We start from the raw sequence: 109,667 nt of genomic DNA on the forward strand, positions 1-109,667 counted from the left end.
ACTAGTCGGCCGCCCCGTACATACGGTCACCCGCGTCGCCCAGGCCCGGGACGATGTAGCCCACGTCGTTGAGCCGCTCGTCGACCGCGGCCGTCACCACGGTGACCGGCGTGCCCGCCATCTCCCGCTCCATGACCTCCACGCCCTCGGGCGCCGCGAGCAGGCACAGCGCGGTGACGTCGCCCGCACCACGCGCGATCAGCTCCCTGATCGCCGCGACGAGCGTGCCGCCGGTCGCCAGCATCGGGTCCAGGACGTACACCTGGCGGCCGGAGAGGTCCTCGGGCATCCGGGTGGCGTAGGTGGAGGCCTGCAGCGTCTCCTCATCGCGGATCATGCCGAGAAAGCCGACCTCGGCGGTCGGCAGCAGCCGCACCATGCCCTCGAGCATGCCCAGGCCGGCCCGGAGGATCGGCACCACCAGCGGACGCGGGCGGGCCAGCCGTACGCCGGTCGTGGCCGCTACCGGGGTGGCGATGTCGACCTGCTCGGTGCGCACATCGCGGGTCGCCTCGTACGCGAGCAGGGTCACCAGCTCGTCGGCGAGCCGCCGGAAGGTCGGGGAGTCGGTGCGCTTGTCGCGCAGGGTGGTGAGTTTGTGCGCCACCAGCGGGTGGTCGACGACGTGGATCCGCATGGCATTGACAGTAACCGAGGCCCGCGACGCCTCGCGCGGGCGCCCAGGCCGACGGCAGTCTGTGCTTCCGCTGGCGCCAAACCACCTGTTCGGGGGAAAGTGGGCAGGTACACACGTACCCCCTGGGGTCCCCCCGCCGAACGGCTGGGGGACTTCGCCTTGGGGGACCGAGGTCAGCCGCGCCGGGCCAGTGGACCCGGCCCCGGGGAGGTGTGGCCCATGCCGGACCAGGACCAGCCCAGTGACGAGCCGGCGCCGGAGAGCGACACGGACCGGCGCCGTCGGCGCGCGCAGTTTCTTCGTGAACTGAACGAGGCCAGGGAGCTGCGCGCCCGTGTACAGCCACGCCGCGCCCGGGCCGCCCGAATGCGGCAACAGGTGCGGATGCGAACTTTCCGCTGGTAACCCCCCGACGACAACCGGCTCCTTGGCCCGCCCCGGGCGGTCGCGCAGAGGGCCGGTTGCAGGACTGGAGCACGACGCACAGCGGAAGACCTCTCGCGAACGCCATGTTTCTGTCACGATTCCGATGGGCGGGCAAGGGGAGCCCCCTGTCCGACCACGCCCCGGCACACGCCTCTGACCAGTGGGAGAGTCACGGTGTACTTCGCCGCACTGCTCGCGCGCACCGAAGACGGGTGGGAAGCGAGCGACACAGAGCTCGACGATGTGGAGACCTTGGCCGATCTGGCGGACCTGGCCCGCCAGGCGTCGGTCGACGATGACACGGTGCTGGCCTTCATCGAGCAGGAGGACGCGTGGTTCGGCGTCGTCCGCGTGGACGGCGAGGAGGACCCCCGCATCTTCATCTCGGATGCGGCCGCCGCCGCCCGTAGCTCGTACGGCGCCATGCTCACCGACGAACTGCTCGGACGGGACGAGGACGTCGACGACCTGGACAGCCTCGACCTGGACGGTACGGAGGACGGAGAACCCGAAGGGGACGACGAGGACGCCGCGGCCGAGGCCGCTGTGCCCTCCGGGCCCCTCGGAGACGCCCTCCTCCTGGAGGACCTCGGCGTGTCCGAGAAGCAGCTGCTGGCCCTGGACGGCGATGCGCTGAGCTCGATCGCCGACGCGCTGGGCTGCATGGACGTGCTGGAGGCGGTCCGCTAGCCACCGCTTCGTCCCCGTCGCAGTCCCCGCCGCAGTCCCCGCAGCACCACGCCCGGCGTCCGCACCGCCGGGCGCTGCCCGACACTGTCCCCATGGACGTTTCCCCTCCCGTACGCCCCGATCCGCTGCGCGACCCCTGGCGCGCGCCGATGCGCCTGGCGCTGGACGAGGCCCTGCGGGCCCCGGAGACCGGGGACGTGCCGGTCGGCGCCGTCGTGCTGGACCCGGACGGCCAGGTGATCGGGCGGGGGCGCAATGAGCGCGAGGCGACCGGCGATCCGACCGCGCACGCGGAGGTACTGGCGCTGCGCGAGGCGGCCAGGGCGCTCGGGCAGTGGCGGCTGTCCGGCTGCACGCTGCTGGTCACGCTGGAGCCGTGCACGATGTGCGCAGGCGCCCTCGTGCTGTCCCGGGTCGACCGCGTGGTCTACGGCGCGGTGGACGAGAAGGCGGGCGCGGCCGGCTCGCTGTGGGACGTCGTACGGGACCGCCGGCTCAACCACCGGCCCGAGGTCATCCACGGGGTCCTCGCCGAAGAGTGCGCCGACCTGCTGACCCGCTTCTTCCGCCGATCCGATTCCGATTTCGGAGCACGGCCCCCCGTCCGCTAAGCTCTCTCTCGGTAGCGTGTCCGAGCGGCCTAAGGAGCACGCCTCGAAAGCGTGTGAGGGGGCAACTCCTCCGTGGGTTCAAATCCCACCGCTACCGCTGTGCGATGCACCCCACGAAGGGCCCGGCTCTCACGAGTCGGGCCCTTCGTCCTATGGGGGCGGGACAGGATCCGCCAACAGGTGCGCTCCGGGCGGCTTCAGGGCATGGCGAGCGCTTCCGTCGGGGACAGCCGCGAGGCCTGGACGGCGGGGTAGAGACCGGCGACGGCCCCGATCAGCAAGGTGGCCGCGAGCCCGCCCGTCACCGCCCACAACGGGACCACCGTCGGCCAGCCCTGTGCGGACGCGTAGCCGGCGGTCACGACCGAGCCGAGCAGCACGCCGCCGGTCCCGCCCAGCGCTGAGAGCAGCAGCGACTCGGCCAGGAACTGCAGCCGGATCTGGCCGCGCGACGCCCCCAGGGACCGGCGCAGGCCGATTTCCGAGCGGCGCTCCAGCACCGAGATGACCATGGTGTTGGCCACGCCGATGCCGCCGACGAGCAGAGCGACGGCGCCCAGCCCGAGCAGCAGCGCACTCAGGGTCCTGTCGGTGGCCCGGCGCGCCGCCAGGGCGTCCGAGGGCCGGGACACCCGTACCTCGGTGGGAGCCTGCGGGTTGGCGGTCGCCGCGAGCACGGAGCGCACCGCCTCCACGGACGAGTCGGCCGACCGCACGTACAGGTAGGTGGGATGCCCGTCGAAGCCCAGGTACCGTTCGGCGGCGCGCCAGCCCACCAGGGCCGTACGGTCCAGCTCCCTGGCGAGCGGCACCGGTTCGAGGATGCCCACGACGCTGAACCACTCCCCGCCCAGCCACACCCGCACCCCCGGGGAGCGCACGTCGAGGCGACGGGCCGCCTGCGCGCCCAGCACCACCCCCGGGTAGCGGCCGGTGGCGTCGTTGAGCCACGCGCCCGAGCCGACGCGGCTGCCCAGCGTGCCCGCCAGGTCGGTGCGGGCCGCCACCACCTCGATGCTGTTGGTCTGCCCGCCGGGGATGTGGTCGTTGCGGTAGACGTGCGCATCGATCCGGCCCACCGCGGAGACCGAGCGGACCGGCGCGATCCGCGCGACCATGGCGACCGAACTCTTCGGCAGCTTGGCCGATGTGCCGTACATGGTGCTGCCCGGGCTGACGCTGAGCAGGTTGGTCCCGAGCCGGCCCAGGACGCGATCCAGATCGGCCCGGCTGGAGCTGGAGACCCCAACGACCGCGAGCATCGCGGCGATACCGATCGCGATGCCCAGCGCGGAAAGGACGACCCGCAGCGGACGGGTGCGCAGCCCGGCAGCCCCAACCCGGGCGACATCGGCGGGACGCAGCCGCGCGTGGACCAGTTCGTGCGGCCCGGTCATGGCACTCTGCCCTCCGCCGGCTCGGGCGTCGGCTCCCGGCGGCCGTCGCGCATCCGCACCTGCCGCGGCAACTGGGCCGCCAGCTCCCGGTCATGAGTGATCACCACGACCGTCGTGCCGACCGCGTGCAGATCCCGCAGGACGGCCATCACCGCCGCCCCCGAGGAGGAGTCCAGATTGCCGGTGGGCTCGTCGGCGAGCAGCAGCGCCGGTTCCCCGACGACGGCCCGGGCGATGGCCACCCGCTGCCGCTCGCCGCCCGACAGCTGGTGGGGGAGATGACCGAGCCGGTGGTCCAGGCCGACGCGTTCGAGCGCCACCGCCGCCGCCCGCCGCCGCTCACGCAGCGGCACCCCGGCGTACAGCAGGCCCTCGCCCACGTTGTCCAGCACCGACACCCCGACAGCGAGGTGGAACTGCTGGAAGACGAAGCCGATCCGGCGAGCCCTCAGCGCCGATACCTGACGGTCCGACAGCCGGGAGATCTCGTGTCCGTCGATGAACACCCGGCCGGCCGAAGGCCAGTCGAGCGTGCCGATCACATGCAGCATCGTCGATTTGCCCGAACCGGAGGGGCCGACGATGCCGAGGAGTTCCCCGTACTCGACCGACAGGTCGACGTCGCGCAACGCTTCGACGCCGCCGGGATAGACCTTGGAGACGCCGTGCAGTCCGACCACGTTCATCCTGGCATCCCCACCCTCTGCCCCTCCCTGATGTCCGGCCCGCTCACCTCGACACGGCCCCCAGCGAACAACCCGGTCCGCACTGCGGCGATCCGGCTGTGTGGCCTCCCCCCGCCTCGCCCGGGTTCGACGACCTCCAGGCCGTATCCGCCCTCCGCGAGGGCGAGCAGCGCCGCGACCGGCACGGTCAGGACGTTCTTGCGCGTGTCGGCGGTGTACCGGATGTCGACCGGCGCCCATGCGAGGCCGCGCACCGGCCGCTGCGCGGCGAGGGCGACGGTGACCCGTACGGTGGCCTCCCCACCGCCGCTTTCGGAGCCGGCCCCGGAGCCGCCCGATCCCCCGGAGCCGCCGGTGTCGCCGGAGTCCCCCGATCCCCCGCCGGAGCCGCCCCCGCCGTCACCGGACCCGTCACCGGAGGTCACCTCGCCGCCCGTGCTCGTGACCGTGCCGCGGACCGTCCTGCCGTTCGGGAGCCCCACCTCGACCTTGGCCCCCTTGACCGCCCAGTCGGCGTCGGCCAGGCGGACGTCCGCCGTAACCAGCTTGGTGGTGCCGGTGTACCGCAGCGCCTCCGCACCTGCCGAGGCCCCGACACGTACCGCGTGCTCGGCGATCCGCACCGGGCCGGGCCCGTACACGACCTGCTCGATCCCGACGGAGCCCGTCCTGCGGATGCCCAGGTTCGCCTGCCAGCGCTTCACCGCGGCGGCTGTCCACTCGTTGAACCTGTCGTCCACGGCGAACCCGGTGTAGCCCAACGCCCGCAGATTCCGTTCGAACTGCGCCACGTCCGGCCCTTTGGCACCCCTGGCGAGCCGGCGGTACATGGGCATGGAGCCGTAGAGCAGCAGCACGGGCCGGTTGTCGACCCGCAGCAGAACATCCCCGCGACCGACGGCCTTGCCGACCCCGGGCAGCCAGGTCACCGTTCCGGTGCCCTTCGCCTCGACAGGAGTGGTCTCGCCGTAGCCGAGTTCGCCCTCCACGGTCGTCGACTCGGTCAGCGTCTGGCGGACGATGCGGGTCGTCGCCGCGGGCCCGTCCAGGTGCTCGGGCCGGTGGGCGCCGTCGGCGCCGCTGACGGCCGCCACGGCGGCGGCCGTTGCGGTGACCACCAGCGCCACTCCGCCCGCCAGGAACCGGATGCGGCGCCGCCGTCCGTCCTCGGTCATCCGCCGGTCACCACCGACCCGCCCTTCGCGGGGGCGAAGCCGCGGCAGGCTTCGAGGGCCGCGCGGGTCTTGGGGTTCGACTTGATCTTCTCGGCGAGTTCGTCGTCCATCTCGGTCTCACCGGTCTGCGGGTCCGGATCCGGATACTCCGGCAGTCCGTGCTTGCGCATGCACGCCGCATACCGGCCGCGCTTCTCGATGTCGTCGGGCGACAACCTCGCCGGCGCGGTGGCGACAGGCTGCAGCTCGCGGCACTTCTCGGCCGCCTCCTTGATCTTCTTGAGCGGGGTGTGCTCCTTGTCCACCTGCGGCAGGCCCTCGGCGGTCTCCACCATCACCACGCCCTTGGCCCGCATACAGGCGACGTACTCCCGCACCTGCTTGTCCCCGTCGTCGCCCGCGGCCGAGTGCGCGGAGCGGCCCGCGGACGGCGTGCGCTCGGCGGTGGCCACCCTCGGCCCGTCCTCACTCCCGCCGCACCCGGCGAGTCCTGCCGCGAGTGCGAACAGCGGTACGGCCGCGAGCATCCGGAGTCGTTGTCCCACCATCGTCTGATGCCTCCCCTGTCAGTTTTTGGGATGACAGCGCAGGGGATGTAAGGCCGCTGTCAGGATGGGCGCTTATGAGTGCCTTATGGGTGATCGGGCAGCATCACAGAACCGACTGGGGGTGGGTCTGCTGTGCGGGTGCTGGTGGTAGAGGACGAGGAGCTGCTGGCGGAGGCGATCGCCGAGGGCCTGCGGCGTGAGTCGCTGGCCGTGGACGTCGCCTACGACGGAGCGGCGGCGATGGAGCGCCTGGGCGTCAACGAGTACGACGTGCTCGTACTGGACCGGGATCTGCCGAGAGTGCACGGCGACGACGTCTGCCGCGCGGTGGTCGAGGCGCGGTACGACACCCGGGTGCTGATGCTGACGGTGGCCGGTGAGGTCACCGACCGCATCGCGGGGCTCTCGCTCGGCGCCGACGACTATCTGCCCAAACCGTTCGCCTTCGGGGAACTGGTGGCTCGCGTACGGGCCCTGGGACGACGGGCACGGCCCGCCACCCCGCCGGTGCTGATCCGGGCGAACATCTCGCTCGACCCCGGGCGACGCGAGGTCTTCCGCGACGGCCGGTACGTCTCGCTTTCCCGCAAGGAGTTCGCCGTACTGGAGGAGCTGCTGCGGGGCGACGGCGCCGCGGTCAGCACCGAGCAGCTGCTGGAACGCGCCTGGGACGAGAACATCGACCCGTTCACCAACGTCGTACGCGTCACGGTGATGACCCTGCGCCGCAAGCTCGGCGCTCCACAAGTCGTGCAGACCGTACCGGGCTTCGGGTATCGCATCCCATGAGTCTGCGCAATTGGACCATCCGCGTCCGGCTGACCCTGCTGTACGGCGGCCTGGTGTTGCTCGCCGGTGCCGCCCTGCTGACGGTGACGTATCTGCTGCTCGACAGGATCATCGCCACTCAGCCGATCACCCCGCCGACGGGGCCGGCGGTCAGCGCGGTGGAGTCGACGGCTCCCGCGCCGCCGTCGGGAGGGAGCGCGGGCTCGGACGCGAGCACCGGGGCGACCGGGGGCACCGATGCGGCAGGAAACCGGCCGCCCGCCTCCGACACCGACGAGCGCAAGACCGCGGCCCTCAAGGAGCGGATGACCGAGACCGTCCAGGCGCTCCGGGACGATTTCCGTCAGCGGACGCTGAACCCGCTGATAAGTCGTGGCGCCCAGGCCCTCGGCATCTTCGCCGTCGGCGGTCTGTGGATCGGCTGGACCGTCTCCGGGCGCGCCCTGAGGCCGATCAGCCGGATCACCTCCACGGCGCGCCGGGTCGCGGACCGCAATCTGCACGAGCGGATCCAGCTGACCGGCCCGCGTGACGAACTGCGCGAACTCGCCGACACTTTCGACGACATGCTGTGCCGCCTGGACGCGGCCTTCGACAGCCAGCGCAGGTTCGCCGCCAACGTCTCCCACGAGCTCAAGACGCCGCTGGCCATCAATCGCACGCTGCTGGAGGTGGCGATGAGCCGGCCGGACGCCCCGCCGCAGGTCAGCCAACTCGGCGAGGTCCTGCTGGAGGTGAACGGCCGGCACGAGCGGCTGATCGACGGGCTGCTGACCCTCGCCCGCTCCGAGCACCGGGTGGCGGAGCCGGTCGCACTGGACCTGTCGGATGTGGTGAACCGGGCCATGGACGCCGCCGCGCCGGAGGCACGGAGCGCGGGCACAACCCTGACCTGGGAGGTCGGCCCGGCGCCGATGCAGGGCGATCCGGTGCTGCTGGAGCGCCTGGCGCAGAACCTGGTGCACAACGCCATCCGCTACAACACGGACGGCGGGTGGGCACACGTGACCAGCGGCCGTGACGGTGACACCGTACGGCTCACCGTGGCGAACACCGGCCCCGACATCGCCCCGTACCAGGTCCCCGCGCTCTTCGAGCCGTTCCGCCGACTCAACGACCGAGTCGGATCCGCCCAGGGCACGGGGCTGGGGCTGTCGATCGTGCGGTCGGTGGCGCGAGCTCACGGCGGGGATGCGACGGCGACGCCGCGCCAGGGCGGTGGCCTGGAGGTCGAGGTCACCTTGCCCGCAGGGTGACGCACCCGCGAGATCCGGCCTGGTCCAGACCTTCACCGTGAATCCATTCTGTCCTTGCGAGGGCTAGTCGGCGCGGGATGACGGAGAGTAAGGTTCAATGACGCATTGCTGCGCTGGGTCCCGATCTGGGGAAATCGGGACTTGGGCCCGCACCCAGCGGTCGAAAAATTCGGGGGGAAACAGTGGGGGAGTCTTTCGACAACTGCCCGATTTGCGCCTTCTATTCAGCCCGCGCCGAGAACAGTGGCGCGGGCATAGCTGACGCAGCTCTCAAGAGAGTCCACTTGCTCAGCCATCGAGAGCGGGACGTCTTCCTCCTGATGTCCGGAGGTCTGTCAAATCGCGATCTCTCTCGGGCACTTTTCATCACCGAGAGAACAGCGAAGGCGCATGTCTCGAGCATCTTGAACAAGCTCGCGGTAGAAACACGGTTGCAGGCCTGCTTGGTTGCCTCTGCATACCATTCGCAGAACTGTCCCAAGGGCCAATAGCTGTCCGGTCCCGGGCTCTGGTGCTATTTGTAGCGCTCGGTCGGCCTGGCCGAGCACAGCAAACAGCATCTTGGGGGCAAGATGAACAACGGTATCAAGCGGCAGGTGCGTCGCATCGCCGCGACCGCGGCAGCGCTGGCCGCGCTCGGTGGACTCGGGCTCGCGTCGGCAGGTACGGCGGAGGCGGCCACCCACAAGAACGGCGTGGTGGAGGTCGGCGAGCTGGGCCTCTACTACCTCAGCAACTTCGGCCGTCCGGTCTTCGACCTGTACTTCTCCGACTCGGACTTCGGCAACGACGTGTTCCCGGGCACCGGGATCTCGGCGAACAACAACACCGAGTCGGCCTGGAACCGCGACACGTTCACCTGGTGGGTCTGCACCAACCCCGGTTACAGCGGCACCTGCGGGTACGTGAGCTCGGGCGCGTCCGGCAACCTCGGCACCACCTACAAGAACACGGTCTCCTCGGCGTACTACGCCTGACCGAATCACGCTGGTGCTCTGCTCATTGCAGCTGAGCAGAGCACCAGTCGTTTCTCACTCTACTAGGGAGCGCGGAGTTCACGATGCCCATGCACGGTTGCCAACGAGCCAGCAGCCTGATCGGGGCGTGTGCCGCGCTCCTGCTCCTCGTCGGCTGCTCCGCCAAGGAGAGCGATCAGGCCAGCGGAACGCCAGAGCCGGAGATCACGTCGACTCCGGTGCTGCTCACGAGCACCGACCTCCGGCTGCCCCTGCAGGACTATCTCCTCACCACGCAGCAGCTGCGCGCTCTGGACCGCGCCCGTGTCGTGCTCATCGATCACTGCATGGAGGGATTCGGATTCCACTACCGGGTGGAGCAGCCCACCGGGGAATACGGTCCCCGCACTCAGACCGAGCGCCGGTACGGAATCACCGACACGAAGCTCGCGGCCAAGTACGGCTATGGACTCGGCGACCGGGACCCAGCCGCCCAGCCGCGCCCGAGCAGACCCGACCTCAGTCCCGATGCCGAGACCGTTCTCTTCGGCAAGGGCAGATCGACCATCAAGGGAAGAAAAGTCCCAACGGGCGGATGTGCGAGTGAGGCGGGAGACCGCCTCAACGGAAACTCGGACGCCATGTCGGAGCCGGATCTGCCACAAAAGCTGTCGCTCGATTCGTTCAACCGGTCGCAGCGGGACTCCCGGGTCCAAAAGGCAATCAAGAAGTGGTCTGAGTGCATGTCCCAGCGCGGTTATGACTACGCCGATCCGCTGGCACCACTCGGCGACCCGAGGCTCCGTGAGGGAGATTCAGCCGAGGGAGTAAACGCGGCCAAGGCCGATATCGCATGCAAGACGGGCACTAATCTTATCGGCATATGGTTCACCGTTGAATCCGCTTACCAGAAACGGCTCATCGAACAGAATTCTGAAGGGCTCGCGTCCGTGAAGCGCGCCAATAACGCGCTTCTGCGCGAGGCTCGCGCGCTCGGCGCGCTGAAGCGCGACTGACCGGATCGCGCACCGTAAGGAGGAATTCATAAGACCCCGGCGCGACCTGGCCCCAACATCCTCGGACCCCTTGACGATCGGTTACGCACCGTCACCTGGGACTGAGGGAGGCTCATACGGAGCGCGGTCACTGCCGCCATGGCTGTCGTGAAGAGCTCCGCCGAACCTGGTCGGCGGAGCCTTTCGTGCTGTCCCCACGGGGAGCGCCAGGATGAGCGCCCGCCCGCCGCCAGGGGGCCAGGCACACGACCGGACGAAAGGACACGTTCATCGAGGTTTGGCCGGGTGAGAGCGAATTGCCGCAGGGACCGCCCATCCCTCTCATCCGATCGTGTGGATAGACTCACGCGACCGTACGTGCGGGAATCAGGCGGCCGAGAATCCACGGCAGGGGAGGCGGCACGGCATGGCGCAGGCGAAGAAGATCTCGCTCTACATACTTGTCGTCTTCGTGCTGTACACGATCATCACCTCACCCGCGCGGGCGGCCGAGCTGGTGGGGGTAGGGTTCCAGGGCATCTCAACCGCCGCGCAGGGCGTCGGCGAGTTCATGACCCAGCTGGTCAACAACTGACCGGCCGGCGTCAGCCACGAGAAAGGCCCGCAGATGATCCGCCACCTGGTCCTTTTCAAGCTCAACGACGGTGTCGAGCGCGATGAGCCGCGGGTCGTGGCGGGCGTACGGGCCTTCCAGGAGCTGGGCGAGCTGATCCCGGAGCTGCGGTTCTGGGAGTGCGGCTGGAACATCAGCGAGCGCCCCATCGCGTACGACTTCGCGATCAACTCCGCCGTGGCCGACAGCGACGCCCTCCAGCGCTATCTGGACCACCCGGCGCACCAGGCGGGTGTCGCGCAGTGGCGAGAATTCGCCACCTGGGTGATCGCCGACTACGAGTTCTGAGCCGGAGCGGCCGGCGGCCCCTCATCCGAAGTTCCCCCGCGTCGAAGGGCAGGGGGACCTCGATGAAGGGGCCTGTTTACATGCCGCCAATCGCCCCAACTTGCCGCCAACACGGTGTTTTACGGTGCTTGCACACAGTGGACATGTCTTGTGATGCTATGACCGCTTTTGCCGGAGGACACCGAAGGGGTGGCATGACCGCGTCGGCCCGTACTGCGCCCGGAGCGCCACCGCCCCCGGGCGAGGGTGCCGGCCAGGCGCGCGAGAGCAAGGGCGCGGACACCCGAGCACTCACCCAGGTGCTCTTCAAGGAGCTGTCCGGCCTCGAGCCCGGGACGCCCGAGCACGCGCGCGTGCGCGCCGCTCTGATCGAGGCGAACCTCCCGCTGGTACGCTACGCCGCCGCCCGCTTCCGCAGCCGCAATGAGCCGATGGAGGACGTCGTCCAGGTCGGCACGATCGGGCTGATCAACGCGATCGACCGGTTCGACCCGGAGCGCGGCGTACAGTTCCCCACCTTCGCGATGCCGACCGTCGTCGGCGAGATCAAGCGCTACTTCCGGGACAACGTGCGGACCGTGCACGTACCGCGCCGGCTGCACGAGCTGTGGGTGCAGGTGAACGGTGCCACCGAGGACCTGACCGTGCTGCACGGCCGTTCACCCACCACCGCCGAGATCGCGGAGCGGCTGAGCATCGCCGAGGAGGACGTCCTGGCCTGCATCGAGGCCGGGCGCTCGTATCACGCGACCTCGCTGGAAGCGGCCCAGGAGGGGGACGGGCTGCCCGGGCTGGTGGACCGGCTCGGCTACGAGGACCCGGCGCTGGCCGGAGTCGAGCACCGCGACCTGGTGCGCCATCTGCTCGTCCAGTTGCCCGAGCGCGAACAGCGCATCCTTCTGCTGCGCTACTACAGCAATCTGACGCAGTCCCAGATCAGTGCCGAGCTGGGGGTCTCTCAGATGCACGTCTCCCGCCTGCTGTCACGGAGCTTCGCCCGCTTGAGATCCGCAAATCGGATCGATACGTAACCGGCACGAGGGACACTTTCCCCGCAGATAAGTCGACTTGGCGCTACAGCGTGTTGCCGACATGTGACATTCTGCAGAAACCGCGTTTGCCGCAGCGCTGCCTCCGGTATTCACGTGGAGGCTGCGTTCCTCATCACGAGGGGCGCTGCGACTCGTCCCGCGACCTCAAGGGGGTGGCATGTCCGTAGACCTGGGCAGCTCGAAGGTGCTCTCCACTGACGCACCGCACGTGCTCGACGAATGCGACACCATCGACACCCGCACCCTCTCCCGGTCCCTGTTCCTGCGGCTCTCCGCCCTCGACCAGGACAGCCCGGAGCGTACGTATGTCCGTGACACTCTCATCGAGCTCAACCTTCCGCTGGTGCGGTACGCCGCGGCCCGCTTCCGCAGCCGCAACGAGCCGATGGAGGACATCGTCCAGGTCGGCACGATCGGCCTGATCAAGGCGATCGACCGGTTCGACTGCGAGCGGGGCGTGGAGTTCCCCACCTTCGCGATGCCCACCGTCGTCGGTGAGATCAAGCGCTTCTTCCGTGACACCAGTTGGTCGGTGCGGGTGCCGCGCCGGCTGCAGGAGCTGCGGCTCGCCCTGACCAAGGCCAGCGACGAACTGTCGCAGCGGCTCGACCGGTCCCCGACCGTGCCCGAACTCGCCGCATGCCTCGGGGTGTCGGAGGAGGACGTGGTCGACGGACTGGCGGTGGGGAATGCCTACACCGCGAGCTCCCTGGACTCCCCCGCGCTGGAGGAGGACGGCGGTGAGGGGTCGCTCGCCGACCGCCTCGGGTACGAGGACTCGGCGCTGGAGGGCGTGGAGTACCGAGAGTCGCTCAAGCCCCTGCTTGCCAAACTCCCGCCGCGCGAACGGCAGATCATCATGCTCCGCTTCTTCGCGAACATGACGCAGTCGCAGATCGGTGAGCAGGTCGGCATCTCGCAGATGCATGTCTCACGGCTGCTGACCCGTACGCTCGCACAGCTGCGGGAGGGTCTGATTTCGGACTGAACTGCCGCAGGCAGCCTACTCGGGTGCCCCTGCCACATTCCCAGCTGACGGATCGTCAGCCGAGTCTGCCGATGCGACGGACGACGACTGGCCGCCGAAGCGCGGCCGTCGCCGGCTCGGCGGTCGCGTTGTGCCTGGGCGTGCTGCTGGCCGGCTGCGGGGACGGGAGCGGCGGGGACGACGGCTATCTGGCGGTCGGCGGCGGGGAGCGTACGAAGAAGACCGACCTGGACGGTGTGCTTGGACGCCTGGCGGGTGCCGCTGGGCATGCACATCGAGACCCAGGACATCGACGTCGATGGACGTAAGGCCCCGCCGGGGGCCACGTACGACCAGCGCCCGCCGTCAGCCGGTGGGTCGGCCGGTCAGCTCAGGGCGAGCCAGGCCACCGCGGCGACGATCGCGATGACGGCGACCACACCGACGATCAGGCCGACGCGCGAGCCGGACGAGGTCGCCGGGGCTGCCTGACGCTGCGCCCCGCCCTCGTCGACGAAGGCGCGGAACATCTGGGTGCTGCCCGCCGGGTCGTAGCCGCCCTCGGGAACGTGGGGGTTGTTCGTCATGGGCCAGGACCCTAGCGAACCCGCGAGTACGGCCCAACCCCGGGCCGACCTCAGCCTCGGCCTCGATCCGCTGTGACCTGCGACGGAGGGAGCCTTTTCGGTTCCTTTGCTCCATAGCTCCCGGGATTTCATTTGCCTTCAGCAACCAATCTCTTTATGGTTGCCCTAAGCAACTTGACGCCTACGGGAGCACCCATGGCAGAGCAGACCCAGTACGAGGAACTGGCCCGTCACCTCAGTGCGGTCACCGTCGTCAAACGCGACCTCGCCCGCATGCTGCCGCACGAGTGCCCAGCCGGTTCTGCGGCCGTACTGAGCCTGCTGCACCACCACGGCGGAATGCGGATGAGCCGGCTCGCCGAACTGCTCGGCATAGACATGTCCGTGACCAGCAGGCACGTCGCCCATGTCGCCAGGCAGGGCTGGGTCGACCGGCAGCCCGATCCGCTCGACAAGCGGTCGCGGCTGCTGCGGCTGAACGCCAGCGGTGAGCGGCTGCTGAGGGAGATCTCCGAGCGGTACGTGGAGGCGCTGGCCGGCGCGCTCCACGAGTGGTCCGACGAGGACGTCGGACAGCTCAACCACCTGCTGGCGCGGCTGCGCGACAGCTTCGGCGGATGCCGCCCCCGGGGCCACCTCGGCGTCAACGCCCCCACACCCGCCTGATGACGTGAACAGAAGGAACAGCATGGCAACCACCACACCAGCCGGTGTGCGGGGAACCGCCGGCACCGGCGCACACGCCGGGCATGCCGCACCCATGACCCACCGGCAGATCCTGGAGGCGCTGTCCGGGCTGATGCTCGGCATGTTCGTCGCGATCCTGTCGTCGACGATCGTCTCCAACGCACTGCCGCAGATCATCTCCGACCTTGACGGCGGGCAGAGCGCGTACACCTGGGTCGTCACCGCGGCCCTGCTCGCGACCACCGCCTCCACGCCCCTGTGGGGCAAGCTCGCCGACCTCACCAGCAAGAAGACGCTGGTGCAGATATCCCTGATCGTCTACGTCATCGGCTCGGTCGTCGCCGGTCTGTCGCAGAACACGGGCATGCTCATCGCCTGCCGCGTGGTCCAGGGCGTCGGTGTGGGCGGCCTGTCGGCGCTCGCCCAGGTCATCATGGCCGCGATCATCTCCCCGCGGGAGCGCGGCCGTTACAGCGGCTACCTGGGTGCGACCTTCGCCGTCGCGACCGTCGGCGGCCCGCTCATCGGTGGCGTGATCACCGACACCGACTGGCTCGGCTGGCGCTGGTGCTTCTACGTTGGCGTGCCCTTCGCGCTCATCGCGCTGGTGGTGCTGCAGAAGACGCTGAAGCTGCCCGTGGTGAAGCGGGATGTGAAGGTCGACTGGGCGGGAGCCTTCTTCATCACCGCCGCGGTCTCGCTGCTGCTGGTGTGGGTCACACTGGCCGGCGACAAGTACGACTGGCTGTCCTGGCAGACCTACACCATGGTCGGCGGCTCGCTCGTACTCGGCCTGATCTTCATCCTTGTCGAGGCCAGGGCGAGCGAGCCGATCATGCCGCTGCGCCTCTTCCGCAACAGGACGATCACTCTGGCGTCCTTCGCCAGCCTCTTCGTCGGCCTCGCGATGTTCGGGGGAACCGTCTTCCTCAGCCAGTACTTCCAGCTGGCGCGGGACAAGTCACCGACGATGTCCGGCGTCATGACCATCCCGATGATCGCCGGGCTGTTCGTCTCGTCCACCGTCTCCGGCCTGGTCATCACCAGAACCGGCCGCTGGAAGGGCTGGCTGCTCGCGGGCGGTGCGCTGCTCACGGCGGGCCTCGGCCTGCTGGGCTCCATCCGGTACGACACCGAGTACTGGCACATGGCCGTCTTCATGGGCGTGCTCGGTCTCGGCGTCGGCATGATGATGCAGAACCTGGTCCTGGCTACCCAGAACCAGGTGGAGGCGGGGGACCTCGGCGCCGCCAGCTCCGTCGTCACCTTCTTCCGCACGCTCGGTGGCGCGGTCGGCGTCTCGGCGCTCGGCGCGGTGCTCAGCAACCGCATCACGCACTACGTCAAGGACGGGCTGCGCGACCTCGGCCCGCGGGCGGCCCACGCGGTCGCGGGCGGTGGCAGCCACAAGCTGCCCAAGCTGGACGCGATGCCCGCGCCGATCCGTACGGTCATGGAGAGCTCGTACGGGCACGGCATCGCCGACGTCTTCCTCGCCGCGGCTCCGGCGGCCCTGGTCGCCCTGCTGATGCTCCTCTTCATCAAGGAGGTCCCGCTGCGGACGAAGAGCGGTCTGCAACAGACCGCCGCGCGTGCGGCGGCGGGTGCCTCGGACGCCGAGGGTGCGGCCACGGAGGCTGCGGAGGCCGCGCCCGCCGACGTCTCGACGGACACCGACGGACCCGGCGGCCGAGTGGAACTGGACATTCAGGCCGTGCAAGGCGGAAGCGAGGACTGATCGGCTGTCAGCCGGCGGGGTCTCCGGTAAGGTCGTCGAGCCGGACCGCGCCCAGCCCTGTCGATCCAGTTCCGTTCGATCCGAGTCTCGTCGAGCCGAGCCGCCCAAGGAGCCCTGGATGCCTCTGTGCCGTCTGCGCCGCCGATTCACCGGGCTTCTGCTCGCCGCCGGACTGTTGGCGGCGGCCGCCGTACCGCCCGCGTACGCCGACGGCGGCGGTCCCGACGAGGCCCGGTATGTGCCGCTGCGCGTCGCCACGTACAACATCGCGGCGGGCGCCGGAGCGGACCACGTCTTCGACCCCGCGCGGACGGCGGAGGCGCTGCGTGCTCTTGACGCGGACGTCATCGGCCTGCAGGAGGTCGACGTCCACTGGGGCGCGCGCAGCCAGTGGCGCGACCTCGCCGCGGAACTCGCCGAGTCGCTGGGAATGCGGGCCTACTTCGCGCCGATCTACAGCCTGGACCCGCCACAACAGGGCGCTCCGCGACGCGAGTTCGGGGTGGCGCTGCTGTCCCGCTTCCCGATCCTGAGCGCCGAGAACCACCCCATCACCCGGCTCTCCACTCAGGACCCGCATCCCGTACCGGCACCGGCCCCCGGCTTCGGGGAGATCGTGGTCCGGGCGCACGGGGACCTGATCCACATCTACGCCACGCACCTGGACTACCGCGCCGATCCGTCCGTACGGAAGGCGCAGGTCGCCGACACCCGGCGGATCATGGCAGAGGACTGCGACCGGCGGGGCCGCTGCCCACGGCAGGTGCTGGCCGGCGACTTCAACGCGGAGTCCACAGCTCCGGAGTTGGCGCCGCTGTGGGAGCGGCTGACGGATGCGGTGCCGGCCGGCAACGCCCTGACGTATCCGGCGCAGGCGCCGGTCAAGCGCATCGACTATGTGACGGTGTCGGAGGGCATCCGGGTGTGCGACGCGACGGTGGCCGAGACCCTCGCCTCGGACCACCGCCCGGTCGTGGCCGATCTGCTGGTGCGGCGGGGCCGCTGATCAGCCGGTGGGGTCGGTCAGGTCGTAGAGGACCACACCGTCCACGGTGACCTTCGTGAAGTTCGTCTCGACCCAGGAGGTGATCGCGCTCCTGTCGCCCCCTGCGGACGGGCCACCCCGGCCGTCGCCGGGAACACGGCCCGGGCCGGGACCGAAACGTCAGTCCTGAGAAGACGGGCTGGCGGGGCGCCGAACTCCGGTCAGAACAGCCCGTCCTGCACCCCAAGGTCTCCATCCGGCGTCACCGGCCGGGTGGGCGCCGTCGCCCGCAGCGTGGGCTCCACAGCACGCAGCCGCCAGCCGGCCGTCAGCCGGCCGTCGAGCACCATCACCCCGGCGCCCGGCACCCCGAGATGGAGATCGGGCCCCGCGGCACCCAGCAGCTCACCCGCCACCACCGCCCCGTCGCCCAGCGCAGTGACCTCCGTCACAGGCCCGGCCGCGGCACGCTCCACCAGGCGGTCGAGCCCGAAGGCGCGCGCATGGTCGACAGGTTCGAAGGGCGCCCGCGCGAGCGACTCCGGCCAGCCCGGCAGAGCGCCCACGCGCGCGTGCAGCGCGGCCAGTTCCGCGAACCGTTCGCTGGGGGGCGGCAGGGCCGTACGCACCGCCCGCTTCTCCGCGTACGCGATACGGTCCTTGACCCGCAGCGCCGTCCCCAGCAGCTCCTCCGCCCGCCGCGCCGCCATCAGCGGCCCCCGCCCCAGCCAGGTGAAGGCCACGGCCCCCTGTTCCAGCAGCCGCACCGAGCCGCGCCCGGCGGCGGTGATGCCGACCTTGAGCAGGCCTGGCCCGAAGTAGGCGAGATACACGCGGTACGGCTGCTGGTCGTCGGCCCGAGTGTCGGCCGCGACCGACCGCGACCGGTCCAGCCGTGCACAGTCCGCGCACTGAGCACCCGTACCGTCTGGAGTCAGCACGGCTCCGGCAGGGCACGGGGTGCGATGCCCGCCGCGCCGGACCCCGGTGCACCGGCGGTCCCCCTCGGCGACGAAGGCCAGCTCAGCCCGGTCGGCGAGCGGACTGCTGCGCTCGCCGCGCTCCGCGCAGGACCAGCCGAGCGCGGGCCCGGTCTCCGCCCAGATCAGCCCCGTACACCGCCATTCACGGCGCGTCGCGGTCACACGCTCCCTCGAAGACGACGAAGGCCTCCCACTCTCGTGAGAGGCCTGGTCACTATGCGCGCTCGGCAGGATTCGAACCTGCAACCTCTTGATCCGTAGTCAAGTGCTCTATCCGTTAAGCTACGAGCGCTTTACTCACCGGCGTTTTCTTGCCGGTCGGCGTTGCGGGAACAACATTACATGACCTGCCGCTGGAGACGAAATCCATTCCTCATCACCCCTCTGAGCTGGGAAAACAGCGTTCTGAAGGGCTCCGCGGCGCGGGGCGGTTCGCGGCGATGTGCGAGGGGGTATCCGGAATACGACGGAAGCCCCGGCCGTCGAGACCGGGGCTTCGGTGATCGAAAAGATCGAGCGGAGGCTCCGGGATTTGAACCCGGGATGGGGGGTTACCCCAAACCGCATTAGCAGTGCGGCGCCATAGACCAGACTAGGCGAAGCCTCCCCACACACCCGCGCGAGCGCGAAGTGGTGTGTGCAGATGATGGCACAGCCCTGGGCGCTGTCACCAATCGCACCCTACGGTACTAGGCGCGCAGGCAGCAGAGCAAAGGCCTTGCTGGTCGTGCCGGGAGCGGCGACGGCCTTACGGGGATGGCGGCACCGGGCGGCGGACACTCACCGCAACGCCCCGCCGGGTCGCGCGTTAGACGGGGCGGACCGCTCTCTGTGACCCGTGTGCCGCCTGATTCCCAGGAGTTTCCATGCTGCTCCGCCGTCTCGTCATCACCAGCCTGGCTGCCGCCGCCCTCACCGTCGCGCCGACCGCCGGGGCCACCGTGCTCCCCGAGTCGCGCCCCCTGCCCGTACCGGCGCACGACGAGATCTCGGGCGGCCTCCGGGACATGCTCCCGCACCCGTGGCCGCAGCCCGTCGTGCCCCCGGCGGGCGAGGACCAGCTCACGATCCTCGTCTATGGCAGCGGGGACCGGGCCGCCGACGGGATGTACACCCTCGACTGCCACCCCGCCGGCGGCACGCACCACGAGGCCGAGGCCGCCTGCGGCCGGCTGGACGCGTTGACCCGGTGGGGGCAGGACCCGTTCGCTCCCGTCTCCCCGCGTGCCAACTGCACGGCCGTCTACGGCGGTCCGGCCACCGCCCACATCTCGGGCACCTGGGCAGGCCGGCGGGTGAACGCCCACTTCGACCGGAAGAACGGCTGCGAGATCGCCCGCTGGAACCGGTTCCGGCCGGTGCTGCCGGAAGCGCGATTCTGAACCTGGGCCCGGAACGCAAGCGTCCGCTCCGGGAGCGCGTTCCGTGCACGGGCGCGGGACAGCCACCTGATGCGGTGGCAAGTCCTGCTGCCTACGGGTGCTCCCGGCGGGCCCGGCATACCAAATGTCCGGCCTGCGCCAAGACGCGTGAAGTACTCGTTCGCACTCCCACATCCGCCATCGCGTCCGCAACCGCTGCCCGTAGACTCCTTCTAGTGACATGCCCCGGGACGCGCGGCAAGATGACCCGGGCCGTCGGCAAGGTGCAGTGATCAGGGAGGAAGCGTCGTCGTGAGCAGCAGGCCATCCCGAGGCGCTGCTCGCCTCGCAGCGATACTCGACGCACTTCCCGACGCGCTGCTGCTGGTGAACTGCAACGGCACGATCGTCAACGCCAACACCATCGCCCTGGAGACCTTCGAGGCCCCCGGCACCGCGCTCGTCGGCCGCGGACTCCTCGACCTGCTGCCCTCCTTCGACTCCAACCGCATCCCCGGCTCCATGCGCCGGCCCGCCGACCAGGCCGATGGCAGCCGTACGAAGCCGACCCGGATGATCGCGCGGCGCACCGACGGCTCGGAGTTCCCGGTCGAGGTCACCAGCGCGAACCTGGAGGACGGCCACACCCCCTACGCCGACCCGTACGAGCACCATTACACCGGCGACGAGCTGCTCATGCTCGTCGTACGCGACCTGACCGGCACGGTGGACACCGAGGCGGAACTGGCGCGCCAGCAGCGCCAGACCGAGATGATCCTGCGGGCCGCGGCCGAGGGCGTGGTCGGCGTCGACACCGAGGGCCGGGTCGTCCTTGTCAACCCGTCCGCCGCGCAGATCCTCGGCTACCGCGCCAGCGACCTCGGCGGGCAGGAGCTGCACCCGCTGATCCACCACTCGCGGCCCGACGGCACCCCGCTGCCGTTCGAGGAGACGCCGCTCGCCGACACGCTCCGCTCCGGGCGCAAGCACCGGGTGCGGGGACAGGTGCTGTGGGCGAAGGACGGCAGCCCGGTGGCCGTCGACATGACCACCGCTCCGGTACGGGACAACGATCAGCTCGTGGGCGCGGTGATCACGTTCACCGACCGCCGCAAGTACGACGAGATGGTGGCCACGTACACCAAGCAGTACGACGAGATGCTGGCCGAGCAGACCGAGCGGTACGACAGCATGGTCGCGGAGCAGACCGAGCGCTATGAGGCCATGGTCGCCGAACAGACCCAGCGCTACGACACCATGGTCGCCGAACAGACCCAGCGCTACGACACCATGGTCGCCCAGAAGAACGAGCAGTACGACGCGCTGGCCGCCCGGCACACCCAGCTGACCGCCGTACTGGGCCAGTCGCTGCGCGGGCCACTGGAGCAACTGCGGACCGAACTCGGCACGCTCGCCTCCGACCCGGCCGGACAGCTGTGGCCCGAGGCGAACCAGATCCTGCACTACCTCACCGCCGGCTATGCGCGGATGACCACGCTCGTCGACAGCGTGCTCGGCTACCAGCGGCTCGACACCGGTGAGGAACGGCTGAGGCAGGAGAAGGTGTCCCTTGACGCGGTCGTGGCTGCCGGTGTCGAGGGCGCCGTCGAGCTGATCGGGCCAGGGCGCGCGCAGTTCGCCGTGCACGCCCCCCCGATCGAGGCCGAGGTGGACACGGCGCGGCTGGCGCAGGCGCTCTCGCATCTGATCGCGGATGTGGCCGGGGTCGACGCGACCGGGAACACGACGGCCGGGGTGGTCGGTTCGGGCGACTCGACGATCGTGGTGGCGGCGGCGCAGCGCGGCGGGGTCGTACGGATCGAGGTGCGCGGACCGTACGCCGGGGGCGACCCGGTGCACCAGCCGATCGTGCGGGGCATCGTGCGGCTGCACGGCGGTGTGCTGCAGACGCATGAGGTGCCGGGCGCGGGCGGCAGCGCGTACGTACTCGAGGTACCGATCACGGCCGCGGCTCCGTCCGGTGGCCAGCGGACGGGCGTCAACCTGAACAAGGGCGCGGCCCGCAAGAACCCGGCGACAGTGCCCACGGAGAGGACGTCCGGCACGGCCGAGGCGGCGGGCGGCGGAACCCGGGGCGGCCAGGGCACGGACGGCCAGGGCACGGGCGGCCAGGGCACGGACGGCAAGGGCACGGACGGCAAGGGCACGGACGGCAAGGGCGCCACGAATGGCGCGGGCCAGTCCAGCGGTACCGCCTCCGGAGCCGTCCCCGCGCAGGCGAGCGCCTCCCCGGAGCCGACCGGCCGCCGCCGCGCGCGCCGCAGCCCGGAGGACGCGCAGACTTCGGCGCCCGGAGGTGCCAACACCGCTTCGCACGGCGGCGGACTGCCCGCGCTGCCGCCTGCCGCGGCGGACCAGGGCCCGGCGGGACAGACGGCCGCACAGCCGACGGGCCGTCGGCGCGGGCGGCCGAGTCCCGCCGAGACCGGGGAGCAGCCTGTGCCTCAGGGGTCCGGCCCTGCGGAGGCTGCGGGGCGGGAGGTTCCGGCGCAGGGCGCTGACGCGGACTCGTACGCTCCAACCGGTCGGCGCGCACGCCGCGCCGCAGCCCCTGAAGCAGCCCCGTCGCAGCAGAACGATTCCGGCGGCCAGGCCGGGCGCGCCCTTCCCGCGCTGCCGGCCGCGGCGGCGGACGCGGAGCAGTCGGCAGCATGGCCTGCGCCCGGCCAGGGGCCCGGTGGCCTCACTCCGGTGCAGCCCCAGACAGTTCCTGCTCAGGGCCTTCCTGGTGCGGCCCCCGCACCTCGTCCGCCCCAGCAGATGCCTCCTCAGCAGCCTCCGGCGCTGGAACCGGTACAGCCGTCCGGCCAGCCGACCGGGCGTCGGGCCCGGCGGGCTCTCGGCGACGCGGCCGAGCGCCCCGTTCCCGAGCAGCCGCGCCAGGCCTTCGCGCTGCCGCCGGCGGCAGCCGACCAGGCGCAGGCCGCGTCCGCGGACAGGCAGCAGTCCGGCGCCTGGCCCACCGACGACCAGGGCCGCCACGACGCGGCGCCGTCCGGACCCGATGCGGAGCACACGCCTGCGCAGGCACACCCGGTGCCCACCGGGCGCCGTCGGGCGCGGCGCGACCCGGCCGAGGAGCAGCAGGCGACGGCGGGCGGCGGGCTCACGCCGGAGGGTGCGGCACCCGCGGGCGCGAGTGGCGGTGGTTCTCAGAGAGCCGGCGTTCCCACACCGCCCGCCGCGGCGCCAGGCCCCGAGCCCCAGCCGCAGCCGCAGCCGCGGGAGCAGGCACCGGCACAGGGTCAACAGCAGCCACAGCCGCGGCCGTACGGGCCGAACGGCTCTGCTCCCGTGCCGCTTCAGGCGCGCGCCGCGCAGCCGTCGCCCGCCGAGGCGCAGGGTGCCGACCCGCAGCAGGCGCGCGCCATCAGCGTGCGGACGCTGGGCCGCGGCGTCCCCTTCGCGCAGCAGGTCGCCGAACAGCAGCGCACGCCTCCGCCGTTCCCCGTGCCCGCCCAGTCGAGCACCGGCTCGGGCCGGCGGCGCAAGCTGGCCGCGCCGCCGGAGGACGGCGAGCGAGGTGCACGGGCTGCTGCCGGTCCGGCGCCCGCAGCGCGTCCGCCTGCCAAGCCCAAGGCCGCGTCGCAGCCGCAACAGCAGCCCCGGCTGCTGGACTCGCAGGGCGAGGGCCGGTCCTACGCCATAGGAGCGCCCGACGCGGGCGTCGAAGGGCCGGAGCCGCTGGACGGACCGAACGGCGCCATCGACGTCACCGACGCGCAGGCCGCTCCGCCGCGCGACGACGAACTGCCGCCGGAGCCGCTGGACAACCCGCGCCGGCTGCTCGTATGGCCCGCCCCGGACGTCGCCACCCAGCAGGCCCTGAGCGACCGCGGCTACCGCCCGGTGATCGTCAACTCGCGCGAAGAAGTGGACGCCCAGATCGCGGCTTATCCGGCAGCGCTGTTCGTCGACCCGCTGACCGGGCCGATCACCCGGACCGCGCTGCAGTCGCTGCGTACGGCGGCGATGGCGGCCGAGGTGCCGGTGCTGGTGACGGCGGGGCTGGGGCAGGCGACGCGGGATGCGGCATACGGGGCGGACCCGGCCGTCCTGCTGAAGGCGCTCGCGCCGCGCGACAGCGAACAGCACCCGCCGCGCGTCCTGCTGACCGAGGAGCAGGACGCCATAGCGGGCGCGCTCTCGGAGACCCTGCAGCGGCGCGGGATGCAGGTCGCGCGGGCCACCTCCGACGCGGACGCGGCGACGCTCGCCGCGCAGATGCACCCGAACCTGGTGGTGATGGACCTGATGCAGGTCCGTCGCCGGCGGGCGGGGATCGTCGACTGGCTGCGCTCCAACGGGCTCCTCAACCGCACCCCGATCGTCGTGTACACCTCCGCCGACATCGATCCGGCGGAGCTGCCACGGCTCAGCTCGGGGGAGACGGTGCTCTTCCTCGCGGAGCGCTCGACGAGCGCTGAGGTGCAGAGCCGGATCGTGGATCTGCTGGCGAAGATCGGCGCCAACTGAGGCACACGGGCCGGTTGACGCACCGAGACCTGAGCGCACCAAAGGCACGCGGGGTGCTGCGGGCCCGGCCGGGGCAGTGGGGCCGGCTCACTGCCCCGGCCGTATCCGTCACAGCACGGTGACGTCCAACTTCCCGTCCGCGTACTGCTTGCGCAGCACCTTCTTGTCGAACTTGCCGACGCTCGTCTTCGGCACGGCCTCGATGACCGCCCAGCGCTCCGGCAGTTGCCAGCGGGCGATCCGTTCGGCGAGGAAGTTCCTCAGGACCTGATAGTCGGCGGTCGCGCCCTCCTTGAGGACGACGGTGGCGAGCGGCCGTTCGCCCCACTTCGCGTCGGGAACGGCGACCACCGCGGCCTCGGCCACGTCCGGGTGCCCCATCAGCTGGTTCTCGAGCTCGACCGAGGAGATCCACTCGCCGCCCGACTTGATGACGTCCTTCGCCCGGTCGGTGAGCGTGAGATAGCCGTCGGGCGTGATCGTGCCGACGTCGCCGGTACGCAGCCAGCCGTCCTCGCTGAACTTGTCCTCGGGGCGGAAGGGTCCCTTGCCGGCGCCTCCGTAGTACGCGCCCGCGATCCACGGCCCGCGCACTTCCAGCTCGCCGGCCGACTCACCGTCCCAGGGCAGGAAGTCCCCGCCGGGGCCGACCAGGCGGGCCTCCACAGAGGCCGGGAAGCGGCCCTGGGTGACCCGGTACGGCCAGGCCTCCTCGTCGGTGAGACCGGCCGGGGGGTGGGCGATGGAGCCGAGCGGCGAGGTCTCGGTCATGCCCCAGGCGTGCACGACGCGGATGCCGTGCCGCTCCTCGAATGCCTTCATCAGAGCGGGCGGACAGGCCGAGCCGCCGATGACGACGGTGCTCAGGGTGGAGACGTCACGCGGCTTGGCGTCGAGTTCGGCGAGCAGGCCCTGCCAGATGGTGGGGACGGCGGCGGCGAGGGTGGGGCGTCCGCTCTCGATCATCTCGGCGATGGCGGCGGGCTGCAGGAAGCGGTCCGGCATCAGCATCGAGATGCCGGCCATGAAGGCGGCGTGCGGCAGGCCCCAGGCGTTGACGTGGAACATCGGCACCACGGGCAGGGCGATGTCGGCTGCCGTCAGCCCGAACGACTCGGCGCTGTTGACCTGCAGGGAGTGCAGATAGATCGACCGGTGGCTGTACAGCACGCCCTTGGGGTCGCCGGTGGTGCCGGAGGTGTAGCAAAGGGCCGCGGCCTCGCGCTCGTCGATCTCCGGCCAGTCGAAGTCGGTGGGGCGGCCCGCGATCAGCTCCTCGTAGTCGTGGACGCGGGGACGGCACCCGTCGAGGACGGACCGGTCACCGGGGCCGGCCACGACCAGGTGCTCGACCGAGTCCAGCTGGGGCAGCAGCGGGGCCAGGAGGGGGAGCAGCGAGCCGTTGACGACGATCACGCGGTCCTCGGCGTGCTGGACGATCCACACGAGCTGTTCGGCGGGCAGCCGGAGGTTCAGGGTGTGGAGTACGGCGCCCATGGAGGGGATCGCCAGGTATGCCTCGACATGGACGCTGTTGTTCCACATCAGCGTGCCGACCCGTTGGTCGCCCACCACGCCCAACTCGTCGCGCAGCGCGTGCGCGAGCTGGGCCGCCCGCGCGCCGATTTCGGCGAAGCTTCGGCGCTCGGGGGCGCCCTCGCCGGTCCAGGTTGTCACAAACGAGTCGGCATGGACCGTGGAGCCGTGCCGCAGGATGCGGCTTACGGTCAGCGGTACGTCCTGCATCGTGCTCAGCACCGGGGACCTCCCGTAGGCGCGGTTTACGCGACGGTAATGTCGCGCTGATTCTGCGGCCGTACCGGGCGGTATGTCACTACCCCGGAGCCAGACGAATATGTCAGTCAGCGCACCGCCGCAGCTCCGGGTCCTCGCGCAGCTTGCCCAGCGCGCGGGAAACCGCGCTCTTGACCGTGCCGACGGACACCCCGAGCACCTGAGCGGTCTGCGCCTCGCTGAGGTCCTCGTAGTAACGGAGTACGACCATCGCGCGCTGGCGGTCGGGCAGCCGGAGGACGGCACGCCACAGCGCATCGCGCAGCACCTGCTGCTCAGCGGGGTCGGGGGCCGGAGCGGACTCGCGCTCGGGGAGCTCGTCACAGGCGAACTCCTCGATCTTCCGCTTGCGCCACTGAGAGGTCCGGGTGTTCAGCAGCGCCCGCCGGACGTATCCGTCCAGTGCCCGGTGGTCCTCGATCCGCTCCCACGCCAGGTACGTCTTGGTGAGCGCGGTCTGCAGCAGGTCCTCGGCATCGGTGGGGTTCGCCGTGAGCGAACGGGCGGTGCGCAGCAGTACCGGCCCCCGCGTCCGTACGTAGGACGAGAACGACAGATACGGCGGGACGGGCGGGCACACTGCGGCGGATGCGCCGGTGCGGACAAGGGGGGTGGTCATGCCCCAACGCTCGCATCGCGCAGGGGCACGACGGATCGGCCGCAGGTGCCGAAGCCGGGTCCGTCTCAGGTTGTACGGGTGCTGCGGGCCCCACCTCCCCAAGGTGGACGGTCTCCCGGGCTCCGGTCAGGGTTGGGAGGTGCGGCCGTCAGCCGACCACCGCGACTGGCGCGTCCACCAGATTGCGGTCGATTTTGATGCGCAGACCGCCGTACCTCTCGGTGACGTTGGGCATGTACTGATGGATCCGGCGGTGCGGGCCCCACGCGTTCCGCGCCAGCGTCGGCTCCCCGTAGAGCGAGGGCGACACATGCCAGCGGGCGAACCACATCACCGACGGCAGATCGGGCGCGCCGTCCCGCCGGGCCAGCTCCATGTGCCGCACCCCGGAGGTGGCGCTGCTGTAGAAGCCGGGGATGTAACCCTGGCGGCGGACTTCGTAGCTCCAACCACGGACGAACGACAGGGTGATGTCGGCGCACTCCTCATCGCCGATGTCATACGCCTCCATATCAAGGTAGAGCGCGCTGTGCAGCCGCATGCCGAGTTCAGCGGCACGTTCCACGGCATCACGGCCCTCCGCCCTGCCTTGGGTCCACGGCAGGTTTCCGATGGCGAACCGCCTCTTGGCGTCGCTGTCGACACAGGGCGACTGCGAACCGACATAGATCGGAATAATCCGCCAGCCCATGTCGGTCACCCCCGCGACCCAGTGGCGCCCCAGGTTCGGCTGCTTCTTGCAGGCCCGTCCGCGGCCGCCGAAGTAGACGCCGACCGCCCCGTACGGGGACGCGCGCCATGCGCTCATAACTCCCAGCGGCGGAGTTTCACAGGTGTCGAACCCGAGGCCGGTGAAGATCTCTGCGCCCTTGGCCCGCGGCTGCCCCATGCCCACAGTGCCCTTGGCCACCGCGGCGGGCGCGGTGAGCGTCCCGCCGATGAGCGAGACCAGCGCCGCCAGCATGGCCAGGGCGTATCGAATGATCTTCTTTCGTCGTTCCATAGGGCCGAGTGAACGATACGGGGCTCCTGAAGGAGCGTCAGACACGCGACTGTGGGACCGAAGTCAGTCGTCTACAGCAAGCACCAGCCCGGAGGTCGGAACGCCGGTGCCCGCCGTGACCAAGGCTCATCACGCCGCCGTGTCAAGGCTCGGCCCAGCCCGAACGAGGCTGTGCGACGGCACCCCGGGTGCCGTCGCACAGCCTGTCATCTGCCCCGCGTCAGGGCTCTGGGGCAGACCTCACCACCACCACAGCCCGGTGTAGTCGACCGCGTGGTTGCTGTTGGACTGGTCGACCACGGTGAAGCCGGAGCCGTTCACATTCGCCGTGTTGTTCTGGTTCGAGGCCCCAGAGCCCGTGGCCACCTGCTGTGTCGTGGTGGGATCGCCGTCGTTGCTGCCGCCGACACCACTGGCGAAGATGCCGGCAACGCTTGCGTTCGATCCCCTGCCCGCGAAGGAGCCGGTGTCGGCGTGCGCCACACCGGCGAGAAGCACGGCCGCCAGGGGGAGCGAAGCGACCGTGGAAAGGGCGCGGACCGTACGGATGCTTGCCATGTGAGTCCTCCAGGAACGGAAGGTACGGGTGCCAGGGTGGCGATTGCCCGCCGCCTCGGCGTTGGTACGACGTCGCGGAAGCAACGTTGCCCACCGAATCCCCGGCGAACCATCCTTGATCGCCCAATTCGCTCGCAGGCATGAAGACCACCCGATAAACGCTCTTCACTTCCGAAATCCCTACCTCACGCCCCCGCGCACCCTGCGCCGAGTGGCGCCACCACGTAGCAGCGGAACCGTTTCGGCGCGCTTTTGAGCCAACCTGAGCCGAGTCGTCACAACACTTTCCGTATTCGAATAGATGTACGAAAATATGGGCATGGTCTGCAACGACCGGCCCCTGCCCCCGGTACGGGGGACGGCGGCGACTGCCCGCGAGCACGCACTGGCCGCCGCCGCCCGCGGCCTGCCCGTCATCCCGCTGACCCACGCCAAACTGCCCGCCGTCCGCTCGCCGCACCACGCCGACCCCGAGCCCGTACGCTGCCGAGGCGAGTGCGGCCGGATCGGGCACGGCATCCACGACGCGACGACCGACCCCGAGGCCGTACACCGGCTGTTCGCAGCGGCACCCTGGGCGACCGGCTACGGCATCGCCTGCGGCCGCACCCCGCACCACCTCATCGGCCTCGACCTGGACGTCAAGGACGGCACGGACAGCGTCGCCGCGCTCCGGAGACTCGCCCGTGAACACGGCTTCGCCATCCCGCCCACCGTCACCGTCCTCACCCCCAGCGGAGGCAGGCATCTGTGGCTGACCGGCCCCGCGGACGCCGAGGTGCACAACTCGGTGGGCCGACTTGCGCCCGGCATCGACGTCCGTGGCAGCGGGGGCTACCTCGTCGGGCCTGGCTCGCACACCACGCGCGGCACCTACCGCCTCGCTCCAGGGCCGTCCGCACCCGCCCCCGCGCCCGCCGCTCTGCTGCGCCTCCTCGCGCCCCCTACGCGCCCCCCTTGCCCCCTCGTACGCCCCGGCTCCCCCGACGGAGCGGGGCACCCCGCGGCACTGGTGCAGTTCGTACGGCAATCGCGGCCCGGCGAGCGCAACAGCCGCCTGTTCTGGGCCGCCTGCCGCGCGTACGAGACGGGGCACGGCCCGCAACTGGCCCCCGCCCTTGCGGAGGCGGCGGTCCGCACCGGGCTGCCCGAGCGCGAGGCGCTGGCCACCATCGCCTCGGCCGCCCGCCACACAGCCCCCGCCGCGACGGGCTAGCCACCGACGCGCTTCGAACTTGACAGACCGCTCAGAGCCGGTCGGGCGGGGCCATCCGGTAGACGAAGGGCCCCAAGCCGCCTTCGGCGATCGCGAAGACGAGCTCGACGGCGCTCTCCTGCAGCGCTGCCTTCTCGAGGGAGCCGATCCGTACGGGTTCGTAGCCCGCGTCGCGGTTGAGCTGCTCGACGACCTCGCGGGCCTCATCGTCCCCGCACCACAGATTGCTCGGCCGCGCACGGGCTTCGCCGAGCCGGCCGTAGAGCGAGGCGAAGTTGAGGTTGAACGACTTCGCCGTCGGGCCGTTGGTCCTGGACTTCACATACTCGGCGTTGGAGGAGAAGCCGGTCGGCGGACGCGCGCCGATCAGGTTGGTGGTGTCGATCGCGGTCTTGCCCTGATGGCCCCGCAGCCTGTCGAAGGCTTCGGCAACGGCCCCGCCCGGCACCGCCACGACCATGGCTTCGGCATCTGAGACATCGCCGCCGTCCCGCCCGATGCGGGTCACCGCGTGGCCCGCTCGCTCCCACAGGTCCGCCAGCCCGCCGCCGACATTGCCCCTGCCGATCACTGCGACCCTCATCGGCCGCTCCTTCCACGATCGCAACGGATGCCGCCTTCGCAGCGATCATGCGCGGCGGAGATGGGAGCCGCAACTGGAACTCCCGCGGGTCCGCCATGACATTCAGACCCGATTTAGTCGATTTCAACCATTTCTGCGAGGCGAAAGGATCCCGGCCGGGACAGCGGAAGAGGGCACCACGCGATTTCTCGCCTTTCCCGTACACCCATTGGCCCCTCTGGTGAGTCAGAGCAGGGAGCAGCGCACTTCGGTGCGGGCCATTGAAGGCAATTCTGCCGTTCAGGCTGATCTCGGAGCGTTCGATTTGATAACTCTCAACAAGGGCGTCCGCAAGGCTGCCGCGAGCACCCGCAGGTACAAGACCGCAGCCGCCGTACTGAGTGCCGGTGCCGTACTGACGGTCTCTCCCCTGGCGTCGCCCGCGTACGCGGCCACCGCGCCCACGGTGAGCGCCAAGGGCGCGTTCCTGCTGGACAACGCGACCGGCACCACGGTGTACAGCAAGTACGCCGACACCAAGCGGCCGATGGCCAGCACGACGAAGATCATGACCGTCCGTGTGGTTCTCGGCCAGACCAATCTCAACCTCGACCGCAAGGTCACCGTCAAGCAGGCCTACCGCGACTATGTCGCCTCCAAGGGCGCCAGCACCGCGGACCTGAGGACCGGCGACAAGGTTACGGTCCGTCAGCTGCTGTACGCGACGATGCTGCCCTCGGGCTGCGACGCCGCATACGCCCTCGCCGACACCTTCGGCACCGGTACCACCATGTCCGCGCGGGTCAAGTCGTTCATCGGCCAGATGAACACGAAGGCCGCCGGCCTGGGCATGGCCAACAGCCACTTCGACTCGTTCGACGGGAACTCGACGACCGGGCAGAACTACACCACGCCACGCGACCTGGCGAAGCTCGCCCGCAGCGCGATGAAGTACTCGACGTTCCGCACCGTGGTGAAGTCGCAGAAGACGGTGCAGCAGGCGACGTCGAGCACCGGCGCCATCCGTACCTACACCTGGTACAACACCAACAAGCTGCTCGGCTCGTACTCCGGTGCCACCGGCATCAAGACCGGCACCAACACCCCGGCGGGCCCGTGCCTGGTCTTCTCCGCCACCCGCGGCACCAAGACCCTGATCGGTGTCGTCCTGAACGACACCAACCGCTTCACCGACGCCGCGAAGATGCTGGACTACGGCTTCGGCAGCACCACGGCGTCGACGATGCAGCTGCGCAGCCTGCCCGCGGGCGCCCAGCACGACTGATCAGAGCACCTCAGGCGGGCGCAGCCGCTGTGGCAGGGAGCTCGCGCCGGCTGGTCAACGCCGCAACATGAGCGCGACGAGGGTGCACCACATCCACAAGCTCGATGACATCACGCACTCCACGTCAACGGCCCTTCTTCACCCAGCGTCACCACCGAAAGCGAGACAGGGCCGTTAAAAATTGACAGGCCCACCTTCGGTATCTTCGGCATAGTGCGGCAGCCCTCGAAATCGCAAGGCCAGTCCCAGCAGCACATGGGTTCCCGAGGGCGCTCACTCAACTCCGGTGCGTAGCCAGGGCTATACTCTGCCACTACTGACGTGCTCGCATCAAATATCGGGCACCTTCCGCTCCATACGGAACATAAAAAGACATGGGGGATATCGCGTGTCAGCCGGGACGGAAATCGCGGATCCGGTAGCGCTCAATCGTGCGGGCACCGGCGCGCGCGAGATCGCGGGGCAGACGCAGAACGCCGGCGCTCATCCGGTGGACGAGACGCGCTCGGCATCCCGGGACTTCGGCACCGGCAACTGGGACGGTGGGCTGGGCGGGGCGCTTACCGGCCTGGCGGAGACCTGGTCAGCTCAGGTCTCCGCACTCGCGGCCGACTGCAACAGCCTCGCCGACCAGTGCGGCGGTTCGGGAACGCTATATCAGCGCACCGAAGCCGCGAACACGCAGACCATGCGATCTCTGTCGAGTGAGTCCTCGCCCTTCGGCTGAACCAGGCCCTCCACCCACCGCCACCGCGCCAGCCTGACAAGACTCACGACTCCACGGGGGACTCGCCGAGCGCATGCCGACGTACGAGCAGCTGTACCACCTCAACCTCAGCAACCTCAAAGCGGCCGCTGACCGCTGGGAGGAGACCGCCACCAAGTTCAAGGGGCTGCACACCGCGTACGGCGACCAGGTCGCCCGACCCTTCCGGCAAGCCGGCTGGACCCAGCCGGTCCTGATGGCGGCCAAGGCCGACAACGACGTACACACCTCCCAGCAGCAGTTCGAGAGCGCCCACAAGGAGGCAAAAGGCATCGCCGGCGTTCTCACGTCACTGCACGCCGAGCTGAAGAAGGCCAAGGACGACCTCCACCGCCTCGCTGATGTCGAGGCCAAGGAGCAGGACCTCCACGTCAGCGGCACCGGCACCGTCTCCCCGCGCTACGACCTCTCCCAGGACCCCGGCGCCCGCCACGACCCCGATGGCCAGGCCGCCATCCGCGAACAGCAGGAAGCCTGCGCGGCATTCGCCCGCCGCATCGCGCGCATCCTGCAGCGCGCCGCCGACGCCGACGAGACCGCCTGCTGGGCCCTGCGCCGCGATCTCGGCGGAAGCCGAAGCGACTTCAACTCCAAGGTCGTCACCTCCCTCGACGACGCCGAGACCACCCGCTCGGCCGAGCTGATGAAGAAAGACGCCCGCACGAACACCGACGGGTGGGTCGCCGAAGGCGAGGCCGAAGCCTCCGGCCCCGGCGTCGGGACATCGGCCACCGGGCCCGATACCGGGGCTGGCAAGCTGGGCGAGGCCGAGGCGCATGCCGACCTCGGCCGCGCGAGCGCGGAGGGCTCGCTCACCAATGGCCCGATGAAACTCGCCGGGGAGGCCGAGGCCTATGTGGGCGCCAAGGCCTCCGCGGCCGGCGGCATCACCAACGAGGGCATCAAGGGCGAGGCCGGCGCCTTCGCAGGCGGCGAGGCCTCGGCCAAAGGCCGCGCCGACGCCGGCCCCGTCGGGGTGTACGGACGGGCGGAGGCCAAGGCGGGTGCTGAGGCCGGCGTCAACGCCGGGGCCGGCCTCGAGGGGTTGCAGGCGGGCGCGGAAGCGTTCGCCGGCGCGAAGGCCGGCGTCGCGGGGGGCGCGGACATCGGAGGCATCGGGGCGGGCGCGACGGCCGAGGGCTGGGCCGGCGTCGGAGCCGAGGCCGAGGCGACTCTTGGCAAGGACACAGACGGCACGTGGCACATCGGCGCGAAGGCGGGCGCCGCCCTCGGGCTCGGCGGCGAAGTGGGCTTCGAGGTCACCGTTGATCCGGGGAAGATCGCCGACACCGCGAGCGATGCGGCCGACGCCGTGGGCGATGCGGCCGGGGCAGCCGGCGATGCGATCGGCAGCCTGTTCTGATGCACCCTTCCACAGACCCACTGCCATAGGCACACTGCAGTAGTAAGGAGGGCCTGAGATGCCCACGACCCTGCCCGTACCGATCGAGTTCGAACTGCCGGAAGGCTGGCGCGCCGCACCGCCGGATGAAGTCGGCGCACCGGGCGCGGCGTTCGTCGCGCTGTATCCGCAACCGGATGACGGATTTACCGCGAACATCACGGTCGATGGCGAGTACCGCCCGGATGAGGCGACGCTGTCCGAGATCGCACATGAGTCTGTGGAGCGCTTGCGCCAGGCCGCCAGGTCGGTCGTGGTCACCGGCCGCCGCGAGATCGGCTCTGCGGATGCGCCCGGTTTCACGCAGACGGTGGCCGTCTCGGCCGTCATCGGCGGCGTGCACCGCGACCTCGTCCAGTCCCAGGTGTACCTTTCCATGCTGGACGTTGCCGATCCGCGCGAGCGGGCGGTGATCCGCCTGGTCCTGACGGCCACCGCGTCCCAACACCTCGCCGTCCTGGGTGACTTCCAGGACTTCGTGCGCACAGTTCGCCCCGACACCAGCGCAGCTTCGTAGCGCGTCCCGCGGAAGCGGCAGATCTTGCACCGCCAATCCGACTCTTCATAGGTTGATTTCATGGGACTCTTCGACAAGCTGACCGGAACCAAGCGCCCCGCCGACGGTGTCGCCCCGCGATCCGCCGCTGAGGTCCACGCGGCTCTGCTCGGCCTCAACCGCCCTGACGTCCCGTACGTCATCCGGGACGGCCGCGCGGAGGGCGCCGACCTGGTGGCCGAGTGGCGCATCCTGGACCCGGCCTGGCAGACCTTCTTCGTCCACACCCAGGTGAGTCGAGTGTTCCAGGTCCGTATGCGCGTGGTCCCGGAGAAGCACGAAGTCCGCTCCCTCGACCAGCAATACGAGGTCACGTGGGTCGGCGACACCCCCAGGCTGGCCATCGCGGCCGAGGACCGACGTGGCCAGGTACAGACGGTCTCGAAGCGCTGGACGCTCGGCAGGGGCGAAGACGGGGGCCTCGAAGGGACCGAGACGTTCAGCTTCGACAGCTCAGACCTGAAGAACCCCCTGCAGGACACCGTCCTGGGCGCGGGGTGGACCTGGCGCGGAGTCATCACCGGCAAGCTGTGAATTGGCGGGACCACGCCCGCTTGCCTGCGTGAGTCTCATTCGCCGAGGGTGGAGAACCTGGAGCTTCGCGACATGGGGCTGCTTCTATTGATTCGGTCAAAGCTGCGCGGGCTTGTCCAGGCAGTCTGGTCGTCCTTCGACTGGTAGAAGCTGCGGTGTTTGACCATGGCGTGCAGGAGGTCGACGCGGAGCAGACCAGAGACAGATCAGGACGGCCCGTGATGTTTGTGCTGGGCCCGTTTCCGGGCGTAGTAGGTTGAGTCCGTTTCACCCTGAAGCCGCTGGTCACGGGGCTGGTGTGATGGATGGGTGGGCAGCTCGTGCTGGTCGCGGGCGTTGTCGGGCGTGATGATCGTCTGACAGTCGGGCGGGGGCGGATCCGTGGCTCGGCTGCCGAAGTGTGCGGCGGATTAATACGCTCTGTCCAGAGTTCAGCCGGACACCCCGCAGCCAGCGCTCGTTCGATTCTCGCCGGGGTGATGTAGGCGGCATCGACGACGTGCTCGGCCGGGGCCAGGCGGGCGTCGGCGAGATCGTCGTGGATGTGTTCGGTGAGCTCGCCGTCCTGGACCGGGGCGATCGTGGTGGCCACGTGGACGACCACCTCGGGCCCCTCGGCGTCGCAGGTCTCGGTCAGGTGGACCCGGTAGCCGCTCCAGGCGGTGTCCCGCTTGACGCAGTAGTGCGCGTCGGTGTCGTAGGGGGAGTCGAACCGCAGGTGAGCTGGGGGCAGCGCATGGCCGTCGCGCCAGCGCAGCCTCCCGCGGGCATCCCAGTAGTAGTGGTGGATCCACACCCGGCGCAGGATCTCCACCTGCGGTAGCACTCGCAGCCGGGGCGGGGCATCCGGTGCCCAGGCGGCGGTCAGGACCTTCTGGCCGTCCTGACCGAAGGTCTCCGCCAGGGCGGTGACCCCGGCTTTCCCGCCGGGGACCTTGCCGATCTCGACCTTGCGCCCGTAGCGCTTGTCCCACTCCGGCTCGATCAATGCCCGCAGCCAGTCCCCGTCGGCCTCGGCCAGCTCCTCCAGCGCGGCCCGCAGCGTTTCGCCGGCCAGTTCCAGCCGGCTGAGCGTGCGGACCGCCGCGAGTACGTGGGTGGCATCGGTGCGCTGACGGCCCCCGGCCTTCAGCAGCCCGGCCTCCACCAGCCGCTTCAGCATCACCCGCAGCAGCCGGTCAGCGCCATCCCTCTCCGCCAGCCGGGCCCGGAACTCGCTGAGCACCGAGTAGTCGAACCCCGGATCCTCCAGCTCCAGCCCCAGCGCGTACTTGAAGTCGATCCTCGTGCGCACCGCATCCGCCGCGGCACGATCCGACAGGTTCTCCGCGAACTGCAGTACCGACACCAGTGCCAACTGCCCCGGTGAAAACCCCGGACGGCCATCGCAGGGATACAGGTCCGCGAACTCCTCATCCTCGAACAACACATCCAGCCGGTCCCGCACCAGCATCGCCGGGGTCCCCTTCGGACACGCCGCCCACGCCGTACGCACCGTCCTCACCGGAATCCGCTGGAAACTCCTCGGCCGCAACGACACCCCACCCACACCCCAAAACCCGAGGCCACCCCGCACCCCTCCAGCGAAGCACTCCGCGACCCCACCGTCAGCACGCCCCACAAGATCGCCAACAGAGTCGTAGTCGTCAGCTTACGCAGGCTGCCGAACCGGCGAAACGTGTTCCGCGCATGATAATCCAGGGTTCTTGCGAGCCTCCTGTCCAGGCAGACCACCTATTTCGTCACTCTGACGCAAAATTCCTGGATCCGCTTCGTCGCGCTCTGCGATGCTTGTGTTCGATCGAGAGGGGCCGCAGACATGCAGTGGAAGACCCACGGTGAGCGAGAGATCTACACCAACCCTTGGGTGAATCTGTGTCTGGTCGACGTCCAGCAGCCGGATGGGCGCCGATGGGAGTACCACGTGGTTCGGCTCCGGCACTTGGCCGTGGCCGCTGTGGTCAATGATCGCCAAGAGGTCTTGATGATGTGGCGGCACCGCTTCATCACGGACTCGTGGGCTTGGGAGCTGCCCATGGGCCTGGTCGAGGAGGGAGAGACCCCGGAGGAGGCAGCCGCCCGCGAAGTCCTGGAAGAGACGGGCTGGCGTCCTGGCCCCATCAAGCCCCTGATCTACGCCGAGCCGGCCAACGGGATCACCGATTCACAGCACCATGTCTTCCGCGTGGATGGCGCTACCTACGCTGGACCGCCCACGGAGAAGAACGAGTCCGACCGCATCGAGTGGATCCCTCTCTCGGAGGTGCGGGGAATGATCGACCGCCGCGAAATCGTGAGCAGTGGATCTCTCGTGGGTCTGCTGTACCTGCTCATGGATGAAGCGAGCCGCTGACCGGTGGGAGGACTTCCCGTAGCCTCGCCTCGAAGGCCAGGGCTACGGGCTCTTGCCTGTGCGGGGCCAACTGCGCGTAGAACTCCCTGAGATGGCCTGACACTCGCTCGGAGGCCACCGCCGACGCGGGCCCCAGAGCTTGCGTGGCGGTATGGCACGCCTGATCAAGCTTGCCTTGTTCGAGCTGCGTACGAGCCAGCCAGAAGGCATGAAACGCTCGGCCGCGCTGGTTGGTGGGGTCTTCCCTGCGCAAAGCATCCGCGATCAAGGGTTCCGCAGTCGCTGCTTCGCCCAGTCGGCCGTGGGCGATTCCGGTGTCCACGATGAGCTTCGGCGCATCGAAGTAGGTCACCCATGCAGGGTCCGGGTCACTGGCCTGGATCTGCTCGAATTGGCGGTGTGCTTCAGCGATTGCCTGGTGAGTGGATGCCCGGTTACCGAGGGCCGCATGAGCGAAGGCTTCACGCATGGACAGCATCGACAGGACGCGTGGGGTAGTGCCGAGGGCTGGGCGAGCCTGGTCCTGGGCAGCGGTCACAAGTGCTAGAGAGTCCGCAGGCTTGTCCTGATACGTCGCTTGCAAGCTCATGCAGGCAAGGACGTTGGCCATAAATTGGCGGTCGTCGATTTCCCTGGCCAGTTGCAGCGCCTCGGTGAAGTACGCGCGAGCCTGGTTGTACTGGCGGGCGTCGAAGTAGGTCCACCCAGTGAGGCGCGCCAACTCGGCCGCGATTCCGTACAGCCCGTTCTGGATGGACGGCGGTCGGCTCTCCTTCAGGAGCCCGACCACATATCGGAGCTGGCCGACGATGGCCGGCCTCAGAGCCTCACCACCGTGCTGGTCGTCCCGTCGCCAGTAGTCCTCGATAGACGACCGGAACGCTTCAAGTGTGGCTGCGCTGAGGCTTGTCCGGGTGGCCAACGCCAGGATGCTGTCCACATCCGGCCCCGGCAGGGAAGCGGGTGTCTGCTTCTCCGGCTCCGGCTCTTGAGGCGCCTCGCGCTCGGTGACTACGAGAGACTGGGGCGTCTCCCAAGGCCGCCGGGCAAGCCCAAGCATGTGTCCCGGGATACGCAAGCCGTCCGCGATGCGCTCGATGACGTCCATGTGCAACAACTGGCGCTGCCCAGCGATTACTTCGCCAACTCGACTGGGAGTTAGCTCGCATCGCCTGGCGATCATCGACGGGTAGATGCCCGCCCTGATCTTCACCAGCCGGAAGACTCTGGTGAAGTCTCGTACCCGACACGCATTGATCATCTCTGGCTCGGTGAGCAGCCTGGCAGGCAGTTCCTGCGGCCGGTCGGCGTCAGGCATGGGCAAGCTCCCACACTGCGAGGGCTACGCAACGTCGCTGATTCTCTACTTGCCGCGATGTTACCCAAGTTGGGTAATCAGCCTGACCTTTTGGCGGCGCTCCCCGGGTCGCGATGCTCTTGTGCATGGCGAGCAACCAGCAGACCAGACCAGGCATCGGTGAACTGGCGAAGGACAGCGCCAGGGGACGTATTGGCGTCGTCATGGGTGAGGTCGGCGGCCGTGTGCAGATGAGGCCGCTCCGTGGGGGCATGGAGTGGGATGCCATGCCGGACCAGGTGGTTACGCTCAGTGCGCGGGAGGAACTGAGCGCACGTCTGACCGTGAGGAATGGCAACAGTCAGGTTGGGCTGTGATGCGCGCCATCGGCCGGTACGCCGGGGTCCTGTTCATCATCTGCATCAGCGGGTCGTGTGGCCTGGTGATCGGCATGGCTCTCGGCATCAGCCAGTAGTAGGCCACCCGGACGGGTGCCAGCTCCCCGGCTCCCCCGCCCCGGTTCGGGGTCGGCGTCCAAGTCCGCTCCCTCATCGTCTATGAGCCGAGCTCGACGATCAGGGCGGCATGTACGTGCCACGCACCACCTCACACACAGGAGATTGCACATGACAGCAACGGCGAACGATCAGAAGACCGGTCGCGCAGTGGCTGGTGAGGAGCTGTTCCAGAGCCTCGCCCACTTCGTGGTCATCCACAACGGGCAGTCGCCCGAGCGTGCCGAGCAGATCGCGGACCAGGCGGTCGCCTTCGTGGTCTCCGCAGCCACCGCCACCGTCCCCATGGTCCCGTCGGACGACGTGGACCTCGGCCTCCACGCGCTCATCCTGCACACGAAGGAATACGCCGGGCTGTGCGAGCAGTACGCAGGCCGCTTCCTGCACCACAACCCGAAGCCGGGTGGAGGAGCCCGAGACCCGGAGAAGGTCGCCGCCTCGGCACGCGCCATGAAGGCGGCCGGGTTCATGGTCTTCGACGACCTGTGGACCGTGAACGGGGAGAACCTCGCGCAGTGCGACTCGGACTGCGGCCGACCGTACGGTCAGGCGTAGCACACGACGAGAGCGATGCGGCCGGCCTCGACTCGTGGTCGGCCGCGTTCGCCCGGAAGGAGAAGAGACGTTGTCCGGCTCAACCCCTGAACTGCCGATCGCGGTGCTCGACGCGCTCATGCCCACGGCTCAGCACCTGATCATCAACCGTCGGGGCTCCACCGTCTGGGAGGTGGAGAGCCATCGGGGCCGGTACGCCGTGAAGCTCGGTTATCCGATCGAGGCAACAGCTGACTGGCCTGCCCAGCCCTGGACTGCGCTTGCGCCTGCGCGCGAGGGTGCCGTTCTCTATCGCCTCGGCTTCGAGGAGGTCGCGTACGGCGAGTGGGAGCGCGGAACGTGGAACTTCCAGCCATGGCATGAAGGGCCGAACCTGTACAGGCTGTGGGAGCCCTGCCGTAGGCGGGACTCGTCCATCGAACCGCATACCAGCGTGGCGCTGGGATGCGTCGAAGCGCTGGCCGAACTCCATGCAAGGGGCTGGGCACACGGTGATGTGCAGCCTGCCCACTTCATCATCGGGCCGGAGCGGACGCATCTCATCGACCTCGCGCTTGCCCGAGGCGGGCACGTGCCCGAGGGGTACGACTTTCCGTTCCGCGGCTGCCTCGTCCACTACGAGGCACCGGAGATCGCCCGCAGCGTGCTGGCAACCGGCGAAGCCGAGCCGACGCAGCAAGCCGACATCTACGCGCTCGGCGCATCCCTGCTCATCTCCGCCACAGGCTGGCGGGCGGTCGAGTATCCGGACGACGCTCCGCGCCCTGTGCAGAGAGAGGCCGTGGCGAACGGCAGGCGTCGTCCCGTGAAGACGCCTGGTGAGCTGGGCGAACTGATTGACGCGATGCTCAGCCATGCTCCCGAGGATCGCCCCACCGTCTATGAGGTGGGTAAGGCCCTGAGCTGAGCCCGAAGCCTCGGTTCATCCGGCGCCGATCGCGCGCCTGAGACCAACAACCAAAGACCGGACCACCCTCAGCCTGGACAGCATTCCGGGTGGTCCGGTCACGGAATCCCTGATCAGGACCCCGGTGCCGATGGTACCGGGGGAGTCGGTCGCCTACCCGGCGATCCGCAAGGTACGGGTCGAGTGCCTCACGGCATGGTCCCAGGTGATGGCGGCGCTGTTGGCCGAGCGCCGCCCCGACCGGCCGGTACCGCCGATGGCCGGTACCGCCGCGATCGGGGCGGTTGTGCATCTGCCGGCCACCGCCATCGAGGAGGGCCGGGACCTGTCCTCGATGACGGCATCCTGGCCGACACCGCCTAGTGCTGCACCGCGTTAGTTCGTTGAGGGTGGGGTGGTCCAGGCGGTGGGGTCGTTGAGGTAGAGACCACACGCGCAGTCGAGGGCCTCTTCGGGAGAGCCGGCCGGGTGACCGCTGGGCAGGACGTTGTCCTGGTAGCCGTCGCGGCTGGCCAGGTAGATCGCGAAGCCCCAGGTGTGGAGAACACCGCCGAAGCGCAGGCGGCATAGCGGCAGTACCTCACCGCCGGGCAGGACCCCGTCGAGGTAGGCGAACCCACCCCGGAAGCGGACCTCCACCTTGTCCAACTGCGGCCAGCGGGCGGCGGCGTGCTCGTTCAGGCGCTCGCGCAGGTGGTGCTGCATCGACTCGGGTGGGCTCTTGGGCATGCCGTCCATCGTGCCGTCTGCCGCCCCGGTGCGCCATGATCCACTCTCATGGTGACGGCGGGCTGGGGGAGGGACCGGGTGGCGCGGGCAGCGGCGGTGCCGGTGGTGCTGGATCAGGCGGTCCGCCGGCGGCTGGAGCGGATCGCCACCTCGGCCAAGCCGAGGTACGTGCGGTGATGCGGGCGAAGATCGTGCTGGCCGCGGCGGACGGCGCATCCAACGCCCGGATCGCCCGGGAGGTCGGCGCCAGCGTGAACACGGTGCGCAAGTGGCGGGGCCGGTTCGCGTCGGCCGGCGAAGCCGGCCTGCGGGACGCCCGCCGCTGCGGTCGGCCCCGCATCTACGGGCCCGAGGTCCGCGTCGCGGTGGTGGCCACCGCCACCAGCCTTCCCCCGCACCCGGAGTCGACCTGGTCACACCGGGCGATCGCCGCGCATCTGGCCGAGCTGGCGATCTCCGCCTCCCAGGTGGGGCGGATCCTGGCGGAGTGCGACCTCAAGCCGCACCGGGTGCGCGGCTGGCTCACCCGCCGCGACACCCCCGAGTTCTGGGAGCGCGCCGCCGACATCTGCGGCCTCTACCTCGCCCCGCCGCAGGGTGCGGTGGTGCTGTCCATCGACGAGAAGACCGCCATGGCCGCCCGCTCGCGCAAGCACCCCGGCCAGCCAGCGGCGCCCGGTCGCCCGGCCCGGCAGGAGTTCGAGTACGTCCGGCACGGCACCGCCTCGATCGCCGCCGCGCTGGACGTGCGCACCGGCGAGGTGCTCACCCAGCCCATCGCGCGCAACGACGCGGCGACGTTCATCCGCTTCCTGCAGATGCTCGACCGCTCCATCGCCCCGGACCGCCAGATCCATGTCGTGCTGGACAACGGCGCCTCCCACATCGCCAGGAAGACCCAGGCATGGCTGGCCGCCCACCCGCGCTGGCACGTGCACTGGACCCCGCCGCACGCCTCCTGGCTGAACCAGGTGGAGCTGTTCTTCTCCGCCCTGGCCCGCCGCGTCCTGCGTCACGGCGACTTCACCAGCCGTGACGACCTCATCGACAAGATCGACGCCTACGTGATCGCGCACAACACCGCCGCCCGGCCCTACCGCTGGACCTACGACGGCAGCCCGCTCAAGGCCGCATGACCCCCAATGAACTAACGCGGTGCAGCACTAGCGTCTGCTGCCCGCCAGACGGCCCGGCCTCACTTCAGGTGTCGGTCCAAGAACCGGCACCCGTCCTCCAACTCGAACCACGGGGTGCCGGTGTGCCCTCCCAGATTGGCGTGCAGCGTCTTCTCCTTGCTGCCGAAGGCGTCGAACAGGTCCAGGGCCCGTTGCCGGGGGTTCCCTTCGTCGTCCCACTGCAGCAAGAACAGCAGCGGAATGGTGACCTGCCGGGCCTCCTCGCGCTGGGCACGGGGCACGTACCCCCCGGCGAAGAAGCCTGCGGCCGCGATGCGCGGCTCGACCACCGCCAGCCGAATGCCGAGGGCGGTCCACCCCCCGGAGTACCCGACCGGGCCGCCGATCTCGGGCAGCTCAAGGAGGGCGTCCAGAGTGGTCCGCCATTCCGGGACCGCGTTTTCGACCAGCGGGCCGATGAAGGACTCGAAGATCTCGTCGACCGGCTCGCCGGCCTGCATCGCACGCCGGAGGTCGGCACGGGCCTGCTCGTCGGCGGCGGAACGGGGACGGTCACCGCACCCGGCGGCGTCGATGGTGGCCACCGCGTAGCCGCGCGCCGCGGTGTACCGGGCCCGGGCCACCAGCCGGGGTTCCGCCTTGGGCAGACCGTTGTTGTGGGCCATCAGGATCAGCGGGGCCGGTGCGGCGGATGCAGGCGTCCACAGGGTGCCGGGGATCTCGCCGAGGGTGAATTCGCGCTCGATGACGCCGTCGTCGAGGCGCTGTTCAGAAGTGAATTGCATGGTCGTGCCTTTCGGGAGGGCTCTTGAACGGCGCTCCCGGACGACCTATCGCCCAGCCGTGGCCCCGGAGGGGAGCACCCATGTCGATACTGCGTTCACGGGTACCACCTCCTCGTTCTCTCGCACGGCCTCCGGGAGATTAGCAACGGTCGCCGTGGTCCGCCAACGGGTTTTTGCGGAGGCTCCGTGGCCGGATGCCGCCTCACCATATAGGACACGGTCTAAGTCTGGTTGCGGCTATTCGACCGGTTCGACTGTTTTAGACCAAACCGTCACATCCAATGTAGCTGACTCAAGTTCGCCCGAGGTCATCAAATGCCAGCCCAGGACTTTGATGAAGGCGATCCGCTTTTCTGAGGTCACGACGCACGCAGTCATCCCGCGCTTGATGTTCTGTGTTGTGATCTCTAGGCCGAACTCCGAAGCCTCGTTGCAGGCCTTCCAAGTTGGCGGGCCCGAGATCTTGGCGATATCTCCATCATCGCCAGTGATATTATTTTCATCCCCCCAGGGGGATAGTGTGATGTCATGATAGCCGTCGCCGTGTGACGCCCAATTTGAGCCGGTTGAGTCGATATCGACACCCTCGTCATAATCTAGGAATACTTTCTCGTGGTTTCGTACGGATGGTTCCTTCCCGTCTCCCGTCTCCGCTGGTTTGGTCATAGGTGGCGGGGTGGGAGTGGCGACCTCCTCGTCCCGTGTCGTGGAGGTTGAAGGCGAACTGCCTGTGGACGGCTTCTCCCCGTCATCGCCGATCAAGGCTGCCCCGAGTGTGGCTGCTGCGCTGATGAGTGCTGCCGCTAATGCCCCAATGAGCCCGATCTTGGATGGGCTCATGGCTGTTCGGTGCGGATCCCTCGCGGGAGGCGACGGCTCGGGATTCACGTCTGAGCTACCGGTCAATGCAGACTCCCAGGGGCGAGGGTGGAGCGTGCTGCCACGATGGGCATGTATGTGTGCGGCTATTTCTTATCAGGATCGGTCGATCCCTGCGATGGAAAGCTGTCCGCCCGCTCATTCGGTTGCCGACCTCTCGCGCTGCGGTCAAGGGCTTCGCGCATTGGGCGATCAGGATCTGGCGACCCTGAGGTGGGGTGCGGAATTATCGCCACTTTCGAACCCAGGTGAGCCAAGGTTGCTCCTGCGGAACTGCGGGTGGTGATCTTCCGGGTGAAGGGGAAGAAAGGGGTTGCGTCCAGCGGAGTGGTGTGTGTACGGGTTCCACCTGATCCGGGAGTTTGCTCCGGCGTCGGGGCGAGGCCCGTATAGACGAACGGCCACCGGCTGATCTTCGAGATGTCTAAGCCTCGAAGGAGATCAGCACGATGACCGCACCAGACAGTCTGCCCCTGCACGCTCTCGCCGAAGACAACCTCGCCGCGGCGAGACCCGATCTGCTGCGCGCGATGATCAAAACGTTCGCCGACGCGCTCATGTCCACGGAGGCGGACGCGCTCTGCGGCGCCGAGTACGGGCAGGTCAGCGACGAGAGAGTCAACCACCGAAACGGCTACCGCCCACGCGAGTGGGACACCCGCGCCGGCACCGTCGAACTCGCCATCCCCAAGCTGCGGCAGGACAGTTACTTTCCCCACTGGCTCCTCGAACGCCGCCGCCGGGCCGAGCAGGCCCTCATCTCGGTGGTGGCCACCGCAAGGGCCTTACACGTTCGTCTGGGTGGATGCGCTGACCCAGAAGGTCCGCGAGGGCGGCCGCATCATCAACGTCCACGCGCTGATCGCGGTCGGCGTCAACGCCGACGGCCACCGAGAGATCCTCGGCCTGGACGTGGCCACCGCCGAGGACGGTGCCGGCTGGCTCGCCTTCCTGCCCTCACTGATCGCCCGCGGCCTGTCCGACGTCCAGCTCCTCGTCTCCGACGCCCACGCCGGCCTGGTCGACGCGATCGGCGCGGTGCTGCCCGGCGCCTCCTGGCAGCGATGCCGCACCCACTACGCCCGCAACCTGCTCTCCTAGGTCCCGAAGTCGGCTCAGCCCTGGGTGGCCACGCTGCTGCGGACCGCCGAGCAGAACGACGAGTGGACCGAGCCCGCCGCTACATGAGCCGCGAACTGCTGGCCAAGGCCCGCCTCCACCCGATCGAGTCAGAAACCGACGACACCGCCCTGCCCACCGAACTCACCGCATAGCCTCAAAACGAGATCACCGAGTGGCCGTCAATACACCACTCTCCTGCGGACGTGACCTGGTCCGGACCGCCTCAGGATTGACAACCCAAGCGCCGCCAGACAATCGCCTGACATGCGACTTCCTGTCCCGAGCGGGTTGCATCTTGGTCCACGCCTGGTCCACAAACACTGATCAGCGACGTGACAGAGGCGGATCAAGGTGAGACAGGCCCAACAGAAGAGGGGTGCCCCAAAACCGGGGCACCCCTTCTGGCCAGCGGCTTCGCTGACCTCGGCGGAGGGTGTGGGATTTGAACCCACGGTGGTGTCGCCACCACGACGGTTTTCAAGACCGTTCCCTTAGGCCGCTCGGGCAACCCTCCCCGCGTCGTCGGCCGGCAACGACGCGCGCAGGTCAGCCTAACCGGTCCCGGCACCCGCGCGGGGAGGAAGGGTCAGCTGTCGCCCTTGCGCTGGCCGAGGGTGACCTCCACCGTAGACTGCTTGCCGCCGCGCTTGAACGTCAGCTGCACCTTGTCGCCCGGCTTGTGCGTCCAGATCTCGCTGATCAGCGTCGGCCCGCTGTCGATCACCGTGTTGTCCAGCTTGGTGATCACATCGCCCGGCCGGAGCCCCGCCTTGGCGGCCGGACCGCCCGGGGTGACCGGGTCGCTGCCACCGCTGCCGCTGTCGGAGATCCGCGCGCCGTTGCCCTGCTGCCGCATGTCCACCTGGACACCGATCACCGGGTAGACCGGCTGGCCGGTCCTGATCAGCGTCTCGGCGACCCGCTTCGCCTGGTTGATCGGGATCGCGAAGCCGAGGCCGATGCTGCCGGCCTGCGTGGACTCGCCGCCGAAGCCGCCGCCGCCTCCCGCCGACTGGATGGCGGAGTTGATGCCGATCACCGCGCCCTGCGCGTTGAGCAGCGGACCGCCCGAGTTCCCCGGGTTGATCGAGGCGTCGGTCTGGATGGCGCTCATGTACGAGGCATTGCTGCTGCCGCCGTCACTGGAGGCGACAGGGCGGTTCTTCGCACTGACGATGCCGGTGGTGACGGTGCCCGACAGACCGAACGGCGCACCGATCGCGATCGTCGAGTCACCCACCGCTACACCCTTGTCCGAGTTACCGAGCGGCAGGGGGTCGAGCTTGGCATCGGAGGGGTTGTGGAGCTTGATCACGGCCACGTCGTAGCCCTTTGCCCGGCCGATCACCTCCGCGGCGTACTTCTTGCCGTCGGAGAAGGTCGCCGTCAGCCGGCCGCCGTCGGCAGCCGGGGCCACCACGTGGTTGTTGGTGAGGATGTGGCCCTGCTTGTCGTAGACGAAGCCGGTGCCAGTGCCGCCCTCACCCGTGGCGCCCTGCGCCTCGATGGTGACCACGCTCGGCAGAGCCCGTTGCGCTATTCCCGCGACCGACTTGGGCGAGCGGTTGAGCACCTCGGAGCCGCCGGCGGAGGAGATCGTGGTGGAGCCGGCGCTGTCCTGCTGCTCGGCGGCCCAGTAGCCGACTCCGCCGCCGACGCCGCCCGCGATCAGCGCTGCGGCGAGCAGGGCAGCGACCAGCCCGCCGGACCGCCCGCGCGGGGCGCCGGAGGGCGGCGGCGGTACGGAACCCCCGCCCCAGGTGCCACCGGGCGGGGCGGGAGGCGGCCACGCCGCGCCGCCGGACGCAGACCCGGCGGACGGACCGCCGGGCGAACCGGCTCCGGGCGCGTGGTGCGGCGGCGGGGGAACCGAGCCGCCGGACCCGCCCGGCTGCTCGGCCGACGCCCCAGCGGAGGCACGGACGGCCGGAAGCTGAGCGGTCTGCTCCGCGCCCCGGGCGCCAGGGGCCGCAGGCGCGGGCAGGGTGTAGTCGGAGTCCGCAGCGGCGCGCGCAGCCGACGGCGCGCCCCCCGCGAGCGCGGGTCGCGCCGCGGACGGCACCCGCGGCGCCGGCGATGTGAGCTGCTGCCGCTCCGCGGAACCTGCGGTCGGCGTGCCGGACGCGGGCGCGGGGACGCCCGGCGCTCCGGGCGCCGACGGCGGCCCCGCCACAGGCGGAACGGCAGCGCCCTCGTTCTCGGTGCTCACAGCATTCTCCTCAGGTGCACGACGGTGTTGAATCACGGTCCACGTGTGCCAGTGTCTGCCGTCAGCCTTTCCCACCCGACGTCAGACCACCGTAAGCGGTGACGGTGGCACGGACCGCCATTCTTTATTTTGGACATAACGGATATATCCGCAGGGGCACCCCGCCCGTCCGCGGGGTCGTCCCCAGGGCCCGCACAAAAAACCGTACGAGACCCGTACGAGAGACCGTACGAGAAGACGACGAGCGGCGCGCCGCCCGGCGGTGGCACCATAACGCGGTGACCTATGCGCATCCGGCCCACGACCTCCGTCCACAGCCGAACTCGATCACCGTGGTCGCGCACCGCGGCGCCTCCGAGGACGCTCCGGAGCACACCCTGGCCGCGTACCGCAAGGCCATCGAGGACGGCGCGGACGCCCTGGAGTGCGACGTGCGGCTCACCGCCGACGGTCACCTCGTCTGCGTGCACGACCGGCGGGTCGACCGGACCTCCAACGGCCGGGGTGCGGTGTCCGCCCTCGAGCTCGCGGATCTCGCCGCCCTCGACTTCGGATCCTGGAAGGACCTCGAGGAGGCGCCGGAGTGGGACGAGTCCACTTCCCGGGAACTGACCTCCGTACTGACTCTCGAGCGGCTCCTCGAACTCGTCGTCGACGCCGGCCGCCGGGTGGAGCTGGCCATCGAGACCAAGCACCCCACCCGCTGGGCCGGCCAGGTCGAGGAGCGGCTGCTGGAGCTGCTGCGCCGCTTCGGCCTCGACGCCCCCCGCGACGAGCCCTCCACCGTGCGCGTGATGAGCTTCTCGGCGCGCTCCTTGAACCGCGTACGCCTCGGGGCCCCGGACATTCCGACGGTCTATCTCATGCAGTTCCTCTCACCGCGGTTCCGCGACGGGCGGCTGCCGCCGGGCACCCGGATCGCCGGGCCGAGCATCCGGATCCTGCGCAGCCACCCCGAGTACGTCGCCCGTGCCCACCGGGCCGGAAATCAGGTGCATGTGTGGACCGTTGACTCGCCGGCGGATGTGAAGCTGTGCGCCCGCCTCGGTGTCGACGCCCTGATCACCAACCGCCCCAAACAGGTACTGTCCCAACTCGGCCGCCCATAGCCGCCTTACTGGGAGTGCTCCGGCGCGTTCGATGCGTATTCGAGCCTTACGAGTGCGCCACCGGATCGCAGTTGGCCGGTTTCCGGTCCAGTTCGCGGGGGCATCCATCCCGTGGCGTGGGGCGAAGGAGGTCTCGGGGGTGGCGTTGGTGGTGGCACAGGAGGTGCCGACGTCGTCGATCATGGCCGTGCCCCATGGTCCAGCAGGCGTGGGTCAGGCACGGCGCCGTATGCGCGAGGGACTGCGCTTGAGCGGTGTGGCCGATGCGGTCGTTGAGGACGCGGTGCTGATCCTCTCCGAGCTGCTCAGCAACGCCTGTCGGCATGGCCGCCCGCTGAACACAGCCGCCGGCGGCGAGCCCGAGTCCGTCCGTGCCGCCTGGCGCGTGGACGAGTACGGACGGCTGACCGTCGAAGTGACGGACGGTGGCGGGCCGACCCGACCACTTCCGGCCACTCCCTCGGTGACCGCGCGCGGCGGCCGCGGCCTCAACATCATCACGGCTCTTGCCCAGGACTGGGGCGTGAGAGACGACGCGGCCGGTGAGGTCACCGTGTGGGCCGTACTTCCGGCCAGGGCGTCGCACAACGGTTTCTCTCCGCGCGTGGGCGTCCCGATGCTGGATGTCGCCGATCTCTTCGACGACCTGCCGTAGGCGCGGCGACGTGCCGCACACCACGAGCCGCCGCGGGACGTACGACCCCGCTGCCACCTCCCGCGAGCCCGTACGACCCCGCTGCCACCTCCCGCGGGACGTACGACCCCGCTGCCACCTCCCGCGAGCCGTACGACCCCCTGTGGCCCCATCTCCTGCGGCAGGACCGGGACCTGCCGTGGCGCCGCCCTCCCGTAGCCGGGCCCGTGACGGGCTAGGCTCAGCGGCCAAGAACAACCGCCGCAAACCCGCACCCGGGAGAAACCCACGCCATGGCCAAGAAGCGCCTTCAGACAAAGGCCGGTAAGACGCCCACCGCCCAGGCCAATCGTGGAACCGGCGGCGGAGCTGACATGGAGTACCCGGTCGTCGGAGCACGTGAGCCCTGCCCCTGCGGATCGGGCCGCCGCTACAAGGCCTGTCACGGCCGCGCCGCCGCGCAGGCCATCACCGAACTCGTGCGGCGCCCCTTCCAGGGGCTGCCCGGCGAGTGCGACTGGGTCGCCCTGCGTGAGCTGGTCCCCGCCGCGACCGTGGAGCTCACCCTCAAGGACGGGCTGCCGGAGGGAGTTCCGTCCGTCACCCTGGCGACCGTGCTGCCGATGGCCTGGCCCGCACTGCGGCGTGACAACGGCGCCGTACTCCTCGGCCTGCAGAACGACACCACCTCCGGTGACATCAGCCGCGATCTGGCGGATGTGCTGAGCCGGGCTCTGGAGGCCGCCCCGGGCACGCCTGTTGACGCCGCCCAGCGGGTTCCGGCCGGCGGCCCACGACTGCAGGATCTGCTCGACCTCGAGGCTCCGTTCGTCCCGGTCGTCCACGACGGTTTCGAGTTCTGGCTCGAGGACGTGGCGAACGCCACCCCGGAGGTCACCGCCTCTCTTGAGCGCGCGAACGAGGCCGCGGTCCCGACCGTCCGGCTCACCGGTGTCGAGGCCGCGTACTGGTGCGAGACCCCGGAGAAGAACCACCTGCGCTGGGTGATGCCGCATCCGGAGGAGAAGCTGCTCGACGCCCTGGCCCGGCTGCACGCGGCGGGCGCCTCCTCGCTGGGTGAAGGCACCCGCCTGATCGGTTCGTTCCGGGCGCACGGCCTCGTGGTGCCGGTGTGGGACCTGCCGAGTGCGATGCGCGCCGAAGAGGTGGAGAAGCCGGCGGCGGAGTTCGGGGAGCGGCTTGCCGAGGCGCTTGCCGGCCAGGCTCCGCTGACCGCGGAGGAGCGACGGGCACGCGGTGGGCTCACCAACCGCCAGGTGACCCTCAGCTGAGCCACACGCCCTTCGGCCGTCAGGCGACGGATCGGAGAGCGTCGGCGCAGGCGGCCCCGGGAATGGCCCACCAACCGGCTGCGGACGACGGGAGTTGTGACTCCTGTCACAACTGCCCCTACTGAACCGTCAATCGGCAGGACAGGCCGTCCGGAATCCCACGATCGAATTTGCGAAAGCCCAATCTCTTGTTACCGTTCTAGAAGCCCGGTCGCTGGTGCATCCCCCGTCGCCAGCGACCGGGCGTTTCCATGTCCGCGCGAGTGCCGGGCCCGGACTAACTTGCCGTCGGGGAAGCCGAGTTGCTTCCCGAGCGCAACAGCAGGCGCTCCGAGTCCGCCGATGCGATCTCTGCCACCGCCCCGTACAAGGCCCGTTCCACAACGGAGGCTCCACCCGGCGCACGCGGCGTCTCGCACACCCCCGGTGCGTTCTCTGCCTCCAGCACGCAGTTCACCTGTACTGTGCGGCCGTTCGGTCGCATCAAGGTCAGGACGGCGCGCAGCGTGCGTCCGGTCGCGTTCCGGTAGTAGGTACGTGCCCAGCTCTCGCTGCCCTCGGCCAGGACGCAGGTCTGTGCCTCGACGCCCTCGGGGGACGAGAGTTCGGGCCCGCAGGCGGCGGTCCTGCGCAACCGCTCGACGGCATCGGAGAGGCCGAGGCTCGACAGCAGACCCGTGCGGCGTGGGGTGTTGCCGGACGGAGCGGCAAGCGGCTCGGAGGCCGCGCCACCGCCGGCCTGCTGACCGCCCCTGACACCAGGCATTGCCGGACCCGCCACCGCGGCGGCCAGCGGCAGCGAGACGGCCAGGACCACGGCGCCGGCAAGCGCGGCCAGACGAACGGTTGACGCGCGCGGATTCGACACCGGCTCCATGGGCCCCACCTGCAACTCGCTGAGAACGCTTGACGAACAGGCCGAACATATCGGGCACAACGGAGTACCCCGGACACACCGCCGACGTTTTCCCGGACAACCCGGACACGTCACACTCGTACGAGTGACACACGACAGTCGACGGGTGCCAGACCGCGGTGGGCGCTCCCCGATGGGGATGCCGAGCAACTCGTTTCAGGCCATGTCGGGTCAGGCAGTACGGCCCAGCGCGTACAGATCAGTAGGCGAGCCGGCTGCCGCCGCCCGGTGCACTGGTGCTCGCCTCGACGAGTGCGTCCACGACCGCCTCGACATCCGGCAGCCACGGCGCGGCCGACCCCGGCAGCGGCACCCGCTCCCAGCGCACCCGGCCCGCACCGGTCTGCGACGGCGGCAGCACCAGATACCCGCCCTGGCTGTGGAAGCGCAGCGAACTGGGCACCCAGTCCTGCCGGTACAGCAGCTCGCCCAGCACCTCCAGGGAGTACGGCGCCACCAGGATCGACCAGCGGGTGGGGGTCGCCACGACCGGTCCGAGCCGGACGCCCATCCGGTCGAGTTCGGCCAGCGCCCGCGCCCCCGCCACAGCGGGCAGGCTCAGTGCGCAGGGGGCGCGGCCGCCGGTGGCGAGCACGATCGGGGCGGTGGGGCGGTTCTCCCACCACCAGCGCACCATGCGGGCGTCCGTGGTCGCCGCGAGGAGCTCGGGGTCGAACGGGTGGGCGCCGGGCACCACGCAGTCGGGGTGCAGACAGCCGCAGCCGCCGGCCCCACTGCCGCCCGTCAGTAGCCCCACGCCCGGGAGTACCGGCCACTGCCACTCGGTGGCGCAGGTGAGCGCCGCTCCGAGCAAAGCGGAACTCCCACCGCGCTTGCGCCTGAGCAGGAGCCTGCGTCGCCTTCCAGGGATCTCGCGCATGAGCGCTCGTTCCTTTCCGTTAACAACGCCGTGGGCTGTGTCCATGGGAACTGCATGGCAGTACGTAGCGGTGTTCGAGCTGGTTCAGTTCGTTCACACCACGTGGATCACTCGTCGCTGCTCGTACAAGGCAGCGCATCACGTCACCGGCCGAGCGTGGAACATGGCGAGGGGTGGCGGTCGCATGGCGCTTTCCGTCCCGTTGCCCCCCGGACGCTGATGCGGGGAGCCCCACTCGCCACTCGGGTGTGGGGCGCGACCGTCGACGTCTAGGACGCTCGAGGCCGCCGCTGGGTTCCGGGGCGCCCCCAACAGCCCCTGCCCTTCACCGAGTACGTACCCACGACAGTCGGTATGACGCGTTGTTCGACAGCCTCAGTCGACCGTAATTGGACAACGCAAGGGCGATTTTCCAGCCAACTTCGAATCACCTCAGACACCAACAAGCCCGTCTACACAGTGCTGGACACACTGCACGGCTGCGTGTAGATGTGGAGGCATTGATAGCGGCGCAGCATGACATGGGGGTTTTCCAATGCTGTTGCGACAAATGTTCCGGTTGGTCGGCCGCACCACTTCACTCGACAACGTGCAGCATTTTATGGCAAATGGCACATCTATCAGGGGTGTTCACCTCGGATTCCGCGAGCCGCCGACCAGATGCGAAAGCCGTCGGCCATGAGCGCCCAGCGTCTTCCAAAAGTGGCTGGAATCGACCCTACCCTTGCTGCGCCCGCGCATACTCCCGCCCCAACTCATCCGGATACCCCTTCCGGAGCCACCGCGCACGCCGTCGGCACCGGCCCGGCTGCAGTCCCCCACGATGTTCGCCCCCTCGATCAACTCGCCGTCCAGGACCGCCTCGCGGGCTGGATCTCCGACCTCACCACCCTCCACGAGCTGACCGAACGGCTCGCCCGGACCGCCTCCCTCGATGACGCCCTGCACGAGCTGCTGCACGCCGGTGCGGCCCTCGTCGGAGCCCGCCGCGGCCTGATCGTCCTCGAACCCGCGGACGGTGGCGGCCCGGACACCACCATCGGCCTCGGCCTCGGCCGCGCCGACATCGGCACCATCGAGACCGTCCCGCGCAGCGCGGCCTACGGCCGGATCCTGGACGGGCTTCCCGACGACCCCCGCGGCAGCGGCTGGGGCGCGGGCAGCGGCAGCAGCGACGCGGTCGCCCACCCCGACCTGCTCCACGAGCCCGGCATCGACCCCCGCCAGCGCGAAGTCGCCGCCCGCCTCGGCTACGCCGCCAGCTATGCCCTCCCGCTCGCCACCGACGCCGCGGGCCGCCTCGGCGCGGCCATCTGGCTCTACGACGAGCCCACCGAGCCCGTCGAGCGCCAGCGCCACCTCATCGGGCTCTACACCCGCTACGCCACCGAGCACCTCGCACGCCACCTCGAACTGTCCCGGGCCCGCACGGCCGTCGCCACCATCCGTGACGAGCTGCTGCCCAGCCGGCTGCCGCGCGTACCCGGGGTCCGCCTCGCCGTACGGCATCGCACCGGCGCGCACGGCGGCGGCGACTGGTACGACGCCCTACCGCTGCCGGAAGGCGGCCTCGGCCTCGCCGTCGGCACCGTCACCGGCTCCGGCCCGAGCACGCTCGCCGCCATGGGGCGGCTGCGGGCGTCCCTGCGGGCGTACGCCGTGATGGAGGGCGAGGATCCGGTCGCCGTGCTCTCCGACCTGGAGCTGCTGCTGCGGCTGACCGAACCCGCGCGCTCGGCGACGGCCCTGTTCGCGTACTGCGAGCCCGCGCTGCGGCGGATCGTGCTGGCCGGGGCCGGGCACTCCCCGCCGCTGATCATCGGCGACCACCGCACCGAGTACGTGGAGACCTCGCTGTCCGCGCCGCTGGGCATGCTCTCCTGCTGGGAGGCGCCCAGCGTCGAGATCGAGCCGCAGCCCGGCGAGACCCTGCTGCTGTACAGCGATGGGCTGCTGCACCGCACCGGAGACCCGATGGACCGCGCGTTCGCCCGGCTGCACGCCGCCGCGGCCGGTGTGCCCGCCTCCGTACGCCATCACCCCGACGCCCTCGCCGACCATGTGCTGCAAACGCTCCTGCCGGACCGCCCGGACCCGGGCGGCAGTCAGCGGGACATTGTGCTTCTTGCGGCCCATTTCTGCTGAATCGCGAGTGTTGCGTCGGACGCGCTCCGGACGCCTTCCCTTCGCACATACGATGGGCTGGGTCCACTTCGAGGAGGATGTCGTGACCGAGCAGCCCGCGCCCGCGAACCCCGAAGGCGACGAGCCGATCAAGCAGCGGAAGAACGGCCTCTACCCGGCCATCTCCGACGAGCTTGCCGCCAACATGCAGACCGGTTGGGCCGACACCGAGCTCCGGGATCTGCAGCCCATCGAGCAGGCCGCGCACACCGCCCGCCGGCGCGCCGCGCTGTCCGCCCGGTTCCCCGGCGAGCGCCTGGTGATCCCCGCGGGCAACCCGAAGACCCGCTCGAACGACACCGAGTACAGCTTCCGCGCCGCGACGGAGTACGTGCACCTGGCCGGTGACCAGACGCCGGACGGTGTGCTCGTCCTGGAGCCCCGCGACGGAGGCCATGACGCGGTCCTCTACCTGCTCCCGCGCTCCAACCGCGAGAACGGCGAGTTCTGGCTGGACGGGGCGCAGGGCGAGCTGTGGGTCGGCCGTCGGCACAGCCTCGCCGAGGCCGAGCAGCTGCTCGGGCTGCCCTGCAAGGACGTCCGCAAGGCCGCCGACGAGCTGGTGGGCCTGGACGGCCCGGTCCGTATCGTCCGCGGGCACGACGCCGCCCTCGAGGAGGCCCTCGCCGAGCAGCTGGACGAGGACCGCGACGAGGAGCTGCGCGTCTTCCTCAGCGAGCTGCGGCTGGTGAAGGACGAGTTCGAGATCGGCGAGCTGCAGAAGGCGGTGGACTCCACCGTCCGCGGCTTCGAGGACGTGGTGAAGGTCCTCGACAAGGCCCAGGCGACGTCCGAGCGCTACATCGAGGGCACCTTCTTCCTGCGCGCTCGCGTGGAGGGCAACGACATCGGCTACGGCTCCATCTGCGCCGCCGGACCGCACGCCACCACCCTGCACTGGGTGCGCAACGACGGCCCGGTCCGCCCGGGCGAGCTGCTGCTCCTCGACGCCGGTGTGGAGACCCACAGCCTCTATACCGCCGACGTGACCCGCACCCTGCCGATCAACGGCCGCTTCAGCGCGCTCCAGCGCAAGATCTACGACGCGGTGTACGAGGCTCAGCAGGCGGGCATCGCGGCGGTCCGGCCAGGCGCGAAGTACCGCGACTTCCACGATGCCGCGCAGCGCGTGCTCGCCGAGAAGCTGGTGGAGTGGGGTCTGCTCGAGGGCCCGGTGGAGCGGGTCCTGGATCTGGGCCTGCAGCGCCGGTGGACCCTGCACGGCACCGGCCACATGCTCGGCCTGGACGTGCACGACTGCGCGGTGGCGCGCACCGAGACCTACGTCGACGGGGTCCTGGAGCCCGGCATGGTGCTGACGGTCGAGCCGGGCCTGTACTTCCAGGCGGACGACCTGACGGTGCCCGAGGAGTACCGCGGCATCGGCGTCCGGATCGAGGACGACATCCTCGTCACCGAGGACGGCAACCGGAACCTCTCGGCCGCGCTGCCCCGCGCCGCCGACGAGGTCGAGGCGTGGATGGCCCGCCTCAAGGGCTGACGCCGGGGAATTGCGTGACGCGGTTGGTGGCCGGGCCCTCGGGGCCTGGCCACCACCATGTCAGGACGCCTTCAGCAGGGCGCCCTCACGCCACTTGAGGATCTTGTCGAAGCTCACGACAGCGCCGCGCTCCGGGCTGTTGCGGACGTGGACGCGGTCGGTGAGCGCCTCGATCAGAAAGAGGCCACGACCGGATTCAGCCGTGGCGGGGTCCGTATGAGCCTGTGTGTGCGCCGTTGCTGCGGAGAGCGGCCGCACAGTCCTGCGGCGTGCTGATCGCCCCGCGGGGAAGCCCGGCCCCGAATCGGTGACCTCGATACGGCACACCTCGGCGTCGAGGTACGCGGTCACCCGGTAGGCCTCGGACAAAGCGTCGTTCGCCGTGTCCCCACCGTGCTCGACCGCGTTCGCACACGCTTCGGTGAGCGCAAGGGACATCTCGTGGGAGATGTCCGGGTCGACGCCTGCGGTCTCCATGGTGCCGAGCAGAAGCCGCCGGGCGAGCGGGACGCTCGCCGCCTCACGCCGCAAGTGGAGGGACCACCAGATGCTCATGCTCCAGCCTCCTGGCTGCGGCTCGACATACCGATACGTATTGCCACACCCGCCGTTGCGTAAGCGTGTGCCCAATGTGACTCCGCTCATTCGGCGGACGCGCGTTCCGGCCGCATCGGTGTATGGCGGTGATGCACGAGTTTGCCCCCTGGCGCGGGATACGGAACGACGCAGTGGGATGATGGCGCCGTCATGTCTGTCCCCGCCCAGCGCGCCGGCGCCGGTTTGCGACTGCTGAGGGCCGCGGTGTTCGCCGCGGTCTGCGTCGCGCTGTCCGCGGCCGGGCACGTCCTCGGCTCTTGTGCGGGCGTGCCGCTGTGGACGCTGGGCGCGGGCTTCCTCACCGCGCTCGCGGCCGCCGCGCCGCTGGCGGGCCGGGAGCGCTCGCTGCCGGGGATCGCGACAGGCCTGGCGCTCGGACAGCTGACCCTGCACGCGCTCTTCGTGCTCGGACAGCAGGCCGCGGGCACGACCGTGCGGCCTGGTGGCCAGCCGTCGCCAGGCAAGCTGATCGCACTCGCAGCACGGCTGGTGTGCGGCGGCGACGGCGGCCCCGTGCGGCTGAGCGCCGCCGAGGCGCACCGGATCCTCAGCGTGGCCCGCATCGACCCGAGTGCGGCCGGGGCGGCCGGCCACGCGGCCCACGCCGCAGGAGTCCACGGGGGCGGTACGTACGGGGCGGCCGGCATGCCGTCCTCGCCCTGGTTCGCCGACACGGTGCTGCCCTCGCTGCCGATGTTCCTCGGCCATCTGCTCGCCGCGGTCGTGATCGGTCTGGTGCTGCGCCGCGGTGAGGCCGCGGTGTTCCGGCTCGTACAGCTGTCGGCGCGGGATTGTGCACCGGGGGCGCTCGTACGGCCCCTGCGGGCCGCTTTCGCGCTCGTCCGCGCCCTGCGCGCCGGGCTGCCTGGGGCGCTCGTGTCCATGGCGCGCGCGCCCCGCGCGCATGGGCGCGGGAAGGCCGGGCCGCAGGCTCTGGTGCTGGAGCACATCGTCATCCGGCGGGGACCGCCGCGCTACGACCTCGCGGCCTAGACGCGGCAGCCTCCTCACCGCACGTCTTCACGGGACGACGTCACGGGACGACGTCACCGGACCTCGGAACGGATCGGGAGTCGCCGCGCCGCTTGCCGTACGCGCGCCACCCTTTTCTTCCGATTTCTTCCGACTCACGTATCCGTGGAGTGTCCGCAACCATGAACATCTCTCGTGTCTCTCGCATGTCCCTCGCCGGCGGTGTTGCCGCCGGCACCGTCCTGCTTCTCGCCGGCCCGGCCTTCGCCCACGTCACCGTCCAGCCCGGCGATGCCCCGAAGGGCGGCTGGAGCACCATCTCCTTCAAGGTCCCGAACGAGCGCGACAACGCCTCCACGGTGAAGCTCGAGGTCACCCTCCCGACCGACCACCCACTGGCCTCGGTCATGCCGCAGCCGGTGCCGGGCTGGGACGTGAAGGTCAGCAAGTCCAAGCTCGACAAGCCGATCGAGATGCACGGCGAAAAGATCAACGAGGCGGTCACCAAGGTGACCTGGACCGCCACCGACGGCAAGATCAAGCCGGGCACCTTCCAGCAGTTCCCGCTCTCCGTCGGCCCGCTGCCCGAGGACGCCGATCAGCTCGTCTTCAAGGCCCTCCAGACGTACGACAACAAGGAGGTCGTGCGCTGGATCGAGGCCCCCAAGGCAGACGGTCAGGAGCCGGAGAACCCGGCGCCCGTCCTCAAGCTGAGCGAAGCCACCGAGGGCGAGGGCGCAGATGGCCACAGCGACGGCACCTCGGGCGACGGCGAGCACGGCGACAAGGGCGCCGAGTCCCACGACAGTGAGCAGGCCGCGGCTGAAGGCAGTGACACCACCGCGCGCGTGCTCGGTGTCGCCGGCATCGCCGTCGGCGCCGCCGGCGTCGTCTTCGGCGTGCTCGCCGGCCGCCGCCGCTCCGCCTGACCCGGGCCGGCCCGTACCTCCGCCCGCCCTCGCACGGGGGCGGGCGGACGGGAAACCCAGCGAAACAGAACCCTCCGGGACGTCCTTCCATGCGCAAGACCACTGTGCTCGCCGCGGCGTTCGCCGCGGCCGCCGTACTCACCCTCGCCGCCTGCGACAGCGGTGACGACGCCAAGCCCGCCATCGGCACCTCCGCGACCGCGGCGAACAAGGCCTCGACGACGCTCGACCAGCCCTTCGCCAAGCCGCACCTGGTCCTCACCGACACCGCCGGCAAGAGTTATGACCTGGTCAAGGAGACCAAGGGCCACCCGACCCTGATCTACTTCGGCTACACCCACTGCCCCGACATCTGCCCCCTGACGATGAGCAACCTCGACATCGCCATGCGGAAGCTGACCAAGGCCGAGCAGCGGGACCTGCGGGTCGTCTTCATCACCACCGACCCCGAGCGGGACACCCCCAAGGAGCTCGGCAGCTGGCTGGGCGCCCAGAACAAGTCCTTCATCGGGCTCACCGGCGACTTCGACACCATCCAGGCCGGTGCCCGCCGGCTCGGCATCTTCCTCGAAAAGCCGAAGAAGCAGAAGGACGGCACCTGGGCCTCCACCCACAGCACCCAGGTCCTGGCCTTCTCCCCCAAGGACGACAAGGCGCACGTCCTGTACGACAAGGACGCCACCGCCGACGAGTACGCAAAAGACCTCCCGAAGATCATCAAGGGACAGACTCCGTGAACCGCCGCACCCGTACCCTCACCGCCGCCACCCTGGCGCTCACGACCGGGCTCGCGCTGCTCACCGGCTGCTCCTCGGGCTCCGGCCGCCCCGAGCTGAAGGCAGCGGGCGCGTACGTACCGCAGCCCCTGACGGGCGACATGGCCAGTGGCTATCTGGTCATCACCAACAACGGGGAGACCGCGGACAAACTGACGTCGGTCACCAGTGACATCTCCGACGACGTCACGATGCACGAGACCGTCGGCAATGCGATGCGGCCGGTGCGGTCCCTGGACATCCCCGCGCACGGCACGCTCAAACTCGCCCGCGGCGGCAACCACCTGATGTTCATGAAGCTCAAGCACAAGCCGGTCAGAGGCGAAAAGGTGTCCCTGCGCCTGCACTTCGCCACATCCGCCCCCATCACGCTGGACGCCCCCGTCGAGGCGACCAGCTACACCCCGAAGTAGTGAGGGACTGAAGGCCCATGCCCGTCGCTGCCCCCTCCTCGATCTCGCGCTCCCCGCGCCCCGCGGCCGTATCGCTGCTGCTCCTGCTGGCAGCGGTACTCGCCGCGGTGCTGGCCGGGGCCACCCCGGCGTCGGCGCACGCCGCACTGACCGGGAGCGACCCGAGACAGGGGGAGGTGCTCGGCAGCGCCCCCAAGACGGTCAGCCTCACCTTCTCCGAAGGCGTCGCGCTGTCCGACGACTCGATCCGGGTGCTGGACCCGCGCGGCAAGAGGGTCGACAGCGGAAAGCTGCGCGATCTGAGCCGCGGCAACCTCGTCAAGTACGGCGTCAACCTGCACTCCGGGCTGCCCGACGGCACCTTCACCGTCGCCTGGAAGGCGGTCTCCGCCGACAGCCACCCCGTCTCGGGGGCGTTCACCTTCTCCATCGGCGCACCGTCCAAGACCACGGCCGTGCTACCGGAACAGCAGGCCGGCGGCGGCCTCGTCGGCGTGCTCTACGGGATCGCACGGTATGTGGCCTACGCCGGCTATGTGCTGCTCATCGGCGGCAGCGCGTTCGTCCTCGTCTGCCGGCCGCGCGCCGCGCCGGTGCGGTCCGTACAGCGACTGGTGGTACAGGGCTGGGCGGCGCTCACCGCGTCCACCATCGTGCTGCTGCTCCTGCGCGGCCCGTACACCGGCTCGGGAAAGCTCGCCGACGCCTTCGACCTCGCCGCACTGCCCGAGGTGCTGAACACCAAGGCGGGTGCGGCACTGGTCTCGCGACTGCTGCTGCTCGCTGCCGCGGCGCTGTTCGTCGCGGTGCTCTTCGGGGCGTATGCCCGCCGTACCGATCCCGAGGAGCGCAACGACCTCACCCTGGGGCTCGCGCTCGGCGGGACCGTGGTGGCGGCGGGGCTGGCCGCGACCTGGGCCCTCGCCGAGCACGCCTCGACCGGCCTGCAGCCGAGCGTCGCCATGCCGGTGGACGTGCTGCATCTGCTGGCGGTGGCGGCCTGGCTGGGCGGACTCGCCGCGCTGCTCATCTCCCTCTACCGGGGGCCCGCGGTCGAGCGGGCGACCGTACGGCGCTTCTCCCGGGTCGCGTTCGGCAGCGTGCTGGTCCTGACCGCGACCGGGGTGTACCAGTCCTGGCGCCAGGTCGGCTCGTGGGACGCCCTGACCTCGACCTCGTACGGCCGGGTGCTGCTCGTCAAGATCGGCCTGGTGGCTGCGCTGGTCGCCATCGCCGCGGTCTCCCGGCGCTGGACGGCGCGGCTGTCGCCGACCGCCGCGGAGGGGGCGGAGGGCGAGCTCACGGCGTCCGAGGAGAAACTCCAGGAGGCCGAGGAGCCGGTGGAGGCACGGAAGGCCGAGGAGCCGGTCACCGTGCCGGCCGATGAGCGCCGCGCCGTCCAACTCGCGCGGCAGAGCGCCGCCATGGCCGCGGCCCGCCGCAAGCGTATCCGCGACGCGGATCTTCATCGGACCGGTCTGCGCCGCTCCGTGCTGGCGGAGACGGCGGTCGCCGTCGTCGTGCTGGCCGTGACCACGGTGCTGACCAGCACCGAGCCGGGTCGTACGGAGGCGGCCGTACGGGCAGCGACCGGCGCCTCCGCGGCCGTCGACCGCCCGGTCTCGGTCCGCGTCCCCTTCGACACCGGTGGCGAGGACGGCAAGGGCACCGCCCAGATCGACCTCGACCCGGCCCGCACCGGCGGCAACAGCCTCCATGTCCGGCTCACCCGGCCGAACGGCAAGGCGCTGGACGCCCCCGAGGTGAAGGTCTCCTTCACCCTCGAGTCCAAGAAGATCGGCCCGATCCCTGCCCTGGTGTCACACGTCGAGACCGGCCACTGGTCTGCGGAGAATGTGCAGCTGACCGTGGCGGGCGAGTGGACGATGTCCTTGACCGTACGGACCTCCGACATCGACCAGGTGACCGAAACCAAGAACGTGAAGATCAGCTGATGACGGACATCCACATCTCCAGGCGGCGACTGCTGGGCACGGTCGGAGCGGCGAGCGCGACAGGGCTCGCGGCGGGCGGTGTGCTGGGCACGGCCGCCGCCCAGGACGGAGGCGGCGGCGCCACCGCGCTGGCCACGGTGGGCTCCACGGCGGTGCCCTTCCACGGCAGACATCAGGCGGGCATCGCCACCCCGATGCAGGCCCGCGGCCATCTCATCGCCTTCGATCTCGCGCCGGGTACGGACCGCAAGGCGGCCGCCGCGCTGCTGCGCCGCTGGTCGAAGACCGCCGAAGAGCTGACGGCGGGCCGGGCGCCGGCCGACGACACGGGTGTCGCGCTCGATGCCGGACCGTGCTCCCTCACCGTCACCTTCGGCTTCGGCCGCACCTTCTTCGACCGTACGGGCCTGCAGAAGCAGCGTCCGGCGGCACTGGAACCGCTGCCCGGCTTCTCCTCGGACGCCCTGGACCCGAAGCGCAGCAACGGCGACCTGTGGATCCAGATCGGCGCCGACGACGCGCTGGTCGCCTTCCACGCGCTGCGCGCCCTGCAGAAGGCGGCGGGCGACGCGGCACGGGTGCGCTGGCAGATGAACGGCTTCAACCGGGCGCCCGGGGCGACCGCGCATCCGATGACAGCGCGCAACCTCATGGGCCAGGTCGACGGCACGCGCAACCCCAAGCCGACGGACAAGGACTTCGACCAGCGAATCTTTGTACCGGCCGGTGGGGAACCGGCCTGGATGGCCCACGGCTCGTACGCGGTCGTGCGCCGTATCCGCATGCTCCTCGACGACTGGGAGAAGCTGCCCCTGGACCGGCAGGAACGGGTCATCGGGCGTCGGAAGGCAGACGGTGCCCCGCTGACGGGCGGCACCGAGTCCACGCCGATGGACCTGGAGAAGACCGACGCCTCGGGAAACCTCGTGATCCCGGCCAATGCGCACGCCCGGATCTCGGCGCCGGAGGCGAACGGCGGAGCGGCGATGCTGCGCCGGCCGTTCTCCTTCCACGACGGCTTCGACGCGGACGGGACGCCGGACGCCGGGCTGCTGTTCATCTGCTGGCAGGCCGATCCGCTCAGGGGCTTCGTGCCGGTGCAGCGCAAGCTGGACCGGGGGGACGCGCTGTCGCCGTTCATCCGGCACGAGGCGAGCGGCCTGTTCGCGGTGCCGGGCGGCTGCGCACCGGGCGAGTACGTGGGCCAGCGGCTGCTCGAAAGCTGACGGCCGTCGAGGGGCGCGGCCGTTCGAGAGGTGAGATCACAAGGCGGCTGGTCGATCCGCGCGACTACTGTGGACCGCATGTCAGTGAGCCGCTATGCGTATCTCGGGCCCGAGGGCACCTTCACCGAAGCCGCTCTGCGTACGCTGCCGGAGGCGGCCACCCGGGAGCTGGTCCCGATGGTGTCCGTGCCGGCCGCGCTGGACGCCGTGCGCAGCGGTGAGGCGGGGGGCGCCTTCGTACCGATCGAGAACTCCGTCGAGGGCGGAGTGCTGGCGACGGTGGACGAGCTGGCCACCGGTGAGCCGCTGATGATCTACCGCGAGGTCCTGCTGCCGATCGCGTTCGCGCTGCTCGTACGGCCGGGGACCACGCTGGACGATGTGAAGACGGTGACCGGGCACCCGGTCGCGCAGCCACAGGTGCGCAAGTGGCTCGCGGCGAACCTGCCCGAGGCCCTGTGGGAATCCGCCGCGTCGAACGCCGACGGGGCCCGGCTGGTGCAGGAGGGGCGCTACGACGCGGCTTTCGCGGGTGAGTTCGCCGCGCCGATCTACGGGCTGCAGCCGCTGTTCACGGACATCCACGACGCGCAGAACGCGGCCACCCGCTTCGTCCTGGTCGGCCGCCCGGCCCGGCCCGCGGCACCGACCGGCGCGGACAAGACCTCCGTGGTCATCTGGCTCGCCGACGACCACCCGGGCGCGCTGCTGGAGCTGCTGCAGGAGTACGCGGCGCGCGGGATCAACCTGATGCGCATCGAGTCGCGGCCCACGGGCGAGGGGATCGGCCGCTACTGCTTCTCGGTGGACTGCGAGGGTCACATCACGGACCGGCGGGTGGGCGAGGCGCTGATGGGGCTCAAGCGGAGCTGCCCGAACGTGCGCTTCCTCGGCTCCTACCCGCGGGCGGACCAGGTCCGGCCGACGCTGCGGCGGGGGATGACGGACGACGAGTTCACGGCCGCCGCGGACTGGCTGACGCGCTGCCTCGACGGGCGTACCTGACATGGGGCGGGCGGGCCCGGCGACCGGTGCCCGATCCTTCTCAGCTGCGGGTGTGGTTATCCACTGAAGTTATCCACAGGCTTGGGTCTCGACCTGAGGATAAGTCGACACACGAAGGGCGCCGCAGTCGACAAATCGCCCTACAGGCCCCAGCTCGGCCCACAGTGCGGCAGGCCACCCTTCGTCACCCCAATTCCGTTGATCAACTCTTTGGAGGGAGGCATTCCCACTCGAATGAGCGTGTGAACGAGGTTTCACAGGGGAATTCATGGGCCAGCACACAGTCCGGCTGAATGATCAATTCCGTCTTCCACAGATCTTCCTCACAGCCTGTGGATAACTTAATGGATCCTGCTCGACCCTGTGGACAACTCCAGCCGCCAACTCCCGCCTCGCCAGGGCGAGTCGGTCACGGCGGACAGTCGGCCTGATGACCATTCCGGCTCATGCGCTCCGTTTTGCTGACGCCCCTTCTCGCTTTTCACTTTCACGGCAAAACGGGCAAATGCCTCCACACAGGAATATCGCGTCGATCGCCAGGCCCCCGCACCGGTAGCCTGGTGGCGTGATTGACCTTCGTCTGCTCCGTGAGGACCCTGACCGTGTCCGCGCGTCCCAGCGCGCCCGTGGAGAGGACGTCGCGCTCGTCGACGCACTCCTCTCCGCCGACGAGCGGCGCAGGTCCTCCAGCGTCCGCTTCGACGAGCTCCGAGCCGAGCAGAAGGCGCTCGGCAAGCTCATCCCCAAGGCCACCGGCGACGAGAAGGCCGAGCTGCTGAAGAAGGCCGGCGAGCTGTCGGCCGCGGTCAAGGCCGCCGACGCCGAGCAGGACGAGGCCGCCGAGGAGACCCAGCGGCTGCTGCTCCAGCTGGGCAACCTGGTGCACCCGGACGTCCCGGTGGGTGGCGAGGACGACTTCACCGTCCTGGAGACCGTCGGCACGATCCGCGACTTCGCGGCCGAGGGCTTCGAGCCGAAGGACCACCTGGAGCTGGGCCAGCTGCTTGGCGCGATCGACGTCGAGCGCGGCGCCAAGGTGTCCGGCTCGCGCTTCTACTACCTGACGGGCATCGGCGCCCTGCTGGAGTTCGCCCTGGTCAACGCGGCCATCGCGCAGGCCACCGCCGCCGGCTTCACCCCGATGCTCACCCCGGCGCTGGTCAAGCCGCGCGCCATGGAGGGCACCGGCTTCCTCGGCCAGGCCGCCGAGAACGTCTACCACCTGGAGAAGGACGACTTCTACCTGGTCGGCACCTCCGAGGTCCCGCTCGCCGCGTACCACATGGACGAGATCATCGAGGCCGACCGGCTGCCGCTGCGCTACGCGGGCTTCTCGCCGTGCTTCCGCCGCGAGGCCGGTACGTACGGCAAAGACACCCGCGGCATCTTCCGCGTCCACCAGTTCGACAAGGTCGAGATGTTCTCCTATGTCATGCCGGAGGACTCCGAGGCCGAGCACCAGCGGCTGCTGGACTGGGAAAAGCAGTGGCTGACCGGCCTGGAGCTGCCCTTCCGGGTGATCGACGTGGCGACGGGTGACCTGGGCGCCTCCGCCTCGCGCAAGTTCGACTGCGAGGCCTGGATCCCGACCCAGGGCAAGTACCGCGAGCTGACCTCCGCCTCGAACTGCACCGAGTTCCAGGCGCGGCGGCTGTCGGTGCGGATGCGCGACGGCAAGCACGTACGGCCGCTGGCCACGCTGAACGGCACCCTGTGCGCCGTCCCGCGAACGATCGTCGCCCTGCTGGAGAACCACCAGCAGCCGGACGGCTCGGTGCGGGTGCCCGAAATGCTGCGTCCGTACCTGGGTGGCAGGGAGCTGCTGGAGCCCACCGCCCAGTGAGCTCCGCCTTCCCCTACCGGCTCATCGCGACCGACCTGGACGGCACGCTGCTGCGCGCCGACGACACGGTCTCGCAACGCTCGCGCGAAGCGCTCGCCGCGGCCACCGCGGCGGGCGCGGCGCACATCATCGTCACGGGGCGCTCGGTGCCCTGGGCGCGCCCCATCCTCGACGACCTCGGCTACCGGGGCCTCGCGGTATGCGGGCAGGGCGGACAGGTCTACCACGCGGGCGAGCACCGGCTGCTGACGTCCGTGACGTTCGACCGGCAGCTCGCCGGGATCGCCCTGGCCAAGATCGAGGCCGAGGTAGGACCGCTGGCGCTGGCGGCGAGCCGCGACGGTCTGGAGGCCGAGGTGGTGGTCGGTCCGGGCTACCGCGTAAAGGACGGGCCCCTGCCCGTCGTCCGCGTCGAGGACCCCGCCACGCTGTTGTCGGCGCCGATCAACAAGCTCTACATCCAGCACCCGGAGATGGACGACGATGCGCTGGCGCAGGTCGCGCAGACGCTGGTGGGTGACCTGGTGGGAGTCACCATGGCCGGCCAGGGGATCGTCGAGCTGCTGCCGCTGGGTCTGACCAAGGCCACGGGTCTGTCGCTGGCGGCCCGGCGGCTGGGGATGACGGCCGCCGACACGATCGCCTTCGGCGACATGCCCAATGACGTACCGATGTTCGCCTGGGCCGGGTACGGCGTCGCCATGGCCAATGCGCATGACGAGCTGAAGTCCATCGCCGACGAGGTGACCGCGTCCAACGACGAGGACGGCATCGCGCTCGTCCTCGAACGGCTCCTCGGCTCCCGCTGAGCGCAGCCCCATAGTGGCGACGGGAATCGACGGGAATCAGGGGGTGTGCACCGTGCGGTGCACACCCCCTGATTCACATGTACGCCCGTGCAGTTGGTGCGGGGTGCCCCCTCACTCCTCCCCGGCGAGGGTGAGCGCGCGCAGCTTCTGGCCCGCGTACCAGGTGGCGCCGGCTGTGACCACGGCCAGCAGCACCACCGCGAGCGGCAGCTTGACGTCGGAGGTGACCAGGTCGCCCCCGGCAACCTTCTGCGCGAGGGCCAGCGACCACTGCTGCACGCTCAGGGTCCGCGCGCCCGCGACCAGGCTGCCGAAGAGCGTCTCCCACACCAGGGCGTAGACCAGGCCGAAGACCACCGCGTGCCGGGTCAGCGTGCCCAGCAGCAGGAACAGCGCGCTGTACGCGACCGACGCCGCCGTCGCCGCGACCGTGTACGCGAGGGCGATCTGCTGGCTGTTGCCGTTGAGGATGTAGCCCGCGAGCAGCGTGGGCAGCGCCGAGAAGGTGACCGCGACCCCGATGGCGACGATCAGCTTGGTGACGACGATGGTCGGCCGCTTCACGGGCTTGGCCAGCAGATAGACGATCGAGCCGTCGTCGATCTCGGGTCCGATCGCGCCCGTACCGGCGATCACGCCGATCAGCGGCACCATCGTCGCCAGCGCGAAGCCGCCCAGCACATTGGCCGCGGTCTGGTCGTCGGCGCCGCTGAGCGTCCGCACCAGCACCGAGATGATCAGCAGCAGAGCGGGCAGGGCGAAGAGGATCAGCGCCCGGCGGCGGCCGAGCAGGGCCCGGTAGGTGAGCCGGGCGACCGTGGGGTTGTACATCGCTGATGGGCTCCTTCAGGCGGCGACGAGATACGAGAAGACGCTCTCCAGGGACTCGTCGGAGGGCGAGACCGTGAGGAGCCGGATGCCGTGCTCGCGGGCGACCCGCGGCAGCAGTTCGGTGAAGCGCGGGAAGTCGACCGCCTGGATGTGCAGCGCCCGCTCCCGCACATCGACCTCGATACCGGCCGTCGACGGGTCGGCGATCAGCGCGGCGGCGAGCGCCCGGTCGTCGCTGGAGCGTACGAGGTAGCGATGCGGCCGGTCGGTCATCAGACGGCGGATCCTGCGGAAGTCACCGGACGCCGCGTGCCGCCCCGCCACGATCACCTCGATATGGCTGGCGAGCTGCTCGACCTCCTCCAGGATGTGGGAGGAGAACAGAACCGTACGGCCCTCAGCGCCCATCCGCCGCAGCAGGTCCATCAGCTGCATGCGCTGTCGCGGGTCCATACCGTTGAAGGGCTCGTCCAGCAGCAGCACGGACGGGTCGTGGACCAGCGCGGAAGCCATCTTCACGCGCTGCCGCATGCCCTTGCTGTACGTGGCGATCTTGCGGCCTTCGGCGTACTCCATTTCCACCGTGGCCAGCGCCTTGCGGGCCGCGGCGCCGGGCTTGGCCAGACCGTGCAACTCGGCGTTCGCCAGGACGAACTCATGGCCCGTCAGGAAGTCGTACATCGCCTCCCGCTCGGGCACGATGCCGATGTGCCGGTACACCTGCTCGTTGCGCCACACCTGCGCTCCGTCGAGAGTGACGGTCCCCGTGGAGGGGGCCAGGAAGCCGCCCATCATGTTGATGAGCGTGGACTTTCCGGCTCCGTTGGGGCCCAGCAGCCCGGTGACGCCGGGGCCGATGGTCATGGTGATGTCATTGACGGCGACGACGTTCCCGAACCAGCGGGAGACATGGTCGATGTTCAGGGTTGTCACAGCCCGACCTTTCGGTAGCGGCGCATCAGCAGGGCGTACGAGCCGGCGATCAAGCCGAGTACGACGGCCAGATAGCCGACCCCGGCGACGGCGCCCGGCGGGCCGTAGTGGCCGGGAAAGCTGGACGTCGCGCCGAGGAACTTCGTCTGCACGCCGTCGATGAGGGTGATCGGCGAGAACAGGCCGAGCCAGCCGACCGCGTCGGCGTTCCCCTGCGCGAAGGCGATGGCCTGGACGGTGCTCACCGCGCCGTACGAGAGCGTCAGCACGGCGATCACGGCGGCGACACCGAAGCCGCGGCGCGGGGTGAGTGCGGCGACGACCAGGCCGATACCGGCGAAGAGAACCGACAGCAGAGCCACGGACACCACCCCCTGCGCGAATCCCTTCGTCTGGTCCGCGAAGTCGAGTTTGGCGAGCAGCGCGCCGGCGTACAGGATGACCAGCGGCGTGGCGGTGAGGATGAACAGGGCCGACGCCATCGCCACGAACTTCGACGTCACATAGTCGACGCGTTCGATCGGTCGGGAGAAGTACAGCGGCACGGTCCGGAAGCGCAGATCACGGGAGACGGCCTGCGGGGCCTGGGACGCCAGATAGAGGCCGATGACCGCCTGGAGGAAGATCGCGTAGCGCGTGTACTCCACCGGCAGTTCCTTCGCCTTGGTGGCGACGGCGACCGCGACCATGATCCCGGCGGGCAGGCACATCACCGCGAACAGCAGCATCGGCAGCACCTTGGACTTCGCCGAGCGGCCCAGTCCGTACGCGCCGCGCAGACTCTGTGAGAACAGCGAGCGGCGGGCGTAGGCGCGGCCCAGGCGAGGGCCGTCGTACGTGCGGTAGCCGATGTTGTGGATACGGGTCGCGTCGGTCGGCTCGTGCGCCGCCGTCGCGGTGGTCTCAGGCAGCATCCTGGCCTCCTCCGTGCTGCGCCTTTGTACTGAAGACCTCGGCGATCTGGTGACGGCCCTGCTCCATACGCACCAGCCCGAGGCCGAGTTCGGCGACGGTGTCGCGGACCGTGTCGTACGTGCTCTCGCCATGGACGTCCAGCAGCAGCACCCGGCCCGCGCCGGGCGCGCGCCCCCCGGCGTGCACCTCGATGCCGGCCGCCGTGAGCGCTGCGCGCAGGGCCGCCGTGCCGTCCGGGTGCCGGTCGGTGTCGGTGACCTCGACCGCGAGGGTCGCCGTGCTCTGGGTGAAGTCGCTGGTGGAGCTGGACCGCAGCAACGTGCCGCCGTCGATGATGACGACGTGGTCGCAGGTGCGCTCCAGCTCGCCGAGCAGATGTGAGGTGACCAGGACCGAGATGCCGAAGTCTGTGTGGACACGGCGGATCAGGCCCAGCATCTCGTCCCGGCCGACGGGGTCCAGACCGTTGGTCGGCTCGTCGAGAAAGACCAGCTGCGGGTCGTGGACCAGCGCCTGAGCGAGCTTGACGCGCTGCTTCATGCCGGTCGAATAGCCTCCGATGGGGCGGTAGCGCTCCTCGTACAGGCCCACATGGCGCAGGGTGTCGGCCGTGCGCTCGCGGGCGGCGGTCGGCGGCAGGCCGGACATCCGCGCCATATGGACGACGAACTCGGTCGCCGAGACGTCCGGCGGCAGGCAGTCGTGCTCGGGCATATAGCCGACGCGCTCACGGATCTGGCCGCCCTGGGTGGCGACATCCAGTCCCAGTACGGCGGCGCGTCCCTCGGTGGCGGGGGACAGCCCGAGCAGGATCTTGATCAGGGTGGACTTGCCGGCTCCGTTGGCGCCCACCAGGCCGGTAACGCCGGGGGCGATGTCGACGGAGAGCCGGTCGAGCGCGGTCACCCGCGGGTACCGCTTGCTGAGGCTTTCGGTGGCGATCACAGTCACGTTGTCGACGGTAGTGGCGCGGGACACAGGAGGGCGTCAGACCTGGTGGCTGGATCTGCCTACGACTCCAGGCGGACGGCCCCGTAGGGGGCTCCGCCCGGAGCAGGCCACATATGGGGTGCGAACGCCCGTCACAGCGGCTCCTGATCGCTATGACCGGCGTATCGATCAGGGCCGGCCCAGGTCCTCGCCGGTGCCGGCCGGCTCGCCTCGTAGGACCTCGGCGGCCTCGGCGAGGACGCCGTGACCGTCACGGACGACCGCAAGGGCGTGGTGGTACGAGTGCCGCATGCCTGGAGAAGCCCTCGCTGGATCCCGACCGGTCCTATGCCGTCACCAAGGAGCGAGGGCTCCTCGACCGGCTCGGGGAGGTGTTCTCGGACAACCCGGTTACGAGCGCGAGGTGCACCGGCTCGCCGTGCGGCACATCGCGAAGGCCGGGAAGGAGAGCGATCTGTCCGCCCGGGCGGAGAAGAACACCCGGGCCATGCTGGAGAGCCTGCTCCGGTCGCTGGGGTTCGAGCGGATCACCGTGAAGTTCACCGGAGGCGGCAAAGCCCGGCAGGGCTGCCGGGACGATACGGCCGCCCGGCTGAACCGCGGGGCCAGGTGCGTGCGAACCGGACACTTCGGGTAACGGCACACGGCGATTACCGGCTACGGAGAAAGGCGGTTCTACGACATGGCAGAGTTCCTCACGGACATCCAGACCATCAGGGAGCGGGCCCGGAGCCAAATCGAAAAGGGGCCGGTGACCGACGCGTACGGCGCCGATCTGAACCGGGTGATCCTGGTGCTCAACGAGGCTCTGGCCACCGAGATCGTGTGCATCCTCCGCTACAAGCGGCACTACTACACCGCCAGCGGCCTGTACTCCGAGCCGGTCGCCGCCGAATTCCTCCAGCACTCCCAGGAGGAGCAGGCACACGCCGACATGCTGGCGGAGCGCATCGTCCAGCTGGGGGGCGAACCGGATTTCAACCCGGACACCCTCACCAGCCGGGCACACTCCGAGTACGACGCCAGCGGGGACCTGATCGAAATGATCAAGGAGGACCTGGTGGCGGAGCGCGTCGCGATCGCGGCCTACACCGAGATCGCCCAGTGGATCGGCGACGGTGATCCGACCACACGGCGGATCTTCGAGCAGATCCTGGCGCAGGAGGAAGAGCACGCGGACGACATGCGGACGCTCCTGGAGAGGATTCCGCACGACCAGCCCGGCATCTGAACCGGCCGGCGTGGTCCGCGCCGCGAAGCCACCGCCGGACCGGCTGACGTCACTCGTCCGCGGCGTCCATCGCGCGTACGGTCACTCGGCTGGATCCGGCACTCGGCCGGTCCGCCGCCGCGTGTGCGGCTTGCCCGAGCGCCGTCCGCTCCCGCCGCGCCGTCTGATCCACGCCGCCGCCGTCCCCGGCTGACGCTCCCCGGCTCAGCCGCTGGAACGCGGTGTCTTCACAAAGTGGCGGCGGCCCAGGTTGATCAGGCGCAGTTGGCTGCGTGCCGTGCGCAGGATCGACTCCTCGTCGCGCCCTGTGCCGTGGATGGCCTCCTGCAGGGCTGAGGCGGTGTTCATCATGTGGTCGACATAGAGTTCGGCCAGCATCCGCAGGTCTGTCGGGCTCCACCCGGCGGCGACGGCTGTCTCCGCTTCCAGGCCCTCCGCCACCTCCCGCGCGAAGCGGTCGAGTTCGGCGGCGATGGCCGTACGTACGGCTCGTACGCCCCCGTACCGCTCACGTGCCATGAAGCGGATGTGGGCCGGGGAATCGCGGACGAGTTGGGCGATCAGGTCGACCGCGCGGTCGATCCGCTCCTCGGGGTCGTGCTGTTCGGCGAGGATCTCGCGGACCGGCGGGTGCAGTCTGCCGAGTGACTCCTCGACGAGGGCGACACCCAGGTCGCTCATGTCCCGGAAGTGCCGGTAGAAGGCCGCCGGCGAGATGCCCGCGGCGCGGGTCACCTCGCGCAGGCCGAGGCTGCTGAGGTTCTGGTCCTCCAGCAGTCGCAACGCGGCGGCGAGCAGCGCTTCGCGGGTCTTCTCCTTCTGCGCCTGGCGGTCGGTCACGCGGTCTTCAGCGGTGCGGCTCTTGCGCTGCTCGGCCTGCTGGCCGGCCCGGTTGGCTGCCTGTTTCTTGGCCTGGCGGACGGCCTTGCGGGTGTGACTCACCTCATTGAGTAAACAAGCGTTCTCCGAGACGCGCCAGTGTTACGCTCAGTGAGTAAACAGTTGTCATCACAGTTGTTCACTCAAAGGTCGATCACTCAACCTCTCACCACGAAGGAACTCAGATGATCTTCCTGGTGGCCGCCCTACTCCTGCTGGGCACCATGCTCGGCGTGGCGGCACACACCCCCCTACCGGTCACCCTCGCCGCAGCGGCTGCCATCGGCGCCTGGCTGCTGGGGTTCGCCCTCCGAGAGCGCATGCGCGGCAAGGGGGGCGCCCGATGAGCGCCGCCGCTCAGCCGCACCCTGCGCAGCCGCGGTCCCGCGCCGACGTCCTGCGTGACGCCGACGGAATGGCCGTCGCCTCGTTCATCCTCGGCCTGGTCGGGCTGTTGGTCTTCAACCTCCTGCTCGGGCCGTGCGCCCTCGTGCTCGGCGGCCTCGCACTGGGCCGCGGCACCGGCCGCCGGGGCCGGGCCCTGCTGGGTATGGGGCTCGGCGCCGCCGACCTCATCCTGCTCGCCGCCGTCGTCACTGCGAACGGCACCGTCTCCTGGAGCCTCACCGGCTGACAACAGGCTGAGACGGACCACTGGTCAGGCGCCTGGGCTGCTGCTCAGGCGCCTGTGCCACTCAGGCCCGGCGCACCCCATACCGGGAACCAGCGGGAGAGGTCCTGCTCGATCCGCAGGTCGTTCGCGAGCAGCGCCCGTGCCTGCAGCTCCAGCGCGTTGTCGCGCCTCTCCACACCGCCCGGAAGCGGTGCGAAGGGATAGAAGGTGCCGCGCTTGTAGAGGTAGACGAGCGCGAGGTGACGCTGCGGGTCCTGCATATCGCGGAAGCCCACCAGGGAGCACAGCAGCTGCGGGCCGAATCCGGCGTCCTGCAGGCCCGTATTCACGGCGTGCAGGTCGTTGACCAGCGCGCCCACGTCGTTCGCCGGGTGCTGGGCGAGCAGCCAGGTGTACCCGTACGCGTCCCGGCTGAACTGAACGGGTATGCCGCCCCGCGTCGTGTCCGCGTCGAGCAGGTCCTGTACGTCCTTCTGCAGCTGCGCGAAGGCGCCCCCCTCGACGGTGGCGAAGCAGACCGAGCCGAGGCCCGTCGGAGTGAAGCCGGCGCCCGCCTCGAGGGTGATCGCGGCGGAGGGCAGGCCGAAGAGCTGGTCGAGGTTGGGGCGGACCGGCTTGCTGCGGCCGAGAATGACGTCCAGAAAACCCATGCGCACCAGCCTTTCTGTGTCGTCGGCCCGGGCTGCCTCAGGCCCCGGGCGTAACTACCGGGACTTCAGCCCCGGGCACCCAGCCGGGCGGCGATCCGGGCGAGCTGGTCCAGCCGCTGCTCCAGCGGCGGGTGGGTGGACAGCAGCCGGGTCAGGCTCTCCTTGGAGGAGAACGCGGGCGCGAAGTAGAAGGCGTTGAACGGCTCCGCCTTCCGCAGGTCGCGTGTCGGGATCCTCGCCATCTGGCCGGTGACCTTGGTCAGGGCGGAGGCGAGAGCCGAGGGACGCATGGTCAGGAACGCTGCCGCGCGGTCCGCGGACAGCTCGCGGTAGCGGGAGAGCAGACGGGTCAGCAGGAAGCTGATCACGTAGACGACCCCGCTGATGAGCGGCACCAGGAGCAGGGCGATCCCGACGCCGCCGTCGCGGTCATTGCCGCGCATGAGGCCGCCCCAGAGGACAATGCGGGTGATCAGGCCCGCGAGCACGCCGAGGAACGAGGCGATGGTCATGACGGCGACGTCACGGTGCGCGACGTGCGACAGCTCGTGGGCGAGCACGCCCTCCAGCTCCTGCGGCTCCAGCCGGCGCAGCAGGCCTGTGGTGGCGCAGACGAGGGAGGTGCGCTGGCTGCGGCCGGTGGCGAACGCGTTCGGCACGTCGGTTTCGGCGATGGCGACACGGGGTTTGGGCATGTCGGCCAGGGCGCAGACGCGGTCGACGGCGCCGTGGAGTTCGGGCGCCTGCTGCGGGGTGACCTCGCGGGCGCCCATGCTGAAGGCGGCGATCCGGTCGCTGAACCAGAACTGCGCGATGAACAGGCCGCCCGCGAGCAGCACTATCAAGCCCCAGGAGCCCCTCAGGAGCACCAGCAGGACGCCGACCAGGACGACGTAGAGCAGTCCGATCAGGAACATGGTCGTCACCATGCGGGCGGTCAGTCCCCGGTCAGGGGCGAATCGAGTCCGAGATCCCATGACTCCTCCCAAGCGGCTCTCCAGGGCCTTCTGCCCGTCCCCGGATCGCGCTGCGGTGTCATCCCTCTCCCTCTCGATTCTGCTCCTTCACGGCGTCTTCGGCCCGGGCGACGTGGGGGCCGGGTTGTGTCTTCCAGACGGCAGTGATCGCCGAGGTGCGGGCGGCGGCGCCGGTGTGGCTGATTCCGTACCTGTCCTCGATCGTGCGCAGCAGGTTGTCGTGGCTGTACGGGGCGGCGGGGGAGCGCCGTCAACCTGGGAGTGGAGGACGATGCTCCGGTGGCTTGTCCGTGCGCCCTCACCTCACCCTCTGTGCTGCGGGAGGCTTCAGCGGAGCTGGGCCAGGCCCTCCGTCGCGATCCGCTCGAAGACCTTCTCGTCCGCGGCGAACATCGTGTCCGCGATGGGCCAGTGCAGCACGATCTCCCTGAAGCCGAGCTCGGCGTGGGCCCCGGCGAAGTCGACGAACGCATCGAAGGAGTCCAGGGGGCGGTCGGGCGTGAAGCCCGTGAGCAGGATCTTGTCCAGCTCGGTGGGGTCGCGGTCGATGTCGGCGCAGGCCACGGACAGGTGGTCGATCTGCCGGCCGATGGCGGCCAGCGACTCGGCGGGGGTGCCGCCGGAGTTCGAGACCTTCGGGTCGCCGGTGGTCACCCAGGCCTGCCCGTACCGGGCCGCGAGCTGGAGCCCGCGCGGTCCGGTCGCCGCGATCGCGAAAGGGATCCGGGGGGCCTGCAGGCAGCCGGGGATGTTGCGGGCCTCGTGCGCTGAGTAGAACCGGCCGTGGTAGGTGACCTCGTCCTCGCGCAGCAGCCGGTCGAGGAGCGGTACGAACTCCGCGAAGCGGTCCGCGCGCTCCCGGGAACTCCACGGCTCCTGGCCGAGGGCGGTGGCGTCGAAGCCGATGCCACCGGCGCCTATGCCGAGCGTCAGGCGGCCGGCGCTGATGTCGTCGAGCGAGATCAGCTCCTTGGCGAGGGGGACGGGGTGGCGGAAGTTCGGGGAGGTGACGAGCGTGCCCAGCCTCAGCCTCCGGGTGACGGTCGCGGCGGCGGTCAGGGTCGGCAGGGCGCCGAACCACGGGCCGTCGCGAAACGGGGGGCGCCAGGAGAGGTGGTCATAGGTGTACGCGGCATGGAAGCCCAGCTCCTCGGCCCGCTGCCACACCTCCCGGCCGCGCTCGTGCCAGCGTCGAATGGGGAGGATCACGGTGCTCAGTCGCAGAGAAGAAGAGACCATGTCCTGAGCCTAAGCGGCTCCGCCGAGGGACGCCGACCCAGTTCCCTGCCCTGCGGCCTGCCCCACTGCCGGCCGGCCCGGCGGGGGGCTGTTCCGAGTTCGTGGGGCCGGGCGCCGGTACCGCCCGTCACGCTCGTGTGCGCACCCTGTCGCACTGCTGTGCGCACATATACGGGAAGATGAAGGGGTGAATTCAGCTACCGGGCGGCCCGAGCCGCAGACGCCGGAATCCGCCCGCTCGGTCCGCACCGCTCAGCGGCCCGTACGGCTGATCGCCACCGACCTCGACGGCACTCTCCTCAGGGACGACAAGTCGGTCTCGGACCGTACGGTCGCCGCCCTGGCCGACGCCGAGAAGGCCGGCATCGAGGTGTTCTTCGTCACCGGACGCCCGGCCCGCTGGATGGATGTCGTCAGCGACCACGTCCACGGCCACGGCCTGGCCATCTGCGCCAACGGCGCGGCCGTCGTCGATCTGCACCGGGACGGCCTGATCCTCGAGGTGCGGCCGCTGGCGCGGCCCGACGCGCTGACGGTCGTTCATGCGCTGCGCGCCGTCGCGCCCGACACCTCCTTCGCCGTCGAGCTGACCGGCGGCATCCACTACGAGCCCGACTACCCGCCCTTCCACCTCGACGCGGGGGCCACCGTCGCCGCCGCCGAGAAGCTCCTCTCCGAGGAGTGGGAGGGCTCCGGCCAGCCCGTGCTCAAGCTGCTCGCGCACCACCCCAAGCTGGCCCCGGACGACTTCCTCGCCCTGGCCCGTACGGCGGCCGGCGAACACGCCTCGTTCACCCGTTCCAGCCCCACCGCCCTGCTGGAGATCAGCGGGTTCGGTGTCAGCAAGGCCTCCACCCTGGCGCACTGCTGTGCCGAGCGCGGCATCGCGCCGGAGGAGGTGGTGGCCTTCGGCGACATGCCCAACGACGTCGAGATGCTGACCTGGGCCGGTACCTCCTACGCCATGGCCAACGCGCACCCGGACGTGCTGGCCGCGACCTCGGGCCGTACGGTCGCGAACAACGAGGACGGCGTCGCGGTCGTCATCGAGCAGATCCTGGCGCAGCAGCGATAGCCAACCGCCCGCAACCGCTCAGATCGGGACCTCCCAGATCACCGTCGTGCCGGCGCCGTCCTCGCCGATGCCCGGGCCGTAGCTGCTCGAACCGCCCAGTGACTCGGCCCGCTTGGCGAGGTTCTTCAGGCCGCTGCGGCGCCCGCTTTCCGGTATGCCGACACCGTTGTCCGCGACCGTCAGCCGTACGCCGTCCTGACCGTCCGGAAGGGTCACGGTCGCATCGGCCACGACCTCGATCCTGGTCGCGCGGGCGTGCCGGTACGCGTTGGACAGCGCCTCGCGGAGCGCGGCGATGAGGTTCTTGCCCGTCAGTTCGCCGACGCGGGCTTCGATCGCGCCGATGAAGCGCACGGACGGTTTGAACCCGAGCGGCACCGCCGCCATGTTGACCTCGCGCTCGATACGGGTGCGCAGCCCGGACGGCGCCTCGGTGGGCTCCTGCTGGAGCGCGAAGATCGCCGTACGGATCTCCTGGATGGTCACATCCAGCTCGTCCACCGCCTTGGCGATCCCGGCCCGCGCATCCTGCACATCGGACGTGCGCTGGGCGCCCTCCAGCATCATTCCGGTCGCGAACAGCCGCTGAATGACCAGGTCGTGCAGGTCCCGGGCGATGCGGTCGCGTTCCTCGAAGACCGCCAGCCGCTCGCGGTCGCGCTGCGCCTCGGCGAGGACGAGCGCCAGGGCGGCCTGTGCGGCGAACCGTACGGCGAGCCCCCGCTCGGTCTCGGTGAACGGGCGCGCGCCGCGCAGGCGCGGCAGAGCGAGGGTGCCCAGGATCCGGTCGCCGCTCTTGAGCGGGAGCATCATGCTCGGGCCGTAGAGGTGGGACAGCGGGGTGGTCATCCGGTCGTCGGTCGCGGCGTCGTCCATGAACACCGGGAATCCGGCGAGCAGTTGCTCGTAGACCGGGCTGGTCGGCTTTATCACCATGCCCAGGCTCTCGTACGGCTCGGAGAGGTCGGAGGAGACCTGCACGATCTCCAGGCCGCCCTGCTCGGACGGCAGGAGCACCACGCCGGCCACGGCGTCGGCGAGCCTGCGGGCCTGCTCGGCGACGACGGCGAGGGCCTCGTCCGTGCTCGCTTCCGCGCCGACGGCCGTGACCGGTTCGATCCCGGCCGCCGCACCGACTTCGGCCACGGCGGCCGACTCGGTGCTCGCGCGGGCCAGCAGGGCCGTGGTGAGGGCGGCGGCGCCGTCGATCCAGCGCTCGCGCTGACGGGCGGCCTCGTGCAGCCGGGCGTTGTCGATCTGGATGCCGGCCTCGGTGGCGAGCACCTTCACCATGTGCAGGTCGTAGGCGCTGAATTCGCCGCCGTCGGACTTCTCCACCAGGTAGAGGTTTCCGAAGAGTTCCCCGCCGACGCGGATGGGGACGCCGAGGAAGTCTCCGAGGAGCGCGCTGTGCGGCGGGAAGTCGTCGGCGCGGGTCGCGGCCCCGAGGTCGGCCAGCATCAGCGGTTCGGGGTCCTCGATGAGCACGCCGAGGATGCCCTTCTCGCCTTCGGGGAGGTGGCGGATGCGCTCGCGTTCGGCGTCGGAGATGCCGTACGTGACGAAGTCGGCGAGGCCGTCGCGGTCGTCGTTGATGACACCGAGTGCGGCGTAGCGGGCACCGGTGAGGCCGGCGGCGGTCTCCACGATGCGGTCGAGGGCGGTGTGCAGGTCCAGGCCGGTGCCGACCGACACCATCGCCTCGAGCAGCTGGGGGAGGCGGGCGGCCAGCTCCTTGGGCAGTCCTTGCAGGCTCCGGGCCGCCTGTTCGGCGGCGGCCGGGACCGAGAAGGGGGCGCTGCCGCCAGACGCAGGGGGAGTGACGTCCCGGCCGGGCGGGGACTCCTGAGCGCGTCCTGCCGTCGCTGACATGCCCCCGAGCTTAATAAGTCCCTTTTCGGTAAGAAAGTAAGAGTTTGCCGGGCGATGCGACGGGGCCGTACGGGGCTGCGGTGAGCGTCAGCGGCGGGACAGGCAGGCGTCCGCCGCGCGCTCCTGGTCGAGCATCCGCCGGAACGGACCCTCCACGGCGGCCAGCTCCTCGTACGAACCACGCTGCACCGCGCGCCCTCCGCTGAGCACGATCACTTCGTCGACCGCCTCCAGACCGGCCAGGCGGTGGGTGATCAGAACGGTGGAACGGCCTGCGGTGGCGGCGGCCTCCGTGGCGGCCAGCAGATCGCCGGTGAGCGCGTCGGCGGTCGGCAGGTCGAGGTGTTCGGCGGGCTCGTCGAGCACCAGCACGGGGAAGCCGGCGAGCAGCGCGCGGGCGAGCGCGAGGCGCTGCCGCTGGCCGCCGGACAGGCTGGCGCCGTGCTCGCCGACGAGGGTGTCGAGGCCGAGGGGAAGGCTGTCGGCCCAGTCCAGGAGGCGGGCGTCGGCGAGGGCCGCGCGCAACTCGGTCTCCTTGGCCGCGGGGCGGGCGAGACGGAGGTTTTCGCGCAGCGAGCTGTCGAAGATGTGTGCGTCCTGCGCGCACAGTCCGACCATGCGGCGGACGTCGTCGCCGTCCAGGGCGGTCGCATCGGTGCCGCCGAGGGTGTACGTACCGGCGTCGGCATCCAGGAAGCGCAGCAGCACCTGGGCGAGGGTCGTCTTGCCGGAGCCGGACGGGCCGACGACCGCGATACGACGGCCGGGGGCGAGGTCAAGGTCGATGCCGTCGAGTGCCGCTTCCCGCCGACCGGGGTAGCGGGCCGTCAATCCGCGGGCTGTGAGGGGGAAGGGGGAAGCGGGGGCGGGGGCCGGGCGGTCGGGTTCGCGGACGGGCTCGGGCGTGTCCAGGACCTCGTGCACCCGCTCGACGGCGCAACGGGCGCGGTGCCGGTACCGGACCGCCGAGGGGAGACCGGCTACCGCCTCGAACGCGGCGAGCGGGGTGAGGACGACGACGGCGAGGGCAACCCCCGCCAGCCGCCCGTCGTGCACGGCCTGCACACCGGTCCAGGCGGCGGCCGCCACGGTCAGGCCGCAGATCAGCGCGGAGAGCCCGGCCCCGGCGCCGGCCGCGGCTGCGGAGCGGGCGGAGAGGCTGGTCAGGGCCCGGTCCGCGCGGCGGGTGTCGTCCGTACGGGCCGCCAGGGCGCCGGCGACGGTCAGCTCGGCGGTGCCACTGAGGAGATCGACGACGCGGGTGGCGAGCGAGCCGCGGGCAGGCGCGAGCTGCCGCTCGGCTCGACGGGAGAGTGCGCCGGACAGTACGGGTACGGCGACGCCCGCGGCGAGCAGGCCTGCGGCGAGCACCGCTCCGGCCTCGGGGAGCAGCCAGGCGGTGAAGGCGACCGATCCGGCGCCGACGAGGAGGGCGGCGCCGACGGGCAAAAGCCAGCGCAGGAAGTAGTCCTGGAGGGAGTCGACGTCGGCGACGAGCCGGGAGAGCAGGTCGCCACGGCGGGTCCGGCGCAGGGCCGCGGGGGCGAGGCGCTCCAGGCGTGCGTACACGGCGACACGCAGGTCGGCGAGCATACGGAAGACGGCGTCGTGGGCGACGAGGCGCTCTGCGTAACGGAAGACGGCGCGGCCGATGCCGAACGCCCGCGTCGCGGTGACCGCCACCATGAGGTAGAGGATCGGCGGCTGCTGTGAGGCACGGGAGATCAGCCAGCCGGAGACGGCCATGAGGCCGACGGCGCCGGCGAGGGCGAGCGTGCCGAGGAGGAGCGCAAGCGCGAAGCGCGCCCGCCGGGCCTGTGCCATGTGCCGTACCCGCCGCAGGACGTCCGCGCCCTCCGGACGGTTCGCCCGTCCACCCGTCCCGCTGTTGGCGGAGGTCTCCCCCAAGGCCGCCTGCGGCTCCGCTGCCGAGGCAGCCTCGCCGGGCCCCTGGTGAAGAGGCTGCGTCACCGCGTTCGCAGGCGCTGTGCGTTCCGCGGATGCGCCCACCACCGCTCGGTGGCGGGTCAGCTCGACAACGTGGTCGGCCAGCGGCAGCAGGGCCGGGCGGTGCAGGACCATCAGCACCGTGCGTCCCTGTGCCAGGCGGCCGATCGCGGAGGCGATCTCCGCCTCCGTCTCGCCGTCCAGGTTCGCCGTCGGCTCGTCCAGAAGCAGCACCGGACGGTCCGCCAGGAAGGCGCGGGCCAGGGCGATGCGCTGACGCTGCCCGGCCGAGAGCCCGACGCCGTCCTCACCGAGGAGCGTGTCCACACCGTGCGGGAGGGCGGAGACAAAGCCGAGTGCGCCCGCCTCCCGGAGGGCATCCCGCAGGGCCTGGTCGTCCGCGTCCGGGCGGGCCAGCCGTACGTTGTCGGCGACCGTGCCCGCGAAGAGGTACGGCCGCTGCGGCACCCACGCGATCTGCTTCCGCCAGCTGTCCGGTGCGATGTCGGCGAGATCCGTGTCGCCGAGCAGCACCCGGCCGGCACTCGGCTGGGGTTCCCCATCCCGAAGGCCAGGGGAAAAGCCCAGCACCGCGTTCAGCAAGGTCGTCTTCCCGGCCCCGCTCGGGCCGACGACCGCCACCGTCTCGCCCGGCCCAACGGTGAACGAGGTTTCCGGCAGCGAGGGCTCCGTACGGCCCGGGTGCTGTACGACCAGTTCCTCGATCCGCAGCGCCAAGCTCCGCGCGTCGGGGGCGGGCCTCGTACCGGAGGCAGGCGGCTCCGTCTCCAGCACCGCGAAGACCTCGTCCGCCGCGGCCAGCCCCTCCGCCGCCGCGTGATACTGCGCGCCCACCTGCCGCAATGGCAGATACGCCTCCGGGGCGAGCACCAGCACCATCAGCCCGGTGTACAGGTCGAGGTCGCCGTGGACGAGCCGCATGCCGATGCCGACGGCGACCAGCGCCACCGACAGCGTGGCAAGAAGTTCCAGCGCGAAGGAGGAGAGGAAGGCGATCCGCAGGGTCCGTAGCGTCGCCCGCCGGTACTCACCCGTGATCGCGCGGATCGACTCGGCCTGGGCCCGCGCCCGCCCGAACACCTTCAGCGTCGGCAGACCGGCCACAACATCCAGAAAGTGGCCGGACAGCCGGCTGAGCAGCTTCCACTGCCGGTCCGTCCGCGCCTGGGTCGCCCAGCCGATGAGGACCATGAAGAGGGGAATGAGCGGCAGGGTGATGACGATGACCGCCGCCGACACCCAGTCCGCCGTGACGATCCGGGCCAGCACCGCGGCCGGCACCACGACCGCCAGCCCCAACTGCGGCAGGTAGCGGGCGAAATAGTCGTCCAGCGCGTCGATGCCGCGCGTGGCGAGCGCGGTCAGTTCGCCGGTACGTAGGTCACTCGGCCGACCCGGCCCCAGCCGTACGGCATGCTCCAGCAGACGGATCCGCAGCTCGGACTTCACCGACGCGCTCGCCCGGTGCGCGGCCAGCTCCGTCAGCCAGGAGACCAGGCCGCGTCCCACCGAGACCGTGCCGAGCAGCAGCAGGGGCGTACGCAGCTCGGTGAGCTGGAGCCCCCGCTGAAAGGAGCCGACCACGATCTCGGCGATGAGCATCGCCTGGGCCACGACCAGCCCCGCCCCGGCCAGCCCGAGTGCCACCGATGCGACCAGGAAGACGCGGGTGGCGCGAGCGTGCCGGAGCAGGCGCGGGTCGACAGGTTTCACGTGAAACGCTCCTCAGCGGTCCTGGCTGTACCGCAGCCCTCAGTGCGGATCGGCAGCGATGTGCTGCGTGCCGATCCGCTTACGGAAGACCCAGTACGTCCAGCCCTGGTACACCATCACCAGCGGAGCGGCGATGGCCGCGCACCAGGTCATGATCTTCAGCGTGTAGGGGGTGGACGAGGCGTTGGCGACGGTGAGACTCCAGGACTCGTTCAGCGAGGACGGCATGACGTCCGGGAAGAGCGTCAGGAACAGCATGGCGACGGTGGCCGCGATGGTGATTCCGGACAGCGCGAAGGACCAGCCCTCGCGCCCCCTGCCGTTCAGCACGAGCGCGGCGAGCAGCGCCACGACCGCCACCGCCATGGCCACCAGGCTCTGGCTGTCGCCCCGGTGGAGCTGCGTCCAGCCGAGAAAGGCCAGCGCGAGAGCGGCGGCTGCCGCCCCCAGCACGGTCGCGTGCCGGCGCGCCCGCAGCCGGATGTCGCCGACCGTCTTCAGCGCCGTGAACACCGCCCCGTGGAAGGTGAACAGGGCCAGGGTCACCAGCCCGCCCAGCAGCGCGTACGGGTTCAGCAGGTCGAGCAGCGTGCCGACGTACTCCTTGTGCGCGTCGATCTTCACGCCGTGCACGATGTTGCCGAAGGCCACGCCCCACAGCACAGCGGGCAGCAGCGAGCACCAGAAGATCGCGTGCTCCCAGTTGGTCTGCCAGCGCTCATCGCTGCGCTTGACCCGGTACTCGAAGGCGAGACCGCGCACGATCAGGCAGACCAGGATCAGCAGCATCGGCAGGTAGAAGCCGGAGAAGAGGGTGGCGTACCAGTCGGGGAAGGCGGCGAAGGTGGCACCGCCGGCCGTGAGCAGCCAGACCTCGTTGCCGTCCCACACCGGCCCGATGGTGTTGATGAGCACCCGGCGCTCGCTCCGGTCGCGGGCCAGCAGCTTGGTGAGCACGCCGACCCCGAAGTCGAAGCCCTCGAGGAAGAAGTAGCCGGTCCACAGGACGGCGATGATGACGAACCAGACGTCGTGCAGTTCCATGTCTCGCTCCTGTCAGCCCTCAGTAGGAGAAGGCCATGGGCCGGTCGGCGTCGGTGTCGTGGCCGCCGATCCTGGTGGGCTGGTCGAGGTCGGACTCGGTCAGCTCGGGCGGTCCGGCCTTGGCGTACTTCACCAGCAGCCGCACCTCGATCACGGCGAGCGCGGCGTACAGCAGGGTGAAGACGACCATCGAGGTGAGGACTTCGGCCTGGGAGACGCCGGGGGAGACCGCGTCGGAGGTACGGAGCACGCCGTAGACGACCCACGGCTGGCGGCCCATCTCGGTGAAGATCCAGCCCCAGGAGTTGGCGATCAGCGGGAAGCCGATGGTGAGCAGCGCGATCCGCCAGTACCACAGGGTCGGCTTCGGGCCGAGGGCCCGGTTGCGGGTCAGTGCCAGGTACGGACGTTCCTCGTCGCCCGTGCGGAGCCGGGGCGCGAGCCAGAACGTCTTCCGTGTGAGCCAGAGCCCGGCCAGGCCGATCGCGAACGACGTCATGCCGAAGCCGATCATCCAGCGGAAACCCCAGTAGGCGGTGGGGATGTTGGGCCGGTAGTCGCCGGGGCCGAATGCCTTCTGCTCGGCCTCGTTGACGTCGTTGATGCCGGGGACCTTGGAGTGGAAGTCGCCCTTGGCGAGGAAGGAGAGCAGCGTCGGCAGCTCGATCGCGACCGTGTTGTGGCCCTTGTCCACATCCCCGTACGCGAAGACGGAGAAGGGTGCCGGCGCCTCGCTGTCCCACAGCGCCTCGGCCGCCGCCATCTTCATCGGCTGCTGCCTGAACATGACCTTGGCGAGCTGGTCGCCGCTGACCGCGGTGAGCAGACCGGCGACTACCAGGGTCACCAGGCCGAGCCGGAGCGAGGTCCGCATCACCGGGACGTGCTTCCTGCGCAGCAGGTGGTACGCCGAGATGCCGACGATGAAGGCGCCTCCGGTGAGGAAGGCCGCGGTGAGGGTGTGGAAGACCACGACCAGGGTGGTGTCCTGGGTGAGGACCTTCCAGATGTCGGTCAGCTCGGCCCGCCCGGTGGCGTGGTTGATCCGGTAGCCGATCGGGTGCTGCATCCAGGAGTTGGCGGCCAGGATGAAGTAGCCCGACAGCACGGTGCCGATCGACACCATCCATATGCAGCCGCAGTGGATCTTCTTGGGGAGCTTGTCCCAGCCGAAGATCCACAGGCCGATGAAGGTGGACTCGAAGAAGAAGGCTATGAGCGCCTCGAACGCGAGCGGAGCACCGAAGACGTCACCGACGAACCGCGAGTAGTCGGACCAGTTCATGCCGAACTGGAACTCCTGGACGATGCCGGTGACCACGCCCATGGCGATGTTGATCAGGAAAAGCTTTCCCCAGAACTTGGTCGCTCGGAGGTACTTCTCCTTCTGGGTGCGCACCCAGGCCGTTTCCAGGCCGGCCACGAGCGCGGCAAGCGAGATCGTCAGGGGAACGAAGAGGAAGTGGTAGACGGTCGTAATACCGAACTGCCACCTCGCCAGAGTCTCCGGCGCCAAAGCAAGGTCCATGGCACCTTCTCCTTACGTTGCTGCGGCCGGAACCGCAGGTGCCCTTCTCATCTCAAACTTTGTGAACGCGTTCACATTCACAAGGCATTATGACGCACAAGGGTTCGGCAACGTTGGGCGGGTCCGCCTTTCGGGCATCCTCGGCCGGATCGACGGCGACCCGCGGGCACTCGCCACGGTGCGCGCCGGCGATCCGATCCGCGTGGAGCGGGCCTGAGCCCGTACGCCCTCCCGGGACCCGTCAGCCCTGGAACTCCTTGCGGAAGCCCTCCGCGGCCTGCAGGAAGAGGTCGTTCGCCTCGGTCTCGCCGATCGTCACGCGCACGCCCTCGCCGGGGAACGGCCGTACGACCACGCCCGTCTGCTCGCACGCCGCGGCGAAATCGGCCGTACGGTCCCCCAGTCGCAGCCAGACGAAGTTCGCCTGCGACTCGGGGACCGTCCAGCCCTGCGCCGCCAGCGCCTCACTCACCCGCGCCCGCTCCGCGACCAGCGAATCCACCCGCTCCAGCAGCGCGTCCTCGCTGCGCAGCGAGGCCACCGCCGCGTCCTGCGCCAGCTGGCTGACCCCGAACGGCACCGCCGTCTTGCGCAGGGCGGCGGCCACCGGCTCGTGCGCCACCGCGAAACCGACCCGCAGGCCCGCCAGGCCGTACGCCTTGGAGAAGGTGCGCAGTACGCAGACGTTCGGCCGGTCCCGGTAGATCTCGATCCCGTCGGGGACCTGCTCGTCGCGGATGAACTCCTGGTACGCCTCGTCCAGCACGACCAGCACACCGGACGGCACCCGGTCCAGGAAGCGCTCCAGCTCCGCGCGCCGGACGACCGTGCCCGTCGGGTTGTTCGGGTTGCAGACGAAGATCAGCCGGGTGCGGTCGGTGACCGCGTCCGCCATCGCGTCCAGGTCGTGCACCTCGCCGCTGGTCAGCGGCACCTGCACCGACCGCGCGCCCGAGATCTGGGTGATGATCGGGTACGCCTCGAAGGACCGCCAGGCATGGATCACCTCATCCCCCGGGCCCGAGGTCGCCTGGATCAGCTGCTGGGCGACGCCCACCGAGCCGGTACCCGTGGCCAGATGCTCGACCGGCACGCTGAAACGGTCCGCCAGCGCGGCCATCAGCCCGGTACACGCCATGTCCGGGTAACGGTTGAAGGAACCGGCCGCGGCCAGGGCGCTCTCCAGCACGCCCGGCAGTGGCGGGTACGGGTTCTCGTTGGAGGACAGCTTGTACGCGACCCGGCCACCGGCTGCGGCCGGGCGGCCCGGCTTGTAGGTCGGAATGCCGTCCAGCGCGTCGCGCAGCTTGGGGGTCTTCTCACTCACCGCGGGTCCTCCTCGACCGTCCGTCCAGGCGCATCATGCATTCAGCAACAGCAATACTCCACACCTTATGAGGATTGGTATTTCAGGAGTACGGGCGGAGCAGGGACGGGGGCCGGGATCGTGCGCGCCGAAGACGGGGGGCTTTCGGCCAGGTCACGCGCGCCGGTGGCGAGCGCCGTGGCGCGCATCACTCGTGAGGGTGACTTGAGACCTCTTTGCAATAAAGCCTCCTTGACAGGTGAACCCGCCCAGAGGGCGGCCAGACGCCAGGCCGTCGCCTCAACTTCCTTCATTTCCAAGGGATTTGAGGGAAGTTACTCATGCAGAAACGTGCCTCTCAAGGGCTGTTTGAGAGCTGCCGTCAATAGACCACGCTCGCCCTACTATCGGCCTGCCATGACAGCAGCAGGGAACCACCAGGTGAGCCGGTCGACCGGCCGCCGGCTGGGGCGGGCGGGCATCCGGGACGTGGCCGCCGCGGCCGGTGTCTCGATCACGACTGTCTCCGACGCACTCAACGGCAAGGGCCGGCTTCCCGACGCCACCCGCCGCCATGTCCGGGAGGTCGCGGACCGGCTGGGCTACCGCCCGTCCGCCGCCGCGCGCACGCTCCGTACCGGCCGATCCGGCCTCATCGGTCTGACCGTGACCACATACGGGGATGAACCTTTCACCTTCACGGAGTTCGCCTACTTCGCCGAGATGGCCCGCGCCGCCACCTCCGCCGCCCTCGCCCGCGGCTACGCCCTGGTCATCCTGCCCGCGACCTCCCGGCACGACCTGTGGTCCAACGTCGCGCTCGACGGCACGGTGGTCATCGACCCTTCGGACCGGGACCCGGTGGTCACCGAACTCATCCGCCAGGGCCTCCCGGTGGTCTCCGACGGCCGGCCCGCCGGCTCCCTCCCCGTCACCGCGTGGGTGGACAACGACCACGAGGCCGCCGTCGTCGGCCTGCTCGACCACCTCGCCGACGCCGGGGCCCGCCGCATCGGTCTGCTCACCGGCACCACCACCGATACCTACACCCGGCTGTCCACGACCGCGTATCTGTCCTGGTGCGAGCGCGTCGGCCAGGACCCGGTGTACGAGATGTACCCCGCCCACGACCCGCGCGCCGGAGCCGTCGCCGCCGACCGGCTGCTCGCCCGTCCCGACCGCCCGGACGCCGTCTACGGCCTGTTCGACCCCAACGGCACCGACCTGCTCGCCGCCGCCCGCCGCTACGGTCTGCGCGTACCGGACGACCTGCTGCTCGTGTGCTGCAGCGAGTCCACCGTCTACGCCACCACCGAGCCGCCCATCACCACCCTGTCCCTGAAGCCGCGCCGGATCGGCACCGCCGTGGTCCAGCTGCTCATCGACGCCATCGAGGGTGTTGACACCGGACAGCCCGTGGAACAGGTGATACCGACCGAGCTCATCGTGCGGACGTCCTCCCAGCGCCGCCGCCCGCCTCCCACCACGGTCACCGCGCCACGCTCACCCGGTCAGAGCTGATCACCGGGCGGCCGACCGCTCCCTGCGCCGTGCCCACCCCGGGTTGCTACCAGGCGAATTCGGGAGAAATTCCCGGAGACCGCCATCGCCGCTCGAATGACAGCCCCCTGGTGCATCACAACCTACGAGCAGCATTCCTATGATGGGCCCACGACACCGCGGTCCACCCACCGACCACTGGGGCCTCTCGCCCTCGCGTCTCCCCCCGGACTTCCCTCGGGAGGAGCCAGAGAGACCCCGGAACGCAGGCAGGGGGAAAGGTCCGACTCGGTGCACGGCGGCGCGATGGTGGAGGGGTCGATGACTCAGGGGGCCAGTCAGGGACCCGTGGTGCGGACCATGGCAGGAATGCCGCCCGTACCCGTGCGCGGAATGCCTCCTGTGCCGCCCCCTGCCCCCGGCCAGGCCACGATCCCCGCCGGACCTCTCCTCGGTGGCCCGGCTCCGACCGGGCCCCTCCCGGTCCAGCCGCAGCCCCCGGCCGACTACGACTACCCGCCGGAATACACGCCCACCGAGCGCGACCTGCCGGTGATCAGCCACGACGCCACCCACGACCGGACGACGGTGGACCGCACCCCGGTCGGCGCGCCCGAGGAAGACACCAGCTCATCCGGCAGCCCCGGCCCGCTCTACGTCGTCGGCGACATCCACGGCTACCTCGACGACCTCCGCGAGGCCCTGCGCGCCCAGGGCCTGATCGACGCCGAGGACCACTGGGCCGCGGGCAACGCCCGCCTGTGGTTCCTCGGTGACTTCACCGACCGCGGACCGGACGGCATCGGCGTCATCGACCTGGTGATGCGGCTGTCCGCCGAGGCCGCGGCGGCCGGCGGCTACTGCAAGGCCCTCATGGGCAACCACGAGCTGCTGCTCATCGGCGCCAAGCGGTTCGGCGACACCCCCGTCACCTCCGGCGCCGGCACCGCCTCCTTCCAGGCCGCCTGGCTGCTCAACGGCGGCCAGCGCACCGACATGGAACGGCTCGAGGACCACCATCTGCAGTGGATGTCCCGGCTCGACGCCGTCGCCGAGGAGGACGGGCATCTGCTCCTGCACTCCGACACCACCGCCTACCTCGAGTACGGCGACTCCATCCCGGCCGTCAACGACACCGTCACCGAGACCCTCCAGCGCAACAACCCCGACGAATGCTGGGATCTGTTCCGCAAGTTCACCAAGCGCTTCGGATTCCGGGACGAGGACGGCCCGCAGGCCGCACGCCAACTGCTCGCGACCTACGGCGGACACCGCGTGGTGCACGGGCACAGCCCCATCCCGTACCTGCTGGGTGAGGTGGGCACCGAGGACGCTTCGGACGGCGAGGGCCGCGGTGCCGCGGCCGTCGACGGGCCGCACGTCTACGCCGACGGGCTCGCGATCGCCATGGACGGCGGCATCACCATGGCCGGAAAGCTGCTGGTCTGCCAACTGCCCTTGATCGGCTGACGCTTGGTGGCGATGCCGGCTTGGAGGCCGTAGTCCCACCTGGCCCAGCCATTTTCCGCAAACACCCTGTCACGGCCTACCGGAAGCGCTCTAACATCGGCTTATCCGTAGCAGGCTCTCCTCCGTTTCCGCCGAACTGCCCGGTGAGAGCCGGCATGCAGGCCTACGGAGCACCGGGGGATGCACATGAACAGGGCTCCGCATCTGCTTCCCGAGGACCGTCCCGAATTCGAGCGGATCCTCAAGGAGGCGCTGACCTTGGCCCAGCAGCGGCCGGATCCGGCCGAGGCGAGCCGACGGCTCAGCACCGAGCAGCTGCGCACCATGGCCCTTGCGGCCTCCTCCGCGATAGCGTCCTGCGCCGCCGCCGAGTACCAGCACTACATCACGGTCCGCGGCCGGGTGCGCCGGCCCGAGGCCGCCACTGAGGCCCGTACGGAGTCGGAGGGTGGCGAGGGTTTCCCTGCGGCGGGGCCTGCCGGCGGCGCGGGTGAGTCCGCTGAGGACTCCGGCGCGGGTCTCGTCGCGGTCCTCGCCGTGCTGGTGCCCGTACTGGCCGGCACGGCGGCCGTGATCTTCTTGCTGATCGGCTATCTGCTGCACGCCGTCAGCCGCGGCACCCGCTCCGCCGCCCCGCTCATCATGGCCGGCTGGATCTTCGCGGCGCTGGCCGCCGCCGCCATCGTCGTCGCCATGGCGGGAGTCCTGATCACGGCTCTGCGCAACGGCGCGACCTCGGTACGGGCCGGTGCCGTGGACGAACGGGCCCTGGAGCTCGACCGGGCGCGGGAGGCATGGCGGCAGGCACTGCTGGAGCGCGGTGTGCTGCCGTTTCTCCGTGAGGCGCTGGCCGTCCCTCCCCAGTCCGCCGGCCGTCAGGGCGACGACCGTCCGGCGGACCGCAGCACCGAGGGCGCGTACGGCGGGGACCCGAGCCTGGCCGCACGCACGCCTCATCTGGGCTACACCAGCCCGGGCTTCAGCAGCCCCGCCACGGACAGCGGCCAGGAGGAGGACGCCGTCCGCCCCAGCTACCAGAGCCCCGGCTATACCAGCCCGGACTTCGGCGGACCGGAACACGAGCCGGGCTGACCCACGGCGACGACGGGGCCGAACGTCGCTCTGCGCGCTGGAGCATGGTCCTTCGTTCCAACCGGCGGAGGAGGCGTCAGCGCAGCTGAATGTCATGCTCCGCACCTATCGAGCCAACTTGCCCATTTCTGAGGGGAATTAGCCGTAGAACGCTGCTTACGGTCCTGCCGGAGGTGATGCTCGTGCATGAGCGGAAGACGCCGTCGTCCGAGCCGGCACACCAGGACGCCATCGACGTGAACGACTTCGTGTACGCGGCGACAGGAGCCCGCGTCCGCAGGTTGACGCTGCCCGGCGGTCAGCACTGGTTGCCGGCGGTCGATGTCGCCGGCGAACCGGGCTGCTCAAATACGCGGGACGCGATCGCCAAGCAGCATCGGGCCCGCCCCCAACTCTGGCGCTGACGACGGTCCGCGACCGGCAGATGAACGGTTGCGGGCCATGGCATTCGGGGCTGTTCGTGGCAGGTTTCGTATGGCAGGCTCATTTTCGTCGTCTCTGCGTCGTGCCACGACCGATGAAAAGACTGCCGTGCCATCTCTGTGCCTCAACCTGATCGCCCGACTGCTGCCCACAGCTGTGCTCGCTGTCGCGGGCTGGTCCATGGCGACGGACGGGCCCTCGACCCCGCCATCCACGCAGTCCGCTTCGTCCCCTTCCCCTGTGACGTCGGCTGAGGATGCCAACGGGACGGTCTCGCTCTACGGCAAGCCCCCCGCGCCCTGTACAGCGGTCTCCGCCGGGACGCTCAAGGATCTGGTTCCGGGCGCCAAGACCGCCGGTGCCAAGCTCAAGTCCAGTGACCCCGCACGCCGCCAGGGCTGCTCCTGGAATGCGCTCGACGGCTTCGAATTCCGCTGGCTGGATGTGAGGTACGAAATCTCGGCCGCCGCGGACGGGCAGCAGCAAAAGGCGGTGAAGGCGGCCCGCGATGCCTACGCGACGCAGAAGAAGGGCCCGCCCATATCCGGTCTGGGCGACGAAGCCTCCAGTGGCTCAAAGCGCACCGAGGACGACGGGCAGCAGACCACCGAGGTGGTGGTGGTCGTGCGGAAGCTGAACGCGCTGATCACGGTGACCTACAGCGGCAGCGACTTCGAGACCAAGAAGTCCCCGAGCGCCACGGCGCTGCGCGACGGCGCGCTCAAGGCCGCCAAGGATGCCGTCACCGCGCTCGGCACCCCGCAGTCCTGACACATGGCCGGGACTGGGGCCCGCCCTGCAGGGGCCCCAGTCGCGAACGGTCAGTCGGCCATGGGCAGATAGACCCGGTTGCCCGCGGCGGCGAACTCCTTCGACTTCGCGAGCATTCCCGCCTCGATCTCCTCGTCGGTGGCGCCGGCGGCCGCGTCGGAGCCGAACTGCTCGCTGATGCTGCGACTGATCTTCATCGAGCAGAACTTCGGACCGCACATCGAGCAGAAGTGCGCGGTCTTCGCAGGCTCCGCCGGGAGCGTCTCATCGTGGAAGGCGCGGGCGGTGTCCGGGTCGAGGGCCAGGTTGAACTGGTCCTCCCAGCGGAATTCGAAGCGCGCGTCCGACAGCGCGTCGTCCCACTCCTGCGCCCCCGGGTGGCCCTTGGCCAGGTCCGCCGCATGTGCCGCGATCTTGTACGTGATGACGCCCGTCTTCACATCGTCCCGGTCCGGCAGCCCCAGGTGCTCCTTGGGCGTGACGTAGCAGAGCATCGCGGTGCCCCACCAGGCGATCATCGCGGCGCCTATCCCTGAGGTGATGTGGTCGTAGGCGGGGGCGACGTCGGTGGTCAGCGGACCCAGCGTGTAGAAGGGGGCCTCCTCGCAGATCTCCTGCTGGAGTTCGACGTTCTCCTTGATCTTGTGCATCGGGACGTGGCCCGGGCCCTCGATCATCGTCTGCACGTCGTGCGCCTTGGCGATCCGGTTCAGCTCGCCGAGGGTCTTCAGCTCCGCGAACTGCGCCTCGTCGTTGGCGTCCGCGATCGAACCAGGCCGCAGGCCGTCACCGAGCGAGAAGGTGACGTCGTAGGTCCGCAGGATGTCGCAGAGTTCCTCGAAGTTCGTGTAGAGGAAGCTCTCCTTGTGGTGGGCCAGGCACCAGGCCGCCATGATCGAGCCACCGCGCGAGACGATGCCGGTCTTGCGGCGCGCGGTCAGCGGCACGTACCGCAGCAGCACGCCCGCGTGGACGGTCATGTAGTCCACGCCCTGCTCGCACTGCTCGATGACGGTGTCCTTGTAGATCTCCCAGGTCAGCTCCTCGGCCTTGCCGTCGACCTTTTCCAGGGCCTGGTAGAGGGGCACGGTGCCGATCGGGACAGGGGAGTTGCGCAGCACCCACTCGCGGGTGGTGTGGATGTTGCGGCCGGTGGAGAGGTCCATGACGGTGTCGGCGCCCCAGCGGGTCGCCCAGGTCATCTTCTCCACCTCCTCCTCGATGGAGGAAGTCACCGCCGAGTTGCCGATGTTGGCGTTGACCTTCACCAGGAACCGCTTGCCGATGATCATCGGCTCGATCTCCGGGTGGTTGACGTTCGCCGGGAGCACGGCTCTTCCGGCCGCGATCTCCTCCCGGACGACCTCGGGGGAGACGTTCTCGCGCAGCGCGACGAACTCCATCTCCGCGGTGATCTCACCGCGCTTGGCGTACGCGAGCTGGCTGACGGCGGCGCCGTCACGGCCCCGGCGGGGCAGGCGCGGGCGGCCCGGGAAGACCGCGTCGAGGTTCCTCAGCCCCCCGCGCGGCGAGGTGTGCTTGATCCCGTCGTCCTCCGGGCGCATGGGCCGCCCGGCGTACTCCTCGGTGTCTCCGCGCCCGATGATCCAGTTCTCTCGCAGCGGCGCCAGACCGCGGCGGACATCCGTCTCGACGGTGGGGTCGGTGTACGGGCCGGACGTGTCGTACAGCTGGACGTCCTGGCCGTTGGTGAGGTGCACTCGCCTGACCGGGACCCGCAAGTCCGGCCGCGAACCGGTGACATAGTCCTTGTGCCAGCCGATTTCGGACGTGCGTGCATCCTGCATGGTCATGAGACCCACTCCCTACGCCGGCATTACCCGGTAACAGGTTCGGCGGTCGACGCAGCGGTTTTCGTACGCCCTGTAGGTCCCGTACGAAGGTCAGCGCCCTCTCAGCCCGGTGCTCCGAGCTCCCGCGATTGCAAAGTGGTCCCACGGTAACGGGTGGTACCGGGGGGAGAAAAGGGGGTCTCCTCCCACCGACTCCCGGCGCACGACCGGCGCACTCGGCTACGCTGCGGGCCATGGTGGGGCGGCAGGGGCGGGTCACCGGGACCGTGGGGCCGGGGCTGGTCGGCGAGGTCATCATCGAGGTGCGCGGCGGGGCGGAGGCGTTCTTGGCCTACCCGGCGAACGCGGGCGAGCGCATCGAGCGGGGCACGGTCGTGGTGGTCGTCGACCATCTGCCGCCGCGCACGGTGTATGTGGTGCCCGCGTACGGCTGAGATGCGCGCCAACTCGCGGGCGGCAGCCTGAGGCAGACGCGGAGCATCAAGATTTCGGCAAGGAAGCGTCAGCGTCTTCTCCACCGGGGCATACCGGAGGAGACTCCCGATCGGGCTCCCGTGCGGGGGCCGTTCGAAGGGGGGAGCCGATGATCGTCGGTGTAGTGGCGGGGGCGGTTGTTGCCGGACTCGTCGTGCTGATGGTGCTGTTCAAGCTGATGTGGCGGGTGGCGGAGCCGAACGAGGCGCTCGTCATCTCCGGTTCCAAGCACCGCACCGAAGGCTTGGAGGAGGGGATGGGCTTCCGGATCGTCACGGGCCGGGGAACGTTCGTTCTGCCCGGTGTCCAGGCCGTCCGGAAGCTGTCGCTGGACCTCAACGAGGCGGAGCTGAACGTCGAATGCGTCACCCAGCAGGGCATTCCGCTGCGGGTGCACGGCGTGGTCATCTTCAAGGTCGGCGACGACTTCGTGTCGATCGCGAACGCCGCCCGCCGCTTCCTGGACCAGCAGAAGTACATGGGTGAGCGGGTGCACAACGTCTTCGCCGGCCATCTGCGCTCCATCGTGGGCGGGTTGACGGTCGAGGACATGATCCGCGACCGCGAGCGGCTGACCGCGGAGACCCGGGCCGCGTCCGGCTCCGAGATGGAGAAGCTGGGCCTGATCATCGACTCGCTGCAGATCCATGAGATCCAGGACCCGACCGGCTACATCAAGAACCTGGCCGCCCCGCACGCGGCGGCCGTTCAGCGGGACGCGCGGATCGCGCAGGCCGAGGCGGACCGGCTGGCGACCGAGGCCGAGCAGCAGGCCGCGGCACGGATGGCGGAGGCGCGGCGGGACAGCGAGATCCTGCAGGCCGGCTTCCAGGCGGAGCGGGACAAGGCGGCCGCGAAGGCGCTGCAGGCCGGGCCGCTGGCGGAGGCGGCGGCCCGGCAGGAGGTCGTGGTCCAGGAGACCCGGGTGGCGCAGCTGGAGGCGGAGCGGCGCGAGCAGCAGCTGCAGGCGGACGTCCGCAAGCCCGCGGACGCGCGGGCGTACGAGAAGCGGACCCTGGCCGAGGCGGAGCGCGACGCCCGTATCTCGGCGGCGCAGGCGAAGGCGAAGGAGACCGAGCTGGCGGCCAGTGCGGGCGCGGCCGCCACCCGGGCGACGGGTGAGGCCGAGGCCGCGGCGGCGCGGGCGAAGGGCCTGGCGACCGCGGAGGCGGCGAAGGCCAAGGGCCTGGCGGAGGCCGATGCGATCAAGGCTCGGGCGGCGGCGCTGGCCGAGAACCAGGAGGCGGTCGTCGCGCAACAGCTGGCCGAGAACTGGCCGCTGATCGTCGAGGCGGGGGCGCAGGCGTTCGGGAACGTGGACCACATGGTGCTGCTCAACGGCGCGGACGGGGTCGCGGAGATGTTCGCCAAGGCGCTGACCATGGGCGGTACGGGGCTCGGGCTGGCACGGCAGCTTCTCGCCACGATGGGCGGGGAAGCAGGCGGCAGCTCCCCGGGTTCGGAGGCCATAGCCGGCGCCCCGTCGGCGGCCCCCACCGGGCGGGGCCCGGCCACCGAGCGCATCCCCGTATCCGAAGGCTCCGCTGCGCAGGGTGACGGTGGGACGTCGGCCTGAGGCCAGGCCATGCCGTTGCGGCGGACCCGGGTGCTTTTGCGATGATCGGTCGGTGACCCCACCACAGGACATGCCAGCGCACCCTCACGGCCATGGCCAAGCCCAGCCTCCGGGGCTTGGCCATGGCCATGCTCATATGCACGGGCCGCCCCCACCCGTCTCCCGCCACCTCCGCAAGGTCATCGCGGCGATCCTGATCCCGTTCACAGTCGCGGTGATCGTGGGCCTGGTCGTGCTGTGGCCGGGCGGCGTCCCGGGGCACAAGCGGACGGGCGTCGGCTTCGACCGGCAGACCGAGCAGGCCACGGTGGTGCAGATCCAGGAGATCGACTGCGCTCAGGCCAATGTCCAGACGCCGCAGCAGCCGTCCGCCGATGGATCGGGCGGGCAGCCGCCGGGTCAGAGTCAGGGGCAGAAGAGCAAGGGCGTCTGCAAGAAGGCGACCATCGAAGTCACCACAGGCAAGGACAAAGGCCGCAGATTCCCCGAAATCGTCCAGCCGGACGCGCCACGGCAGTTGCGCCAGGGGCAGGGGGTGGTTGTGGCGTACTCGCCCGACGCCCCGCGCGAACTGCAGTACTCGGTCACCGATGTGAACCGGAAGTTCCCGCTGGTACTGCTGGCCGGGATCTTCGCGCTGGCGGTCGTGGTCGTCGGCCGCATGCGCGGGCTGTCCGCCCTGATCGCGCTGGCCATCAGCTTCGCCGTACTGTCGTTCTTCATCCTGCCGGCGATCTTGCAGGGCTCGAATCCGCTGGTGGTGGCGGTGGTCGGCAGCAGCGCCATCATGCTCATCGCGCTGTACATGTGCCACGGCCTCAACGCCCGCACCTCCGTGGCCGTGCTGGGCACGCTCGTGTCGCTGCTGCTGATCGGGGTGCTGGGTTCGGTGTTCATCGGCTGGGGGCAGCTGACCGGCAACACCTCGGACGAGACCGGGCTGATCCATGGCCTCTATCCGGACATCCAGCTGAGCGGTCTGCTGCTGGCCGGCGTCATCATCGGCTCGCTGGGCGTGCTCGACGATGTCACCGTCACCCAGACCTCGGCGGTGTGGGAGCTGAAGCAGGCCAACCCGACGATGACGGCGCGTCAGCTGTACGGGGCGGGCCTGCGGATCGGCCAGGACCATATCGCGTCCGTGGTCAACACCCTCGTCCTCGCCTACGCCGGTGCCGCGCTGCCGCTGCTGCTGCTCTTCTCCGTCGCGCAGAGCAGCGTGGGAACCGTCGCGAACAGCGAGCTCGTCGCGGAGGAGATCACACGGACGCTGGTTGGCAGCATCGGTCTGGTCGCGTCGGTGCCGGTGACCACGGGACTGGCCGCGCTGGTGGTCTCGGCGGACCGGCCGTCGCCGGCCCAGCCCGGGGCCCAGGTGGCGGCCGGGGTGCCGGCGCCGGCACGGCGCAGCGGACACGGCCGCCGGCGGCGCCGCTGACCGTGGACCGGCTACCAGTCGCGGCTGGAGGAGGACGAGGTGAACTTCCGAACGATGTAGATCAGGCCCGCCACCAGGACCGCGAACACCAGCACCTTGAACAGCAGGCCGATGAGGATGCCGACCACGTGTCCGATCAGGCCGCCGAACACCACCAGTGCGAGGACTGGCACCGCGACCCACTTCACCCACCACGGCAGATCCGCGAAGATCTCCTTGATTGCCACGATCGTCCCCTGCTTTCGCTTCGACCGCCGGTCTTTCCGGCTGTCTTCGATGCTAGGCCGGGCCGGGTGGCCTCTTAAGGCCCCGCAGCCCTTGTCCTCCCCTGACCGTCCCCTTACGGGACCGCGGCCCGGGCATGGGTCCCGGGGGGTCAGCTCTCGGGCGGCGAGAAGACCACCAGAACCCTCAGGTCCTCGCTGATGTGGTGGAACTTGTGCGGCACCCCGGCCGGCACATAGACCACGCTGCCGCGGCCCACATGTGTGGTCTCCGTCCCGACCGTGACCGAGGCGCGGCCGCTGACGACGAAGTAGACCTCGTCCTGCCGGTGCGGCTGCTGCGGATCGCTCTGGCCGGCGTCGAGGGCGTAGAGCCCGACCGACATGTTCCGCTCCCGCAGAAACTGCAGGTACGCACCCTGGTTCGCGGCCCGTTCGGCCTCCAGCTCGTCCAGCCGGAAAACCTTCATTCCTTCTCCACCCCTTGCCCCGGCGATCGTGTCTGTCAGGATCAGACCATGAAGACGTTCGCTGTCAAGACGATCGCCAACGCGGCCGCCCTTCTGGTGGCCATCTGGCTGCTCCCGAAGATCACCCTGACCGGCAGCAGCACAGCTCAGAAGGCGATCACGCTCATTCTGGTGGCTCTGCTCTTCGGCCTGGTGAACTTCTTCGTCAAGCCGGTGGTCAAGCTGCTGTCGATACCCCTGTTCATCCTGACCCTCGGCCTGATCACCCTGGTGATCAACGCCCTGATGCTGCTGCTCACCTCCTGGATCGCGGACGCGGTGAACCTCTCCTTCCATGTGGAGGGCTTCTGGACAGCGGTGCTCGGCGGCCTGATCATCTCCCTCGTGTCCTGGGCGATGAACGTCATCCTGCCCGACGTCAAGGACTGATCTGCCGTAGCGGATGATGGGCGCATGAGCCAGGCATCCCGTCCGCCGTACCGTGTGTGCTTCGTCTGCAGCGGCAACATCTGCCGCTCGCCCATGGCGGAGTCCGTCTTCCGTGCCCGCGTGGAGGAGGCCGGACTGGACGGCCTGATCGAGGCGGACAGCGCGGGCACCGGTGACTGGTGGGACGGCTCCGCCGCCGACCACCGCACCGTCGCGGTCCTGACCGCGAACGGCTACCGGGAGCGGCACACCGCCCGGCAGTTCCAGGCCCGGTGGTTCGCCGAGCGCGACCTGATCATCGCCCTCGACGGCGGGCATCTGCGCACCCTGCGCCGCCTGGCGCCCACGCCCGAGCACGCCGCCAAGGTGCGGCTGCTGCTCTCCTACCTGCCCGGCAGCCCCGAGACCGACGACGGGCTGGACGTCCCCGACCCCTACTACGGTGATATGGCCCACTTCGAGCACTGTCTCACCCTCATCGAGCCGGCAGCGGACGCCCTGCTCGCCGCCGTACGCCAGGAGCTCGCCGTCCAGGGACGGGCCGAAGCGGGCCAGGAGGCGGCATGACCGGTGACGGAACCCGGTCCGTCCGCGCGGGGCTGCCCGAGCCGGTCGCGTACGAGCCCACCCTGCCCGGCCCGGTGTTCGCCGCGTACTACCACCTGCCCGGCGAGCCCGTCGGCCCGTACACCTACGGGCGCGACGAGAACCCCACGTGGACCCGGCTCGAGCAGGCCATCGGCGAGCTGGAGTCGCCCGGCGCCGCGGCCGAGACGGTCGTCTTCCCCTCCGGCATGGGCGCCGGCAGCGCTGTGTTGCTGTCGCGGGCGCGCTCCGGCGATGTCGTCGTGCTGCCCGACGACGGCTACCAGGCGCTGCCGCTGATCCGCGAGCGGCTGGAGGCGTACGGCGTCGAGGTGCGCACCGCGCCGACGGCCGGGGACGCCCAGCTCGCGCAGCTGGACGGCGCGTCACTGCTGTGGATCGAGTCGCCGTCCAACCCCGGGCTGGACGTGTGCGACATCCGGCGGCTGGCCGACGCGGCGCATGCGGTAGGCGCGCTTGTCGCCGTCGACAACACCCTTGCCACCCCGCTCGGCCAGCGGCCCCTCGACCTCGGCGCCGACTTCTCGGTCGCCAGCGGCACCAAAGCGCTGACCGGCCACGGCGATGTGCTGCTGGGCTATGTCACCTGCCGCGACCCGGAGCTGGCGGCCGGGGTACGGCGCTGGCGCAAGACCGCGGGCGCCATCCTCGGCCCGATGGAGGCCTGGCTCGCCCACCGCTCGCTCGCGACGCTCCAGCTGCGCGTCGACCGGCAGGCGGCGAACGCGCTCGCGCTGGCGAAGGCGCTCCGGGAACGGCCCGAGGTGACCGGCCTGCGCCACCCCGGGCTGCCCGATGACCCCGCACACGCCGTCGCCGCGGCCCAGATGCGGGGCAACCGGTTCGGGTGCGTGGTGTCGTTCACCCTGCCCGACCGGGAGTACGCGGAGCGCTTTCTGGCCGAGTTGCGGCTGGTGGACGATGCGACCAGCTTCGGCGGCGTACGGTCCACGGCCGAGCGGCGCGGGCGGTGGGGCGGGGACGCCGTACCGGAGGGCTTCATCCGCTTCTCGGTGGGTGTGGAGGACGCGGAAGACCTGGTCGCGGATGTGCTGCGGGCGCTGGACCGGGCGGCGGAAGCATAACCGCGCTGCGCCAGGCAATGGTCCCGGCAACCACGACGTACGGTTGTACGGATAGCGTACGGCGTCAATACCCAAGCATTCCGCGTCAGTTCAGGGGGAATCATGACCGCTCCGCCGCCGCCCGGGGGGCAGTACCCCTACGGCCAGCCCTACCCGCCCCAGCAGCCCGGCGGCCATCCGCAGTCGGGGCAGCCGGAGGGTTACGCCCAGCCCGGCGGCTGCCAGCAGCCTGGTGGCCATCCCCCGCCCGCCGGTCCCGTCGGCAACCCCGCGGGCCAGCAGCCGCCGTACGCCGGCCAAGCAGCGCCGGTCCCCCCGCCGAAGGCTCCCCGCAGCGGCCCGTCCGTCAAGACGATCCTCAAGGGAGTCGGCGCCGCCATCGCCGTGCTGTCCTTCATCGGATTCTGGATCGCCAGCATGGACGACGCCGACACCGCGAAGGTCGGCGACTGCATGGCCAACCACGGCAGCCGGGCCACTCCGGATCTGGAGGTCGTGGACTGCGACAGCGCTGAGGCCAAGTACACCGTGGCCGAAGTGCATTCCAACACCACGGACACCAAGCTCTGCTCCCAGGGCACCATCCCCTACGCGGAGTACCACGAGGGCGGCAGGCGGCGGCATCGGACGACCACCCAGTTTGTGCTCTGCCTGACGGATGTGAAGAAGTAGCCCTTCCTGGGCAGCGCTGCTCATCAGCCCCGGCGCGGGACCCGGCCGGGGCTCACGCATCTCAGGAGACAGCACGGACGGCTCGAGCCTCCCCCCTCGTGGCTCGAGCCGCCCATTCCGGTTCTTCGCGCGAAGAACCGCCGCATCAAGGCTAGTTGAGCCTACGTCAGTGTCCAATCACAGTAGCGACACCGACCTATCGACATATTTATAGTTAGCGCGTAGTCATGAGGTACCGGGCAGAGTCGGACGGAGTCGAGCGAACGTCGAGGGGACGTCGAGCGGAGGAGAGGGCGGCATGGACCTTGCCCTGCTCCGCACGTTCATCGCCGTGCACCGCGCCGGGTCCTTCACCCGGGCCGCCGCCGTGCTCGGACTGTCCCAGCCCGCCGTCACCAGCCAGATCCGCACCCTGGAGCGGCAACTGGGCCGCCCCCTCTTTCTGCGCCGGGCGCGCGGTGTGACCCCCACCACCATCGGTGACGAGCTCGCGCACAAGATCGCCCCGCATCTGGACGCGCTGGTGGAAATCACCGAGGCCGACCTCGACGGAAAGTCCGCCGACCGTACCCTGCACCTGGCCGGCCCGCCCGAGTTCACCGCCTTACGCGCCCTGCCGGCGCTGACCCCGCTGGTGGCCCAGGGTCTGGCCGTACGGGCGTCCTTCGGCAGCTCGGAGGAGACCCTGGAGGGGCTGGCCGCCGGACACCACGACCTCGTCATCACCACGGCCCGACCGCGCGGCGAGCTGCTCACCGCCACACCGTTGTGCGACGAGGAGCACGTCCTGGTCGCGGCCCCGCGCTGGGCGGCCCGGTTCACCGCCGTCGGGGGGAGCCGCGCGGGGAACCAGGTCCGGGCCTTACGGGCGCTGGAGGACGTGCCGGTCGTGGAGGTGCACGAGAGCCTGCCGCTCATCTCCCGTTACTGGGCGGCGGTGTTCGACACCAAACCGGCCGTGTCCGGCGCGGTCATCGCCCCCGACCTGCGGGCGGTACTGGCCTGCACCGCGGCCGGTGCGGGGCTGGCCGTGCTCCCCCGCTATCTGTGCGAGGCGGCGCTCGGCAGCGGGGAGGTCGTCGCCGTCCTTGAACCGCAGGTGCCGCCGCTGCGGACGTACTTCCTGGCCGTACGCGCCGGGACACTGGCGCTGCCACACATCGCGCGGGCGCACGAGTCGCTGCTGCGCGCCGCCGCGAACTGGTGACGGCGGCCCCCCTGTGGTGGAAGGAGTTCCTCCGGCCCGGTTTCGAACGGCGCGGCCTGGGCCACATCTTCTCCATGACCGTGCGACCTGTGGTCAAACGCACCGCCCGCGCCATCCTCCTCGACGGCGATGACATGATCCTGATCAAGCGGACCAAGCCGGGCCAACCGCCGTACTGGATCACCCCGGGCGGCGGAGTCGAGCCGGAGGACGCGACCGTCGTCGACGCCCTGCACCGCGAGGTGGACGAGGAACTGGGGGCGAAGATCAGCGACGTGGTTCCGGTCTTCGTCGACACCGTCGAGCACATCACCGACGCAGGGGTGACCGGGGTGAAGGTGCAGCACTTCTTCGTCTGCCGGCTGGAGTCGATGGACACCTCACGGCGACACGGCCCCGAGGTGGATGAGCCAAGCGGGGAGTATGAGATCGTGCGCATCCCCTTCACCCGCATAGGGATCGCTTCGGTGGAGGTCGTTCCGCTGTCGCTGCGGCACTACCTGGACGGCAACATCGAAGGCGTCCGCGCCCTGCACGCGCCTGACCTCGGCTGACGCGCTCGGCCGCGGACGCCTCGCGCGGCAGCCGAGCGCGACCGGCGGGGACGCGGGTCAGCAGAACCAGCCGCGGAAGTCCTCGTCGGCGTCGTCGCTCGACCGCTGCGCGGCGACCGCAAGCGCCCGCTCCGCCTCGCGCTGCCAGGTGGCGGGCCCCTCCTTCGCCCCCGACGGAGCGTGTTCGCGCGCCGGGCGCTCGTAGCGGGTCCGGTCAGCGGCCTCGGCCGCCGCGCCGAAGAAGTCGCCGCCCTTGCGCTTGTAGTCGTCCGTCCCCCAGGCGCGGCCGTTCCGCCGCTGCTGCGGGACCTTCGCCAGGTGCGGGATGTGCTTGGCGCAGTGGATGTACGCCTCCTCGACCGTGACCTCGACCCACAGCTGGGCACGGCGCCCGGGCACGGGGTCGACCGGCAGGTCCGGATGCGCGCGGCGCATGTCCTCGTCGGTGACGATCCGGGCCTTGCCGTTGACGTGGAGCCCGATCCGGTCCCGGATGAAGTCGATCATCAGGATGCCGACGTGCGGGTTCTCCTCGATGTTGCCGAGGCTGGCGAGCACGCCATTGCCGCGGTACTCGGGGTAGGCCAGCGTCTTGTCGTCGAAGACCTGCAGGAAGCCGGGCGGGCCGGCCCGGAAGGTGTTGTCGCACTCGCCGTGCCGGTCCGCGGTGGCCAGGAAGAACATCTCCTGGCGGGCGGCGAACTCCCGCATCCGCGCGTTCAGCCGGTCCAGCATCTGCTCGTCGTAGAACTTGCTGGCGCGGTCCGTGGTGCTCATGCGCTGCTGCAGCATGTGCTCACCGTCGCTGCCGGGCATGGCGGGCCGGCGGTGTCTCCCGGCCGCACGCTCGTGTTCGACCTCGACCTCGACCTCGTCCACGTTCACGTCCACGTCTACGTACCTCAGTCCCCTGCCGCGACCAGTTCTTCGATGGAGTCGTGCCGTATTCGGTGGGACGGTATGCCGATCCCCACCAAGGTGTCGACGCCGCTGCGGATCATTCCGGGCGGGCCGGACAGATAGGCGTCGAACGTGTGCCACGGGCCGTACTGCCGTACGGCGTCGGGGAGTTCGCCGCGGAGGCCCTTTGTCGGCCCGTCCGAGACGACGGGGCGGACCGAGAGCCAGGAGTGCCTCTGCTGCATCCGCAGCATGGTGTCGATGTCGTACAGGTCATGGTCATTGCGGGCGCCGTAGAAGACCTCGACGGGGCGGGACCGGCCGTGTTCGGCGACATCCTCGACCAGCGCCTTGATCGGCGCGATGCCGGTGCCGCCGCCCAGGCAGAGCAGGCCGTTGTCCGTGGAGTGGTCGACGGTCATCGAACCGCCGGGCGGACCCAGGCGCAGGACGTCGCCGGGGCGGGCGCGGTGGACCAGGGCAGTGGAGACCCAGCCGGCCGGGACCGCCTTGACGTGGAAGGAGAGCAGTCCGTCGGAGCGGGGCGCGGCGGCGAAGGAGTAGTGCCGCCACACGCGCGGCCACCAGGGGGTCTCGAGGGTCGTGTACTGCCCGGCGCGGAAGGGGTAGGGCTGGTCCGGGCGCACGGTGACGATCGCGATGTCGGGCGTGCGCAGCTCGTGGGCGACGACCTCGGCCTGCCACCAGGCGGGCGCGTGGCGCTCGTCCTCGGCGGCCGCATCGATCATGACCTGCGAGATCTTGGTGTACGCGCGGACCCAGGCGGCCTGGGTCTCCGCGTTCCAGCTCTCGGGCGCGTACCGGGCGAGCGCGCTCATCAGGCATTCGCCGACGGCCGGGTAGTGCTCGGGGAGCGTGCCGTACTTGCGGTGGCCGCGGCCGAGGTGGGAGAGGTAATCGCTGAGGATGTCTGCGTCGTCGGCGTGCTTGGCGGAGGTGAGCAGCGCCTTGAAGAGGCGGTCGCGCTGGGTGTCCATGGCCGCGGGGAAGAGGTCCCGCAGTGCCGGGTAATTCACGAAGAGCAGTGCGTAGAAGTACGAGGTCACCTTGTCGGCGATCGGCTCGATCTCGGCCATGGTCCGGCGGATGAGTATCGCGTCCGGCGAGGCGCTTTTGGCCTGGGCGGCGTCCGCGACCGGACCACCGGCAGCGGCGGGCTCACCGGCCGTACGGTTCGGGGGCGAGGGCGGGGCCTGGGACTGGTCGGCCTGGCCGGGTGTGGGGCCCGCGGCCGGAGTGGTGCCCGCGTGGCTGTCTCTGGCCGCGTCGGCTCTGGAGGAGTCGGCTCCGGGAGAGCCGCCGAACCAGTTCATGGCAGAGCCGCCGTCCGCGGCCGGGGCGGTGCTCTGGTCCGCACCAGGGGTGGCGGGACGGCTGGAGTCGCTGAACCAGCCCGCGGCGCCGCCCGACGATCCACCCGGCTGCGGCGCGCCCCCGGGGTGGCCGCCGTGCACCGTGGGCGCGTTCGCGGGCGGGTGCGTGCCGGTGCCGGGTTCTGCGGGGCGCTGGTGCTCCTCCGTGTCGCCGAATGAGGGCGGCACGGGCGCCGTACGGGGTCGCTGGACCATTTCCCCGGCAGCGGCCGGGGACTGAGGAGGCGCCGGCCGGCTGGCACCGGTGCCGACCGGCCGGATTTGGCTCACCTGCCGACTGGGCGCCTGCTCGGTCCGTTCCTGGCCCTCCTCGCCGGACTCTCCCCCGGATTGCTTCCTGCTCGTACTAGGAGCGAACCAGCTCCATTCCCCCCGGTCCCCGCCGGAGCTGGCGTTATCGGCCGACGCCGTGGTCGGAGCGTCCATCCTCTGCCTCGCCTCGAAGTTCTATCGGTCGGTCTTCGTACTTCCGTTGCGGATTGTGCGTGCAATTCATTGCGCTAGGTCAGAATTCTTGCGAGCCACACTAACCCCAGCAGCCACACAAAGTGGACATAATCCCCTCGACGTGACATCGACCGCAGATCATTCGCATGCAGCATGCCACTCCCCGCCACCTTGTGGGACAAACAGCCGGAAGTCCGGGTAACGGAGGCCGCGTTCCCGTTAGGCTGATACGCCCTCACGGCTCCGAGACAACAGCCGTCCGCGGCCGAACCGGACTCGACCATACCCGGCTCGGATGAATCCACAAGACCCGCTCCCAAGCAGATCCGAAAAGCCCCAGGATTCCGTGATCTGGCCCACATTTGAGGAAATTCCCTTGGCAACCCCTCAGTAGTGAATTACCGCCGGTTGCAAACCAGTTCGTATGCATCACGAAGATCGCGTCCGGTGTATGTGTGCGACGCCAAGCCGCTGAGGTGGTGATCGGCATTCACGGCCACCGCCACCGGGACCGCCGCGAACAGCTCCGCGTCCGACATGGAGTCGCCGTACGCCACACAATCGGTGCGGCTCACTCCGAACTGTTCACCGAGCTGGTCCGCGATGGTCACCTTCGCGGCCGCGGAAAAGATGCCCGCCGGGTCGACCGGCTCCCGGAACGGGACCGCCGAGGTGCGCAGGCGCTACCGCGGTTTCGTGCTGCCGGCGAGCATCGCCTTCCTCACCTGGTACTTCGGCTACGTGATCGCCGCCACGGCCGCCCCCGGCCTGGGAAGCGCGAGCCGTACGCCGCGTCCGCGCCCCACTCCAGCAGACGCTCGACAAAGGAGCCCGGGGACAGCGACACCACCGCACAGCGGCCGCCGGCCGCGCGGATGTCCGCCCACACCTCACGCATGCCCGCCGGCCACGGCGCCGCCTCGAAGGCGGCCGCCACATGCGTCTCCGTAAGACCGGACCACAGCTCGCGCGCCCGCTCCGCGAACTGCGGCGGCCCGATCTTCCGCGCCGCGAACGCCCGCTCCAGCTCGGCGATCTCGGAGGTGAGGCCGAGCTGCCGGGAGATCTCAACCGTGGCCGCGGAACCGTGGATCAGCGTGCCGTCCGAGTCGAACAGGTGCAGTTCCACCACCCGGCGGGAGCAGAGGAGCGCCGCCGCTCCTTGAGGCGTGCTTGGCTCTACGCGCGTGCCCGTACTCGTCCCCGCGTATCCGTGGATACTCCCGCCGTCAGACGCGCACACCGCCCGGCGCGGCCACCGTGGAGACATGAAGCAGCTCACGCGCCCCGCCCGCCGGGCCATACTCGTCGTCCACGTCTGTGTCTCGGTCGGCTGGCTGGGCCTGACCATCGCACTGCTGGTCCTCGGCATCGCCGGCCTGGCAACGGGATCCGCTCAGACCGCCGAGGCCGCCTACCGCTCGCTGAAGATATTCAGCGACTGGCTGATCGCCCCCATCAGCCTGCTGGCGCTGCTCAGCGGTGTGGTGCTGTCCCTCGGCACTCCCTGGGGCCTGGCCCGCCATCGCTGGGTCTGGAACAAGTTCTGGATGACCCTGGCCGCCACCGCCGCATCGGTCTTCGTGCTGCGCACCCATATCGGCCACGCTGCCGCGGCCGTTACCTCGGGGCAGCCGGCGGGGCAGGCCGCGGTGGATCTGGTCGTGGCGCCATCGGTCGCCCTGGCCACGTACGTGTTCATCACCGCGATCTCCGTCCTCAAGCCCTGGGGGCTCACCCGGCGCGGACGTCGCGCACGCGACACCGTACGTTCCGCTGCTGTTGGGGAATCCGGTCGACGGACGAAGGTCTCGTCGGCCAGCCTTGCTCCATGACGTCGCCGACGACTGCGCCGATCCGCCGACTCAACCTCACTGATCTTCCGCGCTGTCTGGAGCTGGGCGCCGACCGCGGCTGGCCGCCCGAGGCGCACAAGTGGCAGCTGCTGCTGGCAGCCGGCACCGGCTACGGCATCGACGACCCGGACGGCGACGGCCTGATCGGCTGTTGCGTCCTCACCCGCTACGGCCCGGAGCTGGCGTGCGTGAGCATGCTGCTCGTCGCGGAGCGATATGCCCGCCGGGGCCTTGGCCGCCGGATGATGCGGCACGCGCTGGAGGAGGCGGCCGGCGCGACCGTCTTCCTCGTCGCCACCGCCAGCGGCCGCCCGCTGTACGAGCGGCTGGGCTTCAAGGCGATCAGCGTGTCGACGGAGCGTACGGGCTGCTTCCGGCCCGACCCCGAGGCTGCCGGCTCGACCCGTTCCGCCACGGCCGCGGACCTCCGGGCGATCATCCGTCTCGACGCGGAGGTCTTCGGCTCGGACCGTACCCATGTGATCACCCGGCTGCCCGCGTTCGCCGACCAGATGCGGGTCGCCGAACGCGACGGCCGGCTCGTCGGCTACGCCGGGGCCTGGCCGAATGTGCACAACACCGTGATCGGCCCCGTGGTGGCGGAGGAGACAGCGGTCGCCCGGGCGCTGATCACCGACCTGGCGGCGCAGACCGACGGGGAGATCCGGCTGGACACCGACGCCCGGCACCCGGAGCTGGAGGAGTGGCTGGACGACCACGGGCTGCTTCCGGCGGGTGTCAACTCCCTGATGGTGCACGGCTCCCCGAACCTCCCCGGCGACCACCGCCGCCGCTTCGTCCCCCTGTCGGTCGCCCTGGGCTGAACGACGCCGCCCTCCGCGAAGCGCTCGACGAAGCCGCCAGGACTCCGGAGCCGGCCCCGCTCGTGGCGGCCGCCGCATCGACCGGGCCGGGGGAAGGGCGACGGGTAGTCAGCCGGGTTTCGCGCGCTGCGCGTACTCTCCGGGCCCATGAGCGATCTTCAGATCCGTCCGGCCACCCCGGAGGACATACCCGCCATCGTCGCGATGCTCGCCGACGACCCGCTCGGCGCCGCACGCGAAACCGCCGACGATCTGTCCCCGTACCGTCAGGCCTTCGAACGGCTGGTCAACGACCCCAACCAGCACCTGGTGGTGGCGGTGCGCGACGGCCGTACGGTCGGCACCCTCCAACTCACCCTCATCCCCGGACTCTCACGCCGCGGCTCCACCCGGTCGGTCATCGAGGGCGTACGGGTCCACGCCGACGAGCGCGGCAGCGGCCTGGGCACGCAGCTCATCGAGTGGGCGATCGAGGAGTCGCGGCGGCAGGGCTGCCAACTGGTGCAGCTCACCTCCGACGCCACCCGCACCGACGCCCACCGCTTCTACGAACGGCTCGGCTTCACCGGCTCGCACATCGGCTTCAAACTCCAGCTGTGACGCTGGTGGCGGCCGGTCGGCCCTGCGCCGGGCCCCAGCCCGCGGGACCGGCCCCGCCCGGGACCGGCGCCGTCGCGTCGTACCGCTCGCGCGTGAAGACAAAGGACGCCAGGTCGAGATGGCTGACCGAGCCGTCCTGGGCGCGCATCACGAGCAGTGTCCCGCCCGCGTAGTAGCCGTCCAGCCCGGTCCAGGTCCCGTCCGCTTCCGCGCGGAACCGGGAGCCACGGATCCGGGGTGGGTTCACCGCCGTCCGCTGCTCCGCGGCCGCCCGTCCACACCGCTTGCCCGTCGCGCGTCACCGCGCCCACCAACGACGGCGCGCGGCCCTCGGGCCTGCGCGGTGGCGATCCGGTGCAGCAGCGCTCGGCGCGTGGCCGGCAGCAGCTCGTCGTACGGCTCATGCGGCGCGGTCATGGTGGTCACTTCTACTACTGCCGCGCAGCGGGCCGGCCTTGACGTCGGCGTCAAGGCCGGCCGTCGTGGACGTCGGCGCGGACCAGCCGGAGGGGGCATGCGGATGCGGATCGGGGGAACTGGCCGAACGGGCGGGTACGACCCGGACCTTGCGCTACTACGAGTCACGGGGACTGCTGCCCGCGCGGCGGAGGTGGCCCGCGAGGAGACCGGCCGCCTCAAGGTGGTTCAGCTGGACGTGGACACCAACCCGCGGACGCGGGCGGCGTACGGGGTGATGTCCATGCCGACGCTCATGCCCTTCCGCGCCGGCGAACCGGTGAAGTCCCTGATCGGCGCCCGCCCCGAACGACGCCTGCGAGCAGGAACTCGCCGACGCCCTGCCCCCGGCGGGCGTGACGATCCCCTGACTGTCGCTGCGCGAGGTCGGGGACATGGCGTGGTGACGGATCAGGTCTGAGCCATGTCGACGAACCGGGAGTAGTGCCCCTGGAAGGCGACCGTGATCGTCGCGGTCGGGCCGTTACGGTGCTTCGCGACGATCAGGTCCGCCTCGCCGGCTCGGGGCGACTCCTTCTCATACGCATCCTCGCGATGCAAGAGAATGACCATGTCTGCGTCTTGTTCGATCGAGCCGGATTCACGAAGGTCCGAAACCATCGGCTTCTTGTCCGTCCGCTGCTCAGGACCACGGTTCAGCTGCGAAAGTGCGATGACCGGGACCTCAAGCTCCTTGGCGAGCAGCTTGAGGTTACGGGACATTTCCGAGACCTCCTGCTGCCGGCTCTCGGGGCGCCGGGAACCACCGGACTGCATCAGCTGCAGGTAGTCGATAACGATCAGCTGGAGGTCGTTGCGCTGCTTCAGCCGACGGCACTTGGCGCGGATCTCCATCATCGACAGGTTCGGCGAGTCGTCGATGTAGAGCGGAGCGTTCGAGACGTCCGGCATCCGGCGGGCCAGACGCGTCCAGTCGTCGTCCGTCATGCTGCCGGAACGCATGTGGTGCAGCGCCACCCGCGCCTCGGCCGACAGCAGACGCATCGCGATCTCATTGCGCCCCATCTCAAGCGAGAAGATCACGCTCGGCATGTGATGCTTGATCGAGCAGGCGCGGGCGAAGTCCAGGGCCAAGGTCGACTTGCCCATGGCGGGGCGTGCCGCGATGACGATCATCTGGCCGGGGTGCAGACCGTTCGTCAGCGAGTCCAGGTCCGTGAACCCCGTGGGCACGCCGGACATCTGACCGCTGCGGGAGCCGATCGCCTCGATCTCGTCGAGGGCGCCCTCCATGATCTCGCCGACAGGGAGGTAGTCCTCGCTGGTCCGCTGCTCGGTGACGGCGTAGATCTCCCCCTGGGCCCGGTTGACGATCTCGTCGACGTCACCGTCGGCCGCGTATCCCATCTGGGTGATACGGGTTCCCGCCTCGACGAGCCGGCGCAGCACCGCGCGCTCGTGGACGATCTGCGCGTAGTACTCGGCGTTGGCCGCGGTGGGGACCGACTGGACCAGGGTGTGCAGATAGGCGGCGCCGCCGACGCGGGTGATCTCGCCGCGCTTGGTGAGCTCGGCGGCGACCGTGATGGGGTCGGCCGGCTCGCCCTTGGCGTACAGATCGAGGATCGCCTGGTAGACCGTCTCGTGGGCGGGGCGGTAGAAGTCGTTCCCCTTGAGGACCTCCACCACATCGGCGATGGCGTCCTTGGAAAGGAGCATGCCGCCGAGCACGGACTGCTCGGCGTCGAGGTCCTGCGGCGGTACGCGCTCGAAGCCGACGCCACCGCCGGAGCCCGGGCCAGACCAGTCGTCGCGACCGCGGTCGTGCTGCTCGCCGCGGCCGACCCGGTCGTCGCCGCCGCGCCGGGAACGGGAGGCGGGCAGGCGGCTGCTCGGACCCACGTCCGCCG

The 109,667-nt window shown here is 70.2% G+C and carries 108 protein-coding genes, 4 tRNA genes and 7 pseudogenes (1 of these 119 running past the window's edge); 72 read left to right on the plus strand and 47 right to left on the minus strand.

What is annotated here, in order from left to right; translation table 11 throughout:
- Position 1: 1 nt before the first annotated feature.
- Positions 2 to 637 (minus strand): uracil phosphoribosyltransferase, encoded by a 636-nt coding sequence (gene upp / locus ACY34J_RS00005; RefSeq protein ID WP_462724164.1) that lies wholly within the window; start codon positions 635 to 637, stop codon positions 2 to 4.
- A gap of 219 nt (positions 638 to 856) precedes the next feature.
- Between upp and ACY34J_RS00010 the strand changes: the two genes are divergently transcribed.
- From ACY34J_RS00010 to ACY34J_RS00025, 4 genes are all read left to right on the plus strand, one after another.
- The gene (locus tag ACY34J_RS00010) at positions 857 to 1,042 is read left to right on the plus strand and encodes a hypothetical protein (RefSeq protein ID WP_462724165.1); all 186 of its coding nucleotides are present in this window, start codon (positions 857 to 859) and stop codon (positions 1,040 to 1,042) included.
- A 195-nt stretch (positions 1,043 to 1,237) separates the two neighbouring features.
- Positions 1,238 to 1,753 carry a tRNA adenosine deaminase-associated protein gene (locus ACY34J_RS00015; RefSeq protein ID WP_462724166.1) on the plus strand — a complete coding sequence of 172 codons (516 nt, stop codon included), beginning with the start codon at positions 1,238 to 1,240 and terminating at the stop codon, positions 1,751 to 1,753.
- Positions 1,754 to 1,845: 92 nt separating this feature from the next.
- Positions 1,846 to 2,364 carry a tRNA adenosine(34) deaminase TadA gene (tadA, locus tag ACY34J_RS00020; RefSeq protein ID WP_462724167.1) on the plus strand — a complete coding sequence of 173 codons (519 nt, stop codon included), beginning with the start codon at positions 1,846 to 1,848 and terminating at the stop codon, positions 2,362 to 2,364.
- A 10-nt stretch (positions 2,365 to 2,374) separates the two neighbouring features.
- A tRNA-Ser gene (locus ACY34J_RS00025) sits at positions 2,375 to 2,461 on the plus strand.
- A gap of 100 nt (positions 2,462 to 2,561) precedes the next feature.
- On the opposite strand, the gene ACY34J_RS00030 is transcribed toward ACY34J_RS00025, so the two are convergent.
- Genes ACY34J_RS00030 through ACY34J_RS00045 form a run of 4 tightly spaced genes read right to left on the minus strand, consistent with a single transcriptional unit; the run spans position 2,562 to position 6,170 of the window.
- Positions 2,562 to 3,761 (minus strand): ABC transporter permease, encoded by a 1,200-nt coding sequence (locus ACY34J_RS00030; protein ID WP_462724168.1) that lies wholly within the window; start codon positions 3,759 to 3,761, stop codon positions 2,562 to 2,564.
- Positions 3,758 to 4,447, minus strand: a complete 690-nt coding sequence (locus tag ACY34J_RS00035) for an ABC transporter ATP-binding protein (RefSeq protein ID WP_462724169.1) — start codon at positions 4,445 to 4,447, stop codon at positions 3,758 to 3,760. Before ACY34J_RS00035 ends, ACY34J_RS00030 begins: the two co-directional genes overlap by 4 nt.
- A complete protein-coding gene (locus tag ACY34J_RS00040; RefSeq protein WP_462724170.1) occupies positions 4,444 to 5,622 on the minus strand; it encodes a peptidoglycan-binding protein in 1,179 nt (392 codons plus the stop codon). The genes ACY34J_RS00035 and ACY34J_RS00040 overlap by 4 nt, the downstream gene beginning before the upstream one ends.
- Positions 5,619 to 6,170, minus strand: coding sequence for a hypothetical protein (locus tag ACY34J_RS00045; RefSeq protein WP_462724171.1), 552 nt, complete (start codon positions 6,168 to 6,170; stop codon positions 5,619 to 5,621). Before ACY34J_RS00045 ends, ACY34J_RS00040 begins: the two co-directional genes overlap by 4 nt.
- 132 nt (positions 6,171 to 6,302) lie before the next feature.
- Between ACY34J_RS00045 and ACY34J_RS00050 the strand changes: the two genes are divergently transcribed.
- The 10 genes from ACY34J_RS00050 to ACY34J_RS00095 all read left to right on the plus strand — a co-directional run bounded on the left by ACY34J_RS00050 (position 6,303) and on the right by ACY34J_RS00095 (position 13,436).
- Positions 6,303 to 6,959 carry a response regulator transcription factor gene (locus tag ACY34J_RS00050; protein ID WP_462724172.1) on the plus strand — a complete coding sequence of 219 codons (657 nt, stop codon included), beginning with the start codon at positions 6,303 to 6,305 and terminating at the stop codon, positions 6,957 to 6,959.
- Positions 6,956 to 8,215 carry a sensor histidine kinase gene (locus ACY34J_RS00055; RefSeq protein WP_462724173.1) on the plus strand — a complete coding sequence of 420 codons (1,260 nt, stop codon included), beginning with the start codon at positions 6,956 to 6,958 and terminating at the stop codon, positions 8,213 to 8,215. Before ACY34J_RS00050 ends, ACY34J_RS00055 begins: the two co-directional genes overlap by 4 nt.
- A gap of 182 nt (positions 8,216 to 8,397) precedes the next feature.
- Positions 8,398 to 8,706 (plus strand): LuxR C-terminal-related transcriptional regulator, encoded by a 309-nt coding sequence (locus ACY34J_RS00060; protein WP_462724174.1) that lies wholly within the window; start codon positions 8,398 to 8,400, stop codon positions 8,704 to 8,706.
- 81 nt (positions 8,707 to 8,787) lie between these two features.
- A complete protein-coding gene (locus ACY34J_RS00065; RefSeq protein WP_462724175.1) occupies positions 8,788 to 9,192 on the plus strand; it encodes a hypothetical protein in 405 nt (134 codons plus the stop codon).
- An 83-nt stretch (positions 9,193 to 9,275) separates the two neighbouring features.
- A complete protein-coding gene (locus ACY34J_RS00070; RefSeq protein WP_462724176.1) occupies positions 9,276 to 10,187 on the plus strand; it encodes a hypothetical protein in 912 nt (303 codons plus the stop codon).
- 406 nt (positions 10,188 to 10,593) lie between these two features.
- The gene (locus ACY34J_RS00075) at positions 10,594 to 10,761 is read left to right on the plus strand and encodes a hypothetical protein (RefSeq protein ID WP_462724177.1); all 168 of its coding nucleotides are present in this window, start codon (positions 10,594 to 10,596) and stop codon (positions 10,759 to 10,761) included.
- Positions 10,762 to 10,794: 33 nt separating this feature from the next.
- Positions 10,795 to 11,088, plus strand: coding sequence for a Dabb family protein (locus ACY34J_RS00080; RefSeq protein WP_462724178.1), 294 nt, complete (start codon positions 10,795 to 10,797; stop codon positions 11,086 to 11,088).
- A gap of 194 nt (positions 11,089 to 11,282) precedes the next feature.
- Positions 11,283 to 12,119, plus strand: coding sequence for an RNA polymerase sigma factor SigF (locus ACY34J_RS00085; RefSeq protein WP_462724179.1), 837 nt, complete (start codon positions 11,283 to 11,285; stop codon positions 12,117 to 12,119).
- Between the two features lie 178 nt (positions 12,120 to 12,297).
- Positions 12,298 to 13,128, plus strand: a complete 831-nt coding sequence (locus ACY34J_RS00090; RefSeq protein ID WP_462724180.1) for an RNA polymerase sigma factor SigF — start codon at positions 12,298 to 12,300, stop codon at positions 13,126 to 13,128.
- A 71-nt stretch (positions 13,129 to 13,199) separates the two neighbouring features.
- Positions 13,200 to 13,436: a hypothetical protein gene (locus tag ACY34J_RS00095; RefSeq protein WP_462724181.1), complete on the plus strand. Its 237-nt coding sequence runs from the start codon at positions 13,200 to 13,202 to the stop codon at positions 13,434 to 13,436.
- Positions 13,437 to 13,493: 57 nt separating this feature from the next.
- On the opposite strand, the gene ACY34J_RS00100 is transcribed toward ACY34J_RS00095, so the two are convergent.
- Positions 13,494 to 13,694, minus strand: coding sequence for a hypothetical protein (locus ACY34J_RS00100; RefSeq protein ID WP_462724182.1), 201 nt, complete (start codon positions 13,692 to 13,694; stop codon positions 13,494 to 13,496).
- 195 nt (positions 13,695 to 13,889) lie between these two features.
- Here ACY34J_RS00100 and ACY34J_RS00105 point away from each other — a divergent pair, with 195 nt between their 5' ends.
- The 3 genes and pseudogenes from ACY34J_RS00105 (at position 13,890) to ACY34J_RS00115 (ending at position 17,125) form a co-directional block, all read left to right on the plus strand.
- On the plus strand, positions 13,890 to 14,360 hold the full coding sequence (locus ACY34J_RS00105; protein WP_462724183.1) for a MarR family winged helix-turn-helix transcriptional regulator: 471 nt from the start codon (positions 13,890 to 13,892) through the stop codon (positions 14,358 to 14,360).
- A 94-nt stretch (positions 14,361 to 14,454) separates the two neighbouring features.
- Positions 14,455 to 16,056 (plus strand): annotated as a pseudogene (locus tag ACY34J_RS00110) (MDR family MFS transporter); the annotation flags it as partial.
- A gap of 181 nt (positions 16,057 to 16,237) precedes the next feature.
- Positions 16,238 to 17,125 (plus strand): endonuclease/exonuclease/phosphatase family protein, encoded by an 888-nt coding sequence (locus ACY34J_RS00115; protein WP_462724184.1) that lies wholly within the window; start codon positions 16,238 to 16,240, stop codon positions 17,123 to 17,125.
- Positions 17,126 to 17,325: 200 nt separating this feature from the next.
- Here the strand turns inward: ACY34J_RS00115 and ACY34J_RS00120 are convergent, their stop codons facing one another.
- The 3 genes from ACY34J_RS00120 to ACY34J_RS00130 form a co-directional block, all read right to left on the minus strand.
- The gene (locus ACY34J_RS00120) at positions 17,326 to 18,249 is read right to left on the minus strand and encodes a DUF2797 domain-containing protein (protein ID WP_462724185.1); all 924 of its coding nucleotides are present in this window, start codon (positions 18,247 to 18,249) and stop codon (positions 17,326 to 17,328) included.
- Positions 18,250 to 18,306: 57 nt separating this feature from the next.
- Positions 18,307 to 18,379 (minus strand) — tRNA-Arg (locus tag ACY34J_RS00125).
- Between the two features lie 225 nt (positions 18,380 to 18,604).
- Positions 18,605 to 18,694, minus strand: a tRNA-Ser gene (locus ACY34J_RS00130).
- 259 nt (positions 18,695 to 18,953) lie between these two features.
- Here ACY34J_RS00130 and ACY34J_RS00135 point away from each other — a divergent pair.
- Together ACY34J_RS00135 and ACY34J_RS00140 are read left to right on the plus strand one after the other, a co-directional pair.
- Positions 18,954 to 19,469: an SSI family serine proteinase inhibitor gene (locus ACY34J_RS00135; RefSeq protein WP_462724186.1), complete on the plus strand. Its 516-nt coding sequence runs from the start codon at positions 18,954 to 18,956 to the stop codon at positions 19,467 to 19,469.
- A 291-nt stretch (positions 19,470 to 19,760) separates the two neighbouring features.
- Entirely contained in the window at positions 19,761 to 23,945 is a 4,185-nt protein-coding gene (locus tag ACY34J_RS00140) for a PAS domain-containing protein (RefSeq protein ID WP_462724187.1), read from the plus strand.
- Positions 23,946 to 24,053: 108 nt separating this feature from the next.
- Here the strand turns inward: ACY34J_RS00140 and ACY34J_RS00145 are convergent, their stop codons facing one another.
- The 4 genes from ACY34J_RS00145 to ACY34J_RS00160 all read right to left on the minus strand — a co-directional run bounded on the left by ACY34J_RS00145 (position 24,054) and on the right by ACY34J_RS00160 (position 27,919).
- A complete protein-coding gene (locus ACY34J_RS00145) occupies positions 24,054 to 25,703 on the minus strand; it encodes a long-chain fatty acid--CoA ligase (protein WP_462724188.1) in 1,650 nt (549 codons plus the stop codon).
- A 100-nt stretch (positions 25,704 to 25,803) separates the two neighbouring features.
- Complete coding sequence (locus tag ACY34J_RS00150) at positions 25,804 to 26,358, minus strand: SigE family RNA polymerase sigma factor (RefSeq protein ID WP_462724189.1); 555 nt, start codon at positions 26,356 to 26,358, stop codon at positions 25,804 to 25,806.
- Positions 26,359 to 26,506: 148 nt separating this feature from the next.
- Positions 26,507 to 27,361: a DUF1906 domain-containing protein gene (locus tag ACY34J_RS00155; protein ID WP_462724190.1), complete on the minus strand. Its 855-nt coding sequence runs from the start codon at positions 27,359 to 27,361 to the stop codon at positions 26,507 to 26,509.
- 240 nt (positions 27,362 to 27,601) lie between these two features.
- Positions 27,602 to 27,919 carry a hypothetical protein gene (locus tag ACY34J_RS00160; RefSeq protein WP_462724191.1) on the minus strand — a complete coding sequence of 106 codons (318 nt, stop codon included), beginning with the start codon at positions 27,917 to 27,919 and terminating at the stop codon, positions 27,602 to 27,604.
- Between the two features lie 319 nt (positions 27,920 to 28,238).
- Between ACY34J_RS00160 and ACY34J_RS00165 the strand changes: the two genes are divergently transcribed.
- On the plus strand, positions 28,239 to 29,135 hold the full coding sequence (locus ACY34J_RS00165; protein ID WP_462724192.1) for a bifunctional DNA primase/polymerase: 897 nt from the start codon (positions 28,239 to 28,241) through the stop codon (positions 29,133 to 29,135).
- A gap of 31 nt (positions 29,136 to 29,166) precedes the next feature.
- Here the strand turns inward: ACY34J_RS00165 and ACY34J_RS00170 are convergent, their stop codons facing one another.
- Positions 29,167 to 29,718 carry an NAD(P)-binding domain-containing protein gene (locus ACY34J_RS00170; RefSeq protein ID WP_462724193.1) on the minus strand — a complete coding sequence of 184 codons (552 nt, stop codon included), beginning with the start codon at positions 29,716 to 29,718 and terminating at the stop codon, positions 29,167 to 29,169.
- A 304-nt stretch (positions 29,719 to 30,022) separates the two neighbouring features.
- Here ACY34J_RS00170 and ACY34J_RS00175 point away from each other — a divergent pair, with 304 nt between their 5' ends.
- From ACY34J_RS00175 to ACY34J_RS00195, 5 genes are all read left to right on the plus strand, one after another.
- Positions 30,023 to 30,982, plus strand: coding sequence for a D-alanyl-D-alanine carboxypeptidase family protein (locus ACY34J_RS00175; RefSeq protein WP_462724194.1), 960 nt, complete (start codon positions 30,023 to 30,025; stop codon positions 30,980 to 30,982).
- Positions 30,983 to 31,370: 388 nt separating this feature from the next.
- Positions 31,371 to 31,709, plus strand: coding sequence for a hypothetical protein (locus ACY34J_RS00180; RefSeq protein WP_462724195.1), 339 nt, complete (start codon positions 31,371 to 31,373; stop codon positions 31,707 to 31,709).
- A 73-nt stretch (positions 31,710 to 31,782) separates the two neighbouring features.
- Entirely contained in the window at positions 31,783 to 33,111 is a 1,329-nt protein-coding gene (locus tag ACY34J_RS00185) for a hypothetical protein (RefSeq protein ID WP_462724196.1), read from the plus strand.
- Positions 33,112 to 33,169: 58 nt separating this feature from the next.
- Positions 33,170 to 33,667 (plus strand): hypothetical protein, encoded by a 498-nt coding sequence (locus tag ACY34J_RS00190; protein ID WP_462724197.1) that lies wholly within the window; start codon positions 33,170 to 33,172, stop codon positions 33,665 to 33,667.
- Positions 33,668 to 33,727: 60 nt separating this feature from the next.
- On the plus strand, positions 33,728 to 34,240 hold the full coding sequence (locus tag ACY34J_RS00195; RefSeq protein WP_462724198.1) for a hypothetical protein: 513 nt from the start codon (positions 33,728 to 33,730) through the stop codon (positions 34,238 to 34,240).
- Here the strand turns inward: ACY34J_RS00195 and ACY34J_RS00200 are convergent.
- Positions 34,224 to 35,693 carry a transposase gene (locus ACY34J_RS00200; RefSeq protein WP_462724199.1) on the minus strand — a complete coding sequence of 490 codons (1,470 nt, stop codon included), beginning with the start codon at positions 35,691 to 35,693 and terminating at the stop codon, positions 34,224 to 34,226. The two genes, ACY34J_RS00195 and ACY34J_RS00200, sit on opposite strands and share 17 nt — an antisense overlap.
- Positions 35,694 to 36,059: 366 nt before the next feature.
- On the opposite strand from ACY34J_RS00200, the gene ACY34J_RS00205 reads away from it, so the two are divergent.
- Positions 36,060 to 36,593 carry an NUDIX hydrolase gene (locus ACY34J_RS00205; protein WP_462724200.1) on the plus strand — a complete coding sequence of 178 codons (534 nt, stop codon included), beginning with the start codon at positions 36,060 to 36,062 and terminating at the stop codon, positions 36,591 to 36,593.
- Here the strand turns inward: ACY34J_RS00205 and ACY34J_RS00210 are convergent.
- Positions 36,571 to 37,911, minus strand: coding sequence for a hypothetical protein (locus ACY34J_RS00210; RefSeq protein WP_462724201.1), 1,341 nt, complete (start codon positions 37,909 to 37,911; stop codon positions 36,571 to 36,573). The genes ACY34J_RS00205 and ACY34J_RS00210 overlap by 23 nt on opposite strands.
- A 125-nt stretch (positions 37,912 to 38,036) precedes the next feature.
- Between ACY34J_RS00210 and ACY34J_RS00215 the strand changes: the two genes are divergently transcribed.
- The 4 genes from ACY34J_RS00215 (at position 38,037) to ACY34J_RS00230 (ending at position 40,246) form a co-directional block, all read left to right on the plus strand.
- Positions 38,037 to 38,267 carry a hypothetical protein gene (locus tag ACY34J_RS00215; RefSeq protein ID WP_462724202.1) on the plus strand — a complete coding sequence of 77 codons (231 nt, stop codon included), beginning with the start codon at positions 38,037 to 38,039 and terminating at the stop codon, positions 38,265 to 38,267.
- Between the two features lie 249 nt (positions 38,268 to 38,516).
- A complete protein-coding gene (locus ACY34J_RS00220; protein WP_462724203.1) occupies positions 38,517 to 38,960 on the plus strand; it encodes a glycine-rich domain-containing protein in 444 nt (147 codons plus the stop codon).
- A 70-nt stretch (positions 38,961 to 39,030) separates the two neighbouring features.
- Positions 39,031 to 39,867, plus strand: a complete 837-nt coding sequence (locus ACY34J_RS00225; RefSeq protein WP_462724362.1) for a protein kinase family protein — start codon at positions 39,031 to 39,033, stop codon at positions 39,865 to 39,867.
- Positions 39,868 to 39,991: 124 nt separating this feature from the next.
- A complete protein-coding gene (locus ACY34J_RS00230; RefSeq protein ID WP_462724204.1) occupies positions 39,992 to 40,246 on the plus strand; it encodes a hypothetical protein in 255 nt (84 codons plus the stop codon).
- Here ACY34J_RS00230 and ACY34J_RS00235 read toward each other — a convergent pair.
- A complete protein-coding gene (locus tag ACY34J_RS00235; RefSeq protein WP_462724205.1) occupies positions 40,243 to 40,596 on the minus strand; it encodes a hypothetical protein in 354 nt (117 codons plus the stop codon). The two genes, ACY34J_RS00230 and ACY34J_RS00235, sit on opposite strands and share 4 nt — an antisense overlap.
- A 48-nt stretch (positions 40,597 to 40,644) precedes the next feature.
- Here ACY34J_RS00235 and ACY34J_RS00240 point away from each other — a divergent pair, with 48 nt between their 5' ends.
- Both ACY34J_RS00240 and ACY34J_RS00245 read left to right on the plus strand, forming a co-directional pair.
- Positions 40,645 to 40,773, plus strand: a complete 129-nt coding sequence (locus ACY34J_RS00240) for a hypothetical protein (protein ID WP_462724206.1) — start codon at positions 40,645 to 40,647, stop codon at positions 40,771 to 40,773.
- On the plus strand, positions 40,773 to 41,732 hold the full coding sequence (locus ACY34J_RS00245) for an IS630 family transposase (RefSeq protein ID WP_462724207.1): 960 nt from the start codon (positions 40,773 to 40,775) through the stop codon (positions 41,730 to 41,732). Before ACY34J_RS00240 ends, ACY34J_RS00245 begins: the two co-directional genes overlap by 1 nt.
- A gap of 59 nt (positions 41,733 to 41,791) precedes the next feature.
- Here the strand turns inward: ACY34J_RS00245 and ACY34J_RS00250 are convergent, their stop codons facing one another.
- Both ACY34J_RS00250 and ACY34J_RS00255 read right to left on the minus strand, forming a co-directional pair.
- Positions 41,792 to 42,517 (minus strand): dienelactone hydrolase family protein, encoded by a 726-nt coding sequence (locus ACY34J_RS00250; protein WP_462724208.1) that lies wholly within the window; start codon positions 42,515 to 42,517, stop codon positions 41,792 to 41,794.
- Positions 42,518 to 42,754: 237 nt separating this feature from the next.
- Positions 42,755 to 43,357 (minus strand): hypothetical protein, encoded by a 603-nt coding sequence (locus ACY34J_RS00255; RefSeq protein ID WP_462724209.1) that lies wholly within the window; start codon positions 43,355 to 43,357, stop codon positions 42,755 to 42,757.
- A gap of 488 nt (positions 43,358 to 43,845) precedes the next feature.
- On the opposite strand from ACY34J_RS00255, the pseudogene ACY34J_RS00260 reads away from it, so the two are divergent.
- Positions 43,846 to 44,494: pseudogene (locus tag ACY34J_RS00260) on the plus strand (transposase); the annotation flags it as partial.
- Positions 44,495 to 44,945: 451 nt separating this feature from the next.
- Here the strand turns inward: ACY34J_RS00260 and ACY34J_RS00265 are convergent.
- A tRNA-Ser gene (locus tag ACY34J_RS00265) sits at positions 44,946 to 45,032 on the minus strand.
- Between the two features lie 72 nt (positions 45,033 to 45,104).
- The gene (locus ACY34J_RS00270; protein ID WP_462724210.1) at positions 45,105 to 46,727 is read right to left on the minus strand and encodes a S1C family serine protease; all 1,623 of its coding nucleotides are present in this window, start codon (positions 46,725 to 46,727) and stop codon (positions 45,105 to 45,107) included.
- Positions 46,728 to 47,005: 278 nt separating this feature from the next.
- Between ACY34J_RS00270 and ACY34J_RS00275 the strand changes: the two genes are divergently transcribed.
- From ACY34J_RS00275 to ACY34J_RS00285, 3 genes are all read left to right on the plus strand, one after another.
- Complete coding sequence (locus ACY34J_RS00275; RefSeq protein ID WP_462724211.1) at positions 47,006 to 47,836, plus strand: glycerophosphodiester phosphodiesterase family protein; 831 nt, start codon at positions 47,006 to 47,008, stop codon at positions 47,834 to 47,836.
- Positions 47,837 to 47,888: 52 nt separating this feature from the next.
- Positions 47,889 to 48,491 carry an ATP-binding protein gene (locus tag ACY34J_RS00280; RefSeq protein ID WP_462724363.1) on the plus strand — a complete coding sequence of 201 codons (603 nt, stop codon included), beginning with the start codon at positions 47,889 to 47,891 and terminating at the stop codon, positions 48,489 to 48,491.
- A 272-nt stretch (positions 48,492 to 48,763) separates the two neighbouring features.
- A complete protein-coding gene (locus ACY34J_RS00285) occupies positions 48,764 to 49,762 on the plus strand; it encodes a DUF5926 family protein (protein WP_462724212.1) in 999 nt (332 codons plus the stop codon).
- A 277-nt stretch (positions 49,763 to 50,039) separates the two neighbouring features.
- Here ACY34J_RS00285 and ACY34J_RS00290 read toward each other — a convergent pair whose 3' ends face one another.
- Both ACY34J_RS00290 and ACY34J_RS00295 read right to left on the minus strand, forming a co-directional pair.
- Positions 50,040 to 50,639, minus strand: a complete 600-nt coding sequence (locus tag ACY34J_RS00290; RefSeq protein ID WP_462724213.1) for a hypothetical protein — start codon at positions 50,637 to 50,639, stop codon at positions 50,040 to 50,042.
- 238 nt (positions 50,640 to 50,877) lie between these two features.
- Positions 50,878 to 51,558, minus strand: a complete 681-nt coding sequence (locus ACY34J_RS00295; RefSeq protein WP_462724214.1) for a bifunctional DNA primase/polymerase — start codon at positions 51,556 to 51,558, stop codon at positions 50,878 to 50,880.
- Between the two features lie 702 nt (positions 51,559 to 52,260).
- On the opposite strand from ACY34J_RS00295, the gene ACY34J_RS00300 reads away from it, so the two are divergent.
- Together ACY34J_RS00300 and ACY34J_RS00305 are read left to right on the plus strand one after the other, a co-directional pair.
- Entirely contained in the window at positions 52,261 to 53,703 is a 1,443-nt protein-coding gene (locus tag ACY34J_RS00300; RefSeq protein ID WP_462724215.1) for a PP2C family protein-serine/threonine phosphatase, read from the plus strand.
- A 52-nt stretch (positions 53,704 to 53,755) separates the two neighbouring features.
- Entirely contained in the window at positions 53,756 to 55,243 is a 1,488-nt protein-coding gene (locus tag ACY34J_RS00305) for an aminopeptidase P family protein (RefSeq protein WP_462724216.1), read from the plus strand.
- A 60-nt stretch (positions 55,244 to 55,303) separates the two neighbouring features.
- Here ACY34J_RS00305 and ACY34J_RS00310 read toward each other — a convergent pair whose 3' ends face one another.
- Positions 55,304 to 55,798, minus strand: coding sequence for an ATP-binding protein (locus ACY34J_RS00310; RefSeq protein WP_462724217.1), 495 nt, complete (start codon positions 55,796 to 55,798; stop codon positions 55,304 to 55,306).
- Between the two features lie 192 nt (positions 55,799 to 55,990).
- On the opposite strand from ACY34J_RS00310, the gene ACY34J_RS00315 reads away from it, so the two are divergent.
- From ACY34J_RS00315 to ACY34J_RS00355, 9 genes are all read left to right on the plus strand, one after another.
- Positions 55,991 to 56,833 carry a hypothetical protein gene (locus ACY34J_RS00315; RefSeq protein WP_462724218.1) on the plus strand — a complete coding sequence of 281 codons (843 nt, stop codon included), beginning with the start codon at positions 55,991 to 55,993 and terminating at the stop codon, positions 56,831 to 56,833.
- 161 nt (positions 56,834 to 56,994) lie between these two features.
- Positions 56,995 to 57,741, plus strand: a complete 747-nt coding sequence (locus ACY34J_RS00320; RefSeq protein WP_462724219.1) for a YcnI family copper-binding membrane protein — start codon at positions 56,995 to 56,997, stop codon at positions 57,739 to 57,741.
- Positions 57,742 to 57,830: 89 nt separating this feature from the next.
- The gene (locus ACY34J_RS00325) at positions 57,831 to 58,478 is read left to right on the plus strand and encodes an SCO family protein (protein ID WP_462724220.1); all 648 of its coding nucleotides are present in this window, start codon (positions 57,831 to 57,833) and stop codon (positions 58,476 to 58,478) included.
- Positions 58,475 to 58,930: a copper chaperone PCu(A)C gene (locus ACY34J_RS00330; RefSeq protein WP_462724221.1), complete on the plus strand. Its 456-nt coding sequence runs from the start codon at positions 58,475 to 58,477 to the stop codon at positions 58,928 to 58,930. The genes ACY34J_RS00325 and ACY34J_RS00330 overlap by 4 nt, the downstream gene beginning before the upstream one ends.
- Before the next feature lie 17 nt (positions 58,931 to 58,947).
- Positions 58,948 to 60,885, plus strand: a complete 1,938-nt coding sequence (locus ACY34J_RS00335; RefSeq protein ID WP_462724222.1) for a copper resistance CopC/CopD family protein — start codon at positions 58,948 to 58,950, stop codon at positions 60,883 to 60,885.
- Positions 60,885 to 62,111 carry an iron uptake transporter deferrochelatase/peroxidase subunit gene (efeB, locus tag ACY34J_RS00340; RefSeq protein WP_462724223.1) on the plus strand — a complete coding sequence of 409 codons (1,227 nt, stop codon included), beginning with the start codon at positions 60,885 to 60,887 and terminating at the stop codon, positions 62,109 to 62,111. The genes ACY34J_RS00335 and efeB overlap by 1 nt, the downstream gene beginning before the upstream one ends.
- A 78-nt stretch (positions 62,112 to 62,189) precedes the next feature.
- Positions 62,190 to 63,116: a prephenate dehydratase gene (pheA, locus tag ACY34J_RS00345; RefSeq protein ID WP_462724224.1), complete on the plus strand. Its 927-nt coding sequence runs from the start codon at positions 62,190 to 62,192 to the stop codon at positions 63,114 to 63,116.
- Between the two features lie 565 nt (positions 63,117 to 63,681).
- Positions 63,682 to 64,959, plus strand: a complete 1,278-nt coding sequence (serS, locus tag ACY34J_RS00350; RefSeq protein ID WP_462724225.1) for a serine--tRNA ligase — start codon at positions 63,682 to 63,684, stop codon at positions 64,957 to 64,959.
- The gene (locus ACY34J_RS00355) at positions 64,956 to 65,768 is read left to right on the plus strand and encodes an HAD family hydrolase (RefSeq protein ID WP_462724226.1); all 813 of its coding nucleotides are present in this window, start codon (positions 64,956 to 64,958) and stop codon (positions 65,766 to 65,768) included. The genes serS and ACY34J_RS00355 overlap by 4 nt, the downstream gene beginning before the upstream one ends.
- 111 nt (positions 65,769 to 65,879) lie before the next feature.
- Here ACY34J_RS00355 and ACY34J_RS00360 read toward each other — a convergent pair whose 3' ends face one another.
- Genes ACY34J_RS00360 through ACY34J_RS00375 form a run of 4 tightly spaced genes read right to left on the minus strand, consistent with a single transcriptional unit; the run spans position 65,880 to position 69,398 of the window.
- On the minus strand, positions 65,880 to 66,599 hold the full coding sequence (locus ACY34J_RS00360; RefSeq protein WP_462724227.1) for an ABC transporter permease subunit: 720 nt from the start codon (positions 66,597 to 66,599) through the stop codon (positions 65,880 to 65,882).
- A gap of 15 nt (positions 66,600 to 66,614) precedes the next feature.
- Positions 66,615 to 67,532: an ABC transporter ATP-binding protein gene (locus ACY34J_RS00365; protein ID WP_462724228.1), complete on the minus strand. Its 918-nt coding sequence runs from the start codon at positions 67,530 to 67,532 to the stop codon at positions 66,615 to 66,617.
- Positions 67,529 to 68,446, minus strand: coding sequence for an ABC transporter permease (locus tag ACY34J_RS00370; RefSeq protein WP_462724229.1), 918 nt, complete (start codon positions 68,444 to 68,446; stop codon positions 67,529 to 67,531). Before ACY34J_RS00370 ends, ACY34J_RS00365 begins: the two co-directional genes overlap by 4 nt.
- Positions 68,436 to 69,398 carry an ABC transporter ATP-binding protein gene (locus tag ACY34J_RS00375; protein ID WP_462724230.1) on the minus strand — a complete coding sequence of 321 codons (963 nt, stop codon included), beginning with the start codon at positions 69,396 to 69,398 and terminating at the stop codon, positions 68,436 to 68,438. Before ACY34J_RS00375 ends, ACY34J_RS00370 begins: the two co-directional genes overlap by 11 nt.
- 216 nt (positions 69,399 to 69,614) lie before the next feature.
- Here ACY34J_RS00375 and ACY34J_RS00380 point away from each other — a divergent pair.
- Positions 69,615 to 69,939, plus strand: a pseudogene (locus ACY34J_RS00380) (DUF4230 domain-containing protein); the annotation flags it as partial.
- A 141-nt stretch (positions 69,940 to 70,080) separates the two neighbouring features.
- A complete protein-coding gene (locus ACY34J_RS00385) occupies positions 70,081 to 70,629 on the plus strand; it encodes a ferritin-like domain-containing protein (RefSeq protein WP_462724231.1) in 549 nt (182 codons plus the stop codon).
- A gap of 49 nt (positions 70,630 to 70,678) precedes the next feature.
- Here ACY34J_RS00385 and ACY34J_RS00390 read toward each other — a convergent pair whose 3' ends face one another.
- Positions 70,679 to 70,801 carry a hypothetical protein gene (locus tag ACY34J_RS00390; protein ID WP_462724232.1) on the minus strand — a complete coding sequence of 41 codons (123 nt, stop codon included), beginning with the start codon at positions 70,799 to 70,801 and terminating at the stop codon, positions 70,679 to 70,681.
- A gap of 32 nt (positions 70,802 to 70,833) precedes the next feature.
- The gene (locus ACY34J_RS00395) at positions 70,834 to 71,469 is read right to left on the minus strand and encodes a TetR family transcriptional regulator (protein WP_462724364.1); all 636 of its coding nucleotides are present in this window, start codon (positions 71,467 to 71,469) and stop codon (positions 70,834 to 70,836) included.
- A gap of 224 nt (positions 71,470 to 71,693) precedes the next feature.
- Here ACY34J_RS00395 and ACY34J_RS00400 point away from each other — a divergent pair, with 224 nt between their 5' ends.
- Both ACY34J_RS00400 and ACY34J_RS00405 read left to right on the plus strand, forming a co-directional pair.
- The gene (locus tag ACY34J_RS00400; RefSeq protein ID WP_462724233.1) at positions 71,694 to 71,855 is read left to right on the plus strand and encodes a hypothetical protein; all 162 of its coding nucleotides are present in this window, start codon (positions 71,694 to 71,696) and stop codon (positions 71,853 to 71,855) included.
- Positions 71,852 to 72,142: a DUF4190 domain-containing protein gene (locus ACY34J_RS00405; RefSeq protein ID WP_462724234.1), complete on the plus strand. Its 291-nt coding sequence runs from the start codon at positions 71,852 to 71,854 to the stop codon at positions 72,140 to 72,142. Before ACY34J_RS00400 ends, ACY34J_RS00405 begins: the two co-directional genes overlap by 4 nt.
- 44 nt (positions 72,143 to 72,186) lie before the next feature.
- On the opposite strand, the gene pspAB is transcribed toward ACY34J_RS00405, so the two are convergent.
- From pspAB to ACY34J_RS00420, 3 genes are all read right to left on the minus strand, one after another.
- Positions 72,187 to 72,792 (minus strand): PspA-associated protein PspAB, encoded by a 606-nt coding sequence (pspAB, locus tag ACY34J_RS00410; protein ID WP_462724235.1) that lies wholly within the window; start codon positions 72,790 to 72,792, stop codon positions 72,187 to 72,189.
- A 65-nt stretch (positions 72,793 to 72,857) separates the two neighbouring features.
- Positions 72,858 to 73,769, minus strand: a complete 912-nt coding sequence (htpX, locus tag ACY34J_RS00415) for a zinc metalloprotease HtpX (RefSeq protein WP_462724236.1) — start codon at positions 73,767 to 73,769, stop codon at positions 72,858 to 72,860.
- A gap of 327 nt (positions 73,770 to 74,096) precedes the next feature.
- Positions 74,097 to 75,008 (minus strand): LLM class flavin-dependent oxidoreductase, encoded by a 912-nt coding sequence (locus ACY34J_RS00420; RefSeq protein ID WP_462724237.1) that lies wholly within the window; start codon positions 75,006 to 75,008, stop codon positions 74,097 to 74,099.
- A 187-nt stretch (positions 75,009 to 75,195) separates the two neighbouring features.
- On the opposite strand from ACY34J_RS00420, the gene ACY34J_RS00425 reads away from it, so the two are divergent.
- A complete protein-coding gene (locus ACY34J_RS00425; protein ID WP_462724238.1) occupies positions 75,196 to 76,083 on the plus strand; it encodes a Cof-type HAD-IIB family hydrolase in 888 nt (295 codons plus the stop codon).
- An 18-nt stretch (positions 76,084 to 76,101) separates the two neighbouring features.
- Here ACY34J_RS00425 and ACY34J_RS00430 read toward each other — a convergent pair whose 3' ends face one another.
- From ACY34J_RS00430 to ACY34J_RS00445, 4 genes are all read right to left on the minus strand, one after another.
- Positions 76,102 to 77,955: a GAF domain-containing sensor histidine kinase gene (locus tag ACY34J_RS00430; protein ID WP_462724239.1), complete on the minus strand. Its 1,854-nt coding sequence runs from the start codon at positions 77,953 to 77,955 to the stop codon at positions 76,102 to 76,104.
- Between the two features lie 87 nt (positions 77,956 to 78,042).
- On the minus strand, positions 78,043 to 81,636 hold the full coding sequence (gene cydD / locus ACY34J_RS00435) for a thiol reductant ABC exporter subunit CydD (RefSeq protein WP_462724240.1): 3,594 nt from the start codon (positions 81,634 to 81,636) through the stop codon (positions 78,043 to 78,045).
- Positions 81,637 to 81,675: 39 nt separating this feature from the next.
- Positions 81,676 to 82,680 (minus strand): cytochrome d ubiquinol oxidase subunit II, encoded by a 1,005-nt coding sequence (cydB, locus tag ACY34J_RS00440; RefSeq protein WP_462724241.1) that lies wholly within the window; start codon positions 82,678 to 82,680, stop codon positions 81,676 to 81,678.
- A gap of 19 nt (positions 82,681 to 82,699) precedes the next feature.
- Positions 82,700 to 84,208 (minus strand): cytochrome ubiquinol oxidase subunit I, encoded by a 1,509-nt coding sequence (locus ACY34J_RS00445; protein ID WP_462724242.1) that lies wholly within the window; start codon positions 84,206 to 84,208, stop codon positions 82,700 to 82,702.
- Between the two features lie 61 nt (positions 84,209 to 84,269).
- Between ACY34J_RS00445 and ACY34J_RS00450 the strand changes: the two genes are divergently transcribed.
- Positions 84,270 to 84,425: a hypothetical protein gene (locus ACY34J_RS00450; RefSeq protein ID WP_462724243.1), complete on the plus strand. Its 156-nt coding sequence runs from the start codon at positions 84,270 to 84,272 to the stop codon at positions 84,423 to 84,425.
- A gap of 24 nt (positions 84,426 to 84,449) precedes the next feature.
- Here the strand turns inward: ACY34J_RS00450 and hisC are convergent, their stop codons facing one another.
- On the minus strand, positions 84,450 to 85,535 hold the full coding sequence (gene hisC / locus ACY34J_RS00455; protein WP_462724244.1) for a histidinol-phosphate transaminase: 1,086 nt from the start codon (positions 85,533 to 85,535) through the stop codon (positions 84,450 to 84,452).
- Between the two features lie 396 nt (positions 85,536 to 85,931).
- Here hisC and ACY34J_RS00460 point away from each other — a divergent pair, with 396 nt between their 5' ends.
- The 5 genes from ACY34J_RS00460 (at position 85,932) to ACY34J_RS00480 (ending at position 90,770) form a co-directional block, all read left to right on the plus strand.
- Entirely contained in the window at positions 85,932 to 87,035 is a 1,104-nt protein-coding gene (locus ACY34J_RS00460; RefSeq protein WP_462724245.1) for a LacI family DNA-binding transcriptional regulator, read from the plus strand.
- A 285-nt stretch (positions 87,036 to 87,320) separates the two neighbouring features.
- Entirely contained in the window at positions 87,321 to 88,484 is a 1,164-nt protein-coding gene (locus ACY34J_RS00465) for a metallophosphoesterase (RefSeq protein ID WP_462724365.1), read from the plus strand.
- A gap of 180 nt (positions 88,485 to 88,664) precedes the next feature.
- The gene (locus ACY34J_RS00470; protein ID WP_462724246.1) at positions 88,665 to 89,576 is read left to right on the plus strand and encodes a hypothetical protein; all 912 of its coding nucleotides are present in this window, start codon (positions 88,665 to 88,667) and stop codon (positions 89,574 to 89,576) included.
- 182 nt (positions 89,577 to 89,758) lie between these two features.
- On the plus strand, positions 89,759 to 89,980 hold the full coding sequence (locus tag ACY34J_RS00475; protein ID WP_462724247.1) for a BRO-N domain-containing protein: 222 nt from the start codon (positions 89,759 to 89,761) through the stop codon (positions 89,978 to 89,980).
- Positions 89,981 to 90,239: 259 nt separating this feature from the next.
- Positions 90,240 to 90,770, plus strand: a complete 531-nt coding sequence (locus ACY34J_RS00480; protein WP_462724248.1) for a hypothetical protein — start codon at positions 90,240 to 90,242, stop codon at positions 90,768 to 90,770.
- A gap of 50 nt (positions 90,771 to 90,820) precedes the next feature.
- On the opposite strand, the gene thiC is transcribed toward ACY34J_RS00480, so the two are convergent.
- Positions 90,821 to 92,584 carry a phosphomethylpyrimidine synthase ThiC gene (thiC, locus tag ACY34J_RS00485; RefSeq protein WP_462724249.1) on the minus strand — a complete coding sequence of 588 codons (1,764 nt, stop codon included), beginning with the start codon at positions 92,582 to 92,584 and terminating at the stop codon, positions 90,821 to 90,823.
- Between the two features lie 233 nt (positions 92,585 to 92,817).
- Between thiC and ACY34J_RS00490 the strand changes: the two genes are divergently transcribed.
- The 3 genes from ACY34J_RS00490 to ACY34J_RS00500 all read left to right on the plus strand — a co-directional run bounded on the left by ACY34J_RS00490 (position 92,818) and on the right by ACY34J_RS00500 (position 96,072).
- Positions 92,818 to 93,018, plus strand: coding sequence for a hypothetical protein (locus ACY34J_RS00490; RefSeq protein ID WP_462724250.1), 201 nt, complete (start codon positions 92,818 to 92,820; stop codon positions 93,016 to 93,018).
- Positions 93,019 to 93,167: 149 nt separating this feature from the next.
- Positions 93,168 to 94,634 carry an SPFH domain-containing protein gene (locus ACY34J_RS00495; RefSeq protein WP_462724251.1) on the plus strand — a complete coding sequence of 489 codons (1,467 nt, stop codon included), beginning with the start codon at positions 93,168 to 93,170 and terminating at the stop codon, positions 94,632 to 94,634.
- A 70-nt stretch (positions 94,635 to 94,704) separates the two neighbouring features.
- Positions 94,705 to 96,072, plus strand: a complete 1,368-nt coding sequence (locus ACY34J_RS00500) for a YibE/F family protein (protein WP_462724252.1) — start codon at positions 94,705 to 94,707, stop codon at positions 96,070 to 96,072.
- 11 nt (positions 96,073 to 96,083) lie between these two features.
- Here the strand turns inward: ACY34J_RS00500 and ACY34J_RS00505 are convergent, their stop codons facing one another.
- Complete coding sequence (locus ACY34J_RS00505) at positions 96,084 to 96,293, minus strand: DUF5326 family protein (protein ID WP_462724366.1); 210 nt, start codon at positions 96,291 to 96,293, stop codon at positions 96,084 to 96,086.
- A 155-nt stretch (positions 96,294 to 96,448) separates the two neighbouring features.
- Positions 96,449 to 96,766 carry a cupin domain-containing protein gene (locus tag ACY34J_RS00510; RefSeq protein ID WP_462724253.1) on the minus strand — a complete coding sequence of 106 codons (318 nt, stop codon included), beginning with the start codon at positions 96,764 to 96,766 and terminating at the stop codon, positions 96,449 to 96,451.
- A gap of 48 nt (positions 96,767 to 96,814) precedes the next feature.
- Between ACY34J_RS00510 and ACY34J_RS00515 the strand changes: the two genes are divergently transcribed.
- The 6 genes from ACY34J_RS00515 to ACY34J_RS00540 all read left to right on the plus strand — a co-directional run bounded on the left by ACY34J_RS00515 (position 96,815) and on the right by ACY34J_RS00540 (position 101,319).
- On the plus strand, positions 96,815 to 97,195 hold the full coding sequence (locus ACY34J_RS00515) for a phage holin family protein (RefSeq protein WP_462724254.1): 381 nt from the start codon (positions 96,815 to 96,817) through the stop codon (positions 97,193 to 97,195).
- Positions 97,196 to 97,219: 24 nt separating this feature from the next.
- The gene (locus ACY34J_RS00520; protein ID WP_462724255.1) at positions 97,220 to 97,762 is read left to right on the plus strand and encodes a low molecular weight protein-tyrosine-phosphatase; all 543 of its coding nucleotides are present in this window, start codon (positions 97,220 to 97,222) and stop codon (positions 97,760 to 97,762) included.
- On the plus strand, positions 97,759 to 98,886 hold the full coding sequence (locus tag ACY34J_RS00525) for a cystathionine gamma-lyase (RefSeq protein WP_462724256.1): 1,128 nt from the start codon (positions 97,759 to 97,761) through the stop codon (positions 98,884 to 98,886). The genes ACY34J_RS00520 and ACY34J_RS00525 overlap by 4 nt, the downstream gene beginning before the upstream one ends.
- Positions 98,887 to 98,988: 102 nt before the next feature.
- Positions 98,989 to 99,558: an LppU/SCO3897 family protein gene (locus tag ACY34J_RS00530; protein ID WP_462724257.1), complete on the plus strand. Its 570-nt coding sequence runs from the start codon at positions 98,989 to 98,991 to the stop codon at positions 99,556 to 99,558.
- 298 nt (positions 99,559 to 99,856) lie between these two features.
- Complete coding sequence (locus ACY34J_RS00535) at positions 99,857 to 100,765, plus strand: LysR family transcriptional regulator (protein ID WP_462724258.1); 909 nt, start codon at positions 99,857 to 99,859, stop codon at positions 100,763 to 100,765.
- Positions 100,766 to 100,839: 74 nt separating this feature from the next.
- The gene (locus ACY34J_RS00540) at positions 100,840 to 101,319 is read left to right on the plus strand and encodes an NUDIX domain-containing protein (RefSeq protein WP_462724259.1); all 480 of its coding nucleotides are present in this window, start codon (positions 100,840 to 100,842) and stop codon (positions 101,317 to 101,319) included.
- A gap of 57 nt (positions 101,320 to 101,376) precedes the next feature.
- Here ACY34J_RS00540 and ACY34J_RS00545 read toward each other — a convergent pair whose 3' ends face one another.
- From ACY34J_RS00545 to ACY34J_RS00555, 3 genes and pseudogenes are all read right to left on the minus strand, one after another.
- Positions 101,377 to 102,135 carry a pyridoxamine 5'-phosphate oxidase family protein gene (locus ACY34J_RS00545; RefSeq protein WP_462724367.1) on the minus strand — a complete coding sequence of 253 codons (759 nt, stop codon included), beginning with the start codon at positions 102,133 to 102,135 and terminating at the stop codon, positions 101,377 to 101,379.
- Positions 102,136 to 102,221: 86 nt separating this feature from the next.
- Complete coding sequence (locus ACY34J_RS00550) at positions 102,222 to 103,808, minus strand: globin domain-containing protein (RefSeq protein WP_462761929.1); 1,587 nt, start codon at positions 103,806 to 103,808, stop codon at positions 102,222 to 102,224.
- A 650-nt stretch (positions 103,809 to 104,458) separates the two neighbouring features.
- Positions 104,459 to 105,192, minus strand: a pseudogene (locus ACY34J_RS00555) (HAD family hydrolase).
- A gap of 136 nt (positions 105,193 to 105,328) precedes the next feature.
- Between ACY34J_RS00555 and ACY34J_RS00560 the strand changes: the two are divergent.
- The 3 genes from ACY34J_RS00560 to ACY34J_RS00570 all read left to right on the plus strand — a co-directional run bounded on the left by ACY34J_RS00560 (position 105,329) and on the right by ACY34J_RS00570 (position 107,340).
- Positions 105,329 to 105,895 (plus strand): DUF2269 domain-containing protein, encoded by a 567-nt coding sequence (locus tag ACY34J_RS00560; RefSeq protein ID WP_462724261.1) that lies wholly within the window; start codon positions 105,329 to 105,331, stop codon positions 105,893 to 105,895.
- Positions 105,892 to 106,740, plus strand: a complete 849-nt coding sequence (locus tag ACY34J_RS00565) for a GNAT family N-acetyltransferase (protein WP_462724262.1) — start codon at positions 105,892 to 105,894, stop codon at positions 106,738 to 106,740. Before ACY34J_RS00560 ends, ACY34J_RS00565 begins: the two co-directional genes overlap by 4 nt.
- Before the next feature lie 147 nt (positions 106,741 to 106,887).
- Entirely contained in the window at positions 106,888 to 107,340 is a 453-nt protein-coding gene (locus tag ACY34J_RS00570) for an N-acetyltransferase family protein (protein ID WP_462724263.1), read from the plus strand.
- Here ACY34J_RS00570 and ACY34J_RS00575 read toward each other — a convergent pair.
- Both ACY34J_RS00575 and ACY34J_RS00580 read right to left on the minus strand, forming a co-directional pair.
- Positions 107,324 to 107,569, minus strand: a pseudogene (locus ACY34J_RS00575) (DUF7586 domain-containing protein); the annotation flags it as partial. The gene ACY34J_RS00570 and the pseudogene ACY34J_RS00575 sit on opposite strands and share 17 nt — an antisense overlap.
- 14 nt (positions 107,570 to 107,583) lie before the next feature.
- A complete protein-coding gene (locus ACY34J_RS00580; protein ID WP_462724264.1) occupies positions 107,584 to 107,757 on the minus strand; it encodes a hypothetical protein in 174 nt (57 codons plus the stop codon).
- A 65-nt stretch (positions 107,758 to 107,822) separates the two neighbouring features.
- Here ACY34J_RS00580 and ACY34J_RS00585 point away from each other — a divergent pair.
- A pseudogene (locus ACY34J_RS00585) lies at positions 107,823 to 107,948 on the plus strand (MerR family transcriptional regulator); the annotation flags it as partial.
- Positions 107,945 to 108,167, plus strand: a pseudogene (locus ACY34J_RS00590) (thioredoxin family protein); the annotation flags it as partial. The pseudogenes ACY34J_RS00585 and ACY34J_RS00590, both read left to right, overlap by 4 nt.
- 40 nt (positions 108,168 to 108,207) lie before the next feature.
- On the opposite strand, the gene dnaB reads toward ACY34J_RS00590, so the two are convergent.
- On the minus strand, positions 108,208 to 109,667 hold the 3' portion of the coding sequence (gene dnaB, locus ACY34J_RS00595) for a replicative DNA helicase (protein ID WP_462724368.1). The gene runs 16 nt beyond the window's last position; the window shows 1,460 of its 1,476 coding nt (coding positions 17–1,476); its start codon lies off the right edge, out of view; its stop codon occupies positions 108,208 to 108,210.

This window comes from Streptomyces sp. HSS9-12, from assembly GCF_054963655.1.

What these genes read in the sequence shown, in the direction of transcription:
- upp (WP_462724164.1), bottom strand. Translation starts at nt 637, where the DNA reads ATGCGGATCCACGTCGTCGACCACCCGCTGGTGGCGCACAAACTCACC.
- ACY34J_RS00010 (WP_462724165.1), top strand. Translation starts at nt 857, where the DNA reads ATGCCGGACCAGGACCAGCCCAGTGACGAGCCGGCGCCGGAGAGCGAC.
- tadA (WP_462724167.1), top strand. Translation starts at nt 1,846, where the DNA reads ATGGACGTTTCCCCTCCCGTACGCCCCGATCCGCTGCGCGACCCCTGG.
- ACY34J_RS00030 (WP_462724168.1), bottom strand. Translation starts at nt 3,761, where the DNA reads ATGACCGGGCCGCACGAACTGGTCCACGCGCGGCTGCGTCCCGCCGAT.
- ACY34J_RS00035 (WP_462724169.1), bottom strand. Translation starts at nt 4,447, where the DNA reads ATGAACGTGGTCGGACTGCACGGCGTCTCCAAGGTCTATCCCGGCGGC.
- ACY34J_RS00040 (WP_462724170.1), bottom strand. Translation starts at nt 5,622, where the DNA reads ATGACCGAGGACGGACGGCGGCGCCGCATCCGGTTCCTGGCGGGCGGA.
- ACY34J_RS00045 (WP_462724171.1), bottom strand. Translation starts at nt 6,170, where the DNA reads ATGGTGGGACAACGACTCCGGATGCTCGCGGCCGTACCGCTGTTCGCA.
- ACY34J_RS00055 (WP_462724173.1), top strand. Translation starts at nt 6,956, where the DNA reads ATGAGTCTGCGCAATTGGACCATCCGCGTCCGGCTGACCCTGCTGTAC.
- ACY34J_RS00065 (WP_462724175.1), top strand. Translation starts at nt 8,788, where the DNA reads ATGAACAACGGTATCAAGCGGCAGGTGCGTCGCATCGCCGCGACCGCG.
- ACY34J_RS00070 (WP_462724176.1), top strand. Translation starts at nt 9,276, where the DNA reads ATGCCCATGCACGGTTGCCAACGAGCCAGCAGCCTGATCGGGGCGTGT.
- ACY34J_RS00075 (WP_462724177.1), top strand. Translation starts at nt 10,594, where the DNA reads ATGGCGCAGGCGAAGAAGATCTCGCTCTACATACTTGTCGTCTTCGTG.
- ACY34J_RS00080 (WP_462724178.1), top strand. Translation starts at nt 10,795, where the DNA reads ATGATCCGCCACCTGGTCCTTTTCAAGCTCAACGACGGTGTCGAGCGC.
- ACY34J_RS00085 (WP_462724179.1), top strand. Translation starts at nt 11,283, where the DNA reads ATGACCGCGTCGGCCCGTACTGCGCCCGGAGCGCCACCGCCCCCGGGC.
- ACY34J_RS00090 (WP_462724180.1), top strand. Translation starts at nt 12,298, where the DNA reads ATGTCCGTAGACCTGGGCAGCTCGAAGGTGCTCTCCACTGACGCACCG.
- ACY34J_RS00095 (WP_462724181.1), top strand. Translation starts at nt 13,200, where the DNA reads ATGCGACGGACGACGACTGGCCGCCGAAGCGCGGCCGTCGCCGGCTCG.
- ACY34J_RS00100 (WP_462724182.1), bottom strand. Translation starts at nt 13,694, where the DNA reads ATGACGAACAACCCCCACGTTCCCGAGGGCGGCTACGACCCGGCGGGC.
- ACY34J_RS00105 (WP_462724183.1), top strand. Translation starts at nt 13,890, where the DNA reads ATGGCAGAGCAGACCCAGTACGAGGAACTGGCCCGTCACCTCAGTGCG.
- ACY34J_RS00115 (WP_462724184.1), top strand. Translation starts at nt 16,238, where the DNA reads ATGCCTCTGTGCCGTCTGCGCCGCCGATTCACCGGGCTTCTGCTCGCC.
- ACY34J_RS00135 (WP_462724186.1), top strand. Translation starts at nt 18,954, where the DNA reads ATGCTGCTCCGCCGTCTCGTCATCACCAGCCTGGCTGCCGCCGCCCTC.
- ACY34J_RS00150 (WP_462724189.1), bottom strand. Translation starts at nt 26,358, where the DNA reads ATGACCACCCCCCTTGTCCGCACCGGCGCATCCGCCGCAGTGTGCCCG.
- ACY34J_RS00155 (WP_462724190.1), bottom strand. Translation starts at nt 27,361, where the DNA reads ATGGAACGACGAAAGAAGATCATTCGATACGCCCTGGCCATGCTGGCG.
- ACY34J_RS00160 (WP_462724191.1), bottom strand. Translation starts at nt 27,919, where the DNA reads ATGGCAAGCATCCGTACGGTCCGCGCCCTTTCCACGGTCGCTTCGCTC.
- ACY34J_RS00165 (WP_462724192.1), top strand. Translation starts at nt 28,239, where the DNA reads ATGGTCTGCAACGACCGGCCCCTGCCCCCGGTACGGGGGACGGCGGCG.
- ACY34J_RS00170 (WP_462724193.1), bottom strand. Translation starts at nt 29,718, where the DNA reads ATGAGGGTCGCAGTGATCGGCAGGGGCAATGTCGGCGGCGGGCTGGCG.
- ACY34J_RS00185 (WP_462724196.1), top strand. Translation starts at nt 31,783, where the DNA reads ATGCCGACGTACGAGCAGCTGTACCACCTCAACCTCAGCAACCTCAAA.
- ACY34J_RS00190 (WP_462724197.1), top strand. Translation starts at nt 33,170, where the DNA reads ATGCCCACGACCCTGCCCGTACCGATCGAGTTCGAACTGCCGGAAGGC.
- ACY34J_RS00195 (WP_462724198.1), top strand. Translation starts at nt 33,728, where the DNA reads ATGGGACTCTTCGACAAGCTGACCGGAACCAAGCGCCCCGCCGACGGT.
- ACY34J_RS00200 (WP_462724199.1), bottom strand. Translation starts at nt 35,693, where the DNA reads ATGCTGGTGCGGGACCGGCTGGATGTGTTGTTCGAGGATGAGGAGTTC.
- ACY34J_RS00205 (WP_462724200.1), top strand. Translation starts at nt 36,060, where the DNA reads ATGCAGTGGAAGACCCACGGTGAGCGAGAGATCTACACCAACCCTTGG.
- ACY34J_RS00210 (WP_462724201.1), bottom strand. Translation starts at nt 37,911, where the DNA reads ATGCCTGACGCCGACCGGCCGCAGGAACTGCCTGCCAGGCTGCTCACC.
- ACY34J_RS00215 (WP_462724202.1), top strand. Translation starts at nt 38,037, where the DNA reads ATGGCGAGCAACCAGCAGACCAGACCAGGCATCGGTGAACTGGCGAAG.
- ACY34J_RS00220 (WP_462724203.1), top strand. Translation starts at nt 38,517, where the DNA reads ATGACAGCAACGGCGAACGATCAGAAGACCGGTCGCGCAGTGGCTGGT.
- ACY34J_RS00235 (WP_462724205.1), bottom strand. Translation starts at nt 40,596, where the DNA reads ATGCCCAAGAGCCCACCCGAGTCGATGCAGCACCACCTGCGCGAGCGC.
- ACY34J_RS00240 (WP_462724206.1), top strand. Translation starts at nt 40,645, where the DNA reads ATGGTGACGGCGGGCTGGGGGAGGGACCGGGTGGCGCGGGCAGCGGCG.
- ACY34J_RS00245 (WP_462724207.1), top strand. Translation starts at nt 40,773, where the DNA reads ATGCGGGCGAAGATCGTGCTGGCCGCGGCGGACGGCGCATCCAACGCC.
- ACY34J_RS00250 (WP_462724208.1), bottom strand. Translation starts at nt 42,517, where the DNA reads ATGCAATTCACTTCTGAACAGCGCCTCGACGACGGCGTCATCGAGCGC.
- ACY34J_RS00255 (WP_462724209.1), bottom strand. Translation starts at nt 43,357, where the DNA reads ATGAGCCCATCCAAGATCGGGCTCATTGGGGCATTAGCGGCAGCACTC.
- ACY34J_RS00285 (WP_462724212.1), top strand. Translation starts at nt 48,764, where the DNA reads ATGGCCAAGAAGCGCCTTCAGACAAAGGCCGGTAAGACGCCCACCGCC.
- ACY34J_RS00290 (WP_462724213.1), bottom strand. Translation starts at nt 50,639, where the DNA reads ATGGAGCCGGTGTCGAATCCGCGCGCGTCAACCGTTCGTCTGGCCGCG.
- ACY34J_RS00295 (WP_462724214.1), bottom strand. Translation starts at nt 51,558, where the DNA reads ATGCGCGAGATCCCTGGAAGGCGACGCAGGCTCCTGCTCAGGCGCAAG.
- ACY34J_RS00305 (WP_462724216.1), top strand. Translation starts at nt 53,756, where the DNA reads ATGGGCTGGGTCCACTTCGAGGAGGATGTCGTGACCGAGCAGCCCGCG.
- ACY34J_RS00310 (WP_462724217.1), bottom strand. Translation starts at nt 55,798, where the DNA reads ATGAGCATCTGGTGGTCCCTCCACTTGCGGCGTGAGGCGGCGAGCGTC.
- ACY34J_RS00315 (WP_462724218.1), top strand. Translation starts at nt 55,991, where the DNA reads ATGTCTGTCCCCGCCCAGCGCGCCGGCGCCGGTTTGCGACTGCTGAGG.
- ACY34J_RS00320 (WP_462724219.1), top strand. Translation starts at nt 56,995, where the DNA reads ATGAACATCTCTCGTGTCTCTCGCATGTCCCTCGCCGGCGGTGTTGCC.
- ACY34J_RS00325 (WP_462724220.1), top strand. Translation starts at nt 57,831, where the DNA reads ATGCGCAAGACCACTGTGCTCGCCGCGGCGTTCGCCGCGGCCGCCGTA.
- ACY34J_RS00335 (WP_462724222.1), top strand. Translation starts at nt 58,948, where the DNA reads ATGCCCGTCGCTGCCCCCTCCTCGATCTCGCGCTCCCCGCGCCCCGCG.
- efeB (WP_462724223.1), top strand. Translation starts at nt 60,885, where the DNA reads ATGACGGACATCCACATCTCCAGGCGGCGACTGCTGGGCACGGTCGGA.
- pheA (WP_462724224.1), top strand. Translation starts at nt 62,190, where the DNA reads ATGTCAGTGAGCCGCTATGCGTATCTCGGGCCCGAGGGCACCTTCACC.
- ACY34J_RS00360 (WP_462724227.1), bottom strand. Translation starts at nt 66,599, where the DNA reads ATGTACAACCCCACGGTCGCCCGGCTCACCTACCGGGCCCTGCTCGGC.
- ACY34J_RS00370 (WP_462724229.1), bottom strand. Translation starts at nt 68,446, where the DNA reads ATGCTGCCTGAGACCACCGCGACGGCGGCGCACGAGCCGACCGACGCG.
- ACY34J_RS00385 (WP_462724231.1), top strand. Translation starts at nt 70,081, where the DNA reads ATGGCAGAGTTCCTCACGGACATCCAGACCATCAGGGAGCGGGCCCGG.
- ACY34J_RS00400 (WP_462724233.1), top strand. Translation starts at nt 71,694, where the DNA reads ATGATCTTCCTGGTGGCCGCCCTACTCCTGCTGGGCACCATGCTCGGC.
- ACY34J_RS00405 (WP_462724234.1), top strand. Translation starts at nt 71,852, where the DNA reads ATGAGCGCCGCCGCTCAGCCGCACCCTGCGCAGCCGCGGTCCCGCGCC.
- pspAB (WP_462724235.1), bottom strand. Translation starts at nt 72,792, where the DNA reads ATGGGTTTTCTGGACGTCATTCTCGGCCGCAGCAAGCCGGTCCGCCCC.
- htpX (WP_462724236.1), bottom strand. Translation starts at nt 73,769, where the DNA reads ATGGGATCTCGGACTCGATTCGCCCCTGACCGGGGACTGACCGCCCGC.
- ACY34J_RS00420 (WP_462724237.1), bottom strand. Translation starts at nt 75,008, where the DNA reads ATGGTCTCTTCTTCTCTGCGACTGAGCACCGTGATCCTCCCCATTCGA.
- ACY34J_RS00430 (WP_462724239.1), bottom strand. Translation starts at nt 77,955, where the DNA reads ATGTCAGCGACGGCAGGACGCGCTCAGGAGTCCCCGCCCGGCCGGGAC.
- cydB (WP_462724241.1), bottom strand. Translation starts at nt 82,680, where the DNA reads ATGGAACTGCACGACGTCTGGTTCGTCATCATCGCCGTCCTGTGGACC.
- ACY34J_RS00445 (WP_462724242.1), bottom strand. Translation starts at nt 84,208, where the DNA reads ATGGACCTTGCTTTGGCGCCGGAGACTCTGGCGAGGTGGCAGTTCGGT.
- ACY34J_RS00460 (WP_462724245.1), top strand. Translation starts at nt 85,932, where the DNA reads ATGACAGCAGCAGGGAACCACCAGGTGAGCCGGTCGACCGGCCGCCGG.
- ACY34J_RS00465 (WP_462724365.1), top strand. Translation starts at nt 87,321, where the DNA reads ATGGTGGAGGGGTCGATGACTCAGGGGGCCAGTCAGGGACCCGTGGTG.
- ACY34J_RS00470 (WP_462724246.1), top strand. Translation starts at nt 88,665, where the DNA reads ATGCACATGAACAGGGCTCCGCATCTGCTTCCCGAGGACCGTCCCGAA.
- thiC (WP_462724249.1), bottom strand. Translation starts at nt 92,584, where the DNA reads ATGACCATGCAGGATGCACGCACGTCCGAAATCGGCTGGCACAAGGAC.
- ACY34J_RS00490 (WP_462724250.1), top strand. Translation starts at nt 92,818, where the DNA reads ATGGTGGGGCGGCAGGGGCGGGTCACCGGGACCGTGGGGCCGGGGCTG.
- ACY34J_RS00495 (WP_462724251.1), top strand. Translation starts at nt 93,168, where the DNA reads ATGATCGTCGGTGTAGTGGCGGGGGCGGTTGTTGCCGGACTCGTCGTG.
- ACY34J_RS00500 (WP_462724252.1), top strand. Translation starts at nt 94,705, where the DNA reads ATGCCAGCGCACCCTCACGGCCATGGCCAAGCCCAGCCTCCGGGGCTT.
- ACY34J_RS00510 (WP_462724253.1), bottom strand. Translation starts at nt 96,766, where the DNA reads ATGAAGGTTTTCCGGCTGGACGAGCTGGAGGCCGAACGGGCCGCGAAC.
- ACY34J_RS00515 (WP_462724254.1), top strand. Translation starts at nt 96,815, where the DNA reads ATGAAGACGTTCGCTGTCAAGACGATCGCCAACGCGGCCGCCCTTCTG.
- ACY34J_RS00520 (WP_462724255.1), top strand. Translation starts at nt 97,220, where the DNA reads ATGAGCCAGGCATCCCGTCCGCCGTACCGTGTGTGCTTCGTCTGCAGC.
- ACY34J_RS00525 (WP_462724256.1), top strand. Translation starts at nt 97,759, where the DNA reads ATGACCGGTGACGGAACCCGGTCCGTCCGCGCGGGGCTGCCCGAGCCG.
- ACY34J_RS00530 (WP_462724257.1), top strand. Translation starts at nt 98,989, where the DNA reads ATGACCGCTCCGCCGCCGCCCGGGGGGCAGTACCCCTACGGCCAGCCC.
- ACY34J_RS00535 (WP_462724258.1), top strand. Translation starts at nt 99,857, where the DNA reads ATGGACCTTGCCCTGCTCCGCACGTTCATCGCCGTGCACCGCGCCGGG.
- ACY34J_RS00540 (WP_462724259.1), top strand. Translation starts at nt 100,840, where the DNA reads ATGACCGTGCGACCTGTGGTCAAACGCACCGCCCGCGCCATCCTCCTC.
- ACY34J_RS00545 (WP_462724367.1), bottom strand. Translation starts at nt 102,135, where the DNA reads ATGCCCGGCAGCGACGGTGAGCACATGCTGCAGCAGCGCATGAGCACC.
- ACY34J_RS00550 (WP_462761929.1), bottom strand. Translation starts at nt 103,808, where the DNA reads ATGGTCCAGCGACCCCGTACGGCGCCCGTGCCGCCCTCATTCGGCGAC.
- ACY34J_RS00560 (WP_462724261.1), top strand. Translation starts at nt 105,329, where the DNA reads ATGAAGCAGCTCACGCGCCCCGCCCGCCGGGCCATACTCGTCGTCCAC.
- ACY34J_RS00565 (WP_462724262.1), top strand. Translation starts at nt 105,892, where the DNA reads ATGACGTCGCCGACGACTGCGCCGATCCGCCGACTCAACCTCACTGAT.
- ACY34J_RS00570 (WP_462724263.1), top strand. Translation starts at nt 106,888, where the DNA reads ATGAGCGATCTTCAGATCCGTCCGGCCACCCCGGAGGACATACCCGCC.
- ACY34J_RS00580 (WP_462724264.1), bottom strand. Translation starts at nt 107,757, where the DNA reads ATGACCGCGCCGCATGAGCCGTACGACGAGCTGCTGCCGGCCACGCGC.